Source organism: Mesorhizobium sp. LCM 4577 (genome assembly GCF_001854795.2).
GTDB lineage: Bacteria > Pseudomonadota > Alphaproteobacteria > Rhizobiales > Rhizobiaceae > Mesorhizobium > Mesorhizobium plurifarium.
The window spans coordinates 170,785-285,710 of the sequence record NZ_MDDU01000035.1; the positions used below are offsets into that span (position 1 = coordinate 170,785).

Below are 114,926 nucleotides of genomic sequence, written 5' to 3' on the forward strand. Positions count from 1 at the left end.
TAGGCAGTAGGCAGTAGGCAGTAGGCAGTAGGAGATGGTCAGCCTTGAACGGCCGGCCGCAAGAGTCTCTTTCCCTATTCCCTACTGCCTACTGCCTAGTTCCTACTGCCTACAAATCATTGCTCTGCGGCAGGATCACCAGATCTCGAATGGTGATGTTCCTCGGCCGTGTCAGCATGAACAGGACGGCGTCCGCGACCTCGGTGGGCTGCATCAACCCGCCGGCCGCCAGCTCGTCCTCGAGCTTCTGCTTCGGCCAGTCGCTGATCAGCGCCGTCACCACCGGCCCTGGCGCGACGGCGCCGACGCGCAGGCCGTGCTTGGCGACCTGCCGGCGCAGCGTATGGACGAAGGCCTGGATGGCGTGCTTGGAGGCTGTGTAGACCGGCTCCCAGACGACGGGGACGAGCCCGGCAATCGAGCTGGTGACGATGATGTCGCCTGTCTTGCGTTCGACCATATGCGGCAGCACCGCATGCACCGAGCGGAACACCGCGTTGATGTTGAGGTTCAGCATGCGGTCCCACGCGTCGGGATCGCCGTTGAGGATCTCGCCGCCGACATAGGAGCCGGCATTGGCGTGGAAGATGTCGAGCTGGCCGGTCTTGTCGAGAATGCCGGGCAGCATGGTCGCCACGCTGGCGGGGCTGGTGAGGTCGACCACCAGCGGGATCGCGCCCGCGCCGAGCTCGGCGACGACCTCCTTCAGCCTGTCCTCGGCGCGGTCGACCAGCACGACGCGGGCGCCGGCGGCAAGCATCGCCCTGGCGCATTCGAGGCCGATGCCCGATGCCGCGCCGGTGACCGCGGCGACTTTTCCCGAAAGATTGTGAGCCATGTGTACCCTTCTCGTTTGAACTGTTCAGGCGCGGCCGTGCGAAGCACGGGAGCGGCGCGCGAGGGAGTCGACGATCACGGCGATGGCCAGAACGGCACCGGTGATCATGTAGCGAAGCGACGAGGACAGATCGAGCAGCGTGAGCCCGCTGGCGATCGACTGGATGACGATGATGCCGAGCAGCGCGGAATAGGCGCTGCCGCGGCCGCCGAACAGGCTGGTGCCGCCGATGACCGCGGCCGCGATGGCGTTCAAATTGACGTCGCCGGTGCCGGCCTGCTGGCTGGCGGAAGCGAGCCGCGCCGCCGCGAGCACGCCGCCGAGCGCGGCGAAGAGCGAGCACAGCGCGAAGGCGCTGAGATAGATGGCGCGCACCTTGATGCCGGCGCGCCGCGCCGCCTCGCGGTTGCCGCCGACGGCGGTCATCGAACGCCCCCATTTGGTGCGGGTCAGCGCATAGTTCATGGCCACGACGAGGCCGACGAACAGGCCGAACATCCAGGGGATGCCGCGCGACTGATTGAGGTAGGCCACGATCAGCTCGAGGCCGATGGTGATCGTGGCGACGCGCAGGACGAGCCCGGCTACGGACGGCGTCGAGAGATTGGCCGCGCGGCGGCGCGCGAAGGTGCGCAGCCCGCTTACCAGCATCGCCAGGCCCGGGATCGCGGCCAGCGTGTGCGAGACCCATTTCGGCATCACCATCAGCTGGCCGAAATCCACCAATGCCGAGCCGTATGGCAGGTTGATCGAGCCGGTGGAGCCGAGGATGTAGAGCTGCATGCCCAGCACCGCGAGCAGGCCGRCCAGCGTCGAAACGAAGCTCGGCATGCCGAGCCGGTTGAAAAGCAGCGCGTAGAGCGAGCCAATCAGGGCGCCGAAGACGAGCGCCGCGATGATGGCGAGCGCAACCGGCCAGCCCTGGTTGACCCAGAGCGTGCCGACCAGCGCCGAGGCGAAGCCACTGATCGAGCCAACCGAGAGGTCGATCTCGCCGACCATGAGCACGCAGACGATGCCGAGCGCGATGACGCCGACCGTCGAGCAGTCGAACAGGAGATTGACCAGATTGCTGCTGGAAACGAAGACCGGGTTGAGGCTGGTGAAGACGGTCCAGATAACGACGAGGCCGACGATGACCGGCAGCGAGCCGAGATCGCCGCTACGCACGCGGTCGAGGAAGGCGCGGACCGCGCCGCCGACGCCGGCTTCATGCTTCACCCGCGCATCGGCGCGGTCGAGCGCCAGCGGAGCCGAATTGCCTTGCTCCGTCATGGGCGCTGCTCCCTCGCCTGTGCGCTGCCGCTGTGATCGCGCTCCATGCGCAGGCGCTCGGCGCGACGCGACACCGCGTTGTTAGACGCGCCGGTGATGGCGCTCACCAGGTCCTGGTTCGAGGCGTCCGGCTCGAAGACGCCGTTGTTGCGCCCGAGCCTCAGCACCACGATGCGGTCGGCGACGGCGCGGACATCCTCCATGTTGTGGCTGATCATCACGACGCCGAGGCCGCGCGCGCGGACGCGGTCGATCAGGTTGAGCACCTCCGCCGTCTGGGCGACGCCGAGCGCGGCGGTCGGCTCATCGAGCAGGATGAGCTTCGGCTCGAGCAGCAGCGAGCGCGCGATGGCGACCGTCTGGCGCTGGCCGCCGGACAGCGAGGCGACCGCCTCGCGCACGCTCGGGATGCGCGCCGACAATTCGTTGAGCAGCGTCCAGGCGCGCATCTCCATCGCCACCTCGTCCAGCCGCAGCGGGCTGAGCTCGTTGCCGAGGAAAATGTTGGCGACCACATCGAGGTTCTCGCAGAGCGCGAGATCCTGGAACACCGTGGCGATGCCGAGCGTCAGCGCCGCGCGCGGGTCGGGCAGCGTGACCGGCTGGCCGCGAAAATTGATCGTTCCCGAGCTCGGCTGGTGCACGCCGGCCAGGATCTTGACCAGCGTCGACTTGCCGGCGCCGTTGTCGCCGACAAGTGCGACGACCTCGCCGGCATGGACGTCGAAGTCGATATCGGTCAGCGCCGAGACGGCGCCGAAATTCTTCGATATGCCGCGCAGGCTGAGCACCAGCTCGCCGACGGAAGCCGACCTTTCAAAACTCTCGCTCATGCGCCGCCTTTCTTGACTTCGTTCCTTGGACATCCGGCCGCCCGTCGGCGGCCGGATGCCAACTGATCAGTTGGTGATGCCGAGCTTCTTGCAGCCCTCGGCATAGCGGTCGACGCAGAGCTCGGCCGCCGTGTTGATCTTCTTGTCGATGATCTCGGCCTTGAGGTTCTCCTGCGTCACCACCGCCGGGGTGAAGAGCTGCGAGGGCGTGTCGTAAAGCGTCATCTCGGCCTTCGGCGTCTCGCCCGACAACAGCTTGACAGCGACGTTGGCCGCGGCGGCCGCGACGATCTCGCTCGGCTTGGAGATGGTGTTGTACTGGTCGCCGGCGATGATCAACTGCAAAGCGGCGATCGTCGCGTCATTGCCGGTCACCGGCGGAACCGGATCGACGCCGGCCGCCTTGAAGGCCGCGATCGCGCCGCCGCCGGTGCCGTCATTGGCGGCGACGACGCCGAGGATCTTGGCGCCGAAGCGCGTGATCTGGCCGCTCGCCCATTGCTGGGCCTTCGGCGGCGCCCATTCCGGCGTGTCGAACTCGGCCAGGATCGGATAGCCGCTGTTGTCGAGGCCCTCGTGGATGCCCTTTTTGATCAGGCCCGCGGCCGCATCAGTCGGCGAGCCGTTGATCTGCAGCAGGCCGCCGCCGGCCGGGTCGACCTTGAGCGCCTTGAGGTGCTCGACCAGCGAGTCGGCGATGGCCTTGCCGATGCCTTCATTGTTGAAGGACACGTAGAAATCGGCGGGGGCCGTCGGGATCGGTCGGTCATAGGCGATCACCTTGACGCCCTGGCTCTGCGCCAGCTTGACCAGCGAGGCGGCGGCGGTCGAATCGACCGGATCGAGCACGATCGCCTTGGCGCCTTGCGAGATCACCGAATTGAACTGCTGCTGCTGGCGCGCCGCGTCGGCATCGGCGTTCTGGTAGATCACCTTGCAGCCCGGGCAGAGCTTCTTCATCTCGGCGACGAAGCCGGGATAATCGTGCTGCTCGTAGCGGGTCGATGCCTGGTCGGGCATCAGGAAGGCGACCGTGGCGTCGGTGACCGTGTCGGCGAATGCCGCGGTGCCGCCGAGCAGCGAGACCGCGAAAACGGCAGCGATCGTCGACTTCAAGGCAAACGGCGATTTCCAAGCATGTCTGGTCATTCGAATGTCTCCGTTTCGAGAAATGGTTTCACCAGGACCTGAGCGGTGGACAACGCCCCAGGCCTTGACTGCATGTCGAACTGTTGAAAGGAGTATGACGGCAGTCGGGGATCGCTCGATCCCGATGAACCACGCGGACATCCTCCTGAACGTGCTGGATTTCGGGCAAACGAACCCCAGCACAGGGTGCCCTGCACCCCGCGTCTTTCCTTCCCTGAGTGTTTCTTTGTTTGATGCAATTCCGGACGAAAGGTCTTCGGACCGGAATGCCTTTGGCTCCTCCCGCTTCCTCCCTGTTAGGCGGCAATCTCCGCGTTGATGTTCTCAGCCAGCAAGGCCCGGAAGCGCGAAGGCGACATGCCTTTCTGCGCCAGGAACTGGCGGTTGAAATTCGAGATGTTGTTGTAGCCGGCGGCGTAGCAGATTTCAGTGATCGACATCTGCGCCTCGCTCATCAAGAGCTGGCAGGCGAGGTTGATGCGCAGGCGGTTGACATACTGCACCAGCGCCATTCCGGTGTGGCGGCGGAAGCTGCGCGAGAAGGCGCTCGGGCTGCGTCCGGCGATCTCGGCGAGCGTGCCTTCGCTGAAGGGCTCGGTCAGGTGGCAATTGATGTAGGCAAGCGCCTGGTTGATGCCGGCCGACATGAAGCCGGAGGGATCGGGCAGATAGCCGGCGCTGGCCAGCGTGCGGACATCGCTGGCGCGGTTCAGGATATCGAGCACGGCCATGAACAGCGCCAGGCGGCGCACCCCTTGCGCCTCCACCAGCTCCGCCAGCAAGGGCGCCGCGAGCTCGGCCGTCGCCGTCGAGAACAGCGCGCCGCGGCGGCTGGTTTCGAGGATGCCGGCGCAGGCGGCAAGCTCGGGCAACGCGGCGGAAGCGCTGGCGATGAATTCTTCGGAAAACTGCACGACACGGCCGCGCAGCGGCACGGTCTCGCCCGGCGGCACGTCGCTGACCCAGTTGTGCGGCAGATTCGGCCCGGTGAGCACCAGATTGCCCGGCTCGAATTCGCCGATGAAGTCGCCGACGAAATAACGGCCGGTCGTGGCGACGACCAGATGCAACTCGTATTCGGGATGGAAGTGCCAGCGGACAGTGCGGAAAGGATAGCCGTGGGCCCAGGCCTTGAACGACTCTCCCTGTCTGATCTGGACGACTTCCAGGTCCGGATTCATCTTCATTTCCTCCCCGCGCGGGTCCGGCCTTGTGACCGGTTGCTGCGCTTCGTCAGGCGGGCCTGTGTCTCCCCACTGGCCGCCGTGATTGAAAGCTTAGGCGGCAATTGAAGCGCCTGCCACCACGGCTTGTCCACCCGACCGATACTTTTTTGACGTTTTGGAGCGAAGCGAAGCAAGCCGCTGTTGTGAAAGCACTTCCTTAACCATAGCGGTTCAGGATCGTCCCCTGGTCAGTGGGGACACCCTGATTGAAAAAGCCGGCGCGCCCTCTTCGCCGCCTGGCGCTTCTCGCAGCTGCGGTTGCGCTGGGCACGGCGGCAAAGGCCTCGGATTTCTCCGAGCCGTGGAAGAATGCCGACCGCCCGCTGGTGATCGACGCCTACGAATACAACTCGATAGACTGGCAGCAGCTCGTCACCGACAAGCGCATCGCCGGCTTCATCAACAAGGCGTCCGACGGCCTGCCGCCGCCCTATGTCTGCTTCGGCGCCGAGGCCGACGTCAAACTCTGCAAGGCGCAATGGAAGCGCTATGCGGTGACGCGCGAATTGTTCCAGACGCGCAAGGTGGTGGCAAAGGCTCTCGGCCTCAAATGGGGCGCCTATCACCTTGCCCGCCCCGGCAACCCGGTCGAACAGGCCAACAATTTCATCGACTTCGCCGAGCCGGCGCCGGATGAGCTGATGGCCCTCGACATCGAAGGCATCGACCCCACGCAATGGATGTCGCTGGAAGACGCCGAGGAATTCGTGCGCCAGGTGCATCGCCGCCTCGGCCGCTTCCCGGTGCTCTATGTCAACGGCAAGACCGCCCAGTACATCGCCGACAACCGCTACCAGTATCGGCTCCTGTCGCGGCTGCCGCTCTGGTATGCGCGCTACAAGCCCGCTATCGACGTGCATTTCCCGATGGGCAACTGGCAGGGCTACGCGCTGTGGCAATTCTCGGCGCAGGCCAATTGCGGCCATTTCTCCTGCCCCTACCGCGTGCCCGGCACGCCCAACGACATCGACGTCAGCGTCGCGCCGATGAGCGTCGACGAGCTGCGCCGGCAATGGGCCTTCGGCGGCCTGCTCGACGTGCCGGCCGACTACCTTGCCTCGATCCCGGTGCCGCTCTCGCGCGAAAAAGCCCTCGCCGGCAAGGTCACGATCACCTATGCCGATGTGGCGACGCCGCCGACCGTGGAGGAAATGGTCGCCGTGCTCGGCGCGCGCTGGGAAAAGTTCCGCGACGGATTCCGCATGCCGGTGGTGAAGACGGTGCCGCGGCGTGCCATCTTCGGCATCGTGCAATATGTCGCCTGGCAGCGCTCCGGACAGCGCACGCCCGAGCAGATCGACGCGGCTTTCGCCGCGGCGGCCGATCCGGTCAGCACCGCCTCGACGACGCTCGACAGCGCCAGGCGCTGACTTCTTCCAAAAGCTTTGAAGCCGTCAGCGATGGCTGCCGAGGCTGGCATACATGCCGGTGGTGCGGAACTGCGTCGGGTTGATGCCGTAGCAGCGGCGAAAGACCTTGGAGAAGTAGTTCGCATCCTCGAAGCCGCAGAGTACAGCCACCTCCTTAACCGGCAGGAAATCCGCCTTGGTGAGCAGCTTCGCCGCGCGCTGCAGGCGCTGCTGCAGGACGAATTCGGCCGGYGGCAGGCCCTCGCTCTCGGCGAAGCAGCGCGAGAAATGGGCACGGCTGAGGCCGCTGATCTCGACCAGCTCCGCCACCGGCAGCGGCTTGTCGAGATTGGCGTTGATGTGGTCGATGACCGGCTGCATGGCGCTCTGCTTCTCGGCGAAGGCGTGCGAGCCGAAGACATCGTCATAAAGCGCCATGGCCGCCTCATAGGCGATGGCCGAGGCAGCGCCKGGCGAAGCCGCGCCCTTGATCAGCCGCAGGCTGCAATCGGCGAGATGGTCGATGGTCGCCGGCTGCAGCCTGAACACCGGGCCTGAGACGCTGAGGATCGACTTGTGGATGCGCAGCGCCTCCTCGCCGTTCATCGAGATCCAGAAATATTCCCAGCGGTCGCCCTTGGCGAGCCAGTAGCGATGATTGTGCGGCACCAGAACCAGCAGCGTGTCGTTCGCCTGCAGGCGATAGTTGCGGTTCTCGTAGCGCAACTGGCCGGTACCGCCGATCGTATGCTGGAGCACCGTGAACGGGGTCTGGCCGCGCCTGCGCCCGTCCCAGTCATATGTCTCGTCCTCGCGCAGCTCGTAGCCGGTGCTGGTCGGCATGGCATGCAGGCGCTGGCGGCCGCGCGGCAGCGAGATCGTGCGCATCAGCTTTCCGTTGGCGATCAGATCCCGCAGCACAAAATTACCCTCGAAAGCATAATCCTTCTCTGGCCGCGCCGGCGAATAAGCGCATAATCGGGCCCTCAAGAACGCGACAGACCCGCGGTCGAGGAGCGGGCGGGAGGAGAAAGGCCGGATTTCCGGCTTTGAGCGGTGCGTGCGCAACGGCGCGCGGCCCTGTCCTCCCTTGCTGCTCCTTGCCTAGCATTCGAACGGATCGAGGTGAAGGTGATGAGCTTCAAAATCGCTATTATCGGCGCCGGCAGCGTCGGCTTCACCAAAAAGCTGTTCACCGACATCCTGTGCGTGCCGGAATTCAAGGACATCGAATTCGCGCTGACCGATGTCAGCGAGCACAATCTTTCGATGATCAAGGCGATCCTCGACCGGATCGTCGAAGCCAACAAATTGCCAACCAGAGTGACGGCGACCACGAACCGCCGCGAGGCGCTGGAGGGCGCGCGCTACATCATCAGCTGCGTGCGCGTCGGCGGGCTCGAAGCCTATGCCGACGACATCCGCATTCCGCTGAAATATGGCATCGACCAGTGCGTCGGCGACACGATCTGCGCCGGCGGCATCCTCTACGGCCAGCGCAACATCCCGGTGATCCTCGACTTCTGCCGGGATATCCGCGAGGTCGCCGACACCAACGCCAAGTTCCTCAACTATGCCAACCCGATGGCGATGAACACATGGGCGGCGATCGAGTACGGCAAGGTGGACACGGTCGGGCTCTGCCATGGCGTGCAGCATGGCGCCGAGCAGATTGCCGAGGTGCTCGGCGCGAAATCGCCCAAGGAACTCGACTATGTCTGTTCCGGCATCAACCACCAGACCTGGTTCATCGAGCTCAGGCTGAACGGGCGGCCGATCGGCAAGGACGAGCTCGTCGCCGCCTTCGAGGCGCATCCCGTCTATTCGAAGCAGGAAAAGCTCAGGATCGACGTGCTGAAGCGTTTTGGGGTCTACTCGACCGAAAGCAACGGGCATCTTTCCGAGTACCTGCCCTGGTACCGCAAGCGCCCCGACGAGATCACGCGCTGGATCGACATGTCCGACTGGATCCATGGCGAGACCGGCGGCTATCTGCGCTACTCGACCGAGACCCGCAACTGGTTCGAGACCGAATATCCGCAATTCCTCGAAGCGGCGTCGAAGCCGATCGACCTGGCAAGACGCTCCAACGAGCATGCCARCCACATCCTCGAGGCGCTGGAGACCAACCGCGTCTATCGCGGCCATTTCAACGTCAAGAATAACGGCGTGATCACCAACCTGCCGCAGGACGCGATCATCGAATCGCCCGGCTTCGTCGACCGTTTCGGCATCAACATGGCCGCCGGCATCACGCTGCCCGAAGCCTGCGCCGCAACCTGCATGGCCTCGATCAACGTGCAGCGCATGTCGGTGCATGCGGCGATCGCCGGCGACATCGATCTCTTGAAGCTCGCCGTGCTGCACGACCCGCTCGTCGGCGCCGTGTCGACGCCGGAGGAGGTCTGGCAGATGGTGGACGAGATGGTGGTCGCTGAAGCCGCATGGCTGCCGCAATATGCGCACGCCGTACCGGCGGCAAAGGAGCGGCTTTCGAAATCCAAGGTCAAGACCCGCGAATGGGCGGGCGCGGCGCGGCGCAACGTGCGCTCGATCGAGGAATTGCGCGCCGAAAAGGCGGCGCTGAAACAGGCCGGCTGAAAGCGCCGGCAAGCAGGCGGACGCGCAGCAGGCGCGCCCGCCGGATCAGCCGTCCAGAAACAAGAGGCGGGCAGCAGCAGGCGTCCAAAACAACTGGGAGGAGACGATGAGGATTTTACGCAGAATTGGCTTTACCGCCGGACTGGCGATGAGCGTTGCCGTTCCGGCACACGTCTTCGCATCCGAGCCGACGATCCCGCCCGAGCCGGCGACGTTTCCGGCCGAAGGCAAGATCCACTATGTGCCGCGCGACTCCATCCTGGAATTCAAGGCGCTGCCCGAATATCACGAGCCGGACTGGGTGACGGAGAAATACGTCAAGACCGGCAAGCTGCCGCCGGTCAAGGACAGGCTGCCGAAGGAACCGCTGGTCTTCAAGACCGGCAACATGCCGGACGGCATCGGCGTCTATGGCGACACGATGCGCCATGTCATCGGCGGCAGGCCGGAAGGCTGGAACTACGGCGCCGGCCAGACGCAAGGCTGGGGCGGCATCGATATCGGCCTCTCCGAATGCCTGACGCGCACCGCGCCGCTGTTCCAGGTCGAGGCCAAGGACACCGAGCCGCTGCCCAACCTCGCCAAGAGCTGGGACTGGTCGAGCGACGGCCACAAGCTGACCATGCATCTGATCGAAGGCGCCAAATGGTCGGACGGCGCGCCCTTCAACGCCGACGACGTGATGTTCTACTGGGACGACGAGGTCGTCGATCCGAACGTCTCGCCGCTCAACGGAGCCACGCCGGAAACCTTCGGCGTCGGCACGACGCTGAAGAAGATCGACGACTACACCGTCGAGTGGACGTTCAAGGACGCCTTCCCGCGGCAGTACCTCTACGCGATGGCCTACGGCACCTTCTGTCCCGGTCCGTCGCACATCCTGAAGCCGCAGCATCCGAAATATTCGAAGAACACCTACGACCAGTTCAAGAACGCCTTCCCGCCCGAATATATGAACATGCCGGTGATGGGCGCCTGGGTGCCGGTGGAGTACCGGCCGGACGACATCATCGTCATGCGCCGCAACCCCTATTATTGGAAGGTCGACGAGAAGGGCAACCAGCTGCCCTACCTCAATGAGCTGCAATACAAGCTCTCGACCTGGGCCGACCGCGACGTCCAGGCGGTGGCGGGCTCGGGCGACTTCTCCAACCTCGAGCAGCCGGAAAACTTCGTCGCCTCGCTGAAGCGCGCGGCCGATAAGAACGCGCCTGCACGCCTTGCCTTCGGCCCACGCCTGATCGGCTACAATCTGCGCATGAATTTTTCCGCCAATGGCTGGGGCAACCCGGACGAGCGCGGCCAGGCTATCCGCGAACTGAACCGCAACGAGGACTTCCGCAAGGCCGTCACCATGGCGCTCGACCGCAAGGCGTTGGGCGACTCGCTGGTCAAGGGCCCGTTCACCGCGATCTATCCGGGCGGCTTCTCGTCAGGCACGAGCTTCTATGACCGCAAGTCGACCGTCTATTACCCGTTCGACCTCGAAGGCGCCAAGGCCCTGCTCGCCAAGGCCGGCCTCAAGGATACGGACGGCGACGGCATCGTGAACTTCCCGGCCGGCACGGCCGGCGGCAAGGATGTCGAGATCGTGATGCTGGTCAACAACGACTACACGACCGACAAGAGCCTCGCCGAAGGCGTGGTCGCGCAGATGGAGAAGCTCGGCCTCAGGGTCGTGCTCAACGGGCTCAACGGCACGCAGCGCGATGCCACGCAATATTCCGGCCGCTTCGACTGGCTGATCCGGCGAAACGAAACCGAGCTCACATCCGTCGTTCAAAACACCGAGCAGTTGGCGCCGGTCGGGCCGAAGACCAGTTGGAACCACCGCGCGCCGGAAAGCGGCCAGGTCGACCTGATGCCCTTCGAGAAGGACCTCGTCGACATCGTCAACAAGTTCGCGTCCACGCAGGACAACGACCAGCGCGCCGAGCTGATGCGGAACTTCCAGAAGATCTCGACCGAGCACGTCTACAATGTCGGCCTGACGGAATATCCGGGCGCGCTGATCATCAACAAGCGCTTCTCCAACATCCCGCAGGGCACGCCGATCTACATGTTCAACTGGGCCGAGGATTCGATCATCCGCGAGCGCGTGTTCGTCAAGGCGGACAAGCAGGCAAAATATGAGTTGTTCCCCGAGGAGCTTCCCGGCAAACCGGGAAGCAAGGGGCCGATGGATTAAGTCTTACCTCCCCTGACCGAGAGACGTCCGGCCGCGCCGCGGCGTGGCCGGACGAAGCGAAATCTCCGAACGCCCCCGAGGGGAGCGGCGGGCAGACAAGAAGGCGGACGATCCGATGCTGCGATTCCTGCTCATGCGCATCGCCTCGGCGATTCCGGTTTTCGCAATCTTAAGCCTCGTCACCTTCGCCATCATCCAGGCTCCGCCCGGCGACTATGCCGACTACATCAAATCGCAGCTCATCAACCAGGGCGGGGCCTCCTATGCGCAGGCGGAGGCGCAGGCACAGGCCTATCGCGTCGAGCATGGCCTCGATAAGCCGCTGGCCGTCCAGTATCTCAACTGGATCGGCGGCATCGTCACGCGCGGCGATTTCGGCTACAGCCTCTATTACAACAAGCCGGTGGCCGATGTGGTGGGCGAACGCCTGCCCCGCACTCTGTTGCTTGCTCTGGTCTGCCACCTGCTCGCCTCGGTGCTCGGCATCAGCTTCGGCATATGGGCGGCGACAAGGCAATATTCCTGGATCGACTCGACACTTTCAGCGATCTCGTTCCTCGGCATGACGGTGCCGCGCTTCCTGATGGCGCTGATCATCGTCTATCTCCTGGTCTTCCAGTTCAACGTGTCGGAGATCGGCTCGTTCTTCTCGCCGCAATATGGTGGCGCGCCATGGTCGTGGGCGAAGTTCGTCGACCTGGTCAAGCACGTCTGGCCGGTTGTGGCGATCGCGACCTTCGGCGGGCTCGCCTACAACATGCGCGTCATGCGCGGCAATCTGCTCGACACGCTCAACGCCCAATATGTCGAGACGGCCAAGGCCAAGGGATTGACCGGCGGCGCCGTCGTCGTGCGCCACGCCGTGCCCAACGCGCTGCACCCGCTGGTGATGTATCAGGGCGTGGTGCTGCCCTATATGCTGACCGGCGAGATCGAGACGGCGATCATCTTCGCGCTGCCCACCGTCGGTCCGGCGATCGTCGGCTCCATGGCGGTGGGCGACGTCTACGTGACCGCCACCTTCATGATGGTGCTGTCGGCGACGCTGATCGTCGGCAACATCATCGCCGACATGCTGCTTGTCCTGCTCGATCCCCGCATCCGCCAATTCGGGGAGCGCTAGATGCTGGCGCGCGACCCCTTCCCGACGCCCCTTACGCCCTTGCCGGCCGAAGGCGTGACCGTAGCCGAAGCCGCGCACGGCAATGAGAGCTATATCGCGCTTGTCTGGCGCCGGCTGAGACGCTCCTGGACCGGCATGGCCGGGCTCTTCCTGGTCGTGCTCCTGCTTGTCATGGCGGTGTTTGCCGAATTCCTGGCGCCGATGGACCCGAAGGCGACCGACGTCGCCTTCGCGCCGCCGCAAGTGCCCGTTTTCCACGACAAGGACGGCAATTTCGTCGCGCGGCCCAGGGTCTATGCGCTGGCCGACTCGGCCGATCTCGATCCGGTCACCTTTCAGCCGATCGTCGGCCCCGACTACGACCATCCGCGGCTGCTCGGCTTCTTCGTGGAGGGCGCGCCTTACAGGCTGTTCGGGCTGATCCCGGCGGACCGGCATTTCTTTGCCTCGATGGACGGCCAGCCGGTGCATTTCCTCGGCACCGACAAGTTCGGCCGCGACGTGCTGTCGCGCGCCATCCACGGCTCGCGCGTGTCGCTGATGATCGCGCTGACGGTGGTCTTCATCATCACCGTGATCGGCACCAGCGTCGGCATGGTCTCCGGTTATTTCGGCGGCAGGTTCGATGTCTGGGTGCAGCGCTTCGTCGAGCTTGTGCTCGCCTTCCCACAGCTGCCGCTCTATCTGGCGCTGACGACGCTGATCCCGGTCACCGCGCCGACCAACGTCTTCCTCGCCTTCGTCATCATCGTCATGTCGGCGCTGGGCTGGGCGCAGATGTCGCGCGAGGTACGAGGCAAGACGCTGGCGCTGGCGCGGATCGACTATGTGCGCGCCGCCATGGCGGTCGGCGCCACCGACCGGCGCATCATCATGCAGCACATCTTCCCCAATGTGATGAGCCACGTGATCGTCGCCGTGACGTTGGCGATCCCGACCGTGGTGCTTCTGGAATCCTTCCTCGGCTTCCTCGGCTTCGCGGTGAAGCCGCCGCTGATCTCGTGGGGTCTGATGCTGCAGGACACCGCGACCTATTCGGTCATCGGCACCTATCCCTGGATCCTGTCGCCGGTCGGCTTCGTGCTGATCACCGTGTTTGCCTTCAACGCGCTGGGCGACGGCCTGCGCGATGCCGTCGATCCTTATTGAGGTGGCCGGGATGACGACGATCGCGCTTGCAGACAATTTCGCACCGGCCGTCCGGCTCGACCACGCCGCGCGCCATGAACAGCCTATCATCGACGCCCGCAACATCGAGGTCGCCTTCAAGGTCGAGCATGGCACCGTCGAAGCGGTCAAGGACGTCTCGTTCCAGCTCTATCGCGGCGAGACGATCGCGATCGTCGGCGAATCCGGCTCCGGCAAGTCGGTGACGGCGCGCACTGTCATGGGGCTGTTGACGCGGCGCGCGACCGTGTCGCCGCGGTCGAGCGTCGACTATCTCGGGCAGAACATCCTGAAATTCCCCGAGGCCGCCCGGCGCAAGCTGCGCGGCAACCGCATCTCGATGATCTTCCAGGAGCCGATGAGCTCGCTCAACCCGATCTACACGGTCGGCGGCCAGATCGTCGAAGCGATCCGTGTGCACCGGAAAGTGAGCCGCAAGGAGGCCTGGGCGCGGGCGCTCGAGCTCCTCAAGCATGTCCAGATCCCCGAGCCGGAAGCGCGGCTCAAGCAATATCCACACCAGCTCTCGGGCGGCCAGCGGCAGCGCGTGATGATCGCCATGGCCTTGGCCAACGACCCCGACGTGCTGATCGCCGACGAGCCGACCACGGCGCTCGACGTCACGGTGCAGGCGCAGATCCTGAACCTGATCCGCAATCTTCAGAAAGAGCTGAAGATGGCGGTGATCCTGATCACCCACGACCTCACCGTGGTGCGCAAATTCTCCGACTATGTCTATGTCATGCAGCATGGCGAGATGCGCGAGCACAACGTTACCGAGCAACTGTTCGCCAATCCGCAACATCCCTACACGCAGCGGCTGCTCGCTTCCGAACCGCACGGGCGGCCGCAGCCGCTGCCGGAGGGCAGCGGCACGATCCTCGAGGCGAACGGCGTGCGCGTCTGCTTCATGCTGCGCCATGGCACGTTCCTGAAGCCGGACTGGCGCGAGCTGGTCGCGGTCGATGACCTCGACCTGAAGCTTTGCCGCCACGAGACGCTGGGGCTGGTCGGCGAATCCGGCTCCGGCAAGACCACGTTCGGCCAGGCGCTGCTCAGGCTGCAGGACGCCAAGCGCGGCGAAATAAGCTTCGACGGCCAGCCGATCGACAAGCTCACGCGCGCCGAGATGCGGCCGCTGCGCTCACGCATGCAGATCGTCTTCCAGGACCCGTTCTCCTCGCTCAACCCGCGCATGACGATCGGCCAGATCATCGAGGAAGGGCTGGTCGTCAACAGGCTGGGCGCGAACCGGCGCGAACGGGTCGAGCGGGTACGCGAAGCGCTGGTCAGCGCCGGCATGCCCGGCAACATCCTGTCGCGCTTCCCGCATGAATTCTCGGGCGGCCAGCGGCAGCGCATCGCGATCGCGCGGGCGATTGCGCTGGAGCCGGAATTCATCCTGCTCGACGAGCCGACATCGGCGCTCGACCTTTCCGTCCAGGCGCAGATCATCGACCTGCTGCGCAAGCTGCAGGACGAGCGGGGCCTCAGCTATCTCTTCATCTCGCACGACCTCAAGGTGGTGCGGGCGCTGTGCCACCGCGTCATCGTCATGCAGCACGGCAAGATCGTCGAGCAGGGACCCGTCGACGAGGTCCTTTCCAATCCCAAGACCGCCTACACCGAACGGCTCGTCAGGGCCGCTTTCGACGTGGCCTAGAAGTGCCGGAGGTTTTACAGTGGCAAGAAATCCCAGGATCGCGTTCATCGGCGCCGGTTCGACGGTGTTCATGAAGAACATCGTCGGCGACGTGCTGYAGCGGCCGGCGTTGTCGGGCGCGACCATCGCGCTGATGGACATCAACCCGCAGCGGCTGGAAGAGAGCGCCATCGTCGTCAACAAGCTGATCGCGACGCTGGGCGTCAAGGCGAAAGCCGAGACCTATTCGGATCAGCGCAAGGCGCTGAAAGGCGCGGACTTCGTCGTCGTCGCCTTCCAGATCGGCGGCTACGAGCCATGCACCGTCACCGACTTCGAGGTGCCGAAGAAATACGGCCTGCGCCAGACCATCGCCGACACGCTCGGTGTCGGCGGCATCATGCGGGGCCTGAGGACCGTGCCGCATCTGTGGAAGATCTGCGAGGACATGCTCGCCGTCTGCCCGGAGGCGATCATGCTGCAATATGTCAACCCGATGGCGATCAACACCTGGGCGATCGCCGAGAAATACCCCACGATCAAGCAGGTTGGGCTCTGCCACTCGGTGCAGGGCACGGCGATGGAACTGGCGCACGACCTCGACCTTCCCTACGAAGAAATCCGCTACCGCTCGGCCGGCATCAACCATATGGCCTTTTACCTGAAGTTCGAGCATCGCCAGGCGGACGGCTCCTATCGCGACCTCTATCCCGATCTCGTGCGCGCCTATCGCGAGGGCCGCGCGCCGAAACCCGGCTGGAATCCGCGCTGCCCGAACAAGGTGCGCTATGAGATGCTGACGCGGCTCGGCTATTTCGTCACCGAAAGCTCGGAGCATTTCGCCGAATACACGCCCTATTTCATCAAGGACGGACGCGGCGACCTGATCGAGAAATACGGCATTCCGCTCGACGAATATCCGAAACGCTGCATCGAGCAGATCGAGCGCTGGAAGGGCCAGGCGGAAGCCTATCGCTCGGCCGACAGGATCGAGGTCGAGCACTCGAAGGAATATGCCTCCTCGATCATGAATTCGGTGTGGACCGGCGAGCCGTCGGTGATCTACGGCAATGTCCGCAACAATGGCTGCATCACCTCGCTGCCTGCCGATTGCGCGGCGGAAGTGCCGTGCCTTGTCGATGCCTCCGGCATCCAGCCGACCTATATAGGCGACCTGCCGCCACAGCTGACGGCGCTGATCCGCACCAACATCAATGTGCAGGAACTGACGGTCCGGGCGCTCACGACCGAGAATCGCGAGCACATCTACCACGCCGCGATGATGGATCCGCACACCGCGGCCGAGCTCGACCTCGACCAGATCTGGTCGCTGGTCGACGACCTGCTTGCAGCGCATGGCGATTGGCTGCCGGCCTGGGCGCGCAAGGGCGGCAGGAGCAAGGCCGCCTGATCAGTTTCCAGCTTTCTCGCGCTCGACGGCGCGCCAGCCGATGTCGTGGCGGTAAAAGCCCTGCGGCCAATCGATATGATCGATCGCCGCGTATGCTTTTTGCTGCGTCTCGCCGACGGTCTTGCCGAGCGCGGTGACGTTGACGACGCGGCCGCCATTGGCGACCAGCGCACCGCCATTGATGGCGGTGCCGGCATGGAAGACCTGGGCGCCCTCGCCTTCCGCCTCGTCGAGACCGCGGATGACCGAGCCCTTTTCCGGCGTGCCCGGATAGCCCCGCGCCGCCATCACCACGGTCAACGCCGTCTCGTCGCTCCAGCGGATGGACATATGCGCGAGCTGGCCATCGACGGCGGCGTTAAGCAGAACGAGCAGGTCGTCCTTCAGCCGCATCATCAGCACCTGGCACTCGGGATCGCCGAAGCGGGTGTTGTATTCGATGAGCTTCGGCCCTTGGTCGGTGATCATCAGACCGGCGAAGAGGATACCGGCGAAGGGCGCGCCGAGTTTGGCCATGCCGCGCATGGTCGGCTCGATGATCTCGCGCATGGTGCGCTCGGTCATCTCCGGCGTCATCACCGGCGCCGGCGAATAGGCGCCCATGCCGCCTGTGTTCGGCCCGGTATCGCCGTCGCCGACGCGCTTATGGTCCTGCGCGGTGCCGAAGGGCAGCGCGGTGGCGCCGTCGCACAGGCAAAAGAAGCTCGCCTCCTCGCCGGTCAGATACTCCTCGACGACGACCTCGGCGCCGGCGGCGCCGAAGGCACCGTCGAAACAGGCTTCCAGCGCGGCGTTCGCCTCATCGAGCGTCATCGCGATGGTGACGCCCTTGCCGGCCGCGAGCCCGTCGGCCTTGATGACGATCGGCGCGCCGGTCTTTTCGACATAGGCTTTCGCCGAGGCAAGGTCGCCGAAACGGCCATAGGCGGCGGTCGGGATGTTGAATTTGGCGCAAAGATCCTTGGTGAAGCCCTTCGACCCCTCGAGCCTGGCCGCCGCCTTGGACGGGCCGAAGACACGGATGCCCCAGGCGCGCAGATCATCGGCGATGCCGGCGACCAGCGGGCCTTCCGGGCCGACCACGACCAGGTCGATCTTCTTTTCCTGGCAGAAGGACGCGACGGCGGAATGGTCGGCGACGTCGAGCTTGACCAGTTCGGCGACACGGCCGATGCCCGGATTGCCGGGCGAGGCGTAGAGCTTCGTCAGCAGCGGCGAAGCGGACATCTTCCAGGCGAGCGCATGTTCGCGGCCACCCGAGCCGAGAAGAAGAACGTTCATGGCCACCTCTTGCTGATCGTCTCCCCGAACCCGCTATTGGTCCGCGGGCGGCGGGTCAAGGCGTCTTGGCATTTTGGCGGCAATTGCGCACGGGAACATGGGCCTCATCAAGATGTGATAGGCAAGTCACGCGTCCTGACCGGGCGGGAAAACGACTCAGCTCTGATAGATAACGGGGAACCAGTCCTCGCGCAGTTTCTGGCCAGGCTTCATGTCGTGGCCGGGATAGGGCGGCGAGGTGCGGCCGGGGCGTTCGACATAATGCGCGTCGTCGCCGACCCAGCGCAGCGACAGCGCCCGGCGCCGTGCCGCGGTCAGGTTGCCGCGCGCGCCGTGGGCGGTGCGGAAATCGAACAGGATGGCGTCTCCCGGCTCCATCTCCCATTCGAGCACCTTCATCGACGGGTCGTTGTCGGGATCGGGCACCGGCAAATAGTCGCCCTCGTCGGCGTAAAAGTTGGCGTCGTTCAGCCAGCGCACCGGCAGGACCATCTTTTCCCATTTGTGGGAGCCGGCGATCAGCCTCAGCGTCGCCTCCTTCACCGGATCGATCGGGATCCAGAAGCTCACCGTCTGGCTACCGTCGACGAAGTAATAGGGAATGTCCTGATGCCAGGGCGTCGGCTTCTGCGTGCCGGGCTCCTTCACTAGGACGTGGTCGTGAAAGAATTGGGCGCTGCGCGATTGCATGACCGCCGCCGCAAGCTCGGCGGCCGGCGATTCCCTGACGATCCTGACGAATTCCGGGATGCGTTCCCAGTTGCAGTAATCGTCGAAGAAGCTGCCCTTGCCGCCGGCGATGTCGGAGGCCGTGGCGCTGCGGTTCTGCATATTGCGCTCGATGCCGGCGGCGATCACGTCGACCCAGTCCTTGAAGGCGCCGCGGATGCAGACCGCGCCGTCGCGCTGGTAATCGGCAATCGTCTCGGCATCGATCTTTGGGCTGGCCATGGCGCGTTCTCCTTGCATTTGGCAAGCGACTATCGCAAGCGTCGGACATCGTAAAATAATAACTTGTCATGTAATTTATAGTTTTGACCTATGAGACTGACCCTCACCCAGTTGCGCTATGTCGTCGCCGTGGCCCGCTATGGCAGCGTGACCGCGGCGGCCCAGGCGCTGAACGTGTCGCAGCCGTCGATCTCGGTGGCGATCGACAATGTCGAGGACGCGCTTGGCCAGAAACTGTTCGTGCGCCAGCGCGGAAGCGGCGTTGCGCTGACGTCCTTCGGCCGCAAGGCCGTCGCCAAGGCAAGGCAGGTGCTGGGCGAGGCGGACGAGCTGGCGGCGCTCGGTACGCGCGAGGCGGATATCGGCGGCGAGCTGGTGCTCGGCTGCTTCGAGGACCTGGCGCCCTATTTCGCGCCGGCGCTGATGCGCACCTTCGCCGAGCGCTGCCCCGCCGTCACGGTCGTCATCGGCGACGAGACCTTCGAGACGCTGGGGCGGCGGCTCGCCGACAGCGCCGTCGATCTCGGCCTCACCTACGATCTCGGCCTTCCAGGCCATTTCAAGCGCATCCTGCTGCACGAGTTGCGGCCGCATGCGCTTCTGGCGGCCGGCCATGAGCTTGCGGACAAGCATGCCGTCAGCCTGGCCGAGCTCGCCCAGCATCCGCTGATCACCACCGACCAGCCGCACAGCTGGCAGCACATGCTGGACCTCTTCCTCAGCCGCGGCCTGTCRCCGATCGCGCGGACGGCGACGAGCTCGTTCGAATTGCAGCGCTCCATGGTCGCCAACGGCTTCGGCGTCGCGGTCAGCTATACGAGGCCCTATGGCGACCGCAGCTATGACGGACTGCCGCTGGTCTGCAAACCGCTCTCCGACGCGCTGCCGATGCAGCGCATCATCCTGACCCATGACACCCGCCAGCGCCTGTCGAAGGCGGCCGCGGCCTTCATCGACGTCGCCAGGGCATGGTTTGCCGGTCACGATGTTTTCACCGCGTAAGCGACACCGCGGCCGCTTGACGGCGTCACTTGCGACTGTCACTTCAACGTGATGGAAACCGTCCAGTCGAAAGCGATCCAGGGCCGCGTCGCCGACGCGCCGAGCGGCCATTGGGTCTACCGGGTGTTGCCGCGCTGGCTGTGGCCTTATGCGCAGCTGGCGCGCTGGGACCGGCCGATCGGCTGGCAATTGCTGTTGTGGCCCTGCTGGTGGTCGGCGGCACTTGCCGCCGGCGCCTATCCGCGCCCGACCGACCCGCTGCTGACGTTGCTGCCGGCGCCCTGGTATCTGCTTTTGTTCTTCATCGGCGCCGTCGCCATGCGCGGCGCCGGCTGCACCTATAACGACCTTGCCGATGAGGACATCGACAACCAGGTCGAGCGCACCCGCTCGCGGCCGCTGCCCGCCGGCAAGGTGACGCGCCGCCAAGCCTGGGCGTTCGTCATCATCCAGGCGCTCATCGGTCTTGCCGTGCTGTTGCAGTTCAACAGCTTCGCCATTCCGCTCGGCATCGCCTCGCTCGCGATCGTCGCGGTCTATCCCTTCATGAAGCGCATCACCAACTGGCCGCAATTCGTGCTTGGGCTCGCCTTCTCCTGGGGCGCGCTGATGGGCTGGGCGGTCGAGTTCGGCGACATCGATGACCCGGCGATCATGCTCTATATCGGCTCGATCCTGTGGGTGATCGGCTACGACACGATCTACGCGCATCAGGACAAGGAAGACGATGCCATCGTCGGCGTGCGCTCGACGGCGCGGCTGTTCGGCGACAACACCAAGATGTGGCTCACCGGGCTCTATGGCGGCGCGCTGATCTGCTTCGCCATCGCCTTCGCTTCGGCGCAGGCGCCCGTGGTGTCGCTGGCCGGGCTGATCGCCGCCGGCGCGCATATGGCGCGCCAGATCATCCGGCTCGACATCAACAATCCGGACCAGTGCCTGAAACTGTTCAAGTCGAACAACCAGGTCGGCTGGCTGATCTTCCTCGGCCTGATCGGCGGGTCGGTGTGGATTTGGCTGAAGCCGCTGGTGTAGTTCTCCCTTCTCCCCGTTCTACGGGGAGAAGGTGGCGGCAGCCGGATGAGGGGCGGCGCCAGCCTTGAGGCAATTTGCAGCGGCAAAATGTCGTCGGTTTGTGAGGTGGCCAAACACCCAGGCCGGTGCTGCCCCTCATCGCCCTGCCGGCACTTCTCCCCGTAGAACGGGGAGAAGAAACCTACTCCCTTGCGATAATCTCCTGGCCGTCGATAACCAGCCGCAAGCCCAGATTGCCGGCCTTGCGGCGGGCGAGGAAGCGCGGGCGGCGCGTGGTGGAGACGCGGCCCTTGCGGCGCTCCTGCGGCGGCAGCGCCTTGATGGCGGCGCCGAGCGATTCTTCCAGCGTGCGGGCGATGCCGTCGGCCTCGATCAGCAGCATCGGCAGGCGATAGGCGTCGGCCCAGGCGCGCCAGTCGGCGGCGACGTCGTCGAGGTCGTCGGCGACCAGAAGCGGCACCGACAGCATCGGATCATTGTGCAGGAGTTCCAGCGTCACCGTGACGTTGCCGTCCGGATCCTCCATGGCGCGGGCGGCGACGCCGCGGAACGCATTGGGGGGCAGCGCGATGATCGCCGGCACGCCGCTCATCTCCAGCACCCGGCGGATGACCGCGCCGCGCTGGTCGATGGTGAAGGTCACATCGCCATAATCGTCGCGCGTGGCATAGCTCACCATCTGCGGCAGGCGAAACGGGTCGAGACGCATGTTGCGACCGGCCCAGACTGGCTTCAGTCCAGTGTTCATCGATGTCTTCCCTGTTAGTCCTGAGGGCCGTTTTTCCGGTTCTCTCAGGGCCGGTTTTTCCGGCCTCGTTATGGGAAGAAATATTAGCGCTCGCTTCTTACCGGCGCGCTTAAGAAAGTCGGTTAAATTTTGCTGATCTCGGGGATGGTTATCGGAATGCGACCGGCCACCAGATGTGGTGAGGATCAGATAACCTTACCGGGATTCATGACGCCGGCCGGGTCGAAGGCCGTCTTCACGCGGCGCATCAGGTCGATCGCCATCGGCGGCGCCGTGGCGATCAGTTCGTCGCGCTTCAGCTGGCCGATGCCGTGCTCGGCCGAGATCGAGCCGTGGAAAGAGCGCACGACATCGTGCACGGCCTTGTTCATGGGGTGGTAGAGGTCGAGGAACGCCTCGTCCTGCCAGTCCACCGGGCGCGAGATGTTGTAGTGGAGATTGCCGTCCCCCATGTGGCCGAAACAGACGACGCGGGCGCCGGGGCAGACGCCTTCCACCGCGCCAGCCGCCTTTTCGATGAACTCGGGGATCGAGGCGATCGGCACCGAGATGTCGTGCTTGATCGAGGCGCCTTCCGGCTTCTGGCATTCGGGCAGCGTCTCGCGGAAATTCCAGAAGGCGTCGCCCTGGGCAAGGCTTGCCGACACCACCGCGTCGCCGACGATGCCTTGCTCGAGGCCAGCCGAAAGAACCTCCTCGATCAGTGCCTTGCCGTCCTCCTCGGAACGGCCTGAGGAGACCTGCATCAGCACATACCACGGCCAGTCGTCGGCCAGCGGCCGCGTGATGCCTTGCCCATGCTTGAGCGTGAAGTCGTAAGGCCTCTTGGCGATCAGCTCGAAAGCGGTAAGCGAGGCGCCGGCCCTGTCCATCGCCAGGGTGAACAGCGACAGCGCGTCCTTGGGGGACGACGGCAGGCCGGCAAAGGCGACCTCCCTGCCCTTCGGCTTCGGGAACAGTTTCAGCACCGCGGCAGTGATGATGCCGAGCGTGCCCTCGGCGCCGACGAACAGGTTCTTGAGGTCGTAGCCGGTGTTGTCCTTCTTCAGCTTACGCAAATCGTCGAACACCTCGCCGGTCGGCAGCACCACCTCGACACCCAGGCAGAGCTCGCGCGCATTGCCATAGGCAAGCACACCGGTGCCGCCGGCATTGGAGGAAAGATTGCCACCGATCTGGCAGGAGCCTTGGGCGGCGAGCGACAGCGGAAACAGCCGGCCGGCGGCGTCGGCCGCTTCCTGCAGCGTCTGCAGGATGACGCCGGCCTCGGCGGTCACCGTGTTCGACAAGACATCGATCTCGCGGATGCGGTTCAGCCGCGACAGCGACAGCACGATGTCGCGACCGGATTTGTCCGGCACCTGGGCGCCGACAAGCCCGGTGTTGCCGCTCTGCGGCACGATCGGCGTGCCGGTCTCGGTCGCAAGCCGCATGATGCGGCTCACCTCCTCGACGCTGCCGGGGCGCAACACCAGCGATGTCCGGCCGTGCCAGAGGCCGCGCCGCTCGGTGATGTAAGGCGCGATGTCGGCCTGGTCGCGCAACGCATATTTGTCGCCGACGATCGCGACGAAGCGGTCGATGACGGCGGGATCGAGGTCGAAGGGCTGATCATTCATGGGTCAGAACCTAGAGCAATTCCAGGAAAAGTGCGAAGCGGTTCCGCCCGGAATTGCATCAAAACAAAGAGATAGGCTCAAGCGGTCTTGTCACGGGGGGCGGCGGCGCGGGCAAGCCGGTCGTTGATCGCCTCGCCCAGGCCCTCGAACGGGATCGGCTCGACGGCGATGGTCGCGGCGCCGACACGGTCGAGCGCCTGCATGGCGGCAAAGAGGTTGCTGGCTGCTTCGCGCAAGTCGCCTGTCTCGGAGAGGTTGCGCAATGCAACGGCCCGTTCCCAGCCCTCGGCGCGATTGCGGCCGAAGGCAAGCAACGCCTCGCCTTCGGCAACGTCCCCGACATTGAGCCGCATCGCGGCGCCCGGCGCGTAATGCGAGGCGAGCATGCCCGGCGCCTCGATGCCGGAAGCGCCGCGCGACAATTTCGCGCCGGCCACCGCTTCGATCTCCTCGGCGCCGATGCCGCCGGGCCGCAACAGCCGCAATTTGCCGTTCTCGACCTTGAGAATAGTCGATTCCAGGCCGACCGGCGTCGCGCCGCCATCGACGACCAGCCTGATCCTGTCGCCGAGATCGGCGGCGACCGCCCCTGCCGTCGTGCCGCTGATCCTGCCTGAGGAATTGGCGCTGGGGGCGGCGAGCGGCCTGCCGAGCCGCGCGATCAGCTCGCCGCCGAAGCCGCGCGGCATGCGCAGCGCGATCGTGTCCAGCCCCGCTGTGACCAGCGGATGGATGCCGCTGTCGGCGCGCTGCGGCAGCACCAGCGTCAGCGGGCCGGGCCAGAAGGCTTCGGCCAATCTTGCCGAGAGCGGATCGAAGCCGGCGATACGGTCCGCCATCGCGCGATTTGCGACATGGGCGATCAGCGGGTTGAAGCGCGGCCGGCCCTTGGCCTCGAAAATGCGCGCCACGGCGACGCCGTTGGTGGCATCGCCCGCCAAGCCGTAAACCGTCTCGGTCGGGATGGCGACGACATCGCCGTCTTCGAGCAGCGCCAATGCCCGCTTCATAGCCTCGCCGGCCGCCAGTATCTCAGCCAAATCCGCCACCAGTCCTGAACATGCCGGTCCCGTAATACGGCGGCCTTCATCGGGCAAGGGCAGGCATTGGCGATTTATCAATCCCTAAAATGTTAAGTTTCCACGCAAGCCGGCTTCAATCTGCCGGTCCTAAACAGATATTCGTGGGGTACCCCACGAATATCTGTTTAGGTTCCCTGGGTTTCGCAGGTTCTGATCGCAAAACCGTGGGACACTTTTGCGGAACCTGCTTAGGGCGCGGGTTCGATGCGGTTGCGGGCTTGGGAGCTGTTGTGATGCGTTTGCTTGGATCGTTCGGTATCAGCCTTCTGGCGATGAGCGGCGCGGCGCATGCCTCGTCTATCGTCGTGGTCGGGCCCTCGACCTCGACGCCTTCGGTCATCAGGCTGAATGCGATCGAGCCGGCCAAGCTGTCCTCGGCCTCGACGCCGTCGATGATAGCGCTGGGCGATCCTATGCCCGCCGTGACCGACGAAAAGGTCGCGGCGATCCCCGAGAAGTTCAGGCACCAGCAGGCCCCGATGATCATTCGCGGCGGCATTGTCGGCGGCGCTTTCGCGACGCCCGCGGCGACCGCGGCAGYCAAGCCCACGGCACCGGCAACCGCGGCCGCCCCGGCAAACGGCACTTCGCCGGCAACGCCCGCGAACGGCACGGCGTCTGCTTCGAACGGCAACGGCAAAACCGGCGACAAACCGGCCGCGACGGCCAACGCGCAGCCACAGGCGCAGCCGTCAAATGGCCAGCCCCTGCCGCGCGTCGGCAAGGCGATGTAGATCACACTGGATACCGCCTCTATGTGCTAGGCGCTTAACTCTGTCCGATTCCCGTCACCGGGGTCGGGCACGATGGTGCTGGCGTTTCAAAAGGGGGATTTCATGACTGTTTCGAAAGCAATGGCCGTTGCCGCACTGGTGGCGGCGACGACACTGGGCGCGAGTGTGGCGCGGGCCGACGACATGCTCGGCTCTTACGTCGCGCGGATCTCGGACCGCGATCACCGCGCCAGCGACGGCTATCCGCTGAGCAGCGCGGCGCAAATGGTGCGGCAGGACCGCGCCAACTGGCACAAGTTCCACCGGCGTGACGGCGACGACCAGGGCGATCCCTGGTTCCGCCGCGACGGCTCGCGCGCCGGCCTGCAGCGCATGCTGGAACGCGGCGGCGCCATGAGCAGCGCCACCAGGCGCGCCATCGTCAATGGCGAGCCGTTGATCGAGGTCGACGTCTATCCGGACAGCGTGCGGGTCAGCATCATAGAAGATTGACGGGGTCAATCTTCCTGGAAGATTGACGAGCCTGACGAAAAGGGCGACGCGTTACGCGTCGCCCTTCATGCTTCAGACCCAGGAGACAGCTCAGGCCGCTTCTTCCTTGTCGTCATCGTCGGACTCATCGGCGTCGTCTTCATCGTCGTCGCCATCTTCATCCTCGTCGTCGGACTCATCGTCGCCCGAGGCTTTGGCTTCTTCGTCGGCGTCATCGTCTTCGTCGTCATCTTCCTCCTCGTCGTCCGACTCATCGTCGGCCGAGGCCGTGGCTTCCTCGTCATCGCCTTCTTCCTCGTCGTCTTCGGAAGGATCGGCGGATTCGACCGCTGCAGCGGCGGCATGGTCGAGGAGGTTTTCGGAAGCGGCTTCGATGGCCTCGGCGGCGGCGGGGGTCTCTTCAATCAAGTGGATATCGTCAACGGAATTCATGGCATGCCTCCGTGGTTTGGGGAACGTTTTTTGTCTGATGCATGTCGTTGTCCCAGAACCGCGGTACACTTCCGGGCGACATGCATTGGTTCTCCCATGCGGAGGTCATCGTCATATGACTGTAAGCCGGCTCCGGCGCATTAAATTTCGGGCGCCGAATTGTTCAAGCCTGCCCGCATCCTAGCGGATGCAGGCAGTGCCGAACCTGCGATTTTTCGAGCTATCAGCCGACGATTTTTGAAAAATCCGCGACCTGATCGGTGGCGGTCCGGATGCGGGCGAGCAGCGCCAGACGGTTGGCGCGCACGGCCTGGTCCTCATCATTGACGAGAACGCCTTCAAAAAATGAATCAACCGGTTCGCGCAACACGCTAAGCGCCAGCATGGCGGCGGAAAAATCTTCGTTTTGAATCGCTTGGCCGGCTTCCTTCTCGGCCTGATTCACTGCGGCATTGAGCTTCYTTTCCGCTTCCTCGCGGAACAGCGCCGGCTGAACAGTCTCGGCGACGAGGGTTTTCTTCTTCTCCTCGGCCGCCAGGATGTTGGCGGCGCGCTTGGTGCCGGCGAGCAGGTTCTTGCCCTCCTCGGTGTCGAGCAAGGAGCCCAGCGCCTCGACGCGTCGGACGATCTGCAGCAGGTCGTCGTTAGGCGATTGGCCGATCTCCCCCCTTGTGGGGGAGATGCCCGGCAGGGCAGAGGGGGGCGCGACAGAGCGCGGGGCCGGCGGGACAGCGCCCCCCTCTGTCGGCTTCGCCGACATCTCCCCCACAAGGGGGGAGATTGGGCGCGAGCCCGCTGACAGCACGGCATCGATCAAGTCATGCCGTGCACCGCTTTCACGCAGATAGACTTTCAGGCGGTCGTGGAAGAAGGCAAGGAGGTCGGACGACTGATCCGCGCCGCCTTTGAAGTTTGCAAAAGCCTTGGCGAAAACAGACGTCAGCGACAGACGAATGCGGTTCTCGATGAGGATCCTGACCACGCCAAGCGCGGCACGCCGCAGAGCGAACGGGTCCTTCGAGCCGGTGGGCTTTTCATCGATCGCCCAGAAGCCCGTCAGCGTGTCGAGCTTGTCGGCGAGCGCGACGRCAACCGAGACCGGATCGGTCGGCACACGGTCGGATGGGCCCTGCGGCTTGTAGTGTTCCTCGGCGGCTGCGGCCACCGATGCATGCTCGCCTTGCAGCAGCGCGTATTTGCGGCCCATGGCGCCTTGTAGCTCAGGGAACTCGCCGACCACTTCGGTCTGCAGATCGGCCTTGGCGAGCACTGCCGCGCGGGCGACGAGCGCGGGATCGGCGCCAACGACCGGCGCCAGTTCTTCCGCCAGCCGCTTGATGCGCTCGACGCGCGCGCCCTGCGTGCCCAGCTTGGCGTGGAAGGTCACGTTGAGATGGTCGAGGCGCGCCATGCGCTGGTCGAGCGGCTTCTTCAGATCCAGGTCGAACTTCGCCGCCGATTCCCGAAGCTGGTCGAGGTCGGGCAAATCGCCCTGGTCGGTCTTCCAGAAATAGAGCGCATCGGACAGGCGCGCGCGCACCACCTTGCCGTTGCCGTAGGCGATCTCCTTGCCGCCATCGTTCGCCTCGATGTTGGCGACGAGGATGAAGCGGTTCGAGAGGTCCTCGCCCGCGCCCTGCGGCCGGGTGACGAAACACTTCTGGTTGGCGCGGATGGTCAGCCGGATGACCTCGCCCGGAATGGTGAGGAAATCCTGCTCGAACTCGCCCATCAGCACGACCGGCCATTCAACCAGGCCGGAGACTTCCTCCAGCAGGCCTTCATCCTCGACCAGGTCGAGGCCGTTGGCGAAGGCGATGTTGCGAGCGTCGTGAAGAATGATTTCCTTGCGCCGGTCGGCGTCGAGCACGACCTTGGCCGCTTCGAGCTTCGCGACATAGTCGTCGAAGCGGCGCACGGTGATGGCACCCGGCGCGTGGAAGCGATGGCCATAGGTGACGTTGCCGGCGCGGATGCCGTCGATCTCGAAATCGACCACCACCGGCTCCTCGGTCTCAGGGCCGAAGGTGCAGACGATCGACTGCAGCGGGCGCACCCAGCGCAGCGAGCCAGGCTTGGCCGAGGCCGGCCCCCAGCGCATCGACTTCGGCCACGGGAAGCTCTTGATGATGCCCGGCACCAGCTCGGCGATGATCTCTTCGGCGGCCCGGCCCGGCTTCGAGATATGGGCGACATAGAAGTCGCCCTTCCTCGGGTCGGAATGGACATGCGCCTCGGCGATCGACGAAAGCCCGGCCTTGCGCAGGAAACCCTGCACCGCCTGCTCGGGCGCCGTGGTCGAGGGACCCTTGATCTCCTCGCGGATGTCCTTGGAGCGCGGCGTCAAGCCCCTTATGTCGAGCGCCAAGCGCCGCGGCGTCCAGTATTCGCGCGCCGCTTCATAGGTCAGACCCGCCTCGACCAGACCGTCGGTCAGCATCTTCCTGAGGTCGCCGGCAGCCTTGCGCTGCATGCGGGCGGGGATTTCCTCGGAGCGAAGTTCCAAGAGCAGGTCAGGCATAGTTAAGCTCCCCACCCTCCCCTTGATGGGGAGGGTCGGCGCGTAGCGCCGGGGCGGGGTGGCGGCCTCTCAGCTGCCAATACCTTCGGCACCATCGCGCAAATGCAGGTGTAATTTGCGTTCTTCCACCGCCGCATAAATTGTATCGAGCACGGAATCTAGTTCGTTTTTTATCTCATGGTTCCAGAAACGGACGACGCGATAGCCCTGGCTTTCAAACCATCGTGTTCGAACTTCATCATGGCGCAGCTGATCATCGGCACTGTGGTGGGAGCCATCCACCTCGATAATCAATTTCAGTCGATGCGAGATGAAATCTGGATAGTAGACACCGACTGACGCCTGTCGTCGGAAATGCGTCCCTTCGACCGGGATGCGCCACAGGTGCCGCCATAGCAGCCGTTCTTCATCCGTCATCGAGGCGCGGAGCCTTCGCGCGGACTGCAACTTGAAACGGTCAAGTTTTGGCATAGGGAAGCGCCAGTCACCCCCACCCGCCGCTTCGCGGCGACCTCCCCCATCAAGGGGGAGGTAGAAGCGCATAGCAACTCGGCCGGCCGCTGTCACCCCGCTAACGGATCGCCCCTTCAAGCGATTTGACGGAATTTTTCAGCCCGCTGTCGGGACGCGGCGAAGCCGGTCGTCCTTGGAGCAGACCATCCCATGAACCGAACGCTGCGCTGAAGCGACAAACGCTCAGGCAGAGACCTATTGGCTGAACGACGATGAAGACGGCATCGAGAACCCTGCAGATCCTGGCGCTCAGCGCCTGCTTCGCCGCCCAGGCGCATGGCACGATCACGATGCCGGGGGTCAGGCAGGCCATGCGCACGATCGACGGCGCAACGGCGCAGATCGTGTTGCCGGCCGGCGCCGCCACCGAGGTCGTAAAGGCTGTGTCGGCTTAAGCCGCCGCCAGCCCGCCCGCCCGCGTCTTCAGGAACGCCTCGCCGCAGGCCTTGGCCAGATTGCGCACGCGCAGGATGTAGCTTTGCCGCTCGGTGACCGAGATCACGCCGCGCGCGTCGAGCAGGTTGAAGACGTGGCTTGCCTTGATGCACTGGTCGTAGGCCGGGAAGACCATGCGGTGCATCGGCAGATTGTCGCTCGGTTTCGGCGTGCCAGCATCGAGCAGCGCCTTGCACTCGGCCTCGGCGTCCTCGAAGTGCCTCAGCAGCATCGCGGTGTTGGCGAATTCGAAATTGTGGCGCGAATATTCCTGCTCGGCCTGCAGGAAGACGTCGCCGTAGGTGACCTTCTCGGCGCCCTCTCGGCCGTTGAAGTTCAGGTCATAGACATTGTCGACGCCCTGCACATACATGGCGAGCCGCTCCAGCCCGTAAGTCAGTTCGCCGGCCACCGGCGCGCATTCGATGCCGCAGACCTGCTGGAAGTAGGTGAATTGCGAGACTTCCATGCCGTCGCACCAGCACTCCCAGCCAAGCCCCCAGGCGCCCAGCGTCGGGCTCTCCCAGTCGTCCTCGACGAAGCGGATATCATGCAGCAGCGGATCGACGCCGATCGCCTCGAGCGAGCCGAGATAGAGCTCCTGCAGGTTCGGCGGATTGGGCTTCAGGATCACCTGATACTGATAATAATGCTGCAGGCGGTTCGGGTTCTCGCCGTAGCGGCCGTCCTTCGGGCGGCGCGACGGCTGCACGTAAGCGGCGTTCCAGCGCAAGGGGCCCAGCGCGCGCAAGGTGGTCGCCGGATGGAAGGTGCCGGCGCCGACCTCCATGTCGTAGGGCTGCAGGATGAGGCAGCCATAGTCCGCCCAGTAATTGTGCAAGGTCAGAATCAGCCCCTGGAAGGAGCGGCTGGGATGCATATGGGCGGGGATGTCGATGGTCACGGCGGCCTCGGAAAGCGCAGGATGACGCTTCCCTAGTTGCCGGGCCGGCAAGCGTCAAGGCAGCGCCACACATCCGAGGAGGTTGAACGCTTTGCGCTCGGCTGGCCCATTGCCGGCGAACGGCGGTGATCCTTTGCTCCGTCGAGTTCTAATAGCGAAGGTTCCGTCATGCCCGGTCCACTCACCGTCCGACCCGTCACGAGGCAGGATTACGAGCAATGGCTGCCGCTATGGGAGGGCTACAACGCGTTTTACGGGCGCTCCGGCCCGACGGCGCTGGCCGGCGAAATCACGCAGATGACATGGTCGCGTTTCTTCGATGCCTACGAGCCGATGCATGCGCTGGTGGCCGAGCGAGGAGGCAATCTGCTCGGCCTCGTCCACTATCTCTACCACCGCTCGACGACGTCGATCGCGCCGAACTGCTATTTGCAGGATCTCTTCACCACGCAAGCCGCGCGCGGCCAGGGCGTCGGCCGGGCGCTGATCGAGGGCGTCTATGAGCGCGCCAGGCAAGCAGGCGCCAACCGCGTCTATTGGCTGACGCATGAGACGAACCACACGGCGATGCAGCTCTACGACAAGGTCGGCGAGAAGCCCGGGTTCGTCGTTTATCGCAAGATGTTTTAGGGCACCGGAGCTTTGACCGGTCGGCCCTGTTTGGGTTGGCAGGCGCCATGCCTTGGAGATTAGCCGAAACGCCCATCGCGATCGTCATTCCAGGGCGGAGCAGCCGCGAAGCGGCGTCGCGGAGACCCTGGAATCCATGCCGTTACCTTCGCCAAGGCGTGCAACGGCTCAGGATTCTGCACCGTGGCGACGCTTCCAAGTCACGGCATGGATCCTCGGGTCTGCGCGCGTCGCTTCGCTCCTTGCTCCGCCCGTGGATGACGATCGCGACGCCAAGCCGAAACGAAAACGGGGCTCGATGAGCCCCGTCGTCCTGAACGCTAGCGAAGGATCAGCCTTTCGGCGCGGGCGCCGGCACCGGCTTCACCTTGGGGGTTTCCTGCGCGGTGTTGGACTCGATCGGCGGCAGGCCCTTGAGCAGCTTCTGCTGCAAGGTGGCGAGCACGTCCGGATCCGGCTTCAGGTCGCGTGCCTGCGTCCACTGATAGGTGGCCTCGAGCTTGCGGCCGACGCGCCAGTAGGCATCGCCGAGATGGTCGTTGAGGACCGGATCCTCCGGCTTCAGCGAAACGGCGCGCTCCATCTCGCGCACGGCGTCGTCGAAGCGGCCGAGGCGGTAATAGGCCCAGCCCAGTGAATCGACGATGTAGCCGTCGTTCGGCCGCAGATCGACGGCCTTCTGGATCATTGCCAGGCCTTCCTTGAGGTTCATGTTCATGTCGACCCAGGAATAGCCGAGATAGTTCATGACCTGCGGCTGGTCGGGCTGCAGCTCCAGCGCCTTGCGGAAATTCGGTTCCGCCTTCGGCCATTCCTTCAGCCGCTCATAGGCGATTCCGCGCTGGTAGAAGATGTTCCAATTGGCGGCGGTCGGGTTCTTCAACTGTTCGACGGCCTTGTCGTAGAGATTGGCGGCCGAGCGGAAATCTTCCTTCGAGCCATAGACGCCGCCAAGCGCCAGATAAGCGCGCATGTCGTCCGGATGCTTGTCGAGATAGGCCTTGAGATGGGCGATCGCCTCGTCATGCTTGTCGAGATCGGCGAGGTTCAGGCCGAGCTGCAGGTCGGAAAGCTCCTTCAGCGGCGAGGACGCCGGAATGCGGCGATAAAGCGCGATGGCGCCCTCGCCGTCCTTGAGCTGCTCGGCGACGGCGGCAAGCTGCACCAGGGCCGCATCGCTGTCCGGCTTCAGCGCCAGCGCGTATTGCAGGTAAAGCCGTACGAAAGGCTCGCCGCCGCCGCGGTTGAGCGCGGTGGCAAGGTCGAGCAGAATTTCGGACGCGCCGTCGGCCGGGCTGGCCACCAACGGCTCGATCTTGTCGCCCTTGGCGATGCGGTCGCGCAGCGTGGTGATCTCGAGTTTGCCGGGGGCGAAGGCTTCGGCCTGGTTCAACACCGCCAGCGCCTTCGACTCGTCGCCCTTGCGGGCTAGGAAGGAGGCGTACGCCTGGGCATTGCGCATCCAGGTTTCGGGCGAGGAGCCGCCGGCCGTGGTGTCGGCGAGCGTGGCGGCGTAGATCGCATCGGCCTTGTCGTTCAGGCCGGCGGCATCGGCGATCAGCGCGCGGTGGAACGATTTGAACAGGCCGAACCAGTCCGGACCCTTGAGCTTGTCGATGGAATCCATGGCCTCGGACGCGTTGYCGGCGCCTTCCTTGGCCCAGCCATCCATGACGCCGGACACCAGCCGGTCTAGATCGGATTCGAGCGACAGCTTCAGCCAGTACTGCGCCTTGGCGTAGTCCTTCTTGTGGAAGGAATCGATGGCCAGCGCCAGACGCGAGAAGCGCTCGACATCCGGCACTTCCTTCAGCTTGTCAGCATAGACCAGCGATTCCTCGAAGCGGCCCTGCGCGACGAGAGCCAGCATCAGGCTCTGCTGCAGTTCCTTGTCGTCCGGCGCAAAGGCCAGCGCCTGCTTGTAATAGGCGATCGCGTCGTCGAGGTCGTTGTCGCTTTCGGCGATATGGGCCGCAAGATAGGCGCCCGAGAAAGACGTGATCTGCAGCGGTTGGGCATCTTCCTTGGCCTGGACCGGCAGCACCCAAAGCGCCACACCGGCCAAAAATGCCAGCCTCGTCAGCCAGCGCGCACGTCCTTGCCGCATCGTATCCCTTTCAGCCAGACGCGATCCCGCCCTTGGCGGACCGCCCACAGACTCGATCTTTTCCGGTCAAAGCATGGCCTTTTTGGGGTCGAGCTTCAATCGCCGAGCGAATCACAATGCAATCATCCGGCTTAAAAAACGATGCGGCGCCACCGAAAAATCCCGCGCGGAGGTCCGGGACGCCGACATGTGGTACCGGGATGCCTACAGACAGGTATCGCGGAATCCGCCGGCGGCAACCGTATCGCACAGGCCGGACCATTCGCAGCCGGAGCATGCCTGGCGCGTCAGGCCGGCGGAAAAAGCCTTTCGCATCCCTGAAAGGCTGGAGGCGTCCAGCACGAACCGGTCGCCGTCCTGGATCGGCCGGCCGAGGAGAGCCCCCACGTCGCGCGCGGCGAGCCCGTCCCGCTCGGCGGCGCTTTGGCGCAGGCAATGCGGTTCCGGCTCGCCGATCAGCGGCGCACAGATATCATCCGGGCCGGAAACGATCACCACCGCCTCGCCCTCGCCCAGGCGCTTCACCACCTGGTCGTAATTGGCGGTGAAGGCCGGCGAGTAGCCCTTGYCGACATAGGTCAGCAGGCAGAGCAGATGATGGGAGCGCAACCTGATGGTCATCAGGCCGCGGGCGAGCGGTCGCGCGGCGCCGCCTGATAGGTCGAGAACAGCTTCAATGTCGCCGCGCCCAGCGCCGACTTGAGCAGGCCGCCGACGATGAACGGCAGGAAGCCGAACGTGACAGCCTTCTCGGCRCCGATCATGACGGCGAGCCAAGCGGTGCCGAGAACCAGGCAAAGCAGGTTGCCGATGAGCATGGCGGCGAAGGCAAGCATGACACGCTTGCCGTTCCAGCCGCGTTCGGCCAGCCAGCCGGCGACGGCGCCGACGACCGGGAAGGCCAAGAGATAGCCGCCGGTCGGACCGACGAAATGCTGAACGCCGGCCGCCCCACCCGCCAGCACCGGAAATCCCGCCGCGCCTTCGACCAGCCAGGCGGCGATGGTCAGCGCCCCGAAGCGCCAGCCATAGAGCGCGCCGACCAGCGTGACGGCGAAGGTCTGCATGGTCACCGGCACCGGCACCATCGGCACCTCGATATAGGACGACAGCGCCAGGAACAGCGATCCGAGGATCACGGCGCCGATCTGCCAGGCGAGCGAACGGCTTTGCAGCCGCAACGGGCTGAAGGAGGGTTTTGGGGTCGAAATGGCTGCGTTGGTCACGGTGTCTTCCCTGGTTCGAGTAAATTATAGATAATTTTTGAACTTCATCTATTATCGAATCCATATTTTCGCGACGATGGCAAGCCCGCAGGTTCGTCATCCACGGGCGGAGCGGAAGCGAAGCGGACGCGGAGACCCGAGGATCATTCCGTGACCTTGGCCGAATGGCAAAAGCGGCGCAGAACAGGGGGCGTTCTGCACCGCTGCAAAGCTTCGACGTCACGGAATGGATTCCAGGGTCTGCGCGCGTCGCTTCGCTCCTTGCTCCGCCCTGGAATGAGGACCGCGTGGAGATTGCGCCGACATCACCCCACGATGGCGAACGCGTCGCGCGTCTTGCCAGAAGCGGTCTTGACCGGTTTCTGGCCGATCCACTGCACGTGGCGGCCGAGCGTCGCGGCGGCGGATTCGGTGTTGCCTTGCCTCAGCGCTCCCAGGATCGCGCGGTGATCCTGGTCGGTACGGGTTTCCCACTCGGAGCGCCAAGCCGCAAACAGGAAGCGCGCGCTCGCCGCGTGCAGGTCGTCGATGGTGGAGAGCAGGCGCGGCATGTTGCAGGGCGCCAGGATCAGCCGGTGGAAGGTGCGGTTGGCCTCTTCCCAGGAGCGCACGTCGCGGGACTTGTCGCCGGCCTTGGTCGCCTCCTCGGCCTGGTCCAGGATCGACGCCGTCAGATGCGGCGCGGCATGGCGCAGCGCCAGGACTTCTAGCGCGGCGCGCATCTCAGCCACCTCCCTCACCTCGCCGAGATCGAAAGAGGCGACGCGCACGCCGCGCCTGGGCTCGCTGATCGCCAACCCTTGCGCCTCAAGGCGCCGGAAGGCCTCGCGCACCGGAACATGGCTGGTGTTGAATTCCTCGGCGACATGGTCCTGGCGCAGCCGCGATCCAGGCTCGATCGCGCCCGAAATGATGCGGTCCGCCAGTTCCTTGCTGATGCGAACGGCGATCGTATCTTCTGTGCTGGCCATATTTTATAGATAATTTGCCGGGCCGCCCTTTGTCGAGACGGCCGGCACGGGATTCACAGGCGCCCTGCCCGGAGGATGCCAGGCAAGCGCAGAGAGACCAGCAGGCTCAGTTCACCCGGCTGATGCAGAAATCGATAACGTCGATCAAAGCCGACTTCTGCGGCGTCGCCTCCAGCGGCGCCAGCGCGTCGCGGGCGATCTCGCCGAAATGGCGGGCGCGGCCGATCGTGTCGGCGATAGCGCCATGGCGGGCCATCAGGCCGATCGCCTTTTCCAGCCCGGCATCGTCGGTGACGTTTTCCTCGATGGCGCGCTTCCAGAAGCTGCGCTCGGCCTTGGTGCCGCGCCGGTAGGCGAGGATCACCGGCAGCGTCACCTTGCCCTCGCGGAAATCGTCGCCGACATTCTTGCCGAGATCCTTGCTCGATCCGCCATAGTCCAACGCGTCGTCGATGAGCTGGAAGGCAAGGCCGAGATTCATGCCGTAGGAGCGCAATGCCGCGCGGTCGGTGCGCGAGGCGAGCGCGATCACCGGCCCCACTTCGGCCGCGGCCGAGAACAGCGCCGCGGTCTTGGCCTTGATGACGGCGAAATGCTCGTCCTCGGTGGTGTCGAGGTTCTTGGCCGCGGCAAGCTGCATCACCTCGCCCTCGGCGATGATGGAAGCGGCACTCGACAGGATGTCGAGGGCCTCCAGCGAGCCGACCTCGACCATCATGCGGAAGGCCTGGCCGAGCAGGAAATCGCCGACGAGCACGCTCGCCTGGTTGCCCCAGATCATGCGCGCCGTCTTCTTGCCGCGGCGCAGCGCGCTCTCGTCGACCACGTCGTCATGGAGCAGCGTCGCGGTGTGCATGAACTCGACGGCTGTGGCGAGCTTGACATGGCCTTCGCCGGAATAACCGAACATCTGCGCGGCGGCCAGCGTCAGCATGGGCCTCAGCCGCTTGCCGCCCGAGGAGATCAGGTGGTTGGCGATCTCCGGGATCATCTCGACGTCGGAGCCGGCCTTGGACAGGATCAGCTCGTTGACACGCCCCATGTCGGCGGCCGTCAGATCGATCAAATCCTTGATGGAAGCGGGTTCCCGCTTGCCTTCGATGTTGAGAACGACACCCACCACGACAACTCCCGTCTATTAACGCGCGCGACTTAACGCGCACGACGGCACCCTTAATCCCGTTCCGACTCTAGGTCGGTACAACCGGGCACGGCAAGAGGCGAATTGGCGCGGCTGTTGGCGCGCGGGTCGCTCCCACGTTTACACGAACGCCGCAACCTGCGATTTTCGTTCCATGATCGAGCTTGTCCGCACCAATGACGCCGTCGTCATCTCCTTCGTCGAATCGCTGATGCGCGACGCCGGCATCGCCTGTTTCGTCGCCGACCAGAATATGAGCGTGCTCGAAGGGTCGATCGGCCTTTTGCAAAAGCGTGTCATGGTCGACGCCGACAAGGCCGACGTGGCGCGCCGCATCCTCAAGGATGCCGGCATCGAAAACGAGATCCGCCAGAAATAATGGCAGCGACAACCACCCCAGATACGCCGGCGCACACGGTCGATGCCTTCCATCGCGGGCGCTTCTGGCTGGTGCAGCCGAGCCGGGGCGGTCATCGCGCCGGCATGGACGCCATGATGCTGGCGGCCGCCGTGCCGTCCGGCTTTTCCGGCCGGCTCGCCGATTTCGGCGCTGGCGCGGGTGCTGCCGCCCTTGCCGTGCTGTCGCGCTGTCCGGCGGCGCGGGCCGTGCTGGTCGAGCGCTCGACCGAAATGGCGGGGTTCGCCGCCGCCACGCTTTCGCATCCGGGCAACGCGCATCTCGGCGACCGCGCCTCGGTGCTGACGGCCGACGTGACGCTGACCGGCCGGGCGCGAGCGGACGCCGGGCTTGCCGACAATTCCTTCGACTTCGTCATCATGAACCCGCCGTTCAACGCGGCTGAGGACCGCTCGACGCCCGACGCGCTGCGCAGGCAAGCGCATGTGGGCGAGGACGGGCTGTTCGAGCGCTGGATCAGGAGCGCGGCGGCCGTGACGAAGCCGCGCGGCGGATTGGCCATCATCRCCCGGCCCGAGCAATTGGTCGCCATCCTCGATGCAATCGAGGGACGTTTCGGCGATGCCGAGATGCTTTGCGTTCATCCTCGTCCGGACGCGGCGGCGATCCGCATCGTCGTCAGGGCGGCGCTCGGGGCGCGCGGAAAACTGTCGATCCGCCCGCCGCTCATCCTGCACGGGCCGTCCGGCAACGCGCCGGCGGAGCGGGCGGAAATGATCAATAACGGCCTGGCGTCGCTGTTCGGCGATTGATCCCAGGCGCGCGATGCGGCATTGCCGTTAGGCGGCGAATTCCTACATGCCAGAGCAAGATGACGTCGCGCCTGAGAGACATTACCGACGTAACCGATCTCATCTTGCTTCTTTGCATTCCATCGGAGACACCCGTTCGTGAAACGCCTCTTCAACCGCCTGCTGCCGAAATCCTGGCGCTCGACAGTCGTCACCATTCCGGTCATCCGGCTGCAAGGCGCCATCATGGCCGGCGGCGGCCAGTTCCGGCCGAGCCTGTCGCTCGCCTCGACGGCCGGTGTCATCGAAAAGGCGTTCGGCTTCGATGCGCCGGCGGTCGCGATCTCGATCAATTCGCCGGGCGGCTCGCCGGTGCAGTCGCGACTGATCTTCAAGCGTATCCGCGATCTCGCAGCCGAGAAAAACAAGAAGGTGCTGGTGTTCGTCGAGGACGTGGCGGCTTCCGGCGGCTACATGATCGCGGTCGCCGGCGACGAGATCTTCGCCGATCCGTCATCGATCGTCGGCTCGATCGGCGTTGTCTCCGCTTCTTTCGGCTTCCCGGAGCTGATGAAGAAGATCGGCGTCGAGCGGCGCGTCCACACCGCCGGCCAGAACAAGGCCGTGCTCGACCCGTTCAAGCCGGAGAAGAAGGAAGACGTCGAACGGCTGAAGGCGCTGCAGCTCGAAGTGCACGAGACCTTCATCGACCTGGTCAAGGAGCGGCGCGGGTCGAAGCTCAAGGACGATCCGGACCTGTTCACCGGCCTGTTCTGGACCGCCAAGCGCGGTCTCGAGCTCGGCCTCGTCGATGCGCTGGGCGATATGCGCAGCGTGCTCAAGACCCGTTTCGGCGACAAGACGCAGCTCAAGCTTATCACCGCGCCACGCGGTCTGTTTGGCCGTTTCGGCCTGTTCGGCTCACGCTTCTCGGCGCCCGATATCGCCGCTGCYGCTGCAAACGGCGTGCTCGATGCGGCGGAAGAGCGCGCATTGTGGGCGCGGTTCGGGCTTTGAAAAAGCCATGATTGCGTCTAGCATAACCGCTTGACCGACCCATTCGGCCGGCCTTGCCGCGAGAACGCGGGAGGAGTTTGAGATGCCGCAGATCATTTTCTTCGCCGTCGTCGGCGCCGCCGCTTACTTCGGCTACCGCGCGTTCGTGCGCGAGGCCGAACGCGTGACGGCCAAGATCCGGCGCACCGAGAAACAGGCGGCGAACGGCACGATGGGGACGCTGGTCAAGGATCCGAAGACCGGCGAATACCGTCTGGCCAAGGACTGATCCCATCTCGCCAGCAGCCGACATTCTTGAGCCCGGCACAGAGGTCCGGACGTGGCTTGCGCCGGCCAAGGTCAACCTGGCGCTGCATATTACCGGACGGCGCGACGACGGTTACCACCTCATCGACAGCCTTGCCGTCTTCACCCGCTTCGGCGACCGGCTCGAGATCGAGCCGGCTGAGCAGGACGACTTCTCGGTGTCCGGCCGCTACGCCGCCGGCCTGCCGCTCGACGACGGCAATCTGGTGGTCAGGGCCCGCGATGCCTTGCGCCTGGAAGCCGGCGCGCAACATGCGCCGCCCGTCGCCATCCGGCTGGAGAAGAACCTGCCGATCGCCTCAGGTGTCGGCGGCGGTTCAAGCGACGCGGCGGCCGCGCTCAATGGCCTGGCACGGCTCTGGAAGCTCGATATCGACGATCGTTCGCTGGCCCGGATCGGGCTTTCGCTCGGCGCCGATCTGCCGATGTGCCTGAAGTCGCAGCCGTTGGTCGCGCGCGGCATCGGCGATGAGGTGTCGCCGCTCACCGCATTTCCGGCGCTCGGCCTCGTCCTGGTCAATCCGGGTATCGCCGTCTCCACGCCGGAGGTGTTCAAGGCGCTGTCCAGCCGCGACAACGAGGCGCTGCCGCCGCTGCCGAAGCGCCTCGACTTCCACGCCGTCCGCAACTGGCTGACGGCGACGCGCAACGACCTCGAAGGCGCCGCCCGCTCGATCGAACCTGCGATCGGCGAGGCGCTCAAGGCGCTCAAGCGCGCCGACGCCGCATTCGCGCGCATGTCCGGCTCGGGCGCCACGTGTTTCGGCCTGTTCGAGACCGGCAATGTCGCCAAGCGCGCGGCGATCGCGATCCGCGCCCGCCACCCCGACTGGTTCGTCGCGGCGACGCGCAGCATGGAGGTGAGCGATGGCGAAGCTTGACGAAAACCGGCCCTTCATCCCGGTGCGCATCGCGGTGCTGACGGTCTCCGATACGCGCAGCCTTGCCGACGACAAGTCCGGCCAGACGCTGGCCGACCGCATCACGCAAGCCGGCCATACGCTTGCCGCGCGCGACATCGTCACCGACGACCGCGACAAGATCCGCGACAAGGTGCTCGGCTGGTCGAAGGACGAAAACATCGATGTCGTCATCACCACCGGCGGCACAGGCTTCACCGGCCGCGATGTGACACCGGAGGCGCTGGAGCCGATCTTCGAGAAACGCATGGACGGCTTTTCGGAAGTCTTCCACCGCATCTCCTACGACAAGATCGGCACCTCGACGATCCAGAGCCGGGCGACAGGCGGGGTCGTCAACGCCACCTTCGTCTTCGTGCTGCCGGGCTCGCCCGGCGCCTGCAAGGATGCCTGGGACGGCATCATCAAGGCGCAGCTCGACTACCGCCACATGCCCTGCAATTTCGTCGAGATCATGCCGCGGCTGGACGAGCATCTCCGGCGCGGCGGCAAGCCCGCCTCCTAACCGCAGGCAAAGCGAGCGGCCGGCATCCGGTTCGCAGGCGAAATGGCGCTATGGCCTGCGAGCAGCCATTTCGAAGCCGGCACCAGCAAAGTACCTTGCGCCGCGAACAAGGAACCTTGCCATGACCGTTCACAGCGGCGGCTGCCATTGCGGCAACATCCGTCTGATCTTCTCCACAGCGCTCGATCCGGCCGCGCTGGAAATTCGCGCCTGCCAGTGCTCCTTCTGCACACGCCATGGCTCGCGCGCGGCCGCCGACCCGAACGGCAGGCTGGTTATCTCGGTCGCGGACAGGGATCGCTTCCAGGTCTACCGCTTCGGCCTGCGCACCGCCGACTATCTCGTCTGCCGCGACTGCGGCGTCTATGTCGCGGCAATCGCCGGTCAGGGCGACGACGCCACGGCGGTCGTCATCGTCAACGCGCTCGACGATCGCGCGTCGTTCTCGCGCGAGCCGGTCGCCGTCTGGTTCGACACCGAGACGCGCGAGCAGCGCCTGGCCAGGCGCCGCAGTGCCTGGATGCCGGTTGAGATCGAGGGGATCTGACTGGGCTGGGTTGCGCTTCTTCCTTCTCCCCTTGTGGGAGAAGGGAGAGCCGGCCTTACTTCGGCGGCGCCACCCAGATTTCGGCGTTCAACCGCCTGGTCGCCAGGCCGCGCGCCAGGGCTTCAGCGCTGCGCGCGCTCTTTGCCAAGGCCGATGCCTGGCGCTTGCTTATAACAAGGCCTTCGGCCAGCGCCCGGTTGCCCGAAAAGACGCGGGCCAGGAATGGCGCCCGATCGGCGCGGGCGCGTGAAAAGCGCGCCGGCATAGTCTGCTTCGCCGTGTGCGCCACGACCTCGTCGATCCAGCCTTCGGCGAGCCGGGCGCCGGGTTCCAGAAGCAGCAGCCAATCGCCTTTGGCCTGGCCGATGCCCACGGCGATCCCGCCGGTCACATAATGACAGCCGGCATGCTCCGCCACCCGATGCGTCTGGTCGGTCGAGCCTTGATCGCAGACGATCACGTCGCGCACCACGCCTTCGACCGCGCCGCCGACCAGCGAGGCGAGCGTGCGGGCAAGACCCTCCTCGTCGTTCAAGGTTTCGATGAGAACGCTGAGCATATCAGCCGAATAGCGGAAAGCGCGGCGAAGCGCCAGTTGGGCGCTCCAAGCGAAAAAGTTCTTGCTTTGTTCTCATCGGTAAAATAGGAATAGTTTCATGAACAGAGCGATTCGACAGCCTGCCGACAGTCCTTGGGAGAGGGCGAAAATGGAACAGATCGTACGCGCCGATATTGCTGCTTTCGGAGCAGGACGAGCCGAGATGGCAAATGCGATGATCGAGCAGAGCGGCATGCGCGTGCGGCCCGATCGCAATCGCGGCCGTTCGGCCGGCATCAACCCGTCCGGCCGGTTCGAGCCGGTCAGCCGACATGTGTTCGACGACGGCTGGAACTCGCTGGAGGAACTGCCGCCGTTCAAGACGGAAGTGCAGGTCGAAAAGCCGCGCACGATCATCACGCGCAACGAGTCGCCCGACATTTCCTTCGACCGTTCGATCAACCCCTATCGCGGCTGCGAGCATGGCTGCGTCTATTGCTTCGCCCGGCCGACGCATGCCTTCATGGGCCTGTCGCCGGGGCTCGATTTCGAATCGAAGCTGTTCGCCAAGCCGGACGCGGCGCGCATGCTGGACCGGGAATTGTCGAAGCCGGGCTATCTGCCGCGCACGATCGCCATCGGCACCAACACCGATCCCTACCAGCCGATCGAGAAACAATACCGGATCATGCGCGAGATCCTGGAAGTGCTGGAGGCGCGCGGCCATCCGGTCGGCATCGTGACGAAGTCTGCACTGGTGACGCGCGACATCGACATCCTGTCGCGCATGGCCGAGCGCGGCCTTGCAAAAGTGGCGCTGTCGGTGACGACGATGGACCGCATGCTGGCCCGCACCATGGAGCCGCGCGCGTCGACGCCGACGAAGCGGCTGGAGGCGATCAGGCAGCTTTCGGATGCCGGCATTCCGGCATCCGTGATGGTGGCGCCGATCATCCCGGGTCTCAATGATCCGGAGATGGAACGCATCCTCGATTCGGCCAGAGCCGCGGGCGCCAGGGAGGCCGGCTACGTCATCCTGCGCCTGCCGCTCGAAGTGGCGCCGATCTTCAAGGACTGGCTGTTGCGGCATTATCCGGACCGCTATCGCCATGTGATGTCGCTGATCCGTTCGATGCGCGACGGCAAGGATTACGATTCGGAATGGGGCAAGCGCATGAAGGGCGCCGGCCCCTATGCCTGGCAGATCGGCCGACGCTTCGAGATCGCCGCCAAGCGGCTGGGCCTCAATATCGAGCGACGGCAGCTTCGCACCGACCACTTCGTCGCAGGCTCCGGCGCCGGCGAGCAACTGATGCTGCTTTGACTTGGGTGCCGGCCATGACGGGCCGGTGCCAAGCACTTCCAGACACAGCGATTTTCCGTCTGGAATTGTCACTTGTTCGAAATTCCGTCCGGCCCTTGTCCCCCGGCCGTGAGACGGTGCCTTCCCGGTCCGACGCCCCATCCGACCCGGAAGGACTTGCGGAGAATCGGAGCCGATGCGAACCTCGCCGCACCATGGCTCGCGCGCGTTCCGATTCTCCGCTTCTCTTTGAAATGGTCGAGAAGCCCGACTTCTCGATCGAGACGAAGGCGATGGCCGACGGGCTGTGGCCGGTCGCCGGCATGGATGAGGCAGGCCGCGGTCCGCTCGCCGGTCCGGTGGTGGCCGCCGCGGTGGTGCTCAATCCCGCCAACATCCCGGAAGGCCTCGACGATTCCAAACGCCTCACCCATTTGCAGCGAGAGGCGCTGTTCCTCAAGATTCTCGGCACTGCGCTCAGCGTCTCGATGGCCTCGATCAGCGCCGAAGGCATCGACAACAGCAACATCCTGAAGGCAAGCCTCGAAGCGATGCGCCGAGCCGCCGCGGGTCTCTCGCTGCAGCCGAAGCTCGCCTTGGCCGACGGCCGCGACGTTCCTCCTGGTCTCGCCTGCGAAGGCCGGGCGCTGATCAAGGGCGACCAGCGCTCGCAGTCGATCGCCGCCGCCTCGATCGTCGCCAAGGTGATGCGCGACCGCATGATGTGCGGCTGCGGCGGACATCACGAGCATTACGGCTTCGAGGTGCATATGGGCTATGCGACGGTCCGGCACCGCACCGCGATCGAGATGCATGGGCCGGTGGCACGGCTGCATCGGGCGTCGTTCGCGCCTTTCCGGCTGGGTGGCGCTGAGGTGGTCGAGGAAGAGGGTTTGGCCGGGTTGGAATAAGCGACGGCGCCGGTGACGGCTGATCTTCCCCTCGTGGGGGAGATGTCCGGCAGGACAGAGGGAGGCGCTGTCCGCCGATTTAACGGTGCTTGGGTTCCTCTCCCCGCCAAAGGCGGGGAGAGGTGGCCGCGAAGCGGACGGAGAGGGGCTTCGTAGGGCGCTCCCCTCTCCGTCTTGGCTTCGCCGAGCCACCTCTCCCCACATTCGTGGGGCGAGGAACCTTGATCCTGCGGCGCCGCGATCCTTCGCGCCCCCTCTGCCCTGCCGGGCATCTCCTTCACAAGGGGGAGATTGGCAGCTTCGACGCCCGCTTCCTTACCAAACAAAAAAGCCGCCGGGTTACCCGGGCGGCTTTTGACTTCGAAACTTCGACGCAAGTTCAGTTCAGCTTGGCCTTCACGTCATTGAGCGCCGACTTGAACAGATCCGCACCGGCCTTGGCATCGACCTTGGCGGCGAGCAGCGCGCGGGCGGCTTCGACGGCGATGTCGACGGCCGAGGCGCGCACTTCGCTGACGGCCTCGCGCTCGGCCTGGCTGATCTTCTGCTCGGCAAGCGCGGTGCGCCGGGCGACATAGTCCTCGGTCTTCTTGGCCGCCTCGGAAGCGAGCAGTTCAGCCTCGCGCTTGGCGGCGGCGACGATGTCGGCGGCCTCCTTCTCGGCTTCCTTGCGCTTCTGCTGATACTGGCCGAGCAGTTGCTGGGCTTCCTCACGAAGCTTGCGCGCTTCCTCGAGCTCGGCGCTGATCTTGGCCGCGCGGGCGTCGAGCGACTTGGCGAGCATGCCCGGCACCTTCAGATAGATGACGGCGCCAAGGAAGATGAGCAGGGCGATTGTGGCCCAGAGCGTGGCGAGTGATGTGGCGTCCATGATCCCGCTCCTCACCGGCTCGCAGATTTGACCGCGGCCGCGATCTCGGACTTGTCGGCCTTACCGCCGACAAGCGCCTCGACGATGGCCGATGTGGTGTCCTCGGCGATCGTGCCGACTTCCTTCATCGCCTTGGCCTTGATCGAGGCGATGCTCGCCTCGGCCTCGCCAAGCTTCTTCTCGAGCTCGGCCTCAAGCTTCTTGCGCGTGCCCTCGGCTTGCGCCTTGGCGGCGTCGCTTGCCTGCTGGCCGATCTTGTTGGCGTTGGCCTTGGCCTCCGCCAGTTCCTGCTCATAGGCGGCAACGGCGGCATCCGCCTCGCCCTTCAGCCTTGCGGCATGGTCGAGGTCCTGGGTGATGCGGTCGTTGCGGACATCGATGATGCCGCCGAGACGCGGCATCACAACGCGCTTCAGGAACAGGTAGAACAGCCCGAAGGTGATGACCAGCCACAGGATCTGCGACGGGAAGGTCTTGGCATCGAACGGCGGGAACGCTTCATGCTCCGCGGCGGGCACGGCAGTGCCCGCATGCGTATCGCCCTCGGCCGCGGCCGGCGCTGTTTCTTGCGCATAGGCAGATGTCACGAACATCTCATTCCCCTGTCCATGGAACGGGGCCGCACCATGCGGCCCCTTTCGTCAGCTCTCAATCTTACTTGAAGACCAGGAGCAGAGCGATCAGGAGCGAGAAGATGCCCAGAGCTTCGGTCACGGCGAAGCCGAAGATCAGGCGGCCGAACTGGCCATCAGCGGCCGACGGGTTGCGGAGCGCGCCCGAGAGGTAGCTGCCGAAGATGTTGCCGAGGCCGATGCCCGCGCCGCCCATGCCGATGCAGGCGATACCAGCGCCGATAGCAGCTGCTGCAGTTGCGTCCATTTCAAAACTCCTGTGGTTTGCTTGTTCGTTGCAGTTGGTACGTTGGGTATGCTGGCGCCGGGGCGCCGGTGAAAATCGATCAGTGGCTCGGGTGCAGCGCGTCGTTCAGATACATGCAGGTCAGCACCGCGAAGACATAGGCCTGCAGGAAGGCGACCAGCAGTTCGAGCGCGGAGAGCGCGACCGCCATGGCCAGCGGCAGGACCGAGCCGGCGATGCCGACGGCGCCCAGCGCGCTGAGGCTAACGACGAAGCCCGAGAACACTTTCAGCGTGATGTGGCCCGCCAGCATGTTGGCGAAAAGACGAACCGAGAGGCTGACCGGGCGCGAAACGAAGGAGATGACTTCGATCGCCACCACCAGCGGCAGGAGATAACCTGGCACGCCATGCGGCACGAACAGCTTGAGGAAGCCGAAGCCGTGCTTGGCGAAGCCGTAGACGATGACGGTGCCGATGACCATGATCGCCAGGGTGAAGGTGACGATGATGTGGCTGGTGACGGTGAAGAAGTAGGGGAACAGGCCGATCAAATTGGCGACCAGCACGAACATGAACAGCGAGAACACCAGCGGGAAGAACTGCATGCCCTGCTTGCCGGCGGCATCGCGCAGCATGTTGCCGACGAACTCATAGGCCATCTCGGAGATCGACTGCAGCCGGCCCGGAATGAGCGCGCGGCTGGCGGTGCTCATATAGAGGAAGGCCGAGGCCAGGACGATCGTCACAACCATGAACAGGGAGGAATTGGTGAACGAGACGTCGTAGCCGCCGATATGCAGCGGGATGATCGGATGGATCTGGAACTGGTGGATCGGATCGACCTTGTCAGCAGCAGCCACTTTAAATCCCCGTCAAAGCCACAACCGGCTTCTTARGTTCACTTCAGCGCCTTGCGGCGCCCCGCTTCATTCTTTCGGCTCGCGCGGCTTGCCGCCCTGGCCGAATTCGGATGCCAGTCCCGCCGAGCGCAGGACGTTGAGTATACCTGCGCCAAAGCCCAGCAACAGGCCGACGATCAGACCCCAAGGCGCTGTTCCCGCCAGGCGGTCGATGATCCAGCCCAAGCCGACACCGACCACCACTCCGGCGATGAACTCGCTGGACAGTTTCAGCGCCTGACCGTAACCGGTCGCAGCTTTCGCTTCGTCTTTCCCCTCGAGCCGGTCCGTGCGTCTCGTCGCAAGCGATGCTTCGAGATCGCGCCGGCGGCGCTCAAGTTCGTCGTCGCGGATGGTGGCTTCTGGCTGCCTGCCGCGGCCGGTTTCTCCGGTTCCGTCTGGCCCGGTTTTGTCGGCCATCGCAACCCCCCCTGCCCGGGCAGACGATTGCCGTCCGTCCGCTTCTAAAGTCGCCGGCAACATAGTTAGAGGGTCAGCCCCCGTCAAGCCACGGGCCGAACTTCGAAGCGATGTATTTTTCGCTGTTAAATCAACTAGTTACCAAGGTGCGACATCGTGCCCTTCACGGCCGCGTGAGGACTCGGTGCGAATCCGCGCGGCAAGGCGCGTCCGCCGGGGCACGCAGGCTGCCGGCAGACGGACAGGCGGAGGCGTCGTTTAAACGGCTCAGCTCCAGCCGCCGCCATAGGTGCGATAGAAGATATGCAGCCCGATCCTGGTCATGCGCTGCATGGCGCGCGCCCAGCCCGGGTGAACGTAATTGGCGTAGTAATGCGTCGACGAGCCGACCTCGGGAATGAAGATCTTGCCGGCGGTCACCGCCATGGCGACCTCCTGGGCAGTCTTGTAGGAAGCCTGGTCGGTGATGCTCTTCTTCCTGCCGTCACAGGCGAAGGAAAACTGGCAGCGGTTGAACCAGCTGTCGTTTTGGTAGACGACGCCGCAGATCGTCTTCGGATAAGCCGGGTTGCGGACGCGGTTGAGAATCACCTGCGCGACCGCCGCCTGACCACGCACCGGCTCGCTGCGTGCCTCGAAATAGATGCCCTTGGCCAGGCAGGCCTGCTCGGGCTTGGAAAAGACGCTCGCCGGCAAAGGATTCTGCAGCCAGGCGTGGTCGCCCTTGCCCATCGGCGGAATGAAGCGGCCGTCGTTCGGATCGTCCTGCAGCAGCGCCTCGAAGGGCGAGGCCTTGGCATAGTCGGGCGCGGACTGGGCATAGGCGGTGGCGAGGATGTCCGGCTTGTCGTTGTTGACGAGCGCGACAAGGGCGGCCGGCAGATCCGGATCCGGCCTCTTGTCCTCGCGCAGATGGAAGGCCTGGGCGATCTGGACTTCCTTGCCCTTGATGCCGGGCTTGGCGAAGGTGAGCTTCAGGCCGCTGTCCATCGCGGGACGCAGCAGCGAGGAGGTGCGCTCGAAAATCGAGCCGGCGCTGAAATTCTTGGGCGGTGCGACCGGCGAGACCTGGACGAGGCGGCCCTTCTTGTCGGCGCGCACGACGCGGTCCTCATCGGGCGTCGCGCCGGCGGCGTTGCCCTTGCCGCGGAAAGCGACGGTGCCGACGCCCGGCAGATTCACGCCGGAGCCGGAGATCGAGCCCGTGGCAGTGGAATCGACGAAAGGCATTTCGGCGGCATGCACCGAGCCGGCGGCGGATTTCTCGATATAGGCGTTCCAGCGGATGTTGGACGATTCCAGGCCGGAGATAAGGCTTGCCATATCCTGATAGGCGACGACCGACGGAAAGCCGATCCAAATGCCGAGCCCGAGCACCAAAGGAGGTAGGAAGGAACGCTTTTTCGCAACGGCGGCGGCGGCAAGCCGCATTGAAACGCGTCGATGCACGGAACTCTCCAGAACGCTACTGACCCCGGAGAGCCAAAATGAAGCATTAACCTTGATGCCGGGTTAACGACATCGATCATGTTCTTTTCATGTTTGAGGAAAGCCGGCTTGCAATTTTCACGGCGGGCCGATGAAGAATCAGGTCCTGGGCGGGTGCATCGGCTTTGGCTGGATCAGGCCTGGCGCAGGAAGATCGGCCAGGCGAGCGCCGCGCAGACTGCGGCCGCGAGCCACACGCCCGGCCATGCGAAGGCCACCAAAATCCACGGGATGGCGATTGGCACCAGGCAAAAGCCGATGAACACGAAACTGTTGGCGAGGCTGAGCGCGGTGCCGACATGGCCGGCGCCGGCAAGCGTGGCAAGCTCGGTATAGGCGACGCCGTGCCAGGCCGAGACGGATATGCCGGCGACCACGACCATCAGCGGAAGCAGCGGCAAGAGTAATGGCGCGCCGGCGGCGCCGATCACCAGCAGCCACAACACCAGGAAGGCAAATGCGCTCAACGCGCTGCAGAGCTTCAGGAATGGGCGGCGGTTGCCGTGGCGGTCGGTGAAGCGCCCGCTCCAGACGCGCATCACCATGGCGCCGGTCTGCACGGCGGCGAGGCTGGCGCTGGTCACAAAGGTGCCCATGCCGGCGAAGTCGTGCAGGAAGACCGAGGCGAAGGTCAGCACCGCGACCTGCGGGAAGCAGAGCAGGCCTATTGCCGTCGAGATGCGCCACACCTCGATGTTGCGTAGCGGCGCCGGGCCGCTTGCGGCGGTGGCGGCGTGACCGCCGCTTCCCGCCGGCGGTTCGTGCAGCCAACGCCAGGCGAACCAGGCCGCGAGCGCGGAGACGGCGGCAAGCAGGCCGAAGACCGCGGCGAAGCCCAGGGCCAGCGCCAGGGAAGGCAGGACAAGCGCGCCCAGTCCGCCGCCGAGCGGCACCGCCGTCTGCCTGATGCTCATGGCAAAGCCGCGCTCGCCCTCGCCGAACCAGCCCATGATGGCGCGGCCGCTGGAGCCGTTGACGCTGCCGCCGAGCAGGCCGGCGACGAGCAGGCTTGCCGAGAGCAGCGCGACGCCGGGAACGGCTGTTTTCGTCGGTACGACGAGCATTGCCATGATGAATAGCCAGGCCGCAGTGGCGCCAAGCCCTGTCAGGAGCACGCGGCGGTCGCCCCAGCGGTCGGTGAGCACGCCCCAGGGCAATTCGCTCAGCGCCACGCCGAGGCCGAGCAGCCCGAGCGCCAAACCGAGCGAGGCGTTGTCGAGGTGGTAGCCCTGGCGCATCGCCACAGCGGTCGCCGGAATGCCGGAGAAGGTGGCGGAGAAGCCGGCATTGGCGGCGACGCCGATGCCCAGCACCTTCCAGCGATGATTGGGGCCGAAGGCGTGGCGGGCGCCGGCACGCGCATCAGGCGACTGACAGTCGTTTCGTGTGACGATAGCGGACATGGTTCCGTTCCCGTGACGGCCGGCTGGCGGCTTGACGGGCAGGATGTAGCGCCATAGCTTAATCCATAAAATCAGGAAGTTTTTGAGCGATAATCCTGAAAATCAGGACAATCTCATGCGCCGCGTCACGTTCGATCTCGATGTCCTCAGAACCTTCGTCACCGGCATGGAACTGGGCAGCTTCGCCAAGGCGGCCGAACGGCTCGGGCGCTCGACGTCCGCCGTCAGCGCGCAATTGAAGAAGCTCGAAGAGCAGGCGGATACGCCGATCTTCCGCAAGGCGGGGCGCGGCCTGGCATTGACTGAAGCCGGCGAGACGATGCTTAGCTATGCGCGGCGGCTGATCGAGCTCAACGACGAGGCTGCCTCCGCCATCCGCGACGTCGAGCTGGAAGGCTGGGTGCGGCTCGGCCTGCAGGAGGATTTCGGCGAGGCCGTGCTGCCGGACGTGCTCGGCCGCTTCGCCCGCGCCCATCCCAAGGTCCGCATCGAAGCGCGAATCGGACGCAGCCATGACCTGGCCGAGCGCGTCCTGTCAGGCAATCTCGATATCGCGCTCGCCTGGCATGACGGCACGAGCCTGCCCTACAGCCGGCATGTCGCCGACGTGCCGGCGCACTGGATCGGCCCGGCCAAGCCGATCGAGGCAGGTCGGCCCAATGGCGAGCCGCTGCCGCTGGTGGTGTTCGAGGCGCCCTGCCTGTTGCGTACTGTCGCGACGGAAACGCTTGACCGCGCAGGCATGCCCTGGCGCATGGCTTTCTCAAGCCCCAGCCTCGGCGGCATCTGGGCGGCGGTGGCGGCGGGACTGGGTCTCACGATCCGCACCGATATCGGCCTGCCGGCCAATGTCAGGGCGATCGCGCCGGGCGTGCTCGGGCTGCCGGCGTTGCCGATGATGGCGCTGCACCTGCACCAGAAGGACGCCGAGCTCGACCCGGTGGCGGCGCGGCTGGCGGAGATTCTCTTGCAGGCGGCGCTGGAGACGCTGCCGGAGGGGGCGCGGACCGGCGATGGGCTGCGAGAGGTCGCTTAGGCTTTCTGACAAGCAGGGCGGGAGCAAGGGAGCCAGCGTCGCGTTCCGTCACACCCCCCTCTGTCCTGCCGGACATCTCCCCCGCAAGGGGGGAGATTGGATGTCGCGACCGCTTTCGCCAATTGCCGACGTTGCAGGACGAGCGCCGTCAGTGGGGCGCTGATCTCCCCCCTTGCGGGGGAGATGCCCGGCAGGGCAGAGGGGGGTGCTGTCCCGCCAGCGTTGCGAGAGTTTTACCCCGCGACAGAGATAACGGTCACCGCTTCTTCGCCCGACCCGCAAACGGATTGTCCGACGTGCGCAGCGCCATGCGGATCGGTACGCCGGGCATGTCGAAGGCTTCGCGCAGGCTGTTGGTCAGGTAGCGGACATAGGATTGCGGCATCGCGTCCGGGCGCGAGCAGGAGMCGACGAAGCCCGGCGGCCGGGTCTTGGCTTGTGTAACGTATTTGATCTTCAGCCGGCGGCCGGCAACGGCGGGCGGCGGGTGATGCGCCAGGATGCCTTCCAGCCAGCGGTTGAGCTTGCCGGTGGAGACGCGGCTGTTCCACACCCTGTGCGCCTTGATGACGCTTTCCATCAGCTTGTCGAGGCCGCGCCCGGTCTCGGCCGAGACCGTCACCGCCTGGATGCCGCGCACCTGCGGCAAGAGCCGCCCGGTCTTCTCGCGCAGCTCGGCCAGCAATTCCTGCGGGTTGTCGATCAGGTCCCATTTGTTGAAGGCGATCACCGGCGCCCTGCCCTCGCGGATGATGAGGTCGGCGATCTGCAGGTCCTGCTTCTCGAAGGGAATGGTGGCGTCGAGCACGATGATGACGATCTCCGCGAAGCGGATGGCGCGCAGGCCGTCCTGCACCGAGAGCTTCTCGAGCTTCTCCTGCACCTTCGACTTGCGCCGCATGCCGGCGGTGTCGAAGAGCTTGATGCGGCGGCCGCGCCAGTCCCAGTCGACCGAGATCGAATCGCGCGTGATGCCCGCTTCCGGGCCGGTGAGCAGCCGCTCCTCGCCGATCAGCGCGTTGATCAGCGTCGACTTGCCGGCGTTGGGGCGGCCGACGACGGCGATGCGCAGCGGCTTGGTGTCGTCATAGGCGGGCTCGACGTCCGGGTCGGCGATGTCCTCGCCGATCAGCACCTCGCTGGCGRCGATCTCATCGCTGTCGTCTTCATCCTCGCCGAGCGCGCGCTCTTCGCCCAAGGCTTCGACCACCGCGTCGCGCAGGTCGGGCATGCCCTGGCCGTGCTCGGCCGAGACGGGGATCGGCTCGCCGAGGCCGAGCTCCCAGGCTTCCAGCAGYCCCCCTTGAGCGCCGCGCGCCTCGGCCTTGTTGGCGACCAGCACCACCGGCTTGCCGGATTTGCGCACCACCTCGGCGAAGGTGCGGTCGTCGGGCATCAGGCCGGATTTGGCGTCGACCGTGAAGAAGATGAGGTCGGCCTCGCGGATGGCGATCTCGGTCTGCTGGCGCATGCGGCCGGGCAGTGTCGAGGCGGCCGCGTCCTCGAAGCCGGCGGTGTCGATGACGTCGAAATGGAGATCGTAGAGTTTTGCGGCATGCACGCGGCGGTCGCGCGTCACGCCCGGCGTGTCGTCGACAAGCGCCAGCTTCTTTCCGACCAGCCGATTGAAAAGAGTCGATTTGCCGACGTTAGGCCGGCCGATGATGGCGACTTTGAACGACATCCAAGATCACGACGCGTTGCCCGACCCGCGGATCAGCTCGGACATCAGCTGCGCCCGCTGGCGCACATTGCGCGGGGCGGCGTCGTCCGAGGAGATCTGGTCGAACAGTTTGAGCGCGTCGGCCGACTTGCCGTCCTTCCAGGCGGCAAGGCCGAGCGCCTCGCGCGCCGAATGGCGCAGCGGATTGGTGTCGGCGGTCAGTGCCTCGATGCGGCTGGAGACATCGGCGTAAGAGCCGTGGTCGACGAGCAGCAGCGCTGCCCTCAGCCGCGCGATGTCGCGGATGCCGGCGGGAATGGCGTTGTCGGCGGCGACCTCGTCGAAATCCTTGACCGCGCCGTCGACGTCGCCCTTGTCGGCCTTGACCGTCGCGGCGCGCATGCGTGCGAGCAGCGGATAAGCGCCGTAGCCGTCCTTCTCCAGTTGGTCGAGCGCGGCGATCGCTTCGTCGTTCTTGCCGTCATTGGCGAGCTTGAGGGCCTGCGAGAAGGCATCGCCTGAACGGTTGGCGCGGCTCTCGTCCCAATAGCGATAGCCGACGACGGCCGCCGTTCCCAGCACGATCAGGATGGCGAGGCCGAGAATGGCCGGACCAAAACGATCCCACAGCGCCTGCGCCTGCTCGCGACGAATCTCTTCGTTGACTTCGCGGATAAAACTGTCGTCCGACATCAATCAAAACCATTGCTGCCCCGGAAGGGGGCGCTTCTTGAGCCCCGCGTTTTAGCGAAATTTTGTCGGCATGGAAGGGGGCGGGCTGGAAAATCGGCGCGCAGTCCCCGCTGCCTCAAAGCCTTCCCGGATCGTACCGGTGCCACAATTGAGCGATAGCCGGCTTCGGATCGGCAGGATAGATCCTCCCAAAGGTTGCCAATGCTTCGTTCGTACCGCGTCCTTGCATTCAGTCTCGCCTCGCTCGCCTCAGCCAATGCGGCCTTCGCCGATCCGCCGAGATCGCTAGCCGCCTCGCCGGCCAAACCCAAGCAGGTCGTGCTGATCTCTTTCGACGCCGCCCGCGAGATCTCGCAATGGCAGCGGAGCCGGGCGCTGGCAAAGCGCACGGGCGCGCATTTCACCTATTTCCTGTCCTGCGTCTTCCTGCTCTCGCCGGAGACGCGGCAGGACTATGCCGGCCCCGGCAAGGCCGCCGGCAAATCCAATGTCGGCTTCGGCGCCTCGAAACAGGATGTCGCGGACCGGCTCGAGCAGATCCGGCTGGCGGCGGCCGAAGGCCACGACATCGGCAGCCATGCCTGCGGCCATTTCGACGGCAAGGACTGGAGCAAGGCGGACTGGCTTGCCGAATTCGCGTCCGCGCGGCGCATCTTCGAAAACGCCTATGCGATCAACGGCATCCCGGAACCGGCCGGCTGGCGCGATTTTGCCCGCCATGCCGTGACCGGTTTCCGCGCGCCATACCTTTCGACCGGCAAGGCGCTTTACGAAGCGCTGCCCGAGGCGGGCTTCCAATATGACGCGAGCGGCGTTTCGAACGGCCCGGAGTTGCCCCCGACCCGGAACGGCATAGTCCGCTTCGCCCTGCCGCTCATTCCGGAGGGGCCGAAGGCGAAGCCGGTGGTCGCCATGGACTACAATCTCTATGTCCGCCATTCAGACGGCGCCGAGCAACCGGCGATGGCGGGCGAATTCACCGAGCGCGCCTATCAGGCCTTCCACGCCGCCTTCGAGGCTGAGTACAACGGCAAGCGCCTGCCGCTGGAGCTCGGCTTCCACTTCACGCTGATGAACAACGGTGCCTATTGGGACGCGCTGGAGCGGTTCGCCGACGAGGTCTGCGTGAAAGCCGATGTCGAGTGCATCAGTTTTCGCGATTATGTCGCGCGGCAGCGCGCCGGACGTGCGCAGGCGGCTGAGCCGCGCCCCAAAGCGCGTCGCGATCTTTCAGAGTCGCTCCATGCGCTTTAGGTTCTTGATCTTACGCACGTCTTGATCCCGAAACCGGTTCCCACATTCGGGCAACAGGCTTCAACTTACCGGCTGATCTTCGGGGCGCATGCCAGCCCGCTCGCGTTCCAGATAATGCTGATCGATAGCCGGCAGTTGTTCGCCTTGCAGCGTCGCCTCGAAGGCACGCAAACGTTTATGCACCGACTGCAGTTCGACGATCGTCGACCACGAATTCAACAGGAACTGCAGCGAATTCGTCACCTTGCCGAACGCGTTCGAGATCTGGTTCAGCGCGCCGAACGTGATCTTGTGCGCGACCAGCGAAGGCCCGAGGATCAGCAGCGAGAAGATGTTGTCCGCCTGCAGGTAGGTGTAACGGACAACGTTGAAATAGATGTAGTGGAAATAGAGCTTGAAATAATTGCGGCGGACATTGGTGAACAATTGTGTCGTCGTTGCCGGCTGAGCCCGGTCGGGATGATCTTCGCCGTAGACGAGTTCCTTGCGATAGGCTGCCTCGACACGCTGGTTGCGGAACTGCAGGCCCGGCAGCTTGAGACCCGCCACCATGACGGAAATCGTTCCGAACAGAYACCAGCCCAAAGCGGCAACGACCAGCGGTTGCGGAACGGCGCCGATGATCGGCAATTCAGTGATGTGAGCCTGCAGCTGAATCAGGACCGGCAGAAAGGCGATCAGGGTCATGATCGACTGAACGAAGGTCGAGCCCAAATCCTCCATGATCTGCGAGAAACGCATCGTGTCTTCCTGGATACGCTGCGAGGCGCCCTCGATGTGGCGCAGCCGGCCCCAATTGGCCATGAAGTAATCGTTCATCGCGGTGCGCCAGCGGAAGATCCAGTGGCTGACGATGAAGGCATTGACCACCTGCACGTTCATGCCGACCAGCGCCAGCCAGGAGAAATCGGCCAACCCCTTGTAGAATTCCGTGTTGGTCGAGGGAGTCGTTCCCGACATCAGGCCCTGAACGTAGTCGAAGAACGGGCCATACCAATTGTTGACCGCAACCGAGACCTGAACGTTGAAGTAGATGAAGAACAGGATGACGGCGGTCATCAGGATCGACCAGTTCTGCCACGGGTGCGGGGCGTACCAGCTCCAGAAGGCGTAGAAGATCACCACGCAGGCCGCGAAGTAGAGGTAGAACCACAGGAACGGCTTCGACCACAGCACCGCGATGCCGATGATGGGCGGCGTGCCGGCCGCTGCCGGCGGCAGGCCGAAGACGGCGCCCAACTGCTCGCCGCCGAAGAACCAGAACAGGATAGCGGCGAGGCTCCAGACGGCGGCCGAGGTGAAGAAGAGCTTCGGCTGCGGGAAGAAGGATACGAACACTGTGGCGGGTTTCCTCGGTCTGACCGCAAATCAGCGGCGTTGCTGTTCGGCGGGCATAAGGTCACACATTAGGGGGAAAGAAAATGCCCTGCCCGATGCCCGGCACCGAACAAGGCCGCAAATCATGGCGATTTTGGCGCGGCCGACCAGGCAATGACGCCGGAGGCGAGCAGCGCGGCCGCCGCCATGATCGAGGCCAGCGTATAATTGCCCGAGGACTGGGCGAGCAGGCCGGCGGCGATCGGGCCGACGATCTGGCCGAGCCCGAAGGCGGCCGTCATCACCGCGAAGATGCGGCGCGGCGCCCGCGGCGCGAGCTGCCTGCCTATCTGTATGCCCAGTGCCGTGATGGCGATGAAGGTGCCGCCGAGCAGGACGCCGGCAATCAGCGGTCCGGCGGCGCCCTTGACGGCGACGCTGGCGGTGACGCCGACCACCTCGATCAGGCAGGTCGCCGCGTAAGCGGCGTAGAGCCCGATACGGCCGGCAAGCTTCTGCCAGAACCAGGTCGAGGGAAATCCGGCAAGGCCGGCGACCATCCAGACGATGGCCTCGAAGACCCGCCCGCCGCCGCCCTGGCGCACGATGGCGACCAGGAAGGTGGCCGTCACCACATAGCCGAAGCCGAACAGCCCGTAGGCAACGATCATTTTCGCCAGCGACCTGTCCTTCGGCAACGCCGGCTCGGGGCCACCAACGCCATTGGCCGGCGTGGTCGAGCCGGCGAGCAGCATGACGACGATGAGGCCGATCGCCGAAAGCGCTCCGGACCATAGCCAGCCGGCGGCCCAATCCGCGTGTTCGGAGACGAGGATCGCGAGCAGCGCGGAGGAGACGGCGATGCCGACGCCGACGCCGCCGAAATGCAGCGCTTGCAAATCGCCGCGGCCGGCCTCCGCCAGATGGCTGAAGACGATCGAGGCCATGAACACCATGACGAAGGCGCTGGCGAGGCCGGCGAGGAAGCGGATGAGGAGGAATGCGGCCATCGTCTCGTTGAGCCCCATGAGGCCCGCGAGCACGGCGGTGGCCGCAAGGCCGGCGAACATCAGCAGACGCTCGCGCCCGTGTGCCCAGTCGCCGGCCGCGGCAAACGCGCCGATGAGGTAGCCGAGATAATTGGCGGAAGCGATCCAGCCGGCATCGGCCGGCGTCAAGTGCAGCCCTTCCATCATGCCCGGCAGGATCGGCGTGTAAACGAAGCGGCCGATGCCTTGGGCGACGGCGAGCGCGACCATGCCGGCGAGAGCRAGACGCAGTGGGGCAAGACGCTGGAGAGATGGCGAGGCGTTCATTGCGGCGCACAATAAGTGTGCGCTGCGGCGAAACAATGCGTTTGCGTTGGGCCAGCGCGACCCCGTCCTGAGCTGCGTAGCCTCAGAGACGGGTCGGCCTCGCGGTCTCATAAGCCGTGCGGCGCGCCGTCAGCCGGAAGGGCATGTCGCCGAGCTCGCGCTCGGACATGGTGTCGAGCACCGGATGCGACAGCGGATCGGTGACCCAGCGCGCGATCTCGCCGTCATCGCGCGGCCTCGCCTCGGCGCCGGAAAGCCCTTTCAGCAAAGATAAAATCTTCATGGGCCACCTCATGGCTCAAGGCTGTTCTTGTTAAATTCTGCCCTTTCCTGTCGGGTTTCAATTGAGATTTCGATCCATGCGCTTTAGAAAAACTGAATGGCAATGCTCAATCGCGTCCACCTCAATGGCTTGCGCGCCGTGGAAACCGTCGCCCGGCTGGGATCGCTGGCGGCAGCGGCGGCAGAGCTAAGCGTCTCGGTCAGCGCCGTCAGCCAGCAGGTCAAGCGCACCGAGAAGCAGCTCGGACAGGCGCTGTTCGAACGCACGCCGGGCGGGCTCGTGCCAACCGAGTTCGGCGCCGCCTTCACGGCACGGCTCAGCGCCGGCTTCCGCGAGCTCGCGCAAGCGGTGGCGCTGGCCGACGAGGCCAACGAGTGCACGCTGGTCGTCTCGGTGGCGCCGGCCTTCGCCTCGAAATGGCTGCTGCCCAGGCTGTCGCGGCATTTCGCGCGGCATCCGAACGTGCTTTTGCGCATCGACGCCTCGGCCAGGGTCGCCGATCTCGATCGGTCCGACATCGATATCGCCATCCGGCTCGGCGACGGCAAATGGCCGGGCGACCGCGCCGAGCTTCTGCTTGCCCAGGAAGTGTTTCCGGTCTGCGCGCCCTCGATCGCGGCCAGGCTGAAATCGATCGGCGATCTGGCGCAGACCTGCGCCATCACCGACGAGCGGGCGATGTTCAGCTGGGACGGCTGGTTCGAGGCGGCCGGCGTCGAGCCGGTCACCTTCCAGAAGGGGGCGCGCTTCACCGATCCGATGCTTTGCCTGGAATCGGCGATCGCCGGTCATGGCGTGATGCTTGCCTGGCAGTTGCTGACGGCCGACGCGCTGGCCGACGGGCGGCTGGTCGCGCCGTTCGGCGTGCGCGCGCAGAGTGGGCTGGGCTACTGGCTGGTGACGTCGGCGACCAAGAGCGAAAGCCGCAAGGTGCGCGACTTCAAAGCCTGGATCCGCGAGGAGATCGAAACGACCATGGCGCAGTTCCGGGCGCTCGACAGCGCTGCCTAAGTTCGTTTGAGCATGATCTTTTCCGAAAACCGCTACACACTTTTCGGGATCAGGCTCAGTCGATCGCGGTGGAAAGGCCAACCGCAGCGGTCTATGTAAGAACCAGGACTCCAACAAACGGCAGGCAGGACCATGACCACACATTCGCGCGGCGTTTCGGCAACCATCGACCCGGTGAAGCTCGACAGGCTGGCGGAAGTCGCCGTCAAGGTCGGGCTGCAGCTGCAGCCCGGGCAGGACCTGGTGCTGACGTCATCGATCGCGGCGCTGCCGCTGACCCGCCGCATCGTCGAGCACGCCTACAAGGCCGGCGCCGGGCTGGTGACGCCGATCTTCAACGACGACGAGATCACGCTGGCGCGCTTCCGCTATGGCGCCGATGCCGGCTTCGACCGCGCCGCCGGCTGGCTCTACGAAGGCATGGCGAAGGCCTTCTCGAACAATGCCGCCCGGCTTGCGGTGCGCGGCGAGGACCCGTCGCTGCTCTCGTCACAGGATCCGGCCAAGGTGGCGCGCGCCAACAAGGCGAACTCGATGGCCTACCAGCCGGCGCTGGAGAAGATCACCGGCTTCGACATCAACTGGAACATCGTCGCCTATCCCGACCTTGCCTGGGCCAAACAGGTGTTTCCGGGTGACCCGGACGACGTCGCGGTGGTGAAGCTCGCCGACGCCATCTTCTCGGCCTCACGCGTCGATGTCGAGGACCCGATCAGCAACTGGAAGGCGCACAACRCCGCCTTGGCCGAGCGCACGAAGTGGCTCAACGAGCACAATTTCCATGCGCTGCATTTCACCGGTCCGGGCACCGACCTGACCGTCGGGCTGGCGGATGGCCATGAATGGATGGGCGGCGCCTCGACGGCGAAGAACGGCATCACCTGCAACCCCAATATCCCGACCGAGGAGGTCTTCACTACGCCGCACGCAAGACGTGTCGAGGGCCACGTCTCTTCGACCAAGCCGCTCTCCTATCAGGGCACGCTGATCGATGAGATCTCGGTGCGCTTCGAAGGCGGGCGGATCGTCGAGGCCAAGGCTTCGAAGGGCGAGGACGTGCTGAAGAAGGTGCTCGACACCGACGAGGGCGCACGGCGTCTCGGCGAAGTGGCGCTGGTGCCGCATTCCTCGCCGATTTCGAAGAGTGGGCTGCTGTTCTTCAACACGCTGTTCGACGAGAACGCCGCCTGCCACATCGCGCTCGGGCAGTGCTATTCGAAATGCTTCGTCAACGGCGCCTCGCTCAGCCAGGACGAGATCGCCGAGCGCGGCGGCAATAAGAGCTTCATCCACATCGACTGGATGATCGGCTCGGACGGGATCGACATCGATGGCGTGGCCAAGGACGGCAGCCGCGTGCCGGTGATGCGTAAGGGCGAGTGGGCGTAACAGCCAAGGAGGCGGAATGGCCTTCGACATAGCAGTGAAGCGCATTTATGAGCCGCCGGCGAAAGCCGACGGCCAGCGCGTGCTGGTCGATCGCCTCTGGCCGCGCGGCGTCAGCAAGAAGGACGCCGAATTGACGCTGTGGCTGAAGGAGATCGCGCCGAGCGACGAGCTGCGCAAATGGTTCGGGCACGAGCCGGAGCGCTGGGCGGAGTTCCAGAAGCGATACCGGGCGGAGCTTGACGCGAATGGCGAAGCGGTGGCGCAGCTGCGTGATCTGTTGCGCGAAGGCAAGGTGACGCTGCTCTACGGCGCGCATGACGAAGCGCACAACAATGCGGTGGCGCTGGCGGGGTATTTGCGGACGTAACGTTGAGATGCCGGCGGGACAGCGCCCCCCTCTGTCCTGCCGGACATCTCCCCCACTTGGGGGGGAGATTGGCAGCTTTGGCGCTGGCGCCCATCCTGCAACATCGGACATTGGCGAAAGCCGGCGCGAGGGCTGATCTCCCCCCTTGTGGGGGAGATGTCCGGCAGGACAGAGGGGGGCGCGAAGGAACGCGGCTTATGAAGATCGAATCTTACTTTCCGCCGACCGCCTCCTCGTAAACCTCCGGCTTGAAGCCCACCAAAATCCGCTCCCCCACCTCCAGCACCGGCCGCTTGATCATTGTGGGCCTGGCGAGCATCAGCTTCTTTGCCTTCTTCTCATCCAGCCCAGCCTTGTCCGCCTCCGGCAGCTCGCGAAACGTGGTGCTGCCCTTGTTGAGCAGCTTTTCCCAGCCGACCTTGCCGACCCAATCGTTCAGCTTCCCGGCCTCGATCCCCTCTGCCCGGTAGTCGTGAAAACGATAGGGCACGTTATGGCTCTCCAGCCAGACGCGCGCCTTCTTGATCGTGTCGCAGGTGGTGATGCCGAACATGGTGATGGTCAATTGGGGCCTCTGTCGGATGGGTTTCGAATCCGGTGGAAGCCTAGGCCGGCCCCACAAGCTTTGCCAGCGCCTTGCGCCGGGTGCGATTTTGGCCCTTGCCAATACTAAGGTTTTTTCCTAAATATTTTTGGGCAACAATTGCCCGACCGCCAGGCGGTCTCGGAAGGAACAGCCATGAGCCTGCAGACAGCAAGCCAGAATCCACTGCCCGTCGACGGCATTTTTCGCGCGCTGGCCGATCCGACACGCAGGCGTGTGGTGGAGCGGTTGAACAGAAGCCCGGCTTCGGTCAGCGAGCTGGCGGAGCCCTTCGGCATGGCGCTTCCCTCCTTCGTCGAGCACCTCAAGGTGCTGGAAGGTTGCGGGCTGGTGCAGTCGCAAAAGGCCGGGCGCGTCAGAACCTACAGCCTTTCGCCCGAACCGCTGAAGCTTGCGGAAAACTGGCTCGCCGAACAGCGCGCGCTGTGGGAGCGCCGGCTCGACCAGTTCGACACCTATGTGATGAACCTCAAGGAGAGTGAAAAGTGAGCTATCCGTTCAAGCCGAACCCGAAACTGGACCTGACGCTGGAGCGCTTCCTCGACGCGCCGCGCGAGTTGCTGTGGCGCGCCTGGACGCGGCCGGAGCATGTCAAGCAGTGGTTCACGCCGAAGCCGTGGGTCATCACCGATTGCGAGATCGACCTCAGGCCTGGAGGCCTGTTCCGCACGCGCATGCAATCGCCCGACGGCAAGGAGGTCAATGACCGTCACTGCTGCTATCTGGAAATCGTGCCGAACGAGCGGCTGGTGTGGACCGACGCGCTGCTGCCGGGCTACCGGCCGTCCGGCGAGCCCTTCATCACCGCTGTCATCGCGCTGACGCCCGAGGGCAAAGGCACGCGCTACACCGCCACCGCCATCCACCGCGACGAGGCGACGCGCAACAGCCATGAGGAGATGGGGTTCTTCGACGGCTGGGGCACGGTCGCCGACCAGTTGGCGGACTATGTGAAGACGATCTGAGAAGCGGGCATGGCGGCTTGGGTATCATCCGAGGCCGCCATGCCTGATTGCTAGATCATGCTGCGAAGGGCGTTCGCAGCCCAAGGCCAGCAAGCCTCAGTAGTAGAACCGCTCTTCGCTGATCTTGCCGTTCTTGACCGTGTAGAGGCCTACCTCATCCATCTTGACGCGTTCGCCGGTCGATTTGGGCGTTATGTCAAAGCTGAAGCGCAGCGCGAACTGGTCGCCATTGACGTAGGGACCCTCGACCGAACCGCCGTGAACCTCGTGGTTGGCTTCCCACCATTCGCCCTTCTGCTTGACGGCTTCCTTGCCGTTGCACACGGCCATCGGGCCTTCCATGGCTTCGTAGCTGACGATGTCATCGGCATTGTATTTCGCGGCGGCGGTGTGGCTGTCGCCCTTCCTGAGGAGTTCGGTGAAATCCTTGGCAATTTCCGCAGTGGTCATGATTTCCTCCCGGTTTGGACAAGAGATCAGATAGGGACCGATCGTTCGCCTGCCAGCGATGCGCCGCTCCGCAGGTGACAATTCGTGTCAGGATGGCGCGGCCATCAGCGGCCAGCGGCTCAAATTCTTGTAGATCGTCAGGCCGCGCAGGCTGTGAATGAGGACAAACTCCCTTGCTACAAAGCCGATTGGATCGATCGGCTGCCTGGGGACGAATTTCTCGTCATAGGCAAGCGTCATATGCGGGACAAAATGATCCGCCGACTTGAGACCGTTTGCCTTCATCGCAATGCCAATCCGCCGGCTGAGTTCGCGGACCGGCCCATCGTCCGCCAAAAGCACAAACGGACGCGATGGCGGTCTGCCTTTTGCCGCCGGGCGCCCCGGAAAACTTACGGCATGGCGAAATGTGACTTCAAACGCCGGCATTTCAACCAACCGGCCAGCTCGCTTTGCCGCGAATTCGATTTTCGATCGAAGCCTTTTGTAGTCACCGACATGCTGTTGACTGACGTGAAATCGCTCTTTCAGTAGCAGCGGCCCAGTTATCCCATTGAGATCGCAGAGATGTGTCTGCAGCGACCAAAACGCGGCACGATCCTTGGCCTGCAAAAATAGCGCGAAGAATACCCGGTCGGGCCGCTTCGGCTGCAGTGGAGGAATCGGGATCCCGAAATCAAACTCTTGCTGCCGAGACATCCGTACTCGTTCGGCTGAGAACGCTCCTGTTTAAGCTCGTAACAAGAACAAAACAGGAACATTGGCAAGAGTCAAGGGCGGGCGATCTTCACGTCTATGAAGTCAATAACACCCGCGCTCGATCGCCAGCCGGCGCACCAGCGCCAGCACGGTGTCGATGGTCGGCGTCGGCTGGCCGGTCAGGCGGCCGAGCTCCTGCACGGCCGTGACCAGCGCGTCGATCTCCATCGGGCGGCCGCGCTCGAGGTCCTGCAGCATCGAGGTCTTGTGCTCGCCGACATCGCCGGCGCCCTTGATGCGCCGGTCGACGGGGATGAGGAAACGCACGCCGAGGCGCTCGCCGATCGCCTGCGCTTCCAGCATCATGGCGCGGGCGGTGGCGCGCGTGCCTTCGTCGGCGACGATGGCCGCGAGCGTGCTGCCGGTCAGGGCCGAGATCGGGTTGAAGGAGAGGTTGCCCCAGAGCTTCACCCAGATTTCCGAGCGGATGTCCTCGCGCACCGGCGCCTGCAGCCCGGCCTTGACCATTTCGCGGGCAAGCGCGGTCACTCGCTCGCTCTTCTCGCCGGACGGCTCGCCCAGCGAAAAGCGCGTTCCCTCGACATGCCGGATCAGACCGGGCGCGTCGACCTCCACGGCCGGATAGACGACGGAGCCGATGACGCGCTGCGGGCCGATGCGCTCCCAGATCGCACCACCTGGATCGACCGCGTCGAGCCGCGTGCCCTCGAGCGCGCCGCCGGCCCCGTAAAAATACCACCATGGCACGCCGTTCTGCATGGTGACGACGGCGGTGTCCGGCCCGAGCAGCGGTGCTATCTGGTCAAGCGCAGGCCCGACCGAATGCGCCTTCAGCGCCAGCACGACATAGTCCTGCACGCCGAGTTCATCGGCGCGGGCAGCGGCGCGGACCACGCCAACCGTTTCCTTGCCGTCCTCGATCAGGCGAAGGCCGTCGGCCTTGATCGCCTCCAGATGCGCGCCGCGCGCCACTACCGAAAGATCGACATTGCCGGCGATCGCCAGCTTGGCGGCAAGATAGCCGCCGATGGCGCCAGCGCCAAAGACTGCAATGCGCATCAGCCGAGCCCGAGTTTTGCCGCGAGACCGATGCGCTGCAGCTTGCCGGTGGCGCCCTTCGGGATTTCATCGAGGATCACCACCTTGCGCGGCACCTTGAAGTCGGCGAGCCGGGTCGACGCAAAGCCGCGGATGTCGGCCTCGCTGGCGCTCTGGCCTTCGCGCAGCACGACTGCGGACGCGACCTCTTCACCCAGCTTGTCATGCGGCATGGCGAAGGTGACGACCTGCGCCACCGCCGGATGATCCATCAGCACGTCGTCGACCTCGAGCGGCGAGATCTTTTCACCGCCGCGATTGATGATCTCCTTCAGCCGGCCGGTGACGCGCAGGTAGCTGTCCTCGTCGAGCACGCCCTGGTCGCCGGTGTGGAACCAGCCATGGGCGAAGGCGCTGGCATTGGCGTCCGGGTTCCTTTCGTAGCCGGCRGTGACGTTGGGGCCGCGAATGACGATCTCGCCGATCTCGCCGGCCTTGAGCAGCCGCCCGTCCGGCGCCATGACGGCGACTTCCGGTCCGGCCGACGCGCCGACGCTGCCTGGCTTGCGCAGTCCGGGCGGCAGGCGGTTGGACGCCATCTGATGCGCGGCCTCGGTCATGCCATAGGCCTCGATCACCGGGCAGCCGAAGGTCTTCTCCAACTCGGCCATGACCTGCGCCGGCAATGACGCCGAGGAAGAGCGGATGAAGCGCAGCTTCGCCCCGGCAAGCTGTTCCGGATTGCGCGCGGCACGCGGCAGGATCGCCTGGTGCATGGTGGGCACCGCGGTGTACCAGCTGGGTTTGGCCTCTGAGAGCCACTGGAAGAAACGCAGCGCATTGAAACCCGGCGTGCAGAAGACGCTGCCGCCGGCGGCGAGCGAGGACAGCACCGCGGCGATCAGGCCGTGGATATGAAACAGCGGCATGATGTTGAGGCAGCGGTCGGCCGGCGTCAGGCCGAGCGTCGCCCCTATATGGGCTGCCGAGGCGGCGAGGTTGGCGTGGCTGAGCGGCACCAGTTTCGGACGCGAGGTGGTGCCGGATGTGTGCAGAAGAAGTGCGACATCGCCATCGGCGGCCAGACCGGATGCGATCGGCGATCCGACCGGATCGCCCTCAATCGTGAAGGCGCCGGCCGGCGCGCCTTCCGGCACCACCAGCCGCAGCACGGGGATGCCGAGGCGCCCGGCGACTTCGACCGAAGGGCCCTGCTCGTCCTTGCCGACGAGGATCGCCTTGACGCCGATATCGCTCAGATAGAAATCGAGCTCGTCGACCCGGTAGGCCGGATTGAGCGGCGCGGTGGACGCGGCGGCCGCCACGGCGATGAAAGCCGTGGCCATCTCCGGGCCGTTGGGCAGCACGATGGCGACCCGATCGCCACGGCCGATGCCCAGCGCGTTCAAGCGCGCCACGGTATCGCCGATCAGGCGGCGCAGTCCGCCATGCGAGAGGGCCGTTCGCTCGGGCGCGGCGATGGCCGGCGCGTTGTCGGCTCCGGGTGCAAGGCGATGGGCAAGATCGGTGGCGTTTTCGCTGTTTGTCATGGTTCCAGACTATGTTTCGAACGATCGGCCGATGTCCAGCAAAGGCCTTCTCAATATCCGAGCGCCAGGCCGTCCTTGCGCGGATCGGAAGCGCCGGTCAGCGTGCCCTTTTCCCAATCGATGAGCACCGCCTGCCCGCCGCCCAGCGGATGACCGGACTCGACCACCTGATGGCCAAGCCGACGCAGACCTTCGATCGCATCGGCGCGCACGCTTCGCTCGGCCTCGACGACGTCGTGGTTGTAGAACACCCGCGCCGCGTCGATCGCCTGCTGCGGGTCCATGCCGAAGTCGATCATGTTGGTCAAAAGATGCACATGCCCGAAGGGCTGGTAGCCGCCGCCCATGACGCCGAAGGGCATCATGGCGCGGCCATCCTTCGTCATCATGCCCGGCATGATCGTGTGCATCGGCCRCTTGCCGGGTGCAATTGCATTCGGGTGCTTCGGATCGAGGCAGAAGCTGGAACCACGGTTCTGCAGCACGACACCGGTCCTGGGGCCGACGACACCGCTGCCGAAGGAATAATAGGTCGAGTTGATGAAGCTCACCGCGTTGCGGTCGCGGTCGACGACGCTGATATAGACCGTGTCGCTGCCCGGAAGATCGAGACGCGGCAGATGCGTCATGGCGCGCTCGGAGTCTATTGCGGCGCGCAAGCTGTCGGCATAGGCGCTGGAAAGCAGCGCCTTGACCGGCACGTCGACATGATCCTGGTCGGCGACATACGCATCGCGGTCCTGGTAGGCCAGACGCCCTGCCTCGATCTCGAGGTGCAGGCGGGCGGCGCCGCCCGGATCGAGCTTGCCCAACTGGAAGCCCGAAAGCAGGTTCAGCATCAAAAGCGCGGTCAGGCCCTGGTTGTTGGGCGGCATCTGGTGGATGTCGTAGCCGCGATAGGCGGTGCCGACCGGGGTCCGGTAGTCGCCCTTGGTGGCGGCGAAATCGTCGAGCGTGTGCAGGCCGCCGAGCGCGCGCAGGCGGCCGACGAGGTCCTCCGCGACCGCGCCTTCATAGAAACCGGCGCGGCTTTTTTTCGCGATGACGCGCAAGGTCTCCGCCAGCTCCGGCTGGCGGTGGATGTCGCCCGGCTTTGGGGGCTTGCCGCCCGGCAGGAAGATGCGCGTCGCCACCTCGTCGGCCGACAGGTCGGTCTCGGGATCTTCCCAGTCGAAGGCGACACGATCGTGCACGACATAGCCTTCTTGAGCGTAACGGATGGCTGGAGCGAGCGCATCGGCCAAGCCCTTGCGGCCATGGTCTTCCAACAGCCGGCACCAGGCGTCGACGGCGCCGGGAACCGTAACCGCGTGCGGGCCCTGCTTCGGCAGTTCGCTGAATCCCTTGTCCTGGTACCAGTCGACGGTCGCGGCGGCGGGTGCGCGGCCGGAGCCGTTGAAGGCGATCACCTCGCCCTGCCCTTTCGGACAATAGAGCACAAAGCAGTCGCCGCCGATGCCGGTCGATTGCGGTTCGACCACGGCCTGCACCGCGGCCGCGCAAACCGCGGCGTCCATGGCGTTGCCGCCGGAGCGCAGCATGTCGATAGCGGCAAGCGTCGACAACGGATGCGAGGTCGCGGCCATCGCTTCGGTGGCGCGGGCCGGCGAGCGGCCGGGAAACTGGAAGTCACGCATGCTGGTTTTGGTATCCCTGAACTCAACGTCCGCGGCCGAAAAGCTGGGCGGCGGACAACAAAACGATCGATAGCACGATCAGGCAAGTCGAAATGGCGGCGATCGTCGGATCGATCTGATCGCGCAGCGCATTGAACATGCGGCGCGTCAGCGTCGTGGTCTCGCCGCCGGAGATGAACAGCGACACCACCACCTCGTCGAAGGAGGTGATGAAGGCGAACAGCGCGCCCGAGACGATCGAGAATCTTATTTGCGGCATCGTCACCTGGAAGAAGGCGGAGAAGCGCCCGGCGCCGAGGCTGCGCGCCACCATCTCCTGGTTCATGTCGTAGGACCTTAGCCCCGAAAGCACGGTCAGCACGACCAGCGGCAACGCCTGCACCGTATGCGCGATGACGAGGCCGGTCAGCGTGTTGTTGAGGCCGATGCGGGCATAGAGAAAGAAGGTGCCGATACCGATCAGGATGACCGGGATTATCAGCGATGCCGTGAGCAGCGCGTTGATGACGCCCGTCAGCCGCAGCGTGCGGGCATTGATGGCGTAGGCCGCGGCGGTGCCGAGCAGCGTTGCGACGACCGCCGTCATCACCGCAACCTTGACCGAGACGATGGTGGCGTCGCGCCATTCGAGCGAGCCGAAATAGGCTTCATACCAGCGCAACGACCATTCCTGCGGCGGGAACTGCAAGAGCGACGAGCCGGAGAAGGACATGATGACGATGATCACTGACGGGGCGATCAGGAACAGCATGACGAGGCCGCCGAGCGCGTAAAGCCAAAGGCGTTGCCGATGCGAGATGGGCAGGGCGTTTTCCATGCTCATCGCCGGCTCCAGACTCCGGTTGCGCGGGCGCCGAGCAGCCGGTGGAACAGGCCGAGCAGCGCCAGCGTGACGGCGAGCAGCACGACGCCGAGCGCCGCCCCCGCGCCCCAGTTGGAATAGAGGCTTGTGGTCTGTTCCATGCGCATCGCCCACATGATGACCTTGCCGCCGCCCATCAGTGCCGGCGTGACGAAGAAGCCGAGGCAGAGCACGAAGACGATGACCACGCCCGAGGCTAAGCCCGGCAGCGACAGCGGCAGGAATATCTGCCGGAAGGTGGCCGAGGGGCTGGCGCCGAGATTCATGGCGGCGCGCAGGCAGTCGGTGTCGATGCTCTTCATAGACGCATAAAGCGGCAGCACCAGGAAGGGCAGCATGATGTGGGTCATGCCGATGACGACGCCGGCGAAATTGTTGGCGAGCGGCAGCGGCTGGGAGATGACGCCGAGATCCATCAACCACGTGTTCACCAGCCCTTTGCGCTGCAGGATGACCAGCCAGGCATAGGTGCGCACCAGCACCGAGGTCCAGAACGGCAGGATGACGAAGATCAGGCAGACCCCGGCGGCGCGGCGCGGCAGCTGCGACAGCATATAGGCCAGCGGATAGCCGAACAGCACGCAGGCGCCGGTGACCACGAAGGCCACCTTGAAAGTGGTGACGAAGGTCTTGATGTAAGAGGCCTGCTCGAAGAAGCGGGCATAGTTGGAAGCGCTGAGCTGACCGGTCTCGTCGAACAGCGAAAGCCAGAACAGCCAGCCGATCGGCACGATGATGACGGCGAAGACCAGCAACAGCCCGGGCGACAGAAGCGCGAGCGTGCCATGCGATTCCCGCCGGGCATCGGCGCGCAAGGCATCGGCATTGAGCGCCCCACCGGACCGACCGGCATGATCGAGGCTGGCGGATGCGACACTCATTGGTCGGCCACCAGCACGACATCCTGCGCATCGATGCCGAGCGTGATCGGCTCGCCCGGCGATGGCAGTCTTGCCAGCACGTCGGAACGGCAATRGTCGCGCAAAATCACCTGCCGGCCGTCCTTGAGCGTCGCGTAGCAGACGAAGCTGTCGCCCTGATAGATCAGGTCGCCGACCGTTGCCGGCAGGGTATTGACGTCGCCCGCGGGTTCGCCGGCGATCACGCGCAGCTTCTCCGGCCGCACCACCATCAAATGCCGGCCGGCAGACGGCATCGGATCCTTCATGCGCAGCTTGCCGCCTTCGTGCCAGACGCCGCTATTGCGGCATTCGACCGGAATGAAGCTGGATTCGCCGATGAAGCCGGCGACGAATTTGGTCCTGGGCCTGGCGTAGAGAACTTCCGGCTGGTCGATCTGCTCGATGCGCCCGGCATTCATGACGGCGATGCGGTCCGACATGGTGATCGCCTCGCGCTGGTCGTGCGTGACGTAGACGGTGGTCATGCCCAGCCTTCGGTGCAAATTGCGCAATTCGATCTGCATGTGCTCGCGCAGGCTCTTGTCGAGCGCCGACAGCGGCTCGTCCATCAAGACGATGCGCGGCTCGAAGACGATGGCGCGGGCCAAAGCCACACGCTGGCGCTGGCCGCCGGAGAGCTGGTCGACGCGGCGCTCGCCGAGACCCTTCAGTTGGACGAGGTCCAGCGCCCTCTCGACACGTTCGGCCGTTTCAGCAGCCGATACGCGGCGCTGCTTCAGCGGAAAGGCGATGTTGTGGAAGACGTTCATATGCGGGAACAGCGCATAGTTCTGGAACACCATGCCGATGTTTCGCTTGTGCGGCGGCATGGTGATGATCTCCTCGCCGCCGACCTTGATGGAACCGGCATTGGCCCGAACGAAGCCGGCCAGGATCATCAGCAGCGTCGTCTTTCCCGAGCCCGACGGCCCGAGCAGCGTCAGGAACTCCCCTGCCGCGACATCGAGGCCAAGATCATGCAGCACCGACAGGCCGCCGAAGCGTTTCTCGATGCCGCTGATGCCGATGGGAAGCGCGGACGGCGCGACAGACAAGAGCATCTCCTTCAACTCCGGATCATTTTTCGCGAAACGATGCGGAGCGGCGCCTCATGGGCACCGCTCCGTTGAGATCGCTATTGCTGGATCAGGTTGTTGAACTTCTCGGTCGCCTCGACGAGGGTGTCGCGCCAGAAGGCGGGGTCCTGCAACACCTGCTTCTTGACGTTCTCGGGCGAGGAATTGATGTCCTTGATGCGATCCTGCGGGATCTTCCCGGTCTCGAAAGCCTTCTCGTTGGCCGGGCCGTTGTCGACATAGAGCGGCAGATTGGCCTGGAGATCGGGGCTGACGAACTTGGCCAGAGCCTTCATGGCGATGTCCTTGTTCTTCGAGCCCTTCGGGATGACCATGCAGTCGGCGGTGAGCACGCCCTGGTCGAAGGAGAAGCTGACGGGCGCGCCTTCCTTCTTCAGCGTGYCGGCGCGGCCGTTCCAGATGCTCGCCATATCGACCTCGCCGTCCTTGACGAGTTGCATGGCCTGCGCGCCGGAGGTCCACCAGGCATCGATATGACCGCGGATCTTGTCCACCGACTGCAGCGCGCCGTCGATGTCGACGGGATAGACCTTGTCGATCGGAATGCCCTTGGCCAAAGCGGCGACGCTCAGCGTTTCGGTCGACTGGCTGCCGGAAAGCGCGCGGCGGCCGGGGAATTTCTCCACGTCCCAGAAATCGGCCCAGGTCTTCGGGCCTTTGTCGCCGAAGACGTCGGTGCGGTAGATCAGCACCACGGAGGTGTAGGAGATGCCGACCCAATCGTCGTGGACAAGCTTCGGGTTGATGCCGCTCTTGTCGATGACGTTGTAGTCGAGCTTCTCGAACAGGCCCTCCTTGGCGCCGCGCGCGCATTCATCGGCGCCAAGCTCGGTGATGTCCCATTTGACGGCGTTGCCGGTGACCTGCAGGCGAACGTCGTCGAGGCCGTTGGTGGTGTCCTGCTTGATGGTGATGCCGAGGTCCTTGGCCGTCGGATCGAAGAAGGCCTTGGTCTGCGCTTCCTGATAGGTGCCGCCCCATGAGGCGACGGTGATGGTGTCGGCAGCCGATGCCGGAACGGCGACCGAGGCGAGCAGGCCAGCGACGGCCATGCCGTGAATACAAAGTCTCTTCGTCATTTTTCGCTTCTCCAACCGGTGTTCCCGTTATCGTTGATTTGGTATGCGAATTTGTATACAATTTTGAGTGTAACTTACGGCAGAGCGATGTCAACACGGGTCGTCGTCAGCGAGCGCTTTTCACAGCGGGAAGCGGCGGCGCCACGCACGGTGCGCGAAACGGCCTGATTTCAAGCAAGGGCTAAAAAGCTTTAGACTGCGATTCTGCGTTGGGGCCGTTGGAGGCGGACGTTTGAAAAAGGAACGGAAAAACACGCTGCGCGACTCGGTGTTCGAGAAGCTGAAGGCGTTGATCATCACCGGCCAGATCCCGCCGGGCGGCCGGGTGACCGAAAACGAGATCGCCGAGCGCCTGAAGGTCAGCCGCACGCCGGTGCGCGAGGCCTTCAATCGGCTGGAGCGCGACGGGCTGGTGATCGGGCGGCCGCGCCAGGGTTACGTCGTGGCCGAGTTCAACCTGACCATGTTCCGCGAGGCCTTTGACATCCGCGAATTGCTCGACGGGCGCGCGACGGAACTCGCGGCGGCCAATGCGACCGCCGCCGACAAGGCGAAGCTGCGCGACATGCTCGCCGAATGCGAGCGGCTGGCGGCGATCCCGGATCGCAGCACAAGGGAGAAATTCGAGGAACTCCAGGTCGGCATCGACCTGCACCGGGTGATCGCCGAGATCAGCGGCAACGAGATGCTCTACGGCATGCTTTGCGGCATCCTCGACAAATGCCAGCAATATGTCTGGACGGAGCTTCTGTGGCTGGACGAATGGAAGCTCACCCGCGAGGAACATGCCGGTATCGTCGACGCGATCTGCGCCGGCGATGTCGCTTTGGCCGGCGAGCGCGCCCGCGCCCATGTGCGCGGCTCGCGCGAGAACATCCTGCGCCTGCTGCAGGCCAAGTCCGACTATCAGGGATTCTTTGCCAAGGCGTCGTGAGAGGCCGGTCGCATCAGCTTGAAAGCATCGGGCAGTTCGCGCCGCGCCGCAGGCTGACATGCGCCACGTCGCCGACGCTGAATTGCGAACCGTCGGCGCGGCGGGGCGCATCGATGATGATCGCGGTCCCCTCGCCCAACTCGGCATGCAGGCGCAGCGTGCGGCCATGGAAGACGACGCCGCTCACCCGCGCCGGCGCGGTTCCTTCACCGGCTTCCCCGTCAGCCAGCAGATCCTCCGGGCGTACGCCGATGGTGCGGGTGTCGCCGGCGACGGGCGTCTCGCCGTTGTCTGAGGTCGCCTCCAGCGGCAGTTCGCCGGCGGCGAAGCGCAGGCGCTCACCGTCGCGGCCGACAAAGCGCGACTGCAGCAGATTCATCGTGCCGATGAAGGAGGCGACGAAGCGCGTCGCGGGCCGGTCGTAAAGCGTCGCCGGCGGCGCGATCTGCTCGATGCGGCCCTTGTTCATGACAACGATGCGGTCCGAGATCGACAGCGCCTCGGTCTGGTCGTGGGTGACCATGACGAAGGTGGTGCCCAGCCGCGACTGCAGCCGCTTCAACTCGACCTGCATCTGCTCGCGCAGATGCGCGTCGAGCGCCGACAGCGGCTCGTCGAGCAGGAGCACGCGCGGCTCGCAGACGATGGCGCGGGCCAAAGCGACGCGCTGCCGCTGGCCGCCGGACAGTTCCGAGACGCGGGCGCGCAGCTTGTCGGCAAGGCCTACCATGTCGAGCGCCTCGCGGACGCGTTTGGCTTGCTCAGCACTGGTGAGCTTGCGCAGCGACAGGCCGAAGCCGACATTGGCCGCGACATCCATATGCGGGAACAGCGCATAGTCCTGGAAGACGGTGTTGACCGGACGGTCGAAGGGCCGCAGGCCGGTGATGTCGCGGTTTTCGAGCAAGACATTGCCGCTCGTCGGGCTCTCAAAGCCGGCGATGACGCGCAGGCTGGTCGTCTTGCCGCAGCCGGAGGGTCCAAGCAGGGTCAGAAACTCACCGGGAGCGATGTCGAGATCGACACCATCAAGCCCAACAATGCCGCCCGGAAAGACTTTCGAGACTTTCTGCAGCCGAACGAGTGGTTCAGGCGCCATCGCGCACCTCGGACGGCTTGGTGGTGTTGACCCAGAGGATCTGGCAGCGCTCGGCGCCGGGGTTGCGGAAGGCGTGCAGCAGCGTGCTCTTGAAGGCAAAGCTGTCGCCGGCCTTGAGCACATAGGTGGTGGCATCGACCACCAGCTCGACCTCGCCCCCCATCACGAAGCCGAATTCATGGCCGGCATGGGCGTAGGCCTCCGCCGTGCCGCCGCCGGCCTCGACCGTCACCAGCATGCCGGTGAGCGTCGCCGCCGGCGGCGACAGCAGCGCCTTGGCGATGCCTTCGGATTTGACCGGGATCGCGCGGCGCTTGTCGGCGCGCACGCAATAGAGGTCGTTGACCGCCTCGTTGCCATCCGTGATCAGCGCCGACGGCTCGATATCGAGCGCCGCCGCCAGCGGCCAGATCACCTTGACGCGCAGCGAGGACATGCCGCGCTCGATCTGGCTGAGCGCGCCAATGGAGATGCCGGCTTTCGCCGCGAGATCGGCCAGCGACAGCTTGCGCTCGAGCCTCAGCGCCCGCACGCGCCGACCGACGCGAATGTCGGCATCGTCCTTCGGTTTCTCGGCGGCTTCGTCCACTAAGTCCATGCAACAGTCCTCGTTGTCTTTCCCTTCTCCCCTTGTGGGAGAAGGTGGATCGGCGCGATAGCGCCGAGACGGATGAGGGGTGTTCCAGCGGAGTGAGACGTTGGCTTTCCCTGGAACACCCCTCATCCGGCCGCTGCGCGGCCACCTTCTCCCACAAGGGGAGAAGGGGAGTCCGCGCCACTCAACCTCCCGCCTTCACCTTCTCGAACATCTTGGCCATATCGTCATTCTGCTTCATCGGACCGGTGAAGATGGTGCTCTTCAGCATCACGTCCGGATCGGCCGGCAGTTGCAGCTTGTCGAGCTCCTCCTTCGACACGCCGGCAAAGGCGGTCGAAAGCGAGCTGCCATAGCCGTAGGACTGGATCAGGAACTTGCCCGAGTCGGCATCGAGCCGGCTGTTGATGAAGTCATAGGCGAGGTCGACGTTCTTGGCGTCCTTGAGCATGACGAAGCCGCAGGCCCAGGTGAGCATGCCTTCCTTCGGCTTCATGAACTCGACCGGCACGCCCTGCTTCTTCAGCGACGTTGCGGACGCGTTCCAGGTCATGGCGGCGACCAGTTGGCCGCTCGCCAGCGCCTGCTCGACCGAGGTCATGTCGGTGGTGTAGCTCGACAGCAGCGGCCGCTGCTCGCGCAGCTTTTCGGCCACCTTGTCCATCTCAGCCGGCGTCATGTCGAAGGGGTTCACGCCGGCGAGCAACGCCGCGACGATCGGCGTGTCATGCACCGCGTCGATGGTCGCCATGCGGCCGGCATATTGCTTGTCCCACAGAAGGTTCCAGCTCGCCTCCGGGTTCTTCACCAGGTCGGTGCGGTAGAGGATCGAGGTATTGCCCCAGTCCCACGGCACCATCCACACCTTGCCATCGCCGGCCTGCAGGTCGGGCAGATTCTTGAACACCGGGAAGATCGAATCCCAGTTCTTGATGCGCTTGGTATCGATCGGCTGCAGCAGACCTTCCTTGTTCCAGCGCGCCACCTTGTCATAGCAGGGATGCGCGATGTCAGGGCGGAAGCCGGCCTTGACCTTGGTGAAGGCGTCGTCGTCATCGCCGAAGATCGTCGCCTCGACGCCGTCCGGATGCGCGGCAAGGAAGCTCTTGTTGAAATCGGGCAACTCATAGCCCGACCAGGTGAAATACTGCAGCTTGTCGGCGGCCAGAGCGACCGTCGACGACAGGGCCAGAGCCAGCGCGGCAAGGCCCGCCCGGGCTTTATGTCCGGTGATCGATTTCAGGTGGAATGTCATTTTCGTTCTCCTCTTCTTTGTTGTGGTTCAGGCTGGATTGCGGCGCGCGGCGCCGAGGCCGCGATGGCGAAGGATTTCTGCGGCGCCGGCGATGATGAAGGAGACGCAGAGGATCACCGTTCCCAGCGCCATCACGGTCGGCAGCGAGCGCGGGAAGCGCAGCTGGCTCCAGATATAAAGCGGCAGCGTGGGCTCGGTGCCGGCGAGGAAGAAGACGACGATGAATTCGTCGAACGAGGTCAGGAAGGCGAGCATGAAGGCCGACAGCACGGCCGGCGCGCTCAGCGGCAGCATGACGCGCCGGAATGTCGTCCAGTCGGACGCGCCGAGGTCGAGCGCCGCCTCGCGGATCGTCTTCGGGATGGCGGCGAAGCGGCTGCGCATGACCACCACCGTCGTCGGCAGCGCGACGAGGATGTGGCCGAGCACGATGGAAACGCGCGACGGGCCAAGGCCGATGAGGTTGACCAGGATCAACAGCGAAATACCGACGATGACGCCCGGGATCAGGATCGGCAGCCGGGCGATGGCGCTGATCGTGGCGGCGAGCGGCGAGCGGCCGTAGAGGTCCATGTAGGACACGGTGATGCCGCAGAGTGTCGCGCCGGAAGCGGCGACGACGCCGATGATCAGGCTGTTGGCCAAGGCGCCGGAGAGCGCCGGATTGCCGTAGAGCGTCCGGTACCAGTCGAACGTGAAACCCTGCAACGGAAACGCCGCCTGGATGGAGTTGTTGAAGGAAAACAGCGGGATCAAAAGCACCGGCAGATAGAGGAAGACGAGATAGCCAAGCACATAGAGGCCAAGCCAGCGGCCGTCGCTATTGGCATCGGCCCGGGCGCTCATGTGCGGCTGCCGAACCGGCGGTCGGCGCCGCGCGTGACCAGCACGACGCAGAGGATCACCAGCATGACGCAGACTGAGAGTGCCGCGCCGAACGGCCAGTCATTGGCCTTGCCGAACTGCGACTGGATCAGTGTGCCGATCATGGTGCTGGCCGGGCCGCCGACCATGGCCGGCGTGACATAGTCGCCGACCGTCGGCACAAAGACGACGAGCGCCGCAGCCAGCACGCCCGGCATGGAATTGGGCAGCACCACACGGCGGAAGCTGGTGAAGGGCCGCGCGCCGAGATCGGACGCGGCTTCGAGCAGCGATTTCGGGATCGTGTCCAGCGCCACATAGATCGGCAGGATGGCGAAGGGCGCGTAGGCGTGGGCGAGCGTGACGACCACCGCGGCCGGCGTGTTGAGGAAGGCAAGCGTCGGCTGCGACCATAGGCCGGTCTCGATGAAGGTCGAGTTCAGCACGCCATTATAGGCAAGCACGATCTTCCAGGCGAAGACGCGCAAAAGATAGCTCGTCCAGAAGGGCAGCGTGACTAGGAAGAGCAAAAGGTTGCGGCGGCGGCCGGCATGGAAGGCGAGGTAATAGGCGACCGGATAGGCGGTGACGACGGTGGCGAGCGTCACCATGCCGGCGATTGCCAGCGAGCGCAGCGTCACTGTCCAGTAAAGCGGATCGGTGGCGACGGTGAGGAAATTCTCCGCCGTCAGGCCGACGCCGAGCAGCGAGCCGTCATTGCCCCTGAAGGCGAGGAAGACCACGAGGCCAAGCGCGAAGAGGATCAGGAAGAACGTGACCAGCCCGCCCGGCAGCAGCATGGCGAAGCGGAACACCGGCGAGACGCGGTTCTCCGGCAATGGCCGTGCTGCAATGATGGTCGACATCTGACTGCCTGTTGGGCATTGTGGATTTTTGAAATCCACCAATGCTTTTTCATATTCATGAAACTGTCAAGCTGAATCGCTTGTGCGCCGCACGCGTGGTCAACGCTCAAATGCGTCGAGCATCCGATACCAGGTGATCGCGGCAGCGACGCCGACCTGGCGGAAGGCGTGGAAGGGGATCGGCTTGATCGGCGACAGCGGGAACGGCAATTGCCTTGCGTCGCCGCTGGCAAGGTAGTTCGCCATCCGCTTGCCCAGCGCGCTCATCAGGCCAACGCCCCTGCCCTGGCAGCCGACGACCGCGAGCAGGCCCTTTTCCGGCTCATGCAGATGCGGCAGGTGGTCCGGCGTCAGCGCCACACGGCCGAACCAGCGCTTCTCGATCGCGATGCCGGCTAGCGCGGGATAAAGGCGCAGCAGCGCGCGTTCGCAATGTGCCCAGTCGGCCGCACTTGAAGGCAGCGCCATGCGGCCACGCCCGCCCAGCACCATCCGGCCATCGGGACTCCGGCGGTAATAGACCAGGATGCGGCGGGAATCTGAAACCGCCTGGCCGCCCGGCAGGATGTCTGCGGCAAGGTCCGCCGGCAGCGGCACGGTGGCGATCTGGAAGGAATGCAGCGGCACGATCGTCTGGGCAAGCCCGGGCAACAGCCCGTCCGTATAGGCGTTGGTGGCGAGCACGACCGATTTGGCGCGCAACTCGGCGCCGCCTTGCGTCGAAACCCGCCAGGCGTTGGCCTCCTTGGCGAGCTTCACCACCCGCTGCTGCTCGGCGATCTTGGCGCCGGCGGCCGCGGCGACGCGCGCCAATTCCATCGTGTAGGAAAGTGGATCGATGACGCCGGCGCGGCGGTCGAGCCAGCCGCCGAGATAGCCTTTGGCGCCGGTCATCGCCGCGATCCCCGCCTTGTCGAGCAGTTCGACATCGGCGCCGCGCGAGCGCCATTGGCGGTCGCGGTTGGCGGCTGCCTTCAGGGCGGTTTCGGTGTGCGCGGCCTGGATCCAGCCATTGCGCGTGACCGGCACGGCCAGCTTCTCGTCGCGGATCACATCGAACACCGCGTCAGCTGTCGCGGCGGCGAAGTCGACCAGGGCTTCGCCGCGCTCCTTTCCGAGGTGCTCGAGCAGCCATTCGGGATCATATTTGAGGCCGGGAATAACCTGGCCGCCATTGAGACCCGAAGCACCCTGCCCGATCGCGCCGGCATCAAGCACCTGAACGGAAAGGCCCGCGCGCGCTGCGTGCAGGGCGGTCGATAGCCCCATAATGCCGCCACCGACGATGACCGCGTCGAGCGTGCCGCCGGCCAACAGTTCGGACCGGAACGCCGTGGCCGCCTGGGGCTTTCGCCAGATCGGATCGGAAAAGGCTGCGGGCAAGAGGTCACCTACGCGCTGGAACTTCGTGAAAATCCTATTGTCGATTTCATAAACTTGAAAGAGCGCTTCGATGGGCCAGTTCGGCCATGGCTGTGTGACAGCACATGCGTGGTCATAAATGTTGCGGTCGGCGGGATAGACGTTTCCGCGAAATCGGGGAAAAGTGCCGCGCGCGAAAAATCGAGAGGAAGCATCACCATGACCGACCAAACCCGCCTGCCCGCCGACGGCCTTTTCGTCGGTCGCGCCAGGATCAGCGAAACGTCCCATCCGCTGGTGGTCACGGTRCGGGACGGCCAGGTGATCGACATCACCTCGAGCGCGGCGCCCACGGTGCGCGACCTTTGCGAGCTGAAGGATCCGGCCGGCCATGTGCGTTCGGCCAAGGGCAAGGCGGTCGGCGCGCTCGCCGACATCGCGGCGAACAGCTTCGAGACCAAACGCGACGCCCGGAAGCCCATTCTGCTTTCGCCTGTCGATCTGCAGGCGGTGAAAGCTTCGGGCGTCACCTTCGTCGTCAGCCTGCTCGAGCGCGTCATTGAGGAGCAGGCGCGCGGCTCGGCGGAGAAGGCGGACGCCATCCGCGCAGACATCGCCGGTCTGATCGGCCACGATTTGTCGAAGCTGAAACCCGGCTCGCCGGAGGCGATGGAAATCAAGGCCAAGCTGATTTCGCGTGGCGCCTGGTCGCAATATCTGGAAGTGGGCATCGGCCCGGACGCCGAGATCTTCACCAAATGCCAGCCTATGGCCTCGGTCGGCTTCGGCGCCGATGTCGGACTGCATCCCGTCTCCACCTGGAACAATCCGGAGCCGGAGATCGCCATGATCGCCGACAGTTCGGGCCGCATCGTCGGCGCCACGCTCGGCAACGACGTCAATCTGCGCGATGTCGAGGGCCGCTCGGCGCTGCTGCTGGGCAAGGCCAAGGACAACAACGCTTCCGCCTCCCTCGGGCCTTTCATCCGGCTCTTCGACGAGACGTTTTCGATCGCCGACGTCAAGCGCGCCACGGTGCGGCTCAGCGTCGAGGGCGAGGACGGCTTCTCGCTGGAGGGCGCGAGCTCGATGGCGGAAATCAGCCGCTCGCCGGAGGAGCTGGTCAAGGCGGCGATGGGGCCGCACCATCAGTATCCGGACGGGCTGGCGCTCTATCTCGGCACCACGTTCGTGCCCTCGAAGGATCGCGGCGAAAAGGGCAAGGGTTTTACGCACAAGGTCGGCGACATCGTCACCATCTCGTCCGAAAAGCTCGGCGCGCTCACCAACCGCGTGCGCCTGTCGCCTGACTGCCCGTACTGGACCTACGGCGCCAGCCACCTGATGCGCGACCTGGCCAAGGCAGGCCTTCTCTAGCGCTCGACCGAGGCGACATCGCCGCAGGCCACCACGGCGAGCCGATGGGCTAACGGCACCTGCTTGCCCCAGAAAATAGCACCTGATCTGATGCAATCTGATGGGATTGCTGATGGCGTGCGCGCCTCACCCAACATCCATTGGCGATAGAGGCTTGCCAGCGCCGGAAAAAGAGAATGCTCTAGATGTTCCGGTCGGCGCCGGCAGGAGATGCGGTCCAAGGCCGCGTCGCGCCGATCCAGGAGGAGAGTTTCAACATGGGAGGAAATCGAATGCTTTCGCGGCTAAGACTGCTCGTGCTTGGCTTGATCGCCATGCTCGCCGTTCCGGCGATGGCCGAGGCCAAGACGTTCTACTGGATTTCGCATGGCGGCCCGGCCGATCCGGTCTGGACCTACTTCCTCGCTGGCGCCAAGCAATGGGCTGATGACACCGGCAACAAGGTCAACACGTCCTTCCACAACGGCGATGTGGCCTCGCAGCAGGAGGCGATCCGCGCCGCCATCTCGGCCAAGGCCGACGGCATCGTCACCACCAGCCCCGATCCGGGCAGCCTGATTGAGCTCGCCAAGGAAGCGCGCGCGGCCAACATCCCGATCATCAACTTCAACACGCCCGATCCGAAGGCCAACTTCAACGCCTATGTCGGCGGCGACAACGTCACCTTCGGCAAGCACTGGGCGCAATACCTGGTCGACAAGGGCCTGGTGAAGAAGGGCGACTTCGTCTGGATGCCGGTCGAGATCCCCGGCGCAACCTATGGCGTGCAGGAAGAGGAAGGCATCAAGAGCGTGTTCGAGCCGGCCGGCATCACCTATGAGGTGACCGAGGCGACGCTCGACCAGGCCGAAGTGATCAACCGCATGGTCGACTATCTCACCGCGCACAAAGGCAAGGTGAAAGCCATCATAGGCCTCGGCGATCTCGTCACCGGCTCGATCAAGCGCGTGTTCGACCAGGTCGGCGTCAAGCCGGGCGAGATTCCGGTGGTCGGCTGGGGCAACTCGCTCGACACCACGCAGGAAGTGCTGAACGGCTATGTCAATGCCGCGCAGTGGCAGGACCCGCAGGCGACCAGCTATGTGGCGCTTTCGCTGGCCAACATGGCCGCCAGCGGCATCCCCCCGGGTTTCAACGTCATCACCGGCGCGCTCTATGAGAAGGACACCGCCGGCGTCTACGACAAGATCCTGTCCGGCAAATAATCCCTTGAAACTCGAACGGTCGCGACTTCACCCGGTCGCGGCCGCCTTTTTCCTGTCCCGCCGCGCCCGCCTCTGCCAGGCAGGCCGGCCGTAACGTCGCGGGTTCAATGGAAAACCGTTCTCACATCCAACGCCTGATCGCACGGCCGGAATTCGGTCCGCTGGTTTTGCTCATCGTCGAGCTCGTTGTCTTCTGGGGCATCAATCCCGATTTCCTGTCGCCGCAGAACATTTCCAACATCCTGGCCTTCACCGTCGAGCTCGGCCTGATCGCGCTGGCGATGACGCTCCTGATGACATCGGGCGAATTCGACCTTTCCGTCGGCTCGCTGTTCGGCTTCTCGCCGGTGTTGATGTGGACGCTCTACAACAGCGGCGTCACCTCGCTGGAGATGGGCCTGCTGATCGCACTGATCGTTGCCGCGCTGATCGGGCTGGTGAATGGCTGGTTCGTCACCCAGCTCAAGATCCCGTCCTTCCTGGTGACGCTCGGCATGCTTTTGGTCGTGCGCGGCACGGCGCTGTTCATCACCGACGGCTTCCCGCAGCGGACCTGGAGCGCGGAAGGCAGCTGGCTGGCCAACATCCTGGTCGGCGACTTCTATGTCGGCCCGTTTCGCATCTACGCCTCGCTGTTCTGGTTCATCGGCGCCGCGATCGCGCTGGGCTACGTGCTGACACAGAGCCGCACCGGCAACTGGATCCAGGCCGCCGGTGGCAATCCCAATGCCGCCCGCGCGCGCGGCGTCAACGTCAACCGCGTCAAGGTCGGCCTGTTCATCCTGTCGGCGGTGATGGCATCGCTCGCCGGCGTGATCTCGTCGCTGCGCACATCCGCGGCCAACCCCAACAGCGGCACGGGCTACGAGCTAGAGGTCATCGCCATGGTGGTGATCGGCGGCACGGCGCTGACCGGCGGGCGCGGCACCATCATCGGTACCGTGCTCGGCATCCTGATCCTGCGCGTCATGCGCAACGGCATCGTGCTGATCGGCGTGCCGGGGCTGGCCTACAACATCTTCATCGGCGCGATCATCCTCGGCATGATGGCGCTRCATTCATGGCTCGAGCGCCGGCACCAGGCGGGGACTTAAGACGATGGCCGAGCCTCTGATCCGCATGACAAACATCCGCAAGTCCTACGGGCGCGTGCAGGCGCTGGTGGACGCCAATTTCCACGTCAATGAAAAGGAGATCGTCGGCCTGCTCGGCGACAACGGCGCCGGTAAATCGACGCTGATCAAGGTGCTGTCGGGCGCCGTGCCGCTGACCAGCGGCGACATCTTCATCCGCGGCAAGAAGGTGACGCTGCGCTCGACCAGCGATGCCATCGCGCACGGCATCGAGACGATCTACCAGGACTCGGCGCTGGTCACGCAGCTGTCGATCGCCCGCAACCTGTTCCTCGGGCGCGAGCCGATCAAGCCGCCGCGCTTCCTCAACCGCATGGACCAGGAGGCGATGAACGCGGTGGCGCGCGACCTGCTGAGGGAAGTCGGCATCACCAAGAACATCCCGCCGACGACGCCGATCGGCTCGCTGTCGGGCGGCGAGCGGCAGGCCGTGGCGATCGCGCGCGCCATGCATTTCGACAGCGATCTCATCATCCTCGACGAACCGACCAACAATCTCGGCGTCGCCGAGACGCAAGGGGTCTTGAGCTTCGTGCGCAGCGCCCGCGATTCCGGCCATTCCTGCATCTTCATCGCGCACAACATCCACCACGTCTTCCAGGTGGTCGACCGAATCGTGGTGATGCGCCGGGGCAAGGTGGTGGCCGACGACATCGACCCGAAGAAGACCACGGTCGCCGAGGTCGAGCGCGTCATCACCGGCATGTCGGACAAGGAAATCCGCGACGCGATTTCCGATGGCCCGCAGCGGCATGGCTGATTGCTGACCAGCAAATCGCATCAGCGGCCAAGCGCCGTTCACGCCTTGAGCTGGCACAGGATCGCATAAGCCCCTATGACTGGACCCATGAAAGCCACCGTAGCCGATATCGCCAAAAGCTGCGGCCTGTCGACAGCGACCGTCGACCGGGTGCTCAACAACCGGCCGGGCGCAAGCGCGGCCAACCGTCAGCGCGTGATGGAGGCGGCCAAGCAGCTCGGCTATCTGCCGACGCTCGACCAGGTCGTGCTGCCCTCGAAGCCGGCGCATCTCGAATTCTTCCTGCCGATCGGGTCCAACGCCTTCATGGCCGACCTTGCCCACCACATCGACGATTATGCGGCGCGCCTGCCGCTGGTCGCTTCATGCCGCATCCACAACCTTGCCGGCATTTCGCCGGGCGCGCTCCAGAGCGCTGTGGAGAACCTCTCACTCAAGGCCAACGGCGTCGGCGTGATCGCCGTCGACCATCCGCGCACGCGCAACATCCTGCGCGAGCTGGTCGATGCCGGGATAAGGCTGGTCACGCTGATTTCCGACGTGCCGGCCGCGCCCCGCTCGGCCTATGTCGGCATCGACAACCGGGTGGCCGGCCGCACGGCGGCGCTGCTGATGGGCCGCTTCCTCGGCGGCCGCACGGGGCATCTGGCGATGGTGGTCGGCTCGCGCTCCTATCGCGGCCACGAGGAGCGCGAGATGGGTTTTCGCTCGGTGCTGAGCGAGGAGTTCCCCAACCTCACCGTGTCCAGCGCCGTCGAGATCAACGACGAGCCGGACGCCAGCTACCGCGCCACCATCAAGGCGCTGCACGACGAACCCGAGCTGCTCGGCATCTATTGCGTCGGCGCGGGGCGCTCGGGCGTCGCCAAGGCATTGCTGGAAGCCAAGCCGCGCAGGAAGCCGGTCTTCATCTGCCACGACCTGACCAAGGAAACGCGCCGCTATCTCGTCGACGATCTCGCCGACGTCGTCATCGACCAGAATGCGCGATTGATCGCCGAGCAGTCGGTCATCCGCCTGCTCGGCTCCATCGCCTCCTCGGCGCCCTACCTGACCAAGAAATTCATCGAGCCGCGGCTGATCTTCAAGGAAAACGTGCCGGTGCAGTAGCAGGCCAGCGACTGTTTCGTGGATTTGTCTGACGATTGATCCTGCAATTCTGCACAGCAGCTATGCACGCTTGGCAATTGCCGAATCGTTGGGCAGCTCGTATTTATTGACCTGTCGGATGTCTTCCTCCTCCCAGACACCGACGGTGAATACGGTACACCTCCTCCCGTGCCGTATTCGAAATCGAAGCCCGCTGCCTCCTCCTCCCGGCAGCGGGCTTTTTCTTTGCCCGATCAGCGGTAAGCTGAGGTGCGCCAGCCCCTCACCCGGATTGCCAAGTCGAATTGCAAGAGCAATTCGGGCAATCCGACCTCTCCCCAAGGGGAGAGGAGACGATCAGCGCCGGCGCTACCTCTTCTCCCCTCGGGGAGAAGGTGGCCCGAAGGGCCGGATGAGGGGGAGTCCGTAAGTCGCGTTCAGCGCGCCCGGAAGGAGGCGATCAGGCTTTCGGCCATGCGCACGAATTGCGCGCTCGGGCCCTCGCTGCCCACGGTCTGCACGCTCACGCGCGCGCCCTCGAACAACAGCGACAGCGTGTCGGCCAGAAGCTCCGCCTGCCCGATGCCGGCGTCCCGGCACAGCGCGACGAGGCGGTCGCGCTGGGCCTGCTTGAGCTCCTTGATCACGCGCCTGGCCGGATGATCCGTTTCCGTCAGCTCGACCGCGGCATTGGCCATGTCGCAGCCACGGCTGTCGGAAACGAGCATGTCCGCGACTTTGCGAACCCAGGCATGGAGCTGCGCCAGCTTGTCGCCAGGATGCTGGGCCTCGAATTCATCCCAAACCGCGGCACCCTTCGCCGCCGTGGCGCGCAGGCATTCGATGATCAGCTCGTCCTTGGACTCGAAGTGACGGTAAAGCGTCATCTTGTTGGTGCCGGCAGCCTCGGTGATGGCGTCGACGCCAACGCCCTTGATGCCGTGCTTGTGGAACATGTCCTGCGCCGTCTCCAGGATTCGATCCCGGGGGCGGGAACGCTCCGCGACGCCGTCAGTCATGATGATCTCCTTTCGTCGTTTCCAAAAAAACCGTCGCCACCTCTTGACTAGGGTGTTACCGGTCTGTAACTTCCAGTATGTTACTTACTGGTAACACCTATATCACTCGCCGTCAAACGACAAGGCCTCCGATAGTCCTGCCAGAGTGAAATAGGACGCAAAACCTGCCTGTCATGCGGCTTCGGCCGGTGAAGAACGAGAAAAAAGCGGTCCGTGATCATGCGATGCGGGCCGAGCAAGGAGCCACTCCTATGCAAAAGCGCAAAGACCTGACGATCGACGAAGCCATCCGGGATCCGATGATCCGGCTGGTGATGAAGGCGGATGGGATCGACCCCAAAGCCTTCGAACGGCTGCTGCGCCAGCGCGCGGCGGAACAGGCGCCGGACGATGAAGTCCTGCCATCCTTCCTGCAGGATTCCGGTTCCGGCCGGGCCCGGCGCCTGCGCCATTTCGCAAAACCGTTCGGCGAGGCGTCCGCATCATGGTGAACTTCTTCATCCACCGCCCGATCTTCGCGTCGGCGATTGYCATCATCATGGTGCTCGCCGGCGCGATCGCCTATTTCCTGTTGCCGGTCTCGCAGTTCCCCGACATCACGCCGCCGCAGGTCGTGGTCAGCGCGCACTATCCGGGCGCCAGCGCGCAGGTCGTGGCCGATACGGTCACCACGCCGCTCGAGCAGCAGATCAACGGCGTGCAAGGCATGACCTACATGTCGTCGACGAGCTCGAATGACGGCTCGTCCACCATCACCATCACCTTCGACGTCGGCTATCCGCTGAGCACGGCGGCCGTCGACGTGCAGAACCGCGTCAGCCAAGCGGCATCCTCCCTGCCCGCCATCGTCAACCAGGGCGGCGTGACGATCAAGAAGCAGAACCCCAATTTCGTGCTGATCGTCGACCTCACCTCGCCGGACGGCTCGATCGATCCGGTGGCACTGAGCAACCTCGCCTATCTGCAGGTGGTCGACCCACTGAAGCGCCTGCCCGGCGTCGGCGACGTGCAGATCTTCGGCGAACGCCGCTATTCGATGCGCGTCTGGCTAGACCCGGACAAATTGGCCAATCTCGGCATAACCGCGGTCGATGTGCAGAACGCCATTTCCGAGCAGAACGTGCAGGTGGCGGCCGGCAAGATCGGCCAGTCGCCGGCGCCGGCCGGCACCGCCTTCGAGATGCAGGTCAATGCCGTCGGCCGCTTGAGTGACCCGAAGGAATTCGGCGATATCGTCGTGCGCGCGAACTCGCAGAATGGCTCGCTGGTGCGGCTGCGCGACGTCGCCCGCATCGAGCTCGGCGCGCTGCAATATTCCTCGTCCGCCTTCTTCGGCAAGGACCCGACCGTGGTTCTGGCCGTCTACCAGATGCCCGGCTCCAACGCGCTCGACCTGCAGCAGCGGGTCAAGGACAAGATGCAGGAGCTGTCGCAGCGTTTCCCGAAGGGCGTCAACTACGCCATGCATTACGACACGACACGCTTCGTGTCGGCCTCGATGCATGACGTGCTGATCACACTCGGCGAGGCGCTGGTGCTGGTCGTGGCGGTGGTGTTCGTCTTCCTGCAGAGCTGGCGCACCACCATCATCCCCACCATCGCCATTCCCGTCTCGCTGATCGCGACGCTGGCGATCATGTACATGCTGGGCTTCTCGCTCAACATGCTCTCGCTGCTCGGCATGGTGCTCGCGATCGGCCTGGTCGTCGACGACGCCATCGTCGTGGTCGAGAATGTCGAACGACAGCTCGAGGCCGGGCTCAAGCCGCTGGCCGCGACACGCGCGGCGATGGCCGAGGTGACGGGACCGATCATCGCCACCACGGCGGTGCTGATGGCGGTGTTCATCCCCGTCGCCTTCATCCCGGGCGTTTCCGGCCGGCTCTACAACCAGTTCGCGTTGACCGTGGCGATATCGGTCGGCATCTCGGCCTTCAACTCGCTGACGCTGTCGCCGGCGCTGAGCGCTGCCTTCCTGCGCCATCGCGGCGCGACCYAGTTCGTGCTCTTCCGCTGGTTCAATGCCGGCTTCGACTGGCTGTCGCATGCCTATGCGCATGGCGTGCGCATCCTGATCAAGCTGCGCTGGATCATGCTCGGCCTGTTCGCGGCCGGCCTGGTCGCCACCTACTTCGTCTGGCAGAAATTGCCCTCGACCTTCCTGCCCGTCGAAGACCAAGGCTATTTCTTCGTCGTCATCCAGCTGCCGGACGGCGCTTCGCTCGAACGCACCGACGCGGTGGCGCAGAAGGCGCGCGACATCCTGCAGAACACGCCCGGCGTCGACATCGTCGGCTCGATCAGCGGCCTGAACTTCCTCACCAGCGCCGCGCAGTCGAACTCAGCGGTCGAGTTCGCCATCCTGAAGCCCTGGGACGAGCGTGGGCCCGACCAGAGCGCCTCGAAGCTCGTCGAGCAGGTGCGCGGCAAGCTGTTGCAGATGCCTGAAGCCTTCGCGCTGTCCTTCGATCCGCCMTCGATCCCGGGCCTCGGCACCACCGGTGGCTTCGAGTTCCAGGTGGAGGACCTGTCGGGTCGCGGCAGCGCTGCGCTGAACGACGTCACGCAGGCGCTGATCGCGGAGGCGCGCAAGCAGCCCGAACTCAACCCGCAGCAGCTGTTCTCGTCCTTCTCGACCTCGACGCCGCAGTTCAACTACGACCTCGACCGCAGCAAGGCGAAGCTTCTCGGCCTCAACCTGCCGGACGTCTTCAACACGCTGCAGATCTATCTCGGCTCGCTCTATGTCAACGATTTCAACCTGTTCGGCCGCACCTTCCGGGTGACCATCCAGGCCGACAAGGACGCGCGCGCCGACGCAACCGACATCTCCAGGCTCTACGTGCGCAACGCGTCGGGCGGCATGGTGCCGCTGAGCACGCTGGGCAAGCTGGTGCCGATCGTCGGTCCGGAGACCGTGCCGCATTACAACAACAACGCCTCGGCCCTGATCAATGGCGGCGCTGCCCCCGGCTTCTCGTCCGGACAGGCGGTGGCCGCGATGGAGCGGGCGGCGGCCAACGTGCTGCCACGCGACTTCGGCTATGAATGGACCGGCATCACCTTCCAGGAGCTCAAGGCCGGATCGATCGCCTCCGTCGTGTTCGGGCTGGCGATCGTCTTCGTCTTCCTGATCCTTGCGGCGCAGTATGAAAGCTGGGCGATGCCCTTCATGGTGCTGCTCGCCGTGCCGCTGGCTTTGTTCGGCGCCTTCATCGTGCTCCTGTTGCGCGGCATGCAGATCGACGTCTACTCGCAGATCGGCTTCGTCATGCTGATCGGCCTGGCGGCGAAGAACGCGATCCTGATCGTCGAGTTCGCCAGACGCCGGCGCGAGGAAGGCCTGACCATCATCGAGGCCTCGATGGAAGCGGCACGGCTGAGGCTAAGGCCGATCCTGATGACGGCCTTCGCCTTCATCCTCGGCGTGCTGCCGCTGATGTTCGCGACGGGCGCGGGCGCTGCCAGCCGGCAGTCGATCGGCACCACCGTCTTCGGCGGCATGGTGGCGGCGACCATCCTGTCGCTGGTCTTCGTGCCCGTCTTTTACGCGGTGATCGAACAGCTGCGCGAGCGCGGCGAAAAAGAACCAGCCAAGGGGCACCACGACGCCCCTCAGCCAAAAGAAATCGAACCGACCGCCGAGCCGGCGCTTCAGCCGCTCGCACAAGCGGCTGAATAAGATTGGAGACCAAAATGCGTAGATGGAAAATCGCTCTAGGCGCCGCCGTCGCGGTGGGCGCAGTGTCGGTGGCAAGTGTCCACCTGCTGAATCCGGGCTATCTCGGCAGCGGCACCGCGGGCGCAGCGCCCGCCCCGGCGGCCTTCGTCATGCCGGTGCCGGTGGTGAATGTCGTCAAGAAGACGCTGCCGATCTATCTCGACTACGCCGCGCGGGTCGAGCCGATCCGCAGCATCACGCTGCAGGCCCGTGTGCCGGGTTATCTGCAGGAGCAGACCGCGGCCGACGGCAGCGACGTCAAGCAGGGCGACCTGCTCTACCGCATCGCGCCCGACGACTATCAGGCCGCGCTGGATCAGGCGAAGGCACAGGTGCAGCGCGATGCCGCGACGCTCGAATACGCCAAGTCCAATCTCGGCCGCGGCACAGATCTCGCCAAGGCCGGCTATCTCGACAAGGACAGCTTCGACCAGCGCACCAGCAATCTGCGCACGGCCCAGGCCGCGCTTGCCGTCGACCAGGCAGCGGTGCGGACGGCCGAGCTCAATCTCGGCTATGCCGAGATCAAGGCGCCGTTCCCGGGACGCATCGGCCGCAACCAGGCCTCGGTCGGCACGCTGGTCAGCGTCGCCGGCACGGTGCTCAACACGCTGGTGCAGCTCGACCCGATCTATGTGACCTTCAATCCGAGCGAGAGCGATCTCGTGCAGATCGAGCAGGCGAAGGCCAACGGGCCGATCGCCGTCGACGTTTTGYTGCCCGGCGAGACACAACCCAGCCAAAAGGGCGAGCTCACCTTCATCGACAACACGATCGACYATTCGACCGGCACCATCACGGCGCGCGCCACGATCGGCAACGCCAAGTTCACGCTGTTGCCGGGGCAATATGTACGGGTGCGGCTGCATGTGAAGGAGCAGCCCAACACGCTGATGGTGCCGCAAGTGGCGCTCGGTTCCAGCCAGCTCGGCAAGTACCTCTATGTCATCGGCAAGGGCAACACCGTCGACCAGAAGCTGGTATCGCTTGGGCCCACCGACGGCGACCTGATTTCCGTGACCTCCGGCATCTCCGAGACCGACCAGGTGATCACGGGCAATCTGCAGAAGATCGGACCCGGAATGCCGGTTTCTCCCTTGCCGCAACCGAAACCGGCCAGCTGATAACCCCCATCAGTTTCCGGTCCGACGGTGCCCTCGACTCCCACGTCGAGGGCACCGTTTTGCTGTGTGGGTTCAGTCAGTCCCCGACGACTGCACTGTGCGTGGCTTCGCGGGGATTGCTCGCCAGCAGTTCGACCAGGCCGGCGATATCGGCGCGTTCTGCCTTGGCCGGCAGCATGAAGGCGCAATAGGGCTGGCCGAGGCGAACCGAGACGGAGGACAGGGCGATCAATCGGCCTGCCTCCAGGTCGGGGCTCGCCATGACCCTTTGGCCCAGAGCTATCCCCAGGCCAAGCCGCGCCGCGCCGATTGCCAGGCTGGACAAGCCGACGCGGCGGCCATGCGAGGGGTCCGGCGCGCGGTTGCCGCCGGCGGCGGCGAACCAGTCCGCCCAGCTCGGATGCGAGGCATAATTCGGCCCCCAATTGGTGTGGATGAAGTGGCTTTCATGCATGTCCGCCAGATCGGCAGCGCCGTGGCGCTGGCAGAACTCGGGGGCTGCGACCGGCAGGACGTCGTCATGGACGAGCCGGACCATTTTCAGCGCCGGATAGTGGTAGTCGCCATAGGAGATGCGCAGATCGATGTTCTGGCGCACCACGTCGATCGGATCGTCCTCGACGCGGACGTCGATCGCCATTTGCGGGAAGCTTTCAAGCAGCACCGCCAATCGCGGCGCCAGCCAAAGCTCGGCGAGCGAGAACGGCACGCTGACCACGAGGCGCGTGCGCAGGCCGCCTTCCAGCATGCGCCGGCCGACCGCCGCGATCTCGCCCAGCGCGTGCGCCGTCTGCGGATAGATGGCGTGGCCGGCGTCGGTCAACGCGATGCGGTTGCCGTTGCGCATGAAGAGCTGCTTGCCGAACCAGTCTTCCAGGTTGCGGATCTGCTGGCTGACCGCGGCCGAGGAGACGCCGAGCTCGGTGGCGGCAAGCGTGAAGGAGCCGGCGCGGGCCGCGACCTCGAAAGCCCTCATCGCGTTCAATGGCGGAAGCTTTTCCATGCCATCCTCGAAAGTTTTTCTTGGGAAACCCTAACAATTTTCCGCGTTGTGGCAAAGTTTTCCTTGGTGTGAAGTGACCTCCAGATTTCGGAGGACGCTATGATCGAAACCATTCTCGACCTGGACCGCTACCCGCTCGACCGCGAAGGCACCCCCGAATGGCAACGGCTGGTGGGCGAGTCCAAGGCCGCGCTGGCAGCCAACGGCATGTTCAACCTCGAAGGCTTCCTGCGCCCCGGCATGGTCGAAAAGGCCGTCGCCGAGATCCGGCCGGTGATGGACACGCGCTCGCATGTCCACAGGCGAATGCACAACATCTATTTCAAGCCGTCGATCCCGGAGCTTTCGCCGGATCATCCGGCGCTGCGCAAAGTGGAGACGATCAGCCACACGGTCTGCGCCGACCAGATTCCCGGTAGCACCGTGCTTTCGATTTACGAATACGCGCCGCTGGTGCGGTTCCTGGCGGCGACAATGGACAAGCCGCACCTTTACGTCATGCAGGATCCCCTCGCCCGAGCCAATGTCATGGGCTACCGTGCCGGCGAAGCGCTCAACTGGCATTTCGACCGCTCGGAATTCACCACGACGCTGTTGCTGCAGGCGCCCGAGCGCGGCGGCGACTTCGAGTACCGCACCGACCTGCGCACGGACAGCGACCCGAATTATGACGGGGTAGCCAAGCTGCTCGAGGGGCGCGACCCCCAAGCAAAAATCCTGCGCATCAAGGCCGGCACGCTGAACGTCTTCCGCGGCAAGAACACCGCGCATCGCGTCACCACGGTCGAGGGCAATCGCGAGCGCATGATCGCGGTGTTCTCCTATTACGAACGCCCCGGCGTGATGTTCACCGACGAGGAGCGGATCGGTTTCTACGGGCGAGCGGCTTGAGACTGCCGGTTCAAAATCCGCAGTTCGTGGAAATCAGCTCTTGTTAGATTGTCGACAATCTGCTTGTCTTGCAGAAATTCCTCCTGGGAGTCGACCCATGGCAAAGCTGGATTTCGGTCCGATCGCGGATACGACGCGCAGGGCGGAGATCGTCGCCCTGCTCAGGCGCGCCATCCTGACCGGCCAGTTGGAGCCCGGGCAGAAGCTCAACGAGCTCCGGATTTCCGAGCAGATGCGGGTGAGCCGCGCGCCGCTGCGCGAGGCGATGCGCGAGTTGGTGCAGGAAGGCATCCTGACCAGCATTCCTTACGCCGGAACCTTCGTGGTCGACGTCACCGCCAAGGACATCATCGACGCCTATTCGCTTAACAAGGTGCTCGATGAATTCGCCATCGAACTCGCCTGGCCGCAGCGCGACCAGCGCTTCTTCGACGAGCTCGACCGCCGCCATGAAGCGGTGAAGCAGGCGACACGGGCAAAGGACACCACGCGCCAGATCGAGACGGCGCTGCAACTGCACGGGCTGATCTACGAATGGGCCGACAATTCGGTGCTGCTGGAGACCTGGCAGCGCCTGACCAGCCGGCTGCAGATGTATTTCGCCCTGCACCAGCGGGCGCGCAACGAGCCGGTGCCGGCCGAGGACGTGCACGAGACCTATGTGGCGCTGCTCAAAGGCGCCGACATGCGCGCAGCGCAGCGCCATGCGCGCGAGCATATCGACCTCGATTTCGAGGAGCTTCTCGCCTATGCGCGCGGCCTCGAAAAGCGCGCGTCGAAGAACTGACYGACAAGCGGACGACGGCAAAGTGAAGATCAAGAGCATCAAGGCCTATCATGTCGTGCAGCCCTTCGTGGACGGGCCCTACCGCATGTCCAAGGGGCGCGTCGCCGATTGCTTCGACGCGGTGATCGTCGCCATCACCTCCGACAGCGGCCTGACCGGTTGGGGCGAGATGGCGCCGCTCGGCAATTTCTACTCGGCCGCCTTCCCGGCGGGAGCACGCGCGGGCGTGCCGGAGATCGCGCCGCATCTCATCGGCCAGGATCCGCGCGGGTTCGCCGGCATCGGCCGGCTGATGGACACGGTGTTCAAGGGCCACCCCTACATCAAGTCGGCGCTCGACATGGCGTGCTGGGACCTCGCGGCGCGAGCGGCTGATGTGCCGCTGGTGACCATGCTCGGCGGCCGCGAGAGCGACATGGCGGAGACCTACCGGGTCGTCACCCACGGCACGCTCGACCAGATGGCGGCTTTGGCCAAGCGGATCATTTCCGAGGGCTGCCGGCGCCTGCAGGTCAAGGTCGGCGGCAACGTGCATGACGACATCGAGCGGGTGACGACGGTGGCCGCTGCCGTGCCGAAAGGCACGGTGATCTTCTGCGACGCCAATGCCGGCTGGACGCCTTACCAGGCGCGGCAGTTCGCCGATGCCACGCGCGGCATCGACTACACATTCGAGCAGCCTTGCACGACGCTCGATGAGAACATGTCGGTGCGCCGCATGCTCGACAAGCCGATGGTGCTGGACGAGTCCGTCACCTCGCTGGGCGAGATGCTGGAGATCCATCGCCGCGGTGCCGCCGACGGGCTGACGCTGAAGATCTCGCGGCTGGGCGGCGTGACGCAGACACGACTGATCCGCGACGTCGCCGTCGATCTCGGCTTCATGATCACGGTGGAAGACACCGGCGGCGCCGAGATCGATACCGCGGCGATGGCGCATCTGTCGCTGTCGACACCGGCGGAACGCCGGCTGCACGCCATCGCCTTCCACGAATGGGTCACGGTGCGCACGGCCAGGAACGCGCCGCCGGTGACCGGCAGCCATATGGGCGTACCCGACGGCCCTGGCCTCGGCATCGATGTCGACCCCGGCCTGCTCGGCGAGCCCTTCTTCGAGATCGGCTGACATGAAGATCAGGCGCGTCAAGGCGACACCAATCAACTACAGGCTGGAAGCGCCTTACGTCTGGGTCTTCGGCGAGCTCGACGGCTTCTCGCCGACCATCGTCGAGGTCGAGACCGAGGACGGGCTCGTCGGCATCGGCGAAGCGCCGACGCCGGGCGCGGCGGCCATCATCAACGACGTGCTGGCGCCGAGACTCAATGGCCGGGACGCCTTCGACATCGCCGGCGCGGAGGAAGTCTGCCTGCCCTTCTGGAGCGGCGTGCAGTCGATCAACGACCGCACCCGCATCATGGCCTTCGGCGCCATCGAGATGGCGCTATGGGACCTGCGGGGCAAGGCGTGGAAGCAGCCGCTCTACCAATTGCTCGGCGGCGCGGTGCGCAAGGACATTCCCTTCACCGATTATTTCTCGCTGCGCGGCGACGGCGCCAAGGTGAAAGGCGAGAAGACACCGGAAGAGGTCGCCGACTACTGCGTCGAGCTCAACGAGCGCCACGGCACGACCTTCTTCGAAGGCAAGTTCTCAACGCACGATCCCAAAGTTTCCATGAAGATGGTCGAGCTGATCCGCAAGAGGCTCGGCGACGATGCGATGATCCGCATCGATTCCAACCAGGCTTATTCGCTGGCCACGGCCAGACAATTGGCGCGGCCATTGGAAGAACTCGGCGTGCGCAACTGGGAGGACCCGGTGGCGACCATCGAGGAGATGCGTGAGCTGCGCCGCCACACCTCGATACCGTTCTCGACCCACAACATCGACATCGCCCGCGCCATGGAGCTGAAGGTGCCGGACGCCTTCGTCGGCAACCCGACCGCGCATGGCGGCATCAACCGCATGCTGCGCTTCGTCGGCGCCTGCGAGCATGCCGGCATCGACTACTGGTGCTACAGCGGCGACACCGGCATCGGCAGCGCCTGCTACCTGCATCTGTGCGCCGCGCTCGGTTGGATCAGGGAGCCCAACCAGTCGCTGTTTCGCATGCAGCCGATGGACATTATCGAGGAAGGTCCGTTTACGCCGAAGAACAACACTGTGCCGGTGCCGGAAGGGCATGGCCTCGGGGTCACGCTGGTACGGGAAAGGCTTGCCGCCTGCCACCGCGACTTCGTCGAGAACGGTGCTTGCAACAAATATCACGACCCGGAAAAGCCCGGGACCTACCGCAGACTGCCGCTGAATTAGGAGGATGTCGAAAAGCTAGCAGGACTTATCTGGAAAAAGGCGGCCACAAGTCGCCTGGCCGACAGACAATTCATCAAGAAAATCTGACTTTTCCGTCCCAACGAGCGGATGGACCAGTCGGAACCGCATGCTACTGTACATCGACCGATACTGAGTGCCTGGACCGGAGAACTCCATGGAACTCGCAAATTGAATGCACCCGCCAACCACAACAACTGGGGAAAGGGCCTAGACCCATGAGCAAGAACTACCGCATTCTCGATCTCCTCCGCCGCGGGCGTACGCCGCTCGAAAACCATCTCATCGACGGCCTGATCGACGGCCGCATCAGCCGCCGCGAATTCGTGCGCCACGGCAGCCTGCTCGGCCTGTCGCTGCCGCTGCTCGGCCGCATCGGCATGGCCGCCGGTTTCGGCGCCGCGCCGTCGCTCGCGCGCGCCGGCGCGCCCGGCGCCACCATCCGCGTCGGCAGCAGCGTGCCGGCCGCCGCGATCGACCCGGTCACCATCGCCGACGCCGGCGGCCTGCTCGTCATGCAGCAGGTCGCCGAGTTCCTTTGCGTCGACGGTCCGGACCTCGTTCTGAAGCCGGCGCTGGCCGAGAGCTGGTCCCCCAACACCGACGGCACGGTGTGGACCTTCAAGCTGCGCAAGGGCGTGAAATTCCATTCGGGCGGCGAGATGAAGGCCGACGACGTGGTCGCCAGCATCGACCGTCTCGCCGATCCGGCAAACTCGTCCAACGCGCTGTCGGTGTTCACCGGCATCCTGCAGAAGGGCGCCTCGAAGAAGGTCGACGACTACACCGTCGAATTCCACCTCGACGCGCCGAACGGCAACTTCCCCTACATGCTGTCGTCCGACAACTACAACGCCGTCATCATCCCGGCGAGCTACAAGGGCGGTTACGAACAGAGCTTCGACGGCACCGGGCCGTTCAAGATCGAGAAATACACACCCAAGGTCGGCGCCTCCTTCGTGCGCAATGACGATTACTGGGGCGAGAAGGCTCTGCCGGACCGCACCGAATTCACCTTCTTCACCGACATCCAGCCGCAGATCCTGGCGCTGCAGGGCGGACAGATCGACATCATCAACCAGATGCCGGTGCTGGCGGGTGTCGCCGTGCTCAACGACCCGAATGTCGACATCATCAGCCTGAAGTCGTCGGCGCATCAGCAGCTGCATATGCATTGCGACGAAGGCCCGACGAAGGATGCCCGCGTGCGCCGCGCCATCGCGCTCTGCCTCGACCGCGAGAAGCTCGCCGCCGGCCTGATGAAGGGACGCTCGGCGCTCGGCAACGACAGCCCGTTCGCCGCCGTCTACCCTTCGACCGACACCAGCGTGCCGCAGCGCAAGCAGGATATCGCCCAGGCCAAGCAGTTGATGGAAGCGGCCGGCCTCGCTCAAGGCTTCAAGATGACGCTGACCACCGAGCGCTACCTGGAAATCCCGGAATACGCCCAGCTCATCCAGAACTGGGTCAAGGAAATCGGCATCGAGCTCGAGCTCAACATCCTCGACCAGAGCGCCTATTACGGCGATGCCGTGTTCGGCAAGTCGAACTGGCTGGATTCGGCGATGGGCATCACCGATTACGGCCATCGCGGCGTGCCCAATGTCTATCTCGCGGCGCCCTTGAAGAGCGACGGCACCTGGAACGCCGCGCATTTCAAGAACAAGGACTACGATCAACTGGCGACAAGCTATATCGCCGCCCTCGATCTCGAGGCGCAGAAGGCCGACGCCGGCAAGATCCAGAAGCTGCTGCTCGAGGAAACGCCGGTGATCTTCGGCTATTTCTACGACTATCTGACGGCGACGGCGAAAGGCGTGGCCGGCGTGCAGCCCACCGCCATGTCGCAGCTGTTCCTCGACAAGGCGTCGAAAGGCTGAGCATGAGGCAAGCGTAATCCCGCAAGCGCCGGCTTCGGAAGGGCTGGCGCTTCGCGGCCAAGCGCGACAGGGTGCCAAACGCCTTGCCCGTAGATGGCCGTAGCGGGATGATGCGACCCATGGGAACCGCTACCCTGCTCACCACAATGCATTGGGGGACCTACGAGGTCCGCGCCGAGAACGGCCGGCTCGTCGGCGTCGAGCCATGGAGCGGCGATCCTGACCCGTCGCCGATCGGCCGGTCGATGCTCGGCACGGTGCAGGGCGAGTTGCGCGTCGCCCGCCCGGCCATCAGGCGCGGCTGGCTGGAGGGAAACAGGTCCAGCCCGGCAAGCAGGCGCGTCGACGAACCCTTCGTCGAAGTCTCCTGGGAAACCGCGCTCGACATCGTGGCCGCCGAGCTGCAGCGCGTCCGCTCGACGCATGGCAACAGCGCGATCTATGCGGGCTCGTATGGTTGGGCGAGCGCCGGGCGCTTCCACCATGCGCAGGGGCAGGTCCACCGCTTCCTCAACACGATCGGGGGCTATACCGGCTCGGTGCTGAGCTATTCCTATGGCGCTGCCGAGATCATCCTGCCGCATGTGCTGGGCAGCACCGATGCGCTGACCGGCAATCACACCACCTGGGACGGGATCGAAGAACATGCCAAGCTGATCGTGGCCTTCGGCGGTCTGCCCTGGCGCAACACGCAGGTGCAGGGCGGCGGCTCGGCGCGGCACGAGGCTTCGGCGGCGCTGCGCAACGCCGTCGCCAACGGCGCGCGGCTGATCAACGTCTCGCCGGTGCGCGACGACGCGCCGCGCGGGACCGAGACCGAATGGCTGCCGCTAAGGCCGAACAGCGACACCGCCGTGATGCTGGCGCTCTGCCATGTGCTGATCCGCGAGGGCCTGCACGACGGGGCGTTCCTGACGCGCTACTGCACAGGTTTCGGGACCGTGCGCGCTTATATACTGGGCGATAGCGACGGCCAGCCGAAGGATCCAGCCTGGGCGGCGAAACTCAGCGGTGTCGATACCGCGACGATCGAAGCGCTCGCCCGCGACATGGCCGCCAACCGCACCATGCTGATGGTCAGCTGGTCGCTGCAGCGCGCCGATCATGGCGAGCAGCCCTACTGGGCGGCGATCACGCTCGCCGCTCTGCTCGGGCAGATCGGACTGCCGGGCGGCGGCATCGGCTTCGGCTATTCCTCGACCAACGGCGCCGGCAGGCCGGAGATGGGGTTCCGCTGGCCCTCGGTGCCGCAGGGCAGGAATGCCGTGGCGCATTTCATCCCGGTCGCGCGCATGGCCGACCTGCTGCTCAACCCCGGTGGATCGTTCGACTTCAACGGCGCCAGGYTGACCTATCCCGACATCAGGCTCGTGTACTGGGCCGGTGGCAATCCGTTCCATCACCACCAGGACCTAAACCGTCTGGTCGAGGCCTGGCAGCGGCCCGAGACTGTGATCGTCAACGAGCAATTCTGGACGGCGACGTCGCGTCACGCCGACATCGTGTTGCCGGTGACGACGCCGCTGGAGCGCAACGACCTCGCCTTCTCGAACCGGGAAAACCTCATCGTCGCCATGAAGCAGGCGATCGAGCCGTTCCAGCAGGCGCGCGACGATTTTGCCATCTTCGCCGACCTCGCCGCGCGCCTAGATACAAGCGAAGCCTTCACCGAAGGACGCGGCGCCGACGAATGGATCCGGCACCTCTATGGCCAGGCGGTAGAGAATGCCAATGCTGCCGGCGTGGAGATGCCGCCCTTCGAGCGCTTCTGGCACGACGGCCATGCCGACCTTGCGCGCTCGGTGACGTCGCAGACCTTTCTTGGCGCGTTCCGCGCCGATCCGGAGCAGCATCCGTTGGCGACGCCGTCCGGGCGCATCGAGCTGTTCTCGGCGACGATCGAGTCCTTCGGCTATGACGACTGTCCCGGCCACGCCGTCTGGCGCGAGCCGCGCGAATGGCTCGGCAATGAGAACCTTGCCGAACGGTTTCCCCTGCATCTGTTGTCGCCGCAGCCGGCCGACAAGCTGCACAGCCAGTACGACCACGGGTCGGTCAGCCGGGCGGGCAAGGTCGCGGGCCGCGCGCCGCTGCTGATCAATCGCGAGGACGCGGCGGCACGCGGCATCGTGGGCGGCGCGGTGGTCAAGATTTTCAACGAGCGCGGATCGTGCCTCGCCGGCGCCGTGCTCACCGACAGCCTGACCCCCGGCGTCGTGCAACTGCCGACCGGAGCCTGGTTCGACCCGGCACGGCCAGGCGAGCCGGAAGGCCTCGAAAAGCACGGCAATCCGAATGTGCTGACGCCCGATCGCGGCACGTCGCGGCTTGCGCAGTCGCCGACCTGCAATTCGACGCTGGTTCAGGTGTCGCGGTTTACGGGAACCGTTCCGCCCGTGACAGCCTTCGATCCGCCTGCCACTATTGATTTATCCGATTTGCCCGGCATGTCCGGGCGCAAAGGTCTTTCATAAGGAGACGACGCCATTCCAGCTTTCCTCGTCCGGCGCCTGGCATTGTCGCTCGTCACGCTGTTCCTGCTCAGCGTCATGGTGTTCCTCGGCGGCCAGGTGCTGCCGGGCAATGTCGGGCGTGCCATCCTGGGGCCGTTCGCCGACCAGCGCGCGGTGGATGCGCTGAACCATTCGCTCGGCGTCGACCGGCCGCTGCTTGTCCAATACGGAAGCTGGATCTGGAACTTCCTGCATGGCGACATGGGCACGTCCTATGTATTCCGCGCGCCGGTGGCGCCCTTCGTCATCGATGCGCTTGGCAATTCGATGAAGCTGGCGCTGGTCGCCTTCGTGCTGGTGGTGCCGATCGGCATCCTCGGCGGCGTCATCGCCGCGCTCAATTTCAACAGGCCGCTCGACCGCATCATCAGCCTTGGCGGTTTGTCGGTCACGGTGCTGCCCGAGTTCGTCACCGGCATCATCCTGATCCTGATCTTCGGGGTGTGGCTGCGCTGGCTGCCGATCGCCGCCGCCTGGCCGAAAGGCGCCGGCTTCTTCACCCAGCTCTACTACCTCATCCTGCCCTCGCTGCCGCTGTTCCTGGTGCTGTTCGGCTACATCGCGCGCATGGCGCGCTCCGGCATGATCGAGGCGCTCGATTCCGACTATACGAGGACGGCCGTGCTCAAAGGCCTGCCGTGGCGCACGGTGATCTGGCGCCATGTGCTGCGCAACGCGCTGCTGCCGACCATCACCGTGATCGCCACCCAGACCGGCTATCTCATCGGCGGCCTGGTGGTGATCGAGACTTTGTTCCGTTACCAGGGCATCGGCTCGCTGATCTTCACCGCTGCGCGCGGCAAGGATTTCCCGATGCTCGAGGCCGGCATCCTGACCATCGGCATCGTCTATGCGGTGGCCACGTTGGTCGCCGACTTCCTCTATTCGGTGCTCAATCCGCGCATCCGGCTGGGAGCAGAGCAATGAGCGCCACCGACACGCCTGTCAGCCTGCCGACGCCCGACACCGCACAGCGCAGTCCCTGGGGCGAGGTGCTGCATTCGCTGCTACGGTCCGGTACCTTCCTGACCGGGCTCGGCATCGTCGTCTTCTGGATCGTCTGCGCGCTGTTCGGCCAGCACTTCGTCCCCTACGATCCGCTGGCCAGCGACATCATCGATGCGCTGACGCCGCCGGCGGCCAATCACTGGTTCGGCACCRACCAGCTCGGCCGCGACGTGTTCTCGCGCGTCATTGTCGGCTCACGCGACATCCTCACCGTGGCGCCGCTGGCGACTATCCTGGCGACCATAGCCGGCACCGCGCTCGGCCTCGTCATCGGCTATTTCCGCGGCATCGTCGACGACATCGTCAGCCGCGTGCTCGAAGCCTTCATGGCGATCCCGGTGGTGATCATCGCGCTGCTCGCCATCGTCGCGCTCGGCACCTCCAAGATCACCGTCATCGTCGTCATCGGCCTGAGCTTCGCGCCGATCATCGCCAGGACGGTGCGTTCGGCGGTGCTGGCCGAACGCGAGCTCGACTATGTGGCCGCGGCAAAGCTGCGCCACGAGGGCGCGCTGCACACGATGTTCGTCGAGATCCTGCCCAACGTCATCCCGCCGATCCTGGTCGAGACGACGGTGCGGCTTGGCTATGCCATCTTCGCGGTCGCGACCCTCTCCTTCATGGGCTTCGGCATCCAGCCGCCGTCGCCAGACTGGGGCCTGTCGATCTCCTCCAATTACGGCATGATCGGCGGCGGCTTCTGGTGGACGGTGCTGTTCGATGCGCTCGCCATCGCCTCGCTGGTGATCGGCGTCAACCTCGTGGCCGACGGCGTGCATGGAGCGTTCAATGACTGACCCCAGGCAAGCCGCCAACGCGCTCGAGCTGAAGGACCTTTCGGTCGCCTATCGCGTCGGCCGCCGCAACCGCGCGGTGCTGCGCAACGTCAACCTGACCATCAAGGCCGGCGAGGCCTATGGGCTGGTCGGCGAATCCGGCTGCGGCAAATCCACCGTCGCGCTTTCAGTGGTGCGCTACCTGCCGCGCAACGGCTCCATCACCGGCGGCTCGATCGCGCTCGACGGCAAGGACGTCATGAAGCTCGATGCGGAGGCGCTCAGGCGCGCCCGCGCCGACAGCGTGTCGATGGTCTACCAGGACCCCGGCAAGGCGCTAAACCCGTCGCTGCGCATTGGCCGCCAGCTGACCGAAATCTTCGAGCTTGCCGGCGTCACCGGACAGGCGGCCGAGGACAAGGCGCTCGCCATGCTGAACCGGGTGCGTATCTCGGATCCGGCAGGCGTCATGCAGCGCTATCCGCATCAGCTCTCCGGCGGCATGCAGCAGCGCGTGGCGATCGCCATGGCGCTGGCCAACGATCCCTCGATGCTGATCCTCGACGAGCCGACGACCGGCCTCGACGCCACGGTCGAGGCGGAGGTGCTCGACCTGATCGGCCAATTACGGCGCGAGCTGTCGGCTTCAATCTTGTTCATCAGCCACAACCTCGCCGTCGTCTCCAACATGTGCGACCGCGTCGGCGTGCTTTATGCCGGCATGCTGGTCGAGGAAGGCTCGACCAGAGACGTCTTCAACGATCCGCGCCATCCTTACACGGTGGCCCTGCTGCGCTGCCTGCCGCGCGGCGGCCAGCGCAAGGACCAGGGCCGGCTCGACACCATCCCGGGCTTCCTGCCCGGCATCGGCGCCAACATCGTCGGTTGCGCCTTCGCCGACCGCTGCGCTCTGGYCACCGAACGCTGTCGCGCCGAGCCGCCGCCGCTCTATGAGCTCGGYGACGGCCGCCTGTCGCGCTGCCACTATCACGATCACGCGCAGTCGCTGCCGCGCGCAACGCCCGCCGAGATCGCCGCCGCCCAGCCGAAGCAGGCGCCGCCGGTGCTGCAGGTCGAGGGGCTGAACAAGACCTATGCCAGCCACGGCCGTCCGCTCAGGGCGGTGAAGGACGTCTCGGTGAGCCTCAGGCCCGGCGAGACGCTCGGGCTGGTCGGAGAATCCGGCAGCGGCAAGACGACCTTCGCCAGGCTCCTGCTCGGCCTTGTCCCGCCGGACGACGGCGGCTCGATCGAGCTCGAAGGCAAGAAGCTCGCGCCACGGCTTGCCAGCCGCTCGGAGGATCAGGTCAAGGCGGTGCAGATCGTCTTCCAGAACCCGGACTCCGCGCTCAACCGCTCGCATTCGATCCGGCATATCCTCTCCCGCGCCCTGAAGCGGCTGGGCGGGCTCACCGGCAAGACGCTGGACAACCGCCTGGAAGAGCTGGTCCGCTCGGTGCGGCTCACCGACCGGCACCTGGCGGTCAAGCCACGCCAGCTTTCGGGCGGGCTGAAGCAGCGCGTGGCGATCGCGCGCGCCTTCGCCGGCGATCCGCGCATCGTGGTCTGCGACGAGCCGACCTCGGCGCTCGACGTCTCGGTGCAGGCGGCGATCCTCAACCTTCTGGCCGACCTGCAGTCGAGACAGGATGTCTCCTACATCTTCATCTCGCACGACCTCGGCGTGGTGCGCTATCTCTCCGACAAGATCGCCGTGCTCTATCTCGGCCGCATCATGGAGTTCGGGCCGTCGGAAGCGGTCTTCTCCGGGCCGCACCATCCCTACACCGAAGCGCTGCTGTCGGCCGTGCCGAAGCTCGACCGCAGCGAGAGCGCGCGCATCCGTCTTGACGGCGAGATCCMGAGCGCGGCCAACCCGCCGACGGGCTGCGTCTTCCACACGCGCTGCCCCCGCAAGATCGGCGCGATCTGCGAGACAAAGGAGCCGGAGCTCGCCGAGGCCCAGCCGGGGCACACCATCCGCTGCCATATCCCCTACGACGAACTGGCGCGGCTGCAAAAGCCGAAGGCCGTGGAGCCGGCGTGATCGCGATCAGAACGCTGCCACGCTAAAGCGCGTCGCGATTTGTCAGATCGCGACGCGCTTTAGATTTTTTGATTACGCATGTCTTTATCCTGAAACCGGTGCCCACTTTCAGGAGACATGCTTGCCATACTAAAGGCGCGGTCGCTTTCCGCAAAAGCCTGATCGCTCGACAGGTGCCTGGCGAGCGTACGCAGCCCCGTGAGCGCAACGTCCAGCGCATCGGAAGATGCGGGGTTCTCCGGATAGGCAAGATAGATCGGGCGCTGGAACACCGGCGTGTCCTCGACGCGCTTCAGTTCGCCGCGCTCGATATGGGTGCTGACCGCGCTCAACGGCAGATAGGCGGCCGCCTTCTGCGACAGGACGTGCTGCAGGCCGATGAACACGAGCCCGGCCGAGATCGCCGGCTTCACCATGCCGGCAAAGGCGCGATCGTGCTCGATGCGGAACTCCAGACCCCAGTCCATCAGGATATAGTTTTGCGTCCACGGCCCGGACTGCGCCGTGTGCTGGACGAGAACCACCTGATCGACGGCCAGCGTTTCATAGACGATGCCGGGATGCGGCTTGGGCAGATAGAGGATGCAGATGTCGAGCAGGCCCTCGGCGATCTGGTCGACCGCCAGATCGGGGAAGCTGCCCTCCAGCCTGAGCGCCACGTTCGGCCGCTTCGCGCGCATCCAGTCGATCCAGGGCGAGGTGATGCTGTCCCAGAGATAGGCGGGCGCGGTGAGCCTGAGCAGCGTTTCGTAGCCATCGGGAACGGCGATGTCCTGGCGCGATTGCTCCCAGGTGCGGGTGATCGTCGAGGCATGCGGCAGGAACTGCCGGCCGGCCGGCGTCAACGTGACGCCATCGCTGTCACGGACGAAAAGCTTGCGCCCCAACTGCTCCTCCAGGCCGCGGATGCGCGCGCTGACGGTCGACTGGGCAAGGTTCAGGCGGCTCGCCGCGACGGTGAAGCTGYCATGCGCCGCGACCTCCAGGAAACTGCGCAGATTCTCGGTATCCATCACCCCTGCCCTCAAAACCACCGCCATCGAAATTTCCGATGGCCGCAATCAAAAAATATCGCTTTGCGGTCGCGGTCAACAGTGACCAGAATGCAAAGCCCCCGCGACAAACAGGGAATGCCGCCATGCCGAAGCATTTCAGGACGATCGACACCGCCCGCAAGACCCTCGGCGCAATCGAAAATTCCGCTATCGACGAATTGCTCGCCGGCAGGATCGGCCGCCGCGAATTCCTGCGCCATGGCAGCGTGCTCGGCCTGTCGCTGCCCTTCCTTGGCGGCATAGCCTCGGCCGTCGGCCTTGGTGTTCCGCAAGCGCGCGCCGAAGGCAAGCCCGGCGGCACGGTGCGTGCCGGTGTCGCCGTGCCTGGCGGCGCCATCGATCCGGTCACCTTCTATGATAGCGGCAGCTACCAGCTCGCCTTCCAGACGTCCGAGTTCCTGTGCGTGACGCAGCCCGACCTGACGCTGAAGCCGGTGCTCGCCGAAAGCTGGTCGCCCAATGCCGACGGCAGCGTGTGGACCTTCAAGCTGCGCAAGGGCGTGAAATTCCACAATGGCGAGGACTTCAAGGCCGACGACGTCGTGGCGACCTTCGACCGCCTCGCCGATCCGAACGGCCCGTCCAACGCGCTGTCGGTGTTCAAGGGCCTGCTGTCGAAAGGCAGCACGCGCAAGGTCGACGACCACACGGTCGAATTCCATCTCGACGCGCCGAACGGCAGCTTCCCCTATTCGGTGTCGATCGACAATTACAACGCCGTCATCCTGCCGGCGAGCTACAAGGGCGACTACGAGAAGACATTCGAAGGCACCGGGCCGTTCCGGCTCGAAAGCTACACGCCGAAGGTCGGCGCGAACTTCGTGCGCAATCCCGACTATTGGGGCGAGAAGGCGCTGCCCGACCGGCTCGAGTTCAAATTCTATGCCGACGTGCAGCCGCGGATTCTGGCACTGCAGGCGGGCGAGGTCGACGTCCTCGACGCGATCCCGCTCGACGTCAGCCAGGTAGTGCTCGGCAATCCGGACATCACCGTGCTGCGCGTCGCCTCGACCGCGCATCGCCAGCTCCATATGCGCTGCGACATGGCGCCCTTCACCGACAAGCGCGTGCGCCAGGCGCTGGCCTTGTGCATCGACCGCTCGCAACTGGTCGACGTCTCTGTCGCGGCATGGCGGCCACCGGCAATGACAGCCCGTTCGCTCCCGCCTTCCCGGTCACCGACAAGTCGGTGCCGCAGCGCACCAAGGACCTCACCAAGGCCAAGCAGCTGATGGAGGCGGCGGGCCTGGCCAACGGCTTCGACATGACGCTGACGACGCTGCGCTATTCCGACATCCCCGGATACGCGCAGCTCTTCCAGAACTTCGCCAAGGAAATCGGCGCGCGCATCTCGCTCAACATCGAAGACCAGGACAAATATTACGGCAAGGCGGTGTTCGGCCAGTCGGACTGGCTGGACAGCCCGCTCGGCATCACCGACTACGCGCATCGCAGCGTGCCGAACGTGTTCCTGAAAAGCCCGCTGGTCAGCGACGGTCCGTGGAACGCGGCGCATTTCAAGAACGCGACCTATGACGGGATGGTCAACAGCTATCTCAAGGCGCTCGACCTCGACTCCCAGCGCAAGGCCGCTTCCGACATCCAGAAACTGCTGCTGGACGAGACGCCCGTGATCTTCAGCTATTTCCCCGACCTCCTGGTGCCGGTGCGCAAGAATGTCAGCGGCCTGCCGCCGATCGCCGCCGGCCTGCTGCTCGATCGTGTATCGGTGACGTCATGACTACGGTTGCGCGAAAGAACCCGAGCCGGACGATTTCGGGTCGGACCGACCAGAAATCGTCTGGCTCTCCAATCAAAGAGATGGAGCATGATGCCGTCCGAAAACCGCTTCACACTTTTCGGCATCATGCTCTAGTGGCAAACGACGAGAAGAGGACGACGACCATTCGCAAACCCCATCTGCGCGGCCGCGGGCCGCATTTCCCGATCCTCGACAATATCGTGCAGTACGAGTTCGAACCGGGCTACGTCGCCTTCACCATGCCCTCGCCCAAGCGGATCAGGGTGCAGGTCGGGCCGATGATCGTCGCCGACACCACGAAGGCGCTGGTGTTCCAGGAAAGCGATCACCTGCCGGTCTACTATTTCCCGATGAGCGACATGCGCGAGGAGTTCCTGCTGCCGAGCAAGACAACGACGGAAGACCCGTTCAAGGGCGTCGCCACGCATTATTCCTTGAACACCGGCATCACGCTGGTCGAGGACGGCGCCTGGCGATACCTCAACCCCGTCAAGGGCTGCCCGCCGATCCAGGACTACATCTCCTTCTACTGGCCGAAGATGACCCATTGGTATGAAGAGGACGAAGAGATCTTCGTCCATGCCCGCGACCCGTTCCGCCGTGTCGACTGCCTGCCCTCCTCGCGGCGCGTACAGGTCATCCTCGACGGCGAGCAGGTGGCCGATTCACGGCGCGGCGTGTTCCTGTTCGAGACTGGACATCCGGTGCGCCACTATCTGCCGATATCGGATACCAGGCTCGATATGTTTTCGCCCAGCCGCTACATCTCGCGCTGCCCCTACAAGGGCATCTCCAACTACTACCATGTGACGACGCCCAAGAAGCGTCACGAGAACCTCGTCTGGTACTATCCAGAGCCGGTGCACGAGGCCGAGCGCATCAAGGGCCTCGTGTGCTTCCACCACGAGCTGGTCGACAAGATCCTGGTCGACGGGGTGGAGATCCCGAAGGAAGCGACGGCAGCGTCGGACGGGTATTTCTGAGCGCAAGCTCAAAACGATCAAGGGGCAGTCCGGCATATCGCCGAGCTGCCCTTTCTGTTTGTGGCTATGCTGGAATGGCGAGAACTACTCGGCCGCCACGCCCTTCACCTCGAGATAGCTCTCCATCGAATCGTCCAGCGCCTGCAGCCACGGCGTATGGTGGACCGGCGCCATGGTGCCGGTCATCAGCGAGCGGTAGGCGTTGTCGCGGAAGGTCATGATGTTTTCCATCTTGTGGTGCTCCCACTCCATGAAGGTGCGGTTGACCGCCTCGACGTCGAAGCCCGGATAGTCGGTCTGGTCCATCAGCTCCTTGGTGTAATCGCCCTGGAACCAGATCATCTGCTCGGCATCCTCCAGCGTCTCTTCGCGGGCGCGCCACTTGGCGCTGTGCTCGGCCATCGCCTCGGCCGACGGCAGCTTGATGCGACCCATGATGACGTCGCGCGCGTACCAGGCCTGCGCGTCGAACATGTTGAAGGTGTAGAACTGGTCCTGCATGCCGATGTAGAACAGCTTCGGATTCTTCTCCCAGACGACGCCTTCGTAGAGATCGAGCGGCCACATGCGGTTGGCGGTCTTGAGCTTGAGGTCGTCGGTCAGGAAGGGGAAGGCGTGCAGGTAGCCGGTGCACAGGATGATGGCGTCGACATCCTTGGTGGTGCCGTCCTTGAAATGCGCCGTCTTGCCGACGACCTTCTGCAGCAGCGGCACTTCCTTCCAGTTCTCCGGCCATTTGAAGCCCATCGGCTTTGAGCGGTAGCTGGAGGTGATCGATTTCGCCCCGTATTTGTAGCACTGCGAACCGATATCCTCGGCCGAATAGGRGCGGCCGATGATCAGAATGTCCTTGCCCTTGAACTCCATCGCATCGCRGAAATCGTGGCTGTGCAGGATGCGGCCGTTGAAGGTGGCAAAGCCCTCGAAATACGGCACGTTGGGCACCGAGAAATGGCCGGAAGCGACGACGACGTTGTCGAACTCTTCCGAGTAGGTGACGTCGTTGGTGCGGTCATGCGCGGTGACGGTGAACTTCCCGGTCTCGTCCGAATAGGTCACCATGCGCACCGGGCTGTTGAAGCGCACCCATTCGCGCACGCCGGATTTCTCGACCCGGCCTTTGATGTAATCCCAGAGCACGGCGCGCGGCGGATAGGAGGCGATCGGCCGGCCGAAATGCTCCTCGAAGGTGTAGTCGGCGAATTCGAGGCATTCCTTTGGGCCGTTCGACCACAGATAGCGGTACATCGAGCCGTGCACCGGGTCGCCATGCTCGTCGAGGCCGGTGCGCCAGGTGTAGTTCCACAGGCCGCCCCAGTCGGACTGCTTCTCGAAGCAGACGATTTCCGGGATCTCGGCGCCCTTGTCGGCGGCCGACTTGAAGGCCCGAAGCTGCGCCAGACCGGACGGTCCGGCGCCGATGACGGCAACACGAGATTTCATTGCAKGCCTCCTCTTTTTTGATTTCCCCAGCGAAACAAATTTCACTGACAGTGACAGTAATTAGGTCTTCGGTGCTGTCAACAAACATCTGCGGCAACGGCGTTTGCGTGAAACGGTTTTTCTGAGCAAAGGCGGCGGCCATCACGTTCAGGCCGGCGCGCCCGCGACATCCAGCGGCTTGCCGTGGTGGTTGCGCTTCCGTATCGCCACCGAATATGTTCACCTTGAGTGAAATAAATCCGCGGATTCGGGGGCGACATGGCGAACAAGACTTCTGACACAAAGCCCGCCGCTGCGGCCGCCAAGGCCAAGGCGCCGCCGAAACGCGTTTCGGCCGACGGGCGGACGATCCGCACGCCGCTGACACAGGACCCGCACGCCATTCGCGACACGCGCGAAAAGGTGCTCGAAGTGGCGATCGGCCATGAGGTGCGGGCCTTCCGCAAGAAGCTCGGCATCACCGTCGCCGATCTCGCCGCGGCGACAGACATTTCGCTCGGCATGCTGTCGAAGATCGAGAACGGCATCACCTCGCCGTCGTTGACGACGCTGCAGGCGCTGTCGCGGGCGCTGGGCGTTCCGGTGACCGCCTTCTTCCGGCGTTTCGAGGAAGAGCACAGCGCCGTCTTCGTCAAGGCGGGTGAAGGCGTCGATGTCGAGCGGCGCGGAACCCGCGCCGGCCATCAGTACAATCTGCTCGGCCATATCGGCGCCAACACCAGCGGCGTCGTCGTCGAGCCCTATCTCATCACGCTGACCGAGAATTCGGACGTGTTCCCGACCTTCCAGCACGCCGGCATGGAGTTCCTCTACATGCTCGAGGGCGAGGTCGTTTACCGGCACGGCAACAATCTCTATCCGATGAAGCCGGGCGACAGCCTGTTCTTCGACGCCGACGCGCCGCACGGACCGGAAGAGCTGACGCAGCTGCCGATGCGGTATCTGTCGATCATCTGCTATCCGCAGAACAGCGCAGGGTGATTGGACCGCCGCAGCCCCTCACCCGGATTGCCAAGGCCGAATTGCAAGAGCAATTCGGGGCAATCCGACCTCTCCCCCAGGGGAGAGGAGATCGTCGGCGCCGGCGCCTACTTCTTCTCCCCTCGGGGAGAAGGTGGCCGCGAAGCGGCCGGATGAGGGGGAGTCCCCCCTAATCCGGCCCAAACCCTGGACTCGTCGCACTCCCGTCATCGAGCTTCGACAGCCACTCCACCAGCGTCGGCCGATACCGCGTCAGGCCCTTGTAGGTGGCGAGTTCTTCCGGCAGGTCGCGGATGACGCGGTGCAGGCGGCGCGCCCATTTCGGCTGCGTGACCAATTCGTCCATCTTGATCAGGTAGCAGCGGATCGGGAAGACGATGGCGTTGGAGCGCGGCAGTCGCCAGAAGCTTTGCAGTTCGACGCGCAGATGCACCTTCTGGCCGACATTCTCCGGCGTGACGGTGGCGCGGTCCGGACCCCATTTGTGATAATTCTCGGGGCTGGTGTCGAGGCGCGGATTGATCGTCATCGTCCAGTTGAGACGCCGGGCCGGCTTGCCCTGCTGGATGTTGGTGAGGAATTTCAACGCGCGGGTGAAGATGCCCTTCTCATGCGCCAGCGGCACCGGCGCGTGCCATTCGAAGAAATTCATGCCGATGTCGAAATCGAGCGACCAGTCGGCCTGGGTGGTGACCATGCCGGCATCCATCCACAGATTGCCGTCGCGCTGGTCGAGGATGCAGAAATCGCCCTGGCTCTGGCGGGTGATGTATTCCATCGGGCCATAGGGCAGCGTCGAGGTGTCGCCGAAGGTGAAGGTGTCGTCTATGCCGAGCGGCCGGTTTATCCAGCGCCAGCGGTCGCCGTTCCGCTCCAGCGTGAAATGCTCGGGATAGCCAAGCGCCTGCTGCTCCATCAGAAGCTCGAGCAGGTCCCATCCGGCCAAGGTCATGTGCGGCAGCGACTGGCAGCGCAGCGGATCCTCGGCCAGCACCAGCGCGCGGTCCTGCATCTCGGCGACATAGTGCTCGTCGACGTCGATCAGGTTTTCGAGAACGCTGCCCTTCGGGCCGACGACATGCGGCTCGATGTTGACCGCGTACATGTAGGCGTCTTCGTTGAACGGGAAGGGAAAGCGCCTGATGTGCTCCGGRCTGTTCCTGAAGGTGTAGTCGTCGCGGAAAGTTTCCTTGCGAAAGGTGATGCCCATTGACGCCTCCTATCTTTCCAGGACCAGCGACTTGCCCTCGAAGCGCGAGACGCAAGGCATGATCTTGCAGCCGGAACGGTGGTCTTCCTCGCTCAGCCAGTGATCGTTGTGGATGAACTTGCCATCGGAGGAAATGACATTGGTCTCGCATTGGCCGCAGACGCCGCCGCGGCACAGATAAGGCGGGTCGACGCCGGCGGCCTCGATCGCCTCGAGCAGGCTCTGCTGCTCGCCGACGCGGATCGTCTTGCCGCTGACGGCCAAGGTCACGTCGAAAGGCGCGCCGGRCTGGGGCGCCGCGAAATGCTCGAAATGCACGGTCTCYGGCGGCCAGCCGAGGCTAGCGGCGCGATCGCGCACCCAGTTGATCATGCCGGCCGGACCGCAGACATAGAGATGCGTGCCGAGCGGTTGCGAGGACAAAAGCTTATCGAGATCGATGCGCTCCTCGCGGTCGTCGTGATAGAGCCTGACCCGGTTGCCGTAGCGCTGCTGCAAGACATCGGCATAGGTGCCGAGCGAAGCCGTGCGGCAGGTGTAATGCAATTCGAAATTGCCGCCGGCGCCGGCGAGCTGCGATGTCTGCGCCATGAACGGCGTGATGCCGATGCCGCCGGCCAGCATCAGGTGTTTCTTGGCTCTCAGATCCAGCGAGAACAAATTGACCGGATAGCTGATCACCATCTCCAGGCCGGGCTTGACCTGCCGGTGCATGAACAGCGAGCCGCCGCGGCCGACATCGTCGCGCCGCACCGAGATCGTGTATTCGCGCGTGTCGAGCGGCGAGCCCATCAGCGAATAGGGATTGAGCCGGGTGCGGTCGCCGTCGCGCATTTCGACCACGACATGGGCGCCGCCGGAAAAGGTCGGCAGCAGTCCGCCGTCGCGGCGGCGGAAATGGAAGCGCGTGACGAGCTCATTGACAGGGACGACGTCGCTGACGACGACGTCGAGCTTGGTGGTACCGGTGCTCATGGGAAGGCCTCCTCCATCGGAGGAATCTCGGAGCGATCCTCGGCGTTTATACAGACGCCCTGGAAGGCGGCGAGCCGGCGCGAATAGTGATCGCGCACCAGAAGCAGCAGGCCGCAATGCGAGCAGAGCGCCGGCTGCGTGGTCACATTCTCGGTGATGCCCTTGCAGTGCACGCATTGCACGCGGCGCGCCAGCGAGCCGCGATGCTCGGTTTGCATCGAGGTGTGGTCGATGCCGGCTTCGAGCGCCGCCTGCATGGCCTGGCCGATCAGGCCCTCGGTGCCGGCAAGATAGAGGCGCAACCCCATATGGGCGTTGGTCAGAGTTTGCCTCAGCCGCGGCAAGAGGCTGGCGAAGGACGGCGCGATATGGAGCTGCGCCGGCTTCAGCGCTTCGAGGGCGGCGACGTGCTTGCCCTCAGGCCCCGGAATGAAGACGATCTCGGCGCCGTCGAAAAAGCCGGGCAGCGCCTTGCCGGCCATGTCAGTGATCGCCAGCGCGCCTTCAGCGTCGGCGATGAAGAGATGGTGCTTACCCGGCTGCGGAGAGAGCGTTCCGTAGAGGGGCCGGCTGATGATCGTCTTGGCTGCCATTCGTCCTTCGTATCCTAGATCCCCTCCCCGTGATGATGCCTCAGCCCTTTGCCGTGCGCTTGGTCTTTTTCGGATCGTCGAACGGCAGCGGTTGCGCCGTCGCCTTGATCGAGCCACTCCTGTTGCGGATCTCGAGCTTGGTGTCCTTGACGGCGCAATCGACATCGAGGCGGGCGATGCCCATCGATTTCTCGACCAGCGGCGAATACATGGCGCAGGTTACCACGCCGACCTTTTTGCCGTCGCGGTAGACGGGCGCGCCCTCGTCGGCCGGCTCCTTGCCGTCGAGCAGCACGCCATAGATCTTGAAGCGTTCCTTGCCCTTCAGCCGGTAGTGTTCTTCAGCGCCGCGGAAGCCGGTCTTGCCGGGGCTGACGGTGAAGTCGAGGCCAAGCTCCCACAGCGTGTCGCCAGGGCCTTCGTTCTCGAACGGATATTTCTGCGAATTGTCGTAGGGGTAGAAGAGCAGGTAGCTCTCGACGCGCAGCATGTCGAGCGTGGTGAAGCGGCAAGGAATGATGCCGGCGCTCTTGCCCTCCTCGAGGATCCTGTCCCAGATCGTTCCGGCGTCCTGGCCGCGGCAGAAGATCTCGTAGCCGCGCTCGCCGGTGTAGCCGGTGCGCGAGATCATGACGGGCAAGCCGAAGAGCTGCGTCTGCATGTGATGGAAGTAGTTAAGGTCGCGGATGCCGGGCACATGCTTGGCGAGATAGTCGACCGCGGTCGGGCCTTGCAGCGAGAGGTCATGCAGATTGTCGTCGAAGCGCAGCGAGACATCGCGACCCATGGCAGYGCGCTGCAGCTCCTCATGACCGGTGCCGGAGCCGTGCACGACCATCCACGAGTTCGGGCTGATGCGGTAGAGAATGCAGTCGTCGGTGAATTTTCCCGCCTCGTTCAGCATGCAGGCATAGGCCGACTTGCCGGGATAGATCTTCTCCACGTCGCGCGTCGTGGCGAGGTCGATGAGATGCGAGGCGTGCGGCCCGGTGATATGGACCTTCTTCAGGCCGGAGACATCCATCAGCCCGGCCTTGGTGCGGATCGCGATATATTCCTCGTCGGCGTCCTTGTCATAGGTCCAGGCGGTGCCCATGCCGCTCCAGTCCTCGAGCTTCGAGCCGAGCGCGCGATGGCGATCCGCCAGGGTCGAGAATCTCCAGGATGCCGTCATCCGATCGTCCTCCGTGCAATCTAGGTCGCTTTAAGCGGTTGCTGTTCCCTGCTCCTGCTTGGCGGCGGAGCTTGCTCGAATATTGACCGCAAACGGCGAAGCCCTGCAATCCCCTTGAAGCAAATAATTTCATTGTCAGGCAAGTTTCTTGACTGGGAACAAACGGTTTACGATGCGTAAATCCGGCTTGACAATTTCGGGAATCGGGCAGAACTTATGAAAAAAATTTCACTCTGTTGAAAGAGTGGACGCCCGGTCGATTTCGGGGCCGGACGTCGCCAGAAGGGGAAAACCGATGTCCGACCTGCAGCAGCGCATTGAAGCGCTGTACCGTTCCGACGTGCGCGGATCCGTGCTCCTGATCGTTTGCCTGTGGGCGACGATCCTCTTCGTCCTCCTGATGACCTGGACCTACATCCCCGACGGCGGGATCAAGCTCGTGGTGGCGATCGCGGCCGCAGCGGTGCTGATCTTCAACACCGCGGCGATCCTCGCCATGCTCAACCACTACAAGGAAGACAAGGACTTCATCTACGGGCTCGACATCAAGAACGCCGACGCGGCCCGCAACCGTCAATCCTGAGGGAGAAACCATGGCCCGCTATACCCCGCCGGAGCAGAGCAAGGCCGGACAGATCCTCGACATCGCCGTCGTGGTGGTCGCTATCTTCGTGGCGCTGTGGCTGCCGCTGAAGCTCGGCCTCGCCGGAGCGGCCAAGTCGATCGACCCGCTTGATGCCAAGACCTGGGACGCGCTCGGCCAGAACGCCACCATGGCATCGATCTGGGAGAAGCTCGGCTACACGCCGGAGACGGCGCACGACATCATCCAGAATCGCTTCCACTACATCATCGACTGGCCGACGCTGATCATCATGGCGATCGTGCTGATCGCCTATTTCGTCTTCCTGTTCCGCGCCTCCGATAAGGAATATCGCGAGGTCATCAACGAGAAGTTCGACGACAAATAGACCTTCGACGACGACCAATAGTCCGGGGAAAACATCATGTGGATGGGACTGTCTTACGTTTGCTGGGGCATCTCGGCCGTGCTTGYGGCGTGGATGCTCTACGACTGGTTCAAGGTCGACACGACCTATTCCGAGGCCGTGCTGACATCCTCGCGCGAAGGCGAGCTTGAAGCCGTTTCCGAAARGCACCGGATCTGAGTGGGGACTGAGCAATGACGGCTGCTGTTGATACGGGACAGACGACGACGATCCATGGCGACAGGGTCTCGCTGCTTCGGGTGCTGGGCCCGGCGCATGTCTGGGCGCTGGGCGTCGGCATCGTGCTGGTCGGCGAGTTCACCGGCTGGAATTTCTCCGCCGACAAGGGCGGCGCGCTCGCAGCGCTGATCGTCTGCTGGATCGTCGGACTGCTCTACACATCGGTCGCCATGATCGACTCGGAGGTGACATCCACCGTCGCCGCCGCCGGCGGCCAGTACGCGCAGGCCAAACACATCGTCGGGCCGCTGATGGCCTTCAACGTCGCGCTGTTCCTGGTCTTTGCCTACACCATGCTCGAAGTGTCGGATGCGATCCTGCTTGGCGATACCATCGTCGCCAAGGCAGGCGCCGAAGGACTGACGCATAATTCCTTCATCGCCGCCACCATCGTGGTGCTCGCCTGGCTCAATTATCGCGGCGTGCTGATGACACTCAACGTCAATTTCGTCATCACCGCGATCGCCTATATCTCGATCGTCATCCTGTTCTTCTCCGTCAGCCCATGGACGCAAGGCGCGGTGCTGAAGCTCAACGAGCTGGTCACGCCCGGCAACGCGCTGCCCTATGGCTGGATCGGCGTCATCGCCGCCTTCCAGTTCGGCATCTGGTATTATCTTGGCATCGAGGGCACCACCCAGGCGGCCGAGGAAGTGCGCTCGCCGGCGCGCTCCCTGCCCTACGGCACCATGGCCGGCATGATCACGCTTCTGATCGCCGCGGCGATGACCTGGTATGTCTGCGCCTCGCTGATGCCCTGGGAATATCTCGGCATCACCTATTATCCGCTGTGGGACGCCGGCAAGCTGACCGGCAGCCCGCTGCTCGAAGAACTTCTGTTCGTCGCCACACTGCTGGCAGCACTCGCCTCGGCCAATGGCTGCATC

111 protein-coding genes and 1 pseudogene (1 of these 112 running past the window's edge) are annotated in these 114,926 nt (G+C 64.7%); 54 read left to right on the forward strand and 58 right to left on the reverse strand.

Annotation, left to right across the window (positions count from 1 at the left end):
* Positions 1–109 precede the first annotated feature (109 nt).
* The 5 genes from LCM4577_RS25700 to LCM4577_RS25720 all read right to left on the reverse strand — a co-directional run bounded on the left by LCM4577_RS25700 (position 110) and on the right by LCM4577_RS25720 (position 5,276).
* Positions 110–838, reverse strand: coding sequence for an SDR family oxidoreductase (locus LCM4577_RS25700; protein ID WP_071074046.1), 729 nt, complete (start codon positions 836–838; stop codon positions 110–112).
* Positions 839–862: 24 nt separating this feature from the next.
* Positions 863–2,113 (reverse strand): sugar ABC transporter permease, encoded by a 1,251-nt coding sequence (locus LCM4577_RS25705; protein WP_071074047.1) that lies wholly within the window; start codon positions 2,111–2,113, stop codon positions 863–865.
* Positions 2,110–2,946 carry an ATP-binding cassette domain-containing protein gene (locus LCM4577_RS25710; protein ID WP_071035481.1) on the reverse strand — a complete coding sequence of 279 codons (837 nt, stop codon included), beginning with the start codon at positions 2,944–2,946 and terminating at the stop codon, positions 2,110–2,112. The genes LCM4577_RS25705 and LCM4577_RS25710 overlap by 4 nt, the downstream gene beginning before the upstream one ends.
* Before the next feature lie 66 nt (positions 2,947–3,012).
* Positions 3,013–4,095, reverse strand: a complete 1,083-nt coding sequence (locus LCM4577_RS25715; protein WP_071074048.1) for a sugar ABC transporter substrate-binding protein — start codon at positions 4,093–4,095, stop codon at positions 3,013–3,015.
* Positions 4,096–4,391: 296 nt separating this feature from the next.
* A complete protein-coding gene (locus LCM4577_RS25720) occupies positions 4,392–5,276 on the reverse strand; it encodes an AraC family transcriptional regulator (protein WP_041005083.1) in 885 nt (294 codons plus the stop codon).
* 251 nt (positions 5,277–5,527) lie between these two features.
* Here LCM4577_RS25720 and LCM4577_RS25725 point away from each other — a divergent pair, with 251 nt between their 5' ends.
* On the forward strand, positions 5,528–6,691 hold the full coding sequence (locus LCM4577_RS25725; RefSeq protein ID WP_071074049.1) for a glycoside hydrolase family 25 protein: 1,164 nt from the start codon (positions 5,528–5,530) through the stop codon (positions 6,689–6,691).
* A gap of 24 nt (positions 6,692–6,715) precedes the next feature.
* Here the strand turns inward: LCM4577_RS25725 and LCM4577_RS25730 are convergent, their stop codons facing one another.
* Positions 6,716–7,591, reverse strand: a complete 876-nt coding sequence (locus LCM4577_RS25730; protein WP_071074050.1) for an AraC family transcriptional regulator — start codon at positions 7,589–7,591, stop codon at positions 6,716–6,718.
* A 213-nt stretch (positions 7,592–7,804) separates the two neighbouring features.
* On the opposite strand from LCM4577_RS25730, the gene LCM4577_RS25735 reads away from it, so the two are divergent.
* From LCM4577_RS25735 to LCM4577_RS25760, 6 genes are all read left to right on the forward strand, one after another.
* Positions 7,805–9,271: an alpha-glucosidase/alpha-galactosidase gene (locus tag LCM4577_RS25735; RefSeq protein ID WP_071074051.1), complete on the forward strand. Its 1,467-nt coding sequence runs from the start codon at positions 7,805–7,807 to the stop codon at positions 9,269–9,271.
* 106 nt (positions 9,272–9,377) lie between these two features.
* On the forward strand, positions 9,378–11,459 hold the full coding sequence (locus LCM4577_RS25740) for an ABC transporter substrate-binding protein (RefSeq protein ID WP_071074052.1): 2,082 nt from the start codon (positions 9,378–9,380) through the stop codon (positions 11,457–11,459).
* Positions 11,460–11,574: 115 nt separating this feature from the next.
* Entirely contained in the window at positions 11,575–12,582 is a 1,008-nt protein-coding gene (locus LCM4577_RS25745) for an ABC transporter permease (RefSeq protein ID WP_071035474.1), read from the forward strand.
* Positions 12,583–13,731, forward strand: coding sequence for an ABC transporter permease (locus LCM4577_RS25750; RefSeq protein WP_071074053.1), 1,149 nt, complete (start codon positions 12,583–12,585; stop codon positions 13,729–13,731).
* 10 nt (positions 13,732–13,741) lie between these two features.
* Positions 13,742–15,412 carry an ABC transporter ATP-binding protein gene (locus LCM4577_RS25755; protein ID WP_071074054.1) on the forward strand — a complete coding sequence of 557 codons (1,671 nt, stop codon included), beginning with the start codon at positions 13,742–13,744 and terminating at the stop codon, positions 15,410–15,412.
* A gap of 19 nt (positions 15,413–15,431) precedes the next feature.
* On the forward strand, positions 15,432–16,802 hold the full coding sequence (locus LCM4577_RS25760) for an alpha-glucosidase/alpha-galactosidase (protein WP_071074055.1): 1,371 nt from the start codon (positions 15,432–15,434) through the stop codon (positions 16,800–16,802).
* Here LCM4577_RS25760 and purD read toward each other — a convergent pair whose 3' ends face one another.
* Both purD and LCM4577_RS25770 read right to left on the reverse strand, forming a co-directional pair.
* Positions 16,803–18,083 (reverse strand): phosphoribosylamine--glycine ligase, encoded by a 1,281-nt coding sequence (gene purD, locus LCM4577_RS25765; protein WP_071074056.1) that lies wholly within the window; start codon positions 18,081–18,083, stop codon positions 16,803–16,805.
* 156 nt (positions 18,084–18,239) lie between these two features.
* Complete coding sequence (locus LCM4577_RS25770) at positions 18,240–19,034, reverse strand: phytanoyl-CoA dioxygenase family protein (RefSeq protein WP_071035470.1); 795 nt, start codon at positions 19,032–19,034, stop codon at positions 18,240–18,242.
* 90 nt (positions 19,035–19,124) lie between these two features.
* Between LCM4577_RS25770 and LCM4577_RS25775 the strand changes: the two genes are divergently transcribed.
* Together LCM4577_RS25775 and ubiA are read left to right on the forward strand one after the other, a co-directional pair.
* On the forward strand, positions 19,125–20,036 hold the full coding sequence (locus LCM4577_RS25775; protein ID WP_071035469.1) for a LysR family transcriptional regulator: 912 nt from the start codon (positions 19,125–19,127) through the stop codon (positions 20,034–20,036).
* A gap of 51 nt (positions 20,037–20,087) precedes the next feature.
* Positions 20,088–21,071 carry a 4-hydroxybenzoate octaprenyltransferase gene (ubiA, locus tag LCM4577_RS25780; RefSeq protein WP_071074057.1) on the forward strand — a complete coding sequence of 328 codons (984 nt, stop codon included), beginning with the start codon at positions 20,088–20,090 and terminating at the stop codon, positions 21,069–21,071.
* A gap of 181 nt (positions 21,072–21,252) precedes the next feature.
* Here ubiA and LCM4577_RS25785 read toward each other — a convergent pair whose 3' ends face one another.
* From LCM4577_RS25785 to LCM4577_RS25795, 3 genes are all read right to left on the reverse strand, one after another.
* Positions 21,253–21,819, reverse strand: a complete 567-nt coding sequence (locus tag LCM4577_RS25785; RefSeq protein ID WP_071074058.1) for a DUF6101 family protein — start codon at positions 21,817–21,819, stop codon at positions 21,253–21,255.
* Between the two features lie 185 nt (positions 21,820–22,004).
* Entirely contained in the window at positions 22,005–23,438 is a 1,434-nt protein-coding gene (locus LCM4577_RS25790; protein ID WP_071074059.1) for an FAD-binding oxidoreductase, read from the reverse strand.
* 77 nt (positions 23,439–23,515) lie between these two features.
* Positions 23,516–24,478, reverse strand: a complete 963-nt coding sequence (locus LCM4577_RS25795; protein WP_071074169.1) for an L-threonylcarbamoyladenylate synthase — start codon at positions 24,476–24,478, stop codon at positions 23,516–23,518.
* Positions 24,479–24,753: 275 nt separating this feature from the next.
* On the opposite strand from LCM4577_RS25795, the gene LCM4577_RS25800 reads away from it, so the two are divergent.
* Both LCM4577_RS25800 and LCM4577_RS25805 read left to right on the forward strand, forming a co-directional pair.
* Positions 24,754–25,254: a hypothetical protein gene (locus tag LCM4577_RS25800; RefSeq protein ID WP_071074060.1), complete on the forward strand. Its 501-nt coding sequence runs from the start codon at positions 24,754–24,756 to the stop codon at positions 25,252–25,254.
* 102 nt (positions 25,255–25,356) lie between these two features.
* A complete protein-coding gene (locus LCM4577_RS25805) occupies positions 25,357–25,746 on the forward strand; it encodes a hypothetical protein (protein ID WP_041006114.1) in 390 nt (129 codons plus the stop codon).
* Positions 25,747–25,836: 90 nt separating this feature from the next.
* On the opposite strand, the gene LCM4577_RS25810 is transcribed toward LCM4577_RS25805, so the two are convergent.
* From LCM4577_RS25810 to LCM4577_RS25820, 3 genes are all read right to left on the reverse strand, one after another.
* The gene (locus LCM4577_RS25810; protein ID WP_041006098.1) at positions 25,837–26,178 is read right to left on the reverse strand and encodes a hypothetical protein; all 342 of its coding nucleotides are present in this window, start codon (positions 26,176–26,178) and stop codon (positions 25,837–25,839) included.
* 223 nt (positions 26,179–26,401) lie between these two features.
* Positions 26,402–28,699: a glycine--tRNA ligase subunit beta gene (gene glyS, locus LCM4577_RS25815; RefSeq protein WP_071074061.1), complete on the reverse strand. Its 2,298-nt coding sequence runs from the start codon at positions 28,697–28,699 to the stop codon at positions 26,402–26,404.
* A 69-nt stretch (positions 28,700–28,768) separates the two neighbouring features.
* Positions 28,769–29,242: an endonuclease domain-containing protein gene (locus tag LCM4577_RS25820; RefSeq protein WP_244508435.1), complete on the reverse strand. Its 474-nt coding sequence runs from the start codon at positions 29,240–29,242 to the stop codon at positions 28,769–28,771.
* Positions 29,243–29,424: 182 nt separating this feature from the next.
* Here LCM4577_RS25820 and LCM4577_RS25825 point away from each other — a divergent pair, with 182 nt between their 5' ends.
* A complete protein-coding gene (locus LCM4577_RS25825) occupies positions 29,425–29,607 on the forward strand; it encodes a hypothetical protein (RefSeq protein WP_071035464.1) in 183 nt (60 codons plus the stop codon).
* On the opposite strand, the gene LCM4577_RS25830 is transcribed toward LCM4577_RS25825, so the two are convergent.
* Positions 29,604–30,527 carry a glycine--tRNA ligase subunit alpha gene (locus LCM4577_RS25830; protein WP_189341644.1) on the reverse strand — a complete coding sequence of 308 codons (924 nt, stop codon included), beginning with the start codon at positions 30,525–30,527 and terminating at the stop codon, positions 29,604–29,606. The genes LCM4577_RS25825 and LCM4577_RS25830 overlap by 4 nt on opposite strands.
* A 192-nt stretch (positions 30,528–30,719) precedes the next feature.
* On the opposite strand from LCM4577_RS25830, the gene LCM4577_RS25835 reads away from it, so the two are divergent.
* Positions 30,720–31,181: a GNAT family N-acetyltransferase gene (locus LCM4577_RS25835; RefSeq protein ID WP_041005046.1), complete on the forward strand. Its 462-nt coding sequence runs from the start codon at positions 30,720–30,722 to the stop codon at positions 31,179–31,181.
* 331 nt (positions 31,182–31,512) lie between these two features.
* Here the strand turns inward: LCM4577_RS25835 and LCM4577_RS25840 are convergent, their stop codons facing one another.
* The 5 genes from LCM4577_RS25840 to LCM4577_RS25860 form a co-directional block, all read right to left on the reverse strand.
* Positions 31,513–33,288, reverse strand: coding sequence for a tetratricopeptide repeat protein (locus LCM4577_RS25840; protein ID WP_071074062.1), 1,776 nt, complete (start codon positions 33,286–33,288; stop codon positions 31,513–31,515).
* Positions 33,289–33,492: 204 nt separating this feature from the next.
* On the reverse strand, positions 33,493–33,909 hold the full coding sequence (locus tag LCM4577_RS25845; RefSeq protein WP_071074063.1) for a DUF1284 domain-containing protein: 417 nt from the start codon (positions 33,907–33,909) through the stop codon (positions 33,493–33,495).
* Positions 33,909–34,514: a biotin transporter BioY gene (locus LCM4577_RS25850; RefSeq protein WP_071074064.1), complete on the reverse strand. Its 606-nt coding sequence runs from the start codon at positions 34,512–34,514 to the stop codon at positions 33,909–33,911. Before LCM4577_RS25850 ends, LCM4577_RS25845 begins: the two co-directional genes overlap by 1 nt.
* A 305-nt stretch (positions 34,515–34,819) precedes the next feature.
* Entirely contained in the window at positions 34,820–35,485 is a 666-nt protein-coding gene (locus tag LCM4577_RS25855; protein ID WP_040991015.1) for a GntR family transcriptional regulator, read from the reverse strand.
* 106 nt (positions 35,486–35,591) lie between these two features.
* Positions 35,592–36,605: a polyprenyl synthetase family protein gene (locus LCM4577_RS25860; protein WP_040991398.1), complete on the reverse strand. Its 1,014-nt coding sequence runs from the start codon at positions 36,603–36,605 to the stop codon at positions 35,592–35,594.
* A gap of 175 nt (positions 36,606–36,780) precedes the next feature.
* On the opposite strand from LCM4577_RS25860, the gene LCM4577_RS25865 reads away from it, so the two are divergent.
* From LCM4577_RS25865 to LCM4577_RS25895, 7 genes are all read left to right on the forward strand, one after another.
* The gene (locus LCM4577_RS25865; protein WP_040991013.1) at positions 36,781–37,005 is read left to right on the forward strand and encodes a DUF2007 domain-containing protein; all 225 of its coding nucleotides are present in this window, start codon (positions 36,781–36,783) and stop codon (positions 37,003–37,005) included.
* The gene (locus LCM4577_RS25870; RefSeq protein ID WP_071074065.1) at positions 37,005–37,796 is read left to right on the forward strand and encodes a tRNA1(Val) (adenine(37)-N6)-methyltransferase; all 792 of its coding nucleotides are present in this window, start codon (positions 37,005–37,007) and stop codon (positions 37,794–37,796) included. The genes LCM4577_RS25865 and LCM4577_RS25870 overlap by 1 nt, the downstream gene beginning before the upstream one ends.
* A 138-nt stretch (positions 37,797–37,934) precedes the next feature.
* The gene (locus LCM4577_RS25875; protein WP_041005036.1) at positions 37,935–38,792 is read left to right on the forward strand and encodes a S49 family peptidase; all 858 of its coding nucleotides are present in this window, start codon (positions 37,935–37,937) and stop codon (positions 38,790–38,792) included.
* Positions 38,793–38,874: 82 nt separating this feature from the next.
* Positions 38,875–39,060, forward strand: a complete 186-nt coding sequence (locus LCM4577_RS25880; protein WP_027164591.1) for a membrane protein — start codon at positions 38,875–38,877, stop codon at positions 39,058–39,060.
* Positions 39,061–39,082: 22 nt separating this feature from the next.
* A complete protein-coding gene (locus LCM4577_RS25885; RefSeq protein WP_041006081.1) occupies positions 39,083–39,979 on the forward strand; it encodes a 4-(cytidine 5'-diphospho)-2-C-methyl-D-erythritol kinase in 897 nt (298 codons plus the stop codon).
* Entirely contained in the window at positions 39,966–40,523 is a 558-nt protein-coding gene (gene moaB, locus LCM4577_RS25890; protein WP_041006079.1) for a molybdenum cofactor biosynthesis protein B, read from the forward strand. The genes LCM4577_RS25885 and moaB overlap by 14 nt, the downstream gene beginning before the upstream one ends.
* A gap of 121 nt (positions 40,524–40,644) precedes the next feature.
* Complete coding sequence (locus tag LCM4577_RS25895; RefSeq protein WP_071074066.1) at positions 40,645–41,070, forward strand: GFA family protein; 426 nt, start codon at positions 40,645–40,647, stop codon at positions 41,068–41,070.
* Positions 41,071–41,125: 55 nt separating this feature from the next.
* Here the strand turns inward: LCM4577_RS25895 and LCM4577_RS25900 are convergent, their stop codons facing one another.
* A complete protein-coding gene (locus LCM4577_RS25900; RefSeq protein WP_071035453.1) occupies positions 41,126–41,629 on the reverse strand; it encodes a glycosyltransferase in 504 nt (167 codons plus the stop codon).
* A gap of 148 nt (positions 41,630–41,777) precedes the next feature.
* Here LCM4577_RS25900 and LCM4577_RS25905 point away from each other — a divergent pair, with 148 nt between their 5' ends.
* The gene (locus LCM4577_RS25905; protein WP_071074067.1) at positions 41,778–42,932 is read left to right on the forward strand and encodes a PA0069 family radical SAM protein; all 1,155 of its coding nucleotides are present in this window, start codon (positions 41,778–41,780) and stop codon (positions 42,930–42,932) included.
* Between the two features lie 194 nt (positions 42,933–43,126).
* A complete protein-coding gene (locus LCM4577_RS25910; RefSeq protein ID WP_041006071.1) occupies positions 43,127–43,822 on the forward strand; it encodes a ribonuclease HII in 696 nt (231 codons plus the stop codon).
* 379 nt (positions 43,823–44,201) lie between these two features.
* Here the strand turns inward: LCM4577_RS25910 and LCM4577_RS25915 are convergent, their stop codons facing one another.
* The 7 genes from LCM4577_RS25915 to LCM4577_RS25945 form a co-directional block, all read right to left on the reverse strand.
* Positions 44,202–44,693 (reverse strand): F0F1 ATP synthase subunit B, encoded by a 492-nt coding sequence (locus tag LCM4577_RS25915; RefSeq protein WP_040990995.1) that lies wholly within the window; start codon positions 44,691–44,693, stop codon positions 44,202–44,204.
* A gap of 11 nt (positions 44,694–44,704) precedes the next feature.
* Positions 44,705–45,286: a F0F1 ATP synthase subunit B gene (locus LCM4577_RS25920; RefSeq protein WP_071035449.1), complete on the reverse strand. Its 582-nt coding sequence runs from the start codon at positions 45,284–45,286 to the stop codon at positions 44,705–44,707.
* A gap of 61 nt (positions 45,287–45,347) precedes the next feature.
* On the reverse strand, positions 45,348–45,572 hold the full coding sequence (locus LCM4577_RS25925) for a F0F1 ATP synthase subunit C (RefSeq protein WP_027164582.1): 225 nt from the start codon (positions 45,570–45,572) through the stop codon (positions 45,348–45,350).
* A 79-nt stretch (positions 45,573–45,651) separates the two neighbouring features.
* Positions 45,652–46,413, reverse strand: coding sequence for a F0F1 ATP synthase subunit A (locus LCM4577_RS25930; RefSeq protein ID WP_071035448.1), 762 nt, complete (start codon positions 46,411–46,413; stop codon positions 45,652–45,654).
* A 66-nt stretch (positions 46,414–46,479) separates the two neighbouring features.
* Positions 46,480–46,872 carry an AtpZ/AtpI family protein gene (locus LCM4577_RS25935; RefSeq protein ID WP_040990987.1) on the reverse strand — a complete coding sequence of 131 codons (393 nt, stop codon included), beginning with the start codon at positions 46,870–46,872 and terminating at the stop codon, positions 46,480–46,482.
* Positions 46,873–47,139: 267 nt separating this feature from the next.
* Complete coding sequence (locus LCM4577_RS25940; RefSeq protein ID WP_071035446.1) at positions 47,140–48,321, reverse strand: cell wall hydrolase; 1,182 nt, start codon at positions 48,319–48,321, stop codon at positions 47,140–47,142.
* 173 nt (positions 48,322–48,494) lie between these two features.
* The gene (locus LCM4577_RS25945) at positions 48,495–49,763 is read right to left on the reverse strand and encodes an MFS transporter (protein WP_071074068.1); all 1,269 of its coding nucleotides are present in this window, start codon (positions 49,761–49,763) and stop codon (positions 48,495–48,497) included.
* A gap of 115 nt (positions 49,764–49,878) precedes the next feature.
* On the opposite strand from LCM4577_RS25945, the gene LCM4577_RS25950 reads away from it, so the two are divergent.
* A complete protein-coding gene (locus LCM4577_RS25950; RefSeq protein WP_071074069.1) occupies positions 49,879–50,799 on the forward strand; it encodes a LysR substrate-binding domain-containing protein in 921 nt (306 codons plus the stop codon).
* A gap of 256 nt (positions 50,800–51,055) precedes the next feature.
* Here the strand turns inward: LCM4577_RS25950 and der are convergent, their stop codons facing one another.
* Both der and LCM4577_RS25960 read right to left on the reverse strand, forming a co-directional pair.
* The gene (der, locus tag LCM4577_RS25955) at positions 51,056–52,483 is read right to left on the reverse strand and encodes a ribosome biogenesis GTPase Der (RefSeq protein WP_071074070.1); all 1,428 of its coding nucleotides are present in this window, start codon (positions 52,481–52,483) and stop codon (positions 51,056–51,058) included.
* Positions 52,484–52,489: 6 nt separating this feature from the next.
* On the reverse strand, positions 52,490–53,155 hold the full coding sequence (locus LCM4577_RS25960) for a tetratricopeptide repeat protein (RefSeq protein ID WP_040990976.1): 666 nt from the start codon (positions 53,153–53,155) through the stop codon (positions 52,490–52,492).
* Positions 53,156–53,356: 201 nt separating this feature from the next.
* Here LCM4577_RS25960 and LCM4577_RS25965 point away from each other — a divergent pair, with 201 nt between their 5' ends.
* A complete protein-coding gene (locus LCM4577_RS25965; RefSeq protein WP_116390171.1) occupies positions 53,357–54,409 on the forward strand; it encodes a polysaccharide deacetylase family protein in 1,053 nt (350 codons plus the stop codon).
* A gap of 60 nt (positions 54,410–54,469) precedes the next feature.
* Here LCM4577_RS25965 and sbmA read toward each other — a convergent pair whose 3' ends face one another.
* The 3 genes from sbmA to LCM4577_RS25980 all read right to left on the reverse strand — a co-directional run bounded on the left by sbmA (position 54,470) and on the right by LCM4577_RS25980 (position 57,325).
* Positions 54,470–55,747, reverse strand: coding sequence for a peptide antibiotic transporter SbmA (gene sbmA, locus LCM4577_RS25970; RefSeq protein WP_071074072.1), 1,278 nt, complete (start codon positions 55,745–55,747; stop codon positions 54,470–54,472).
* Positions 55,748–55,869: 122 nt separating this feature from the next.
* Positions 55,870–56,985: a YbfB/YjiJ family MFS transporter gene (locus LCM4577_RS25975; RefSeq protein WP_071074073.1), complete on the reverse strand. Its 1,116-nt coding sequence runs from the start codon at positions 56,983–56,985 to the stop codon at positions 55,870–55,872.
* 139 nt (positions 56,986–57,124) lie between these two features.
* Positions 57,125–57,325 (reverse strand): hypothetical protein, encoded by a 201-nt coding sequence (locus tag LCM4577_RS25980; RefSeq protein WP_071035440.1) that lies wholly within the window; start codon positions 57,323–57,325, stop codon positions 57,125–57,127.
* 96 nt (positions 57,326–57,421) lie between these two features.
* Here LCM4577_RS25980 and LCM4577_RS25985 point away from each other — a divergent pair, with 96 nt between their 5' ends.
* From LCM4577_RS25985 to LCM4577_RS25995, 3 genes are all read left to right on the forward strand, one after another.
* Positions 57,422–58,336 carry a LysR substrate-binding domain-containing protein gene (locus LCM4577_RS25985; protein ID WP_071074074.1) on the forward strand — a complete coding sequence of 305 codons (915 nt, stop codon included), beginning with the start codon at positions 57,422–57,424 and terminating at the stop codon, positions 58,334–58,336.
* Positions 58,337–58,468: 132 nt separating this feature from the next.
* Positions 58,469–59,725 (forward strand): aminopeptidase, encoded by a 1,257-nt coding sequence (locus LCM4577_RS25990; RefSeq protein ID WP_071074075.1) that lies wholly within the window; start codon positions 58,469–58,471, stop codon positions 59,723–59,725.
* A 16-nt stretch (positions 59,726–59,741) separates the two neighbouring features.
* Positions 59,742–60,092 (forward strand): DUF488 domain-containing protein, encoded by a 351-nt coding sequence (locus tag LCM4577_RS25995; RefSeq protein WP_071035437.1) that lies wholly within the window; start codon positions 59,742–59,744, stop codon positions 60,090–60,092.
* A gap of 211 nt (positions 60,093–60,303) precedes the next feature.
* On the opposite strand, the gene LCM4577_RS26000 is transcribed toward LCM4577_RS25995, so the two are convergent.
* Positions 60,304–60,645: an ArsC family reductase gene (locus LCM4577_RS26000; protein ID WP_071035881.1), complete on the reverse strand. Its 342-nt coding sequence runs from the start codon at positions 60,643–60,645 to the stop codon at positions 60,304–60,306.
* Positions 60,646–60,831: 186 nt separating this feature from the next.
* Here LCM4577_RS26000 and LCM4577_RS26005 point away from each other — a divergent pair, with 186 nt between their 5' ends.
* Both LCM4577_RS26005 and LCM4577_RS26010 read left to right on the forward strand, forming a co-directional pair.
* Positions 60,832–61,185 (forward strand): helix-turn-helix transcriptional regulator, encoded by a 354-nt coding sequence (locus LCM4577_RS26005; protein ID WP_071035436.1) that lies wholly within the window; start codon positions 60,832–60,834, stop codon positions 61,183–61,185.
* A complete protein-coding gene (locus LCM4577_RS26010; protein ID WP_071074076.1) occupies positions 61,182–61,661 on the forward strand; it encodes an SRPBCC family protein in 480 nt (159 codons plus the stop codon). Before LCM4577_RS26005 ends, LCM4577_RS26010 begins: the two co-directional genes overlap by 4 nt.
* 96 nt (positions 61,662–61,757) lie before the next feature.
* On the opposite strand, the gene LCM4577_RS26015 is transcribed toward LCM4577_RS26010, so the two are convergent.
* The 9 genes from LCM4577_RS26015 to LCM4577_RS26055 all read right to left on the reverse strand — a co-directional run bounded on the left by LCM4577_RS26015 (position 61,758) and on the right by LCM4577_RS26055 (position 70,996).
* Complete coding sequence (locus LCM4577_RS26015; protein WP_071074077.1) at positions 61,758–62,111, reverse strand: nuclear transport factor 2 family protein; 354 nt, start codon at positions 62,109–62,111, stop codon at positions 61,758–61,760.
* 87 nt (positions 62,112–62,198) lie between these two features.
* Positions 62,199–62,810 (reverse strand): 2'-5' RNA ligase family protein, encoded by a 612-nt coding sequence (locus LCM4577_RS26020; protein WP_071035433.1) that lies wholly within the window; start codon positions 62,808–62,810, stop codon positions 62,199–62,201.
* 102 nt (positions 62,811–62,912) lie between these two features.
* Entirely contained in the window at positions 62,913–63,890 is a 978-nt protein-coding gene (locus LCM4577_RS26025) for a 2-dehydropantoate 2-reductase (RefSeq protein WP_071074078.1), read from the reverse strand.
* Positions 63,890–65,419 (reverse strand): acyl--CoA ligase, encoded by a 1,530-nt coding sequence (locus LCM4577_RS26030; RefSeq protein WP_071074079.1) that lies wholly within the window; start codon positions 65,417–65,419, stop codon positions 63,890–63,892. Before LCM4577_RS26030 ends, LCM4577_RS26025 begins: the two co-directional genes overlap by 1 nt.
* Before the next feature lie 50 nt (positions 65,420–65,469).
* A complete protein-coding gene (gene ggt / locus LCM4577_RS26035) occupies positions 65,470–67,056 on the reverse strand; it encodes a gamma-glutamyltransferase (RefSeq protein ID WP_071074080.1) in 1,587 nt (528 codons plus the stop codon).
* 22 nt (positions 67,057–67,078) lie between these two features.
* The gene (locus tag LCM4577_RS26040) at positions 67,079–67,879 is read right to left on the reverse strand and encodes an ABC transporter permease (RefSeq protein WP_040990946.1); all 801 of its coding nucleotides are present in this window, start codon (positions 67,877–67,879) and stop codon (positions 67,079–67,081) included.
* Positions 67,876–68,799, reverse strand: a complete 924-nt coding sequence (locus tag LCM4577_RS26045) for an ABC transporter permease (RefSeq protein ID WP_071035429.1) — start codon at positions 68,797–68,799, stop codon at positions 67,876–67,878. Before LCM4577_RS26045 ends, LCM4577_RS26040 begins: the two co-directional genes overlap by 4 nt.
* Positions 68,796–69,875: an ABC transporter ATP-binding protein gene (locus tag LCM4577_RS26050; protein WP_071074170.1), complete on the reverse strand. Its 1,080-nt coding sequence runs from the start codon at positions 69,873–69,875 to the stop codon at positions 68,796–68,798. Before LCM4577_RS26050 ends, LCM4577_RS26045 begins: the two co-directional genes overlap by 4 nt.
* Before the next feature lie 80 nt (positions 69,876–69,955).
* Positions 69,956–70,996 (reverse strand): ABC transporter substrate-binding protein, encoded by a 1,041-nt coding sequence (locus tag LCM4577_RS26055; RefSeq protein WP_071074081.1) that lies wholly within the window; start codon positions 70,994–70,996, stop codon positions 69,956–69,958.
* 232 nt (positions 70,997–71,228) lie between these two features.
* Here LCM4577_RS26055 and LCM4577_RS26060 point away from each other — a divergent pair, with 232 nt between their 5' ends.
* Complete coding sequence (locus LCM4577_RS26060; RefSeq protein ID WP_071074082.1) at positions 71,229–71,930, forward strand: GntR family transcriptional regulator; 702 nt, start codon at positions 71,229–71,231, stop codon at positions 71,928–71,930.
* A 13-nt stretch (positions 71,931–71,943) separates the two neighbouring features.
* Here LCM4577_RS26060 and LCM4577_RS26065 read toward each other — a convergent pair whose 3' ends face one another.
* The 6 genes from LCM4577_RS26065 to LCM4577_RS26090 all read right to left on the reverse strand — a co-directional run bounded on the left by LCM4577_RS26065 (position 71,944) and on the right by LCM4577_RS26090 (position 77,992).
* Entirely contained in the window at positions 71,944–73,029 is a 1,086-nt protein-coding gene (locus LCM4577_RS26065) for an ABC transporter ATP-binding protein (protein WP_071074083.1), read from the reverse strand.
* The gene (locus tag LCM4577_RS26070) at positions 73,019–73,627 is read right to left on the reverse strand and encodes a cupin domain-containing protein (protein WP_071074084.1); all 609 of its coding nucleotides are present in this window, start codon (positions 73,625–73,627) and stop codon (positions 73,019–73,021) included. Before LCM4577_RS26070 ends, LCM4577_RS26065 begins: the two co-directional genes overlap by 11 nt.
* Positions 73,628–73,808: 181 nt before the next feature.
* Positions 73,809–74,879 carry an ABC transporter substrate-binding protein gene (locus tag LCM4577_RS26075; protein ID WP_071035425.1) on the reverse strand — a complete coding sequence of 357 codons (1,071 nt, stop codon included), beginning with the start codon at positions 74,877–74,879 and terminating at the stop codon, positions 73,809–73,811.
* A 27-nt stretch (positions 74,880–74,906) separates the two neighbouring features.
* Positions 74,907–75,725 carry an ABC transporter permease gene (locus LCM4577_RS26080; RefSeq protein WP_071035424.1) on the reverse strand — a complete coding sequence of 273 codons (819 nt, stop codon included), beginning with the start codon at positions 75,723–75,725 and terminating at the stop codon, positions 74,907–74,909.
* Positions 75,722–76,609 (reverse strand): ABC transporter permease, encoded by an 888-nt coding sequence (locus tag LCM4577_RS26085; protein ID WP_071035423.1) that lies wholly within the window; start codon positions 76,607–76,609, stop codon positions 75,722–75,724. The genes LCM4577_RS26080 and LCM4577_RS26085 overlap by 4 nt, the downstream gene beginning before the upstream one ends.
* A 99-nt stretch (positions 76,610–76,708) precedes the next feature.
* On the reverse strand, positions 76,709–77,992 hold the full coding sequence (locus tag LCM4577_RS26090) for an FAD-binding oxidoreductase (protein ID WP_071074171.1): 1,284 nt from the start codon (positions 77,990–77,992) through the stop codon (positions 76,709–76,711).
* Between the two features lie 198 nt (positions 77,993–78,190).
* Here LCM4577_RS26090 and LCM4577_RS26095 point away from each other — a divergent pair, with 198 nt between their 5' ends.
* Positions 78,191–79,348, forward strand: a complete 1,158-nt coding sequence (locus LCM4577_RS26095) for a fumarylacetoacetate hydrolase family protein (protein WP_071074085.1) — start codon at positions 78,191–78,193, stop codon at positions 79,346–79,348.
* On the opposite strand, the gene LCM4577_RS26100 is transcribed toward LCM4577_RS26095, so the two are convergent.
* Positions 79,345–79,569 carry a hypothetical protein gene (locus tag LCM4577_RS26100; RefSeq protein WP_131803305.1) on the reverse strand — a complete coding sequence of 75 codons (225 nt, stop codon included), beginning with the start codon at positions 79,567–79,569 and terminating at the stop codon, positions 79,345–79,347. The two genes, LCM4577_RS26095 and LCM4577_RS26100, sit on opposite strands and share 4 nt — an antisense overlap.
* A 51-nt stretch (positions 79,570–79,620) precedes the next feature.
* Here LCM4577_RS26100 and LCM4577_RS26105 point away from each other — a divergent pair, with 51 nt between their 5' ends.
* The 4 genes from LCM4577_RS26105 (at position 79,621) to LCM4577_RS26120 (ending at position 83,556) form a co-directional block, all read left to right on the forward strand.
* The gene (locus tag LCM4577_RS26105; protein WP_041006111.1) at positions 79,621–80,553 is read left to right on the forward strand and encodes a substrate-binding domain-containing protein; all 933 of its coding nucleotides are present in this window, start codon (positions 79,621–79,623) and stop codon (positions 80,551–80,553) included.
* Positions 80,554–80,660: 107 nt separating this feature from the next.
* Positions 80,661–81,647, forward strand: a complete 987-nt coding sequence (locus LCM4577_RS26110; RefSeq protein WP_041009057.1) for an ABC transporter permease — start codon at positions 80,661–80,663, stop codon at positions 81,645–81,647.
* 4 nt (positions 81,648–81,651) lie between these two features.
* Positions 81,652–82,446: an ATP-binding cassette domain-containing protein gene (locus tag LCM4577_RS26115; RefSeq protein ID WP_040990921.1), complete on the forward strand. Its 795-nt coding sequence runs from the start codon at positions 81,652–81,654 to the stop codon at positions 82,444–82,446.
* Positions 82,447–82,533: 87 nt separating this feature from the next.
* Positions 82,534–83,556, forward strand: a complete 1,023-nt coding sequence (locus LCM4577_RS26120) for a LacI family DNA-binding transcriptional regulator (protein WP_040990919.1) — start codon at positions 82,534–82,536, stop codon at positions 83,554–83,556.
* A 416-nt stretch (positions 83,557–83,972) separates the two neighbouring features.
* On the opposite strand, the gene LCM4577_RS26125 is transcribed toward LCM4577_RS26120, so the two are convergent.
* Entirely contained in the window at positions 83,973–84,554 is a 582-nt protein-coding gene (locus tag LCM4577_RS26125; protein WP_071074086.1) for a TetR/AcrR family transcriptional regulator, read from the reverse strand.
* A 188-nt stretch (positions 84,555–84,742) separates the two neighbouring features.
* Between LCM4577_RS26125 and LCM4577_RS26130 the strand changes: the two genes are divergently transcribed.
* The 3 genes from LCM4577_RS26130 to LCM4577_RS26140 are packed head-to-tail and all read left to right on the forward strand — an operon-like array spanning position 84,743 to position 89,399.
* Complete coding sequence (locus tag LCM4577_RS26130) at positions 84,743–85,045, forward strand: hypothetical protein (protein WP_244508436.1); 303 nt, start codon at positions 84,743–84,745, stop codon at positions 85,043–85,045.
* Positions 85,039–88,236 carry an efflux RND transporter permease subunit gene (locus tag LCM4577_RS26135; RefSeq protein WP_071074087.1) on the forward strand — a complete coding sequence of 1,066 codons (3,198 nt, stop codon included), beginning with the start codon at positions 85,039–85,041 and terminating at the stop codon, positions 88,234–88,236. Before LCM4577_RS26130 ends, LCM4577_RS26135 begins: the two co-directional genes overlap by 7 nt.
* Positions 88,237–88,250: 14 nt before the next feature.
* Positions 88,251–89,399: an efflux RND transporter periplasmic adaptor subunit gene (locus LCM4577_RS26140; protein ID WP_071074088.1), complete on the forward strand. Its 1,149-nt coding sequence runs from the start codon at positions 88,251–88,253 to the stop codon at positions 89,397–89,399.
* A 76-nt stretch (positions 89,400–89,475) separates the two neighbouring features.
* Here the strand turns inward: LCM4577_RS26140 and LCM4577_RS26145 are convergent, their stop codons facing one another.
* Positions 89,476–90,402, reverse strand: coding sequence for a LysR substrate-binding domain-containing protein (locus LCM4577_RS26145; protein ID WP_041009050.1), 927 nt, complete (start codon positions 90,400–90,402; stop codon positions 89,476–89,478).
* Positions 90,403–90,501: 99 nt separating this feature from the next.
* Here LCM4577_RS26145 and LCM4577_RS26150 point away from each other — a divergent pair, with 99 nt between their 5' ends.
* The 9 genes from LCM4577_RS26150 to LCM4577_RS26190 all read left to right on the forward strand — a co-directional run bounded on the left by LCM4577_RS26150 (position 90,502) and on the right by LCM4577_RS26190 (position 102,634).
* Positions 90,502–91,293: a 2OG-Fe(II) oxygenase gene (locus tag LCM4577_RS26150; protein WP_244508437.1), complete on the forward strand. Its 792-nt coding sequence runs from the start codon at positions 90,502–90,504 to the stop codon at positions 91,291–91,293.
* 97 nt (positions 91,294–91,390) lie between these two features.
* The gene (locus LCM4577_RS26155) at positions 91,391–92,080 is read left to right on the forward strand and encodes a GntR family transcriptional regulator (protein ID WP_071035414.1); all 690 of its coding nucleotides are present in this window, start codon (positions 91,391–91,393) and stop codon (positions 92,078–92,080) included.
* A gap of 22 nt (positions 92,081–92,102) precedes the next feature.
* A complete protein-coding gene (locus LCM4577_RS26160) occupies positions 92,103–93,206 on the forward strand; it encodes a mandelate racemase/muconate lactonizing enzyme family protein (protein ID WP_071074089.1) in 1,104 nt (367 codons plus the stop codon).
* Between the two features lies 1 nt (position 93,207).
* A complete protein-coding gene (locus tag LCM4577_RS26165; protein ID WP_071074090.1) occupies positions 93,208–94,392 on the forward strand; it encodes a mandelate racemase/muconate lactonizing enzyme family protein in 1,185 nt (394 codons plus the stop codon).
* Between the two features lie 236 nt (positions 94,393–94,628).
* Positions 94,629–96,290, forward strand: coding sequence for an ABC transporter substrate-binding protein (locus tag LCM4577_RS26170; RefSeq protein ID WP_041006025.1), 1,662 nt, complete (start codon positions 94,629–94,631; stop codon positions 96,288–96,290).
* Between the two features lie 119 nt (positions 96,291–96,409).
* Entirely contained in the window at positions 96,410–98,764 is a 2,355-nt protein-coding gene (locus LCM4577_RS26175) for a molybdopterin guanine dinucleotide-containing S/N-oxide reductase (RefSeq protein WP_071074091.1), read from the forward strand.
* A gap of 12 nt (positions 98,765–98,776) precedes the next feature.
* The gene (locus LCM4577_RS26180) at positions 98,777–99,730 is read left to right on the forward strand and encodes an ABC transporter permease (RefSeq protein WP_116390173.1); all 954 of its coding nucleotides are present in this window, start codon (positions 98,777–98,779) and stop codon (positions 99,728–99,730) included.
* The gene (locus LCM4577_RS26185; protein WP_071074092.1) at positions 99,727–100,608 is read left to right on the forward strand and encodes an ABC transporter permease; all 882 of its coding nucleotides are present in this window, start codon (positions 99,727–99,729) and stop codon (positions 100,606–100,608) included. Before LCM4577_RS26180 ends, LCM4577_RS26185 begins: the two co-directional genes overlap by 4 nt.
* Entirely contained in the window at positions 100,601–102,634 is a 2,034-nt protein-coding gene (locus LCM4577_RS26190) for an ABC transporter ATP-binding protein (protein ID WP_071074093.1), read from the forward strand. Before LCM4577_RS26185 ends, LCM4577_RS26190 begins: the two co-directional genes overlap by 8 nt.
* A 59-nt stretch (positions 102,635–102,693) precedes the next feature.
* Here the strand turns inward: LCM4577_RS26190 and LCM4577_RS26195 are convergent, their stop codons facing one another.
* Positions 102,694–103,647: a LysR family transcriptional regulator gene (locus LCM4577_RS26195; protein ID WP_071074094.1), complete on the reverse strand. Its 954-nt coding sequence runs from the start codon at positions 103,645–103,647 to the stop codon at positions 102,694–102,696.
* A gap of 125 nt (positions 103,648–103,772) precedes the next feature.
* Between LCM4577_RS26195 and LCM4577_RS26200 the strand changes: the two are divergent.
* A pseudogene (locus tag LCM4577_RS26200) lies at positions 103,773–105,430 on the forward strand (ABC transporter substrate-binding protein).
* Between the two features lie 206 nt (positions 105,431–105,636).
* Positions 105,637–106,434, forward strand: a complete 798-nt coding sequence (locus LCM4577_RS26205) for a DUF427 domain-containing protein (protein ID WP_338012046.1) — start codon at positions 105,637–105,639, stop codon at positions 106,432–106,434.
* Between the two features lie 84 nt (positions 106,435–106,518).
* Here LCM4577_RS26205 and LCM4577_RS26210 read toward each other — a convergent pair whose 3' ends face one another.
* Positions 106,519–107,877, reverse strand: a complete 1,359-nt coding sequence (locus LCM4577_RS26210) for an NAD(P)-binding domain-containing protein (RefSeq protein WP_071074096.1) — start codon at positions 107,875–107,877, stop codon at positions 106,519–106,521.
* 258 nt (positions 107,878–108,135) lie between these two features.
* On the opposite strand from LCM4577_RS26210, the gene LCM4577_RS26215 reads away from it, so the two are divergent.
* Positions 108,136–108,858 (forward strand): XRE family transcriptional regulator, encoded by a 723-nt coding sequence (locus tag LCM4577_RS26215; protein WP_071035405.1) that lies wholly within the window; start codon positions 108,136–108,138, stop codon positions 108,856–108,858.
* A 169-nt stretch (positions 108,859–109,027) separates the two neighbouring features.
* Here the strand turns inward: LCM4577_RS26215 and LCM4577_RS26220 are convergent, their stop codons facing one another.
* From LCM4577_RS26220 to LCM4577_RS26235, 4 genes are read right to left on the reverse strand one after another with little or no spacing between them, the layout of a single operon-like run.
* Positions 109,028–110,068: a DUF3445 domain-containing protein gene (locus LCM4577_RS26220; protein ID WP_040990894.1), complete on the reverse strand. Its 1,041-nt coding sequence runs from the start codon at positions 110,066–110,068 to the stop codon at positions 109,028–109,030.
* Positions 110,069–110,077: 9 nt separating this feature from the next.
* On the reverse strand, positions 110,078–111,043 hold the full coding sequence (locus LCM4577_RS26225) for a PDR/VanB family oxidoreductase (RefSeq protein ID WP_071074097.1): 966 nt from the start codon (positions 111,041–111,043) through the stop codon (positions 110,078–110,080).
* Positions 111,040–111,636: a dimethylamine monooxygenase subunit DmmA family protein gene (locus tag LCM4577_RS26230; protein WP_071035402.1), complete on the reverse strand. Its 597-nt coding sequence runs from the start codon at positions 111,634–111,636 to the stop codon at positions 111,040–111,042. Before LCM4577_RS26230 ends, LCM4577_RS26225 begins: the two co-directional genes overlap by 4 nt.
* A gap of 40 nt (positions 111,637–111,676) precedes the next feature.
* A complete protein-coding gene (locus tag LCM4577_RS26235) occupies positions 111,677–112,810 on the reverse strand; it encodes an aminomethyltransferase family protein (protein ID WP_071074098.1) in 1,134 nt (377 codons plus the stop codon).
* A gap of 295 nt (positions 112,811–113,105) precedes the next feature.
* On the opposite strand from LCM4577_RS26235, the gene LCM4577_RS26240 reads away from it, so the two are divergent.
* The 4 genes in view from LCM4577_RS26240 to LCM4577_RS26255 are tightly spaced (at most 36 nt apart) and all read left to right on the forward strand, a layout consistent with a single transcriptional unit that may run on beyond the window.
* The gene (locus LCM4577_RS26240) at positions 113,106–113,393 is read left to right on the forward strand and encodes a hypothetical protein (RefSeq protein WP_040990885.1); all 288 of its coding nucleotides are present in this window, start codon (positions 113,106–113,108) and stop codon (positions 113,391–113,393) included.
* 10 nt (positions 113,394–113,403) lie between these two features.
* Positions 113,404–113,781, forward strand: a complete 378-nt coding sequence (locus LCM4577_RS26245) for a hypothetical protein (protein WP_041009033.1) — start codon at positions 113,404–113,406, stop codon at positions 113,779–113,781.
* 36 nt (positions 113,782–113,817) lie between these two features.
* Positions 113,818–113,979, forward strand: a complete 162-nt coding sequence (locus LCM4577_RS26250) for a hypothetical protein (protein ID WP_116390174.1) — start codon at positions 113,818–113,820, stop codon at positions 113,977–113,979.
* A gap of 14 nt (positions 113,980–113,993) precedes the next feature.
* Positions 113,994–114,926: the 5' portion of an APC family permease gene (locus LCM4577_RS26255; RefSeq protein WP_040990879.1), read on the forward strand. It continues 474 nt past the right edge of the window; 933 of the gene's 1,407 nt are visible here — the first part of the coding sequence; it begins with the start codon at positions 113,994–113,996; its stop codon lies beyond the right edge, outside the window.

Coding starts and splice junctions, on each gene's coding strand:
- LCM4577_RS25790 (WP_071074059.1), bottom strand. CDS start 23,438: ATGAATGATCAGCCCTTCGACCTCGATCCCGCCGTCATCGACCGCTTC.
- LCM4577_RS26170 (WP_041006025.1), top strand. CDS start 94,629: ATGAGCAAGAACTACCGCATTCTCGATCTCCTCCGCCGCGGGCGTACG.
- LCM4577_RS25980 (WP_071035440.1), bottom strand. CDS start 57,325: ATGAAGATTTTATCTTTGCTGAAAGGGCTTTCCGGCGCCGAGGCGAGG.
- LCM4577_RS26240 (WP_040990885.1), top strand. CDS start 113,106: ATGTCCGACCTGCAGCAGCGCATTGAAGCGCTGTACCGTTCCGACGTG.
- LCM4577_RS25825 (WP_071035464.1), top strand. CDS start 29,425: ATGAAGACGGCATCGAGAACCCTGCAGATCCTGGCGCTCAGCGCCTGC.
- LCM4577_RS25830 (WP_189341644.1), bottom strand. CDS start 30,527: ATGCATCCCAGCCGCTCCTTCCAGGGGCTGATTCTGACCTTGCACAAT.
- LCM4577_RS25935 (WP_040990987.1), bottom strand. CDS start 46,872: ATGGCCGACAAAACCGGGCCAGACGGAACCGGAGAAACCGGCCGCGGC.
- LCM4577_RS25865 (WP_040991013.1), top strand. CDS start 36,781: ATGATCGAGCTTGTCCGCACCAATGACGCCGTCGTCATCTCCTTCGTC.
- LCM4577_RS26125 (WP_071074086.1), bottom strand. CDS start 84,554: ATGACTGACGGCGTCGCGGAGCGTTCCCGCCCCCGGGATCGAATCCTG.
- LCM4577_RS25770 (WP_071035470.1), bottom strand. CDS start 19,034: ATGGCCAGCCCAAAGATCGATGCCGAGACGATTGCCGATTACCAGCGC.
- LCM4577_RS25700 (WP_071074046.1), bottom strand. CDS start 838: ATGGCTCACAATCTTTCGGGAAAAGTCGCCGCGGTCACCGGCGCGGCA.
- LCM4577_RS26245 (WP_041009033.1), top strand. CDS start 113,404: ATGGCCCGCTATACCCCGCCGGAGCAGAGCAAGGCCGGACAGATCCTC.
- LCM4577_RS25910 (WP_041006071.1), top strand. CDS start 43,127: ATGGCTCGCGCGCGTTCCGATTCTCCGCTTCTCTTTGAAATGGTCGAG.
- LCM4577_RS26070 (WP_071074084.1), bottom strand. CDS start 73,627: ATGGACTTAGTGGACGAAGCCGCCGAGAAACCGAAGGACGATGCCGAC.
- LCM4577_RS25745 (WP_071035474.1), top strand. CDS start 11,575: ATGCTGCGATTCCTGCTCATGCGCATCGCCTCGGCGATTCCGGTTTTC.
- LCM4577_RS25920 (WP_071035449.1), bottom strand. CDS start 45,286: ATGTTCGTGACATCTGCCTATGCGCAAGAAACAGCGCCGGCCGCGGCC.
- LCM4577_RS25960 (WP_040990976.1), bottom strand. CDS start 53,155: ATGTCGGACGACAGTTTTATCCGCGAAGTCAACGAAGAGATTCGTCGC.
- LCM4577_RS26120 (WP_040990919.1), top strand. CDS start 82,534: ATGAAAGCCACCGTAGCCGATATCGCCAAAAGCTGCGGCCTGTCGACA.
- LCM4577_RS26045 (WP_071035429.1), bottom strand. CDS start 68,799: ATGAGTGTCGCATCCGCCAGCCTCGATCATGCCGGTCGGTCCGGTGGG.
- LCM4577_RS25855 (WP_040991015.1), bottom strand. CDS start 35,485: ATGGCCAGCACAGAAGATACGATCGCCGTTCGCATCAGCAAGGAACTG.
- LCM4577_RS25805 (WP_041006114.1), top strand. CDS start 25,357: ATGACTGTTTCGAAAGCAATGGCCGTTGCCGCACTGGTGGCGGCGACG.
- LCM4577_RS26165 (WP_071074090.1), top strand. CDS start 93,208: ATGAAGATCAGGCGCGTCAAGGCGACACCAATCAACTACAGGCTGGAA.
- LCM4577_RS25810 (WP_041006098.1), bottom strand. CDS start 26,178: ATGAATTCCGTTGACGATATCCACTTGATTGAAGAGACCCCCGCCGCC.
- LCM4577_RS25715 (WP_071074048.1), bottom strand. CDS start 4,095: ATGACCAGACATGCTTGGAAATCGCCGTTTGCCTTGAAGTCGACGATC.
- LCM4577_RS25750 (WP_071074053.1), top strand. CDS start 12,583: ATGCTGGCGCGCGACCCCTTCCCGACGCCCCTTACGCCCTTGCCGGCC.
- LCM4577_RS25880 (WP_027164591.1), top strand. CDS start 38,875: ATGCCGCAGATCATTTTCTTCGCCGTCGTCGGCGCCGCCGCTTACTTC.
- LCM4577_RS26080 (WP_071035424.1), bottom strand. CDS start 75,725: ATGAGCGCCCGGGCCGATGCCAATAGCGACGGCCGCTGGCTTGGCCTC.
- LCM4577_RS26065 (WP_071074083.1), bottom strand. CDS start 73,029: ATGGCGCCTGAACCACTCGTTCGGCTGCAGAAAGTCTCGAAAGTCTTT.
- LCM4577_RS26155 (WP_071035414.1), top strand. CDS start 91,391: ATGGCAAAGCTGGATTTCGGTCCGATCGCGGATACGACGCGCAGGGCG.
- LCM4577_RS25905 (WP_071074067.1), top strand. CDS start 41,778: ATGGAACAGATCGTACGCGCCGATATTGCTGCTTTCGGAGCAGGACGA.
- LCM4577_RS25710 (WP_071035481.1), bottom strand. CDS start 2,946: ATGAGCGAGAGTTTTGAAAGGTCGGCTTCCGTCGGCGAGCTGGTGCTC.
- LCM4577_RS25895 (WP_071074066.1), top strand. CDS start 40,645: ATGACCGTTCACAGCGGCGGCTGCCATTGCGGCAACATCCGTCTGATC.
- LCM4577_RS26105 (WP_041006111.1), top strand. CDS start 79,621: ATGCTTTCGCGGCTAAGACTGCTCGTGCTTGGCTTGATCGCCATGCTC.
- LCM4577_RS26075 (WP_071035425.1), bottom strand. CDS start 74,879: ATGACATTCCACCTGAAATCGATCACCGGACATAAAGCCCGGGCGGGC.
- LCM4577_RS26215 (WP_071035405.1), top strand. CDS start 108,136: ATGGCGAACAAGACTTCTGACACAAAGCCCGCCGCTGCGGCCGCCAAG.
- LCM4577_RS25785 (WP_071074058.1), bottom strand. CDS start 21,819: ATGAACACTGGACTGAAGCCAGTCTGGGCCGGTCGCAACATGCGTCTC.
- LCM4577_RS25915 (WP_040990995.1), bottom strand. CDS start 44,693: ATGGACGCCACATCACTCGCCACGCTCTGGGCCACAATCGCCCTGCTC.
- LCM4577_RS26115 (WP_040990921.1), top strand. CDS start 81,652: ATGGCCGAGCCTCTGATCCGCATGACAAACATCCGCAAGTCCTACGGG.
- LCM4577_RS25985 (WP_071074074.1), top strand. CDS start 57,422: ATGGCAATGCTCAATCGCGTCCACCTCAATGGCTTGCGCGCCGTGGAA.
- LCM4577_RS26005 (WP_071035436.1), top strand. CDS start 60,832: ATGAGCCTGCAGACAGCAAGCCAGAATCCACTGCCCGTCGACGGCATT.
- LCM4577_RS25835 (WP_041005046.1), top strand. CDS start 30,720: ATGCCCGGTCCACTCACCGTCCGACCCGTCACGAGGCAGGATTACGAG.
- LCM4577_RS25900 (WP_071035453.1), bottom strand. CDS start 41,629: ATGCTCAGCGTTCTCATCGAAACCTTGAACGACGAGGAGGGTCTTGCC.
- moaB (WP_041006079.1), top strand. CDS start 39,966: ATGGCGAAGCTTGACGAAAACCGGCCCTTCATCCCGGTGCGCATCGCG.
- LCM4577_RS26145 (WP_041009050.1), bottom strand. CDS start 90,402: ATGGAAAAGCTTCCGCCATTGAACGCGATGAGGGCTTTCGAGGTCGCG.
- LCM4577_RS26025 (WP_071074078.1), bottom strand. CDS start 63,890: ATGCGCATTGCAGTCTTTGGCGCTGGCGCCATCGGCGGCTATCTTGCC.
- LCM4577_RS25755 (WP_071074054.1), top strand. CDS start 13,742: ATGACGACGATCGCGCTTGCAGACAATTTCGCACCGGCCGTCCGGCTC.
- ubiA (WP_071074057.1), top strand. CDS start 20,088: ATGGAAACCGTCCAGTCGAAAGCGATCCAGGGCCGCGTCGCCGACGCG.
- LCM4577_RS25720 (WP_041005083.1), bottom strand. CDS start 5,276: ATGAATCCGGACCTGGAAGTCGTCCAGATCAGACAGGGAGAGTCGTTC.
- LCM4577_RS25820 (WP_244508435.1), bottom strand. CDS start 29,242: ATGCGCTTCTACCTCCCCCTTGATGGGGGAGGTCGCCGCGAAGCGGCG.
- LCM4577_RS26000 (WP_071035881.1), bottom strand. CDS start 60,645: ATGTTCGGCATCACCACCTGCGACACGATCAAGAAGGCGCGCGTCTGG.
- LCM4577_RS26085 (WP_071035423.1), bottom strand. CDS start 76,609: ATGTCGACCATCATTGCAGCACGGCCATTGCCGGAGAACCGCGTCTCG.
- LCM4577_RS26150 (WP_244508437.1), top strand. CDS start 90,502: ATGATCGAAACCATTCTCGACCTGGACCGCTACCCGCTCGACCGCGAA.
- LCM4577_RS25925 (WP_027164582.1), bottom strand. CDS start 45,572: ATGGACGCAACTGCAGCAGCTGCTATCGGCGCTGGTATCGCCTGCATC.
- LCM4577_RS25995 (WP_071035437.1), top strand. CDS start 59,742: ATGGCCTTCGACATAGCAGTGAAGCGCATTTATGAGCCGCCGGCGAAA.
- LCM4577_RS25965 (WP_116390171.1), top strand. CDS start 53,357: ATGCTTCGTTCGTACCGCGTCCTTGCATTCAGTCTCGCCTCGCTCGCC.
- LCM4577_RS25740 (WP_071074052.1), top strand. CDS start 9,378: ATGAGGATTTTACGCAGAATTGGCTTTACCGCCGGACTGGCGATGAGC.
- LCM4577_RS26040 (WP_040990946.1), bottom strand. CDS start 67,879: ATGAGCATGGAAAACGCCCTGCCCATCTCGCATCGGCAACGCCTTTGG.
- LCM4577_RS26020 (WP_071035433.1), bottom strand. CDS start 62,810: ATGTCTCGGCAGCAAGAGTTTGATTTCGGGATCCCGATTCCTCCACTG.
- purD (WP_071074056.1), bottom strand. CDS start 18,083: ATGAACGTTCTTCTTCTCGGCTCGGGTGGCCGCGAACATGCGCTCGCC.
- LCM4577_RS26230 (WP_071035402.1), bottom strand. CDS start 111,636: ATGGCAGCCAAGACGATCATCAGCCGGCCCCTCTACGGAACGCTCTCT.
- LCM4577_RS25950 (WP_071074069.1), top strand. CDS start 49,879: ATGCGCCGCGTCACGTTCGATCTCGATGTCCTCAGAACCTTCGTCACC.
- LCM4577_RS25945 (WP_071074068.1), bottom strand. CDS start 49,763: ATGTCCGCTATCGTCACACGAAACGACTGTCAGTCGCCTGATGCGCGT.
- LCM4577_RS25975 (WP_071074073.1), bottom strand. CDS start 56,985: ATGGTCGCGCTCGCCGTCGCCCAAGGCATCGGCCGCTTCGTTTACACG.
- LCM4577_RS26015 (WP_071074077.1), bottom strand. CDS start 62,111: ATGACCACTGCGGAAATTGCCAAGGATTTCACCGAACTCCTCAGGAAG.